We start from the raw sequence: 115,343 nt of genomic DNA on the forward strand, positions 1-115,343 counted from the left end.
GCAGCATCGCCCCGAGGAAGAACTTGAACCAGTCGGCGCCCCACTGCGCGTAGACGATGCCCTTGTTGGTCATGCCGAAGATGAACGCGCCGACGGCCGCGCCGACCGCCGAGCCGTAGCCGCCGGTCAGCAGACAGCCGCCGATGACGGCCGCGATGATGTAGAGCAGCTCATTGCCCACACCCTCGCCGGACTGGACCACGTCGTAGTTGAACAGCAGATGCTGGCCGGAGATCCAGGCGGCCAGCGCGACGCCCAGATAGAGGCCGATCTTGGTGCGCTCCACGGGCACGCCGACCGCTCGGGCCGCCTCCTTGGCGCCGCCCACCGCGAAGATCCAGTTCCCGGCGCGGGTGCGCAGCAGGATCCAGGTGGCGAGCGCGATCAGGGCGAACCACCACAGGACGGTGATCTGCACTTCGACGTCCCCGATGGTCAGATGCGAGGCGAAGACCTTACGGGCGGAGGGGAAGCCCTCCATATCGGCGATGCTCTTGGTGGAGACGGTGTCGCTGATCAGCTTGGTGAAGCCGAGATTGCAGCCCTGGAGGATCAGGAAGGTGCCGAGGGTGATGATGAAGCTCGGCAGATTGGTGCGGACCAGCAGATAGCCGTTGAAGAAGCCGATCGCGAGGGTGGCCAGCAGGGACACCCCGACGCCGACCCACACGTTCGCCGTCATCTGGTACGAGAACATCGAGGAGATCAGCGCCGAGCTGGTCACCAGGACCCCGGTCGACAGATCGAACTCCCCGCCGATCATCAGCAGCGCCACCGGCACCGCCATGATCCCGATGGTCGAGGAGGCGTACAGCACGGTGCTGAAGCTCGACCACTGGAGGAAGGCGTCGGCGACGGCCGAGAAGAAGACGAAGACGGCGACGGCGCCGACGACCGCGCCCAGCTCCGGACGGCCCGCCAGCCGGCGCGGCAGCGAGCCGCGCACCGGCCGCGGACTCGAAAGGGTCTCCTCGGCGGGCGGTGCCTCCGCGCTCATCGGGTCCCCCGCTTCGTGTACGACGCGAGCTCGGCGGCGTCGTCCTTGGTGATGATCTGCGGACCGGTGAGCACCGGCCTGCCGCCGCCGAGCACATCGGCGTTGTAGCGGTTGAGCCACAGCAGATCCACGGCCTCATAGCCCTGGAGATACGGCTGCTGGTCCACGGCGAAGCCGAGGGTGCCGTCCTGGAGCGCGGCGGCGACCTTGGCGTTGAGGTCGAAGGTGTCGATCTCGGCCTTGCTGCCCGCCTGGTCGGCGGCCTTGGCGGCGGTGTCCGCGAAGGGCGCGCCCAGGGTCAGCACGGTGTCGATGCCCTTGTCCGACTGGAGCTTGGCCTCGATCGAGGACTGCACGTCGGGCATGTTGGTGCCCTCGACGTAGATCTTCTCCATCTTGCCGTCGAAGGTCTTGGCCGCGCCGTCGCAGCGCTGCTCATGGCCTACGTTGCCCTGCTCGTGGAGCACGCACAGGGCCTTCTTGCGGCCCCGCTCGTTGAGCTCGTCGCCGACGGCCTCGCCCGCGATGGTCTCGTCCTGGCCGACGTGGGTGAGCGCGCCGAACGCCTTGGACACCTCGGAGCCGGAGTTGACGGTGATCACCGGTATCCCGGCCTTGCGGGCCTTCTTCACCACGGACTTCATGGCGTCGGGCTTGGCGAGGGTGACGATCAGGCCGTCGACCTTCTGGTCGATGTAGGACTGGACCAGCTGGGCCTGCTCCTTGCCCTCCTCGTTGTGGGCGTAGAGGAACTTGATGTTGTCCTTGACCGCGGCCTGCTTGGCGCCGCTCTGCACGATGTCCCAGAAGGTGTCCCCGTCTCCGGAGTGGGTGACCATCGCGAACGTCCACTTCGGGGTGTTGACCGCCGCCCGTCCCCCGGCGGCCGCCTCCCGGGCGGCCCGCTCCTCGGCCCGCTTGCCGCCCGTATCGCTGCAGCCCGCCAACGCCGTACCCAGCACCGCCGCGAGCACGGCGGCGGTCATCGCGCGTGCCCCTCTCCGCACCGTCGCCACGAAGACCCGCCCTTCTCACTGTGTGTTCGTCCCCAGCGTCACCTTCGCGGCCGGGCACCGCATGATCGGTCCCGGCCGCCGCCCAAGTATCCGTCACCGGTCATCGCCGGGGCTGCCGGGGTGGGCGGGGCCCGGCGCCCGTACGGCTTGAGGACTTGTAGCCGGGGACGCGGGACACGTCAAGGACAAAGGGCGCGGCACAAGGCGTGGGGCGGCGCTCAGGGGCGTACGAGCAGTTGGAACTCGAAGGCGTAGCGCGAGGCCCGGTAGGTGTGGGAGCCGAACTCCACGGCCCGGCCGGTGTCGTCGAAGGTCGTACGCTCCATGGTCAGCAGCGGCGCGCCCTCCGGCTCCCCGAGCTGCTCCCCCTCCTCGGCGGTGGCCGCGCGGGCGCCGACCGCCTGGCGGGCGCTGTGCAGGGTGATTCCGGCCGAGCGCATCAGCCGGTAGAGCCCGGTGTCCTCCAGCTCGGCGCTGTCCAGCTTGAGCAGGCCCACCGGGAGGTGGTTGCGCAGATGGGCCATGGGCTCGCCGTGCGCCAGCCGCAGCCGCTCGATCAGCACCACCTCTTCGCCCTCCGCGACGCCGAGCGCGGCGGCGACTTGGGCGGTCGCGGGCTCGGTGGTGTTCCGCAGCACCTGGGTGGCGGGGCGCTGACCGGCCGCCTCCAGGTCGTCGTAGAGGCTGCTCAGCTCCAGCGGGCGCTTGACCTGGCTGTGCACGACCTGGGTGCCCACGCCCCGGCGGCGCACCAGCAGCCCCTTGTCGACCAGCGACGAGATGGCCTGCCGGACGGTGGGGCGGGACAGCCCGAGCCGGCCGGCCAGCTCGATCTCATTGCCCAGCAGGCTCCCGGGCGCCAGCCGCCCCTGCTCGATCGCCGCCTCGAGCTGCTGGGACAGCTGGAAGTACAGCGGGACCGGACTGCTGCGATCGACGCTGAGCTGGAGCGCCTCCGCCCCGCCCGAAGCGTCTTCTTCCTCCATAGCCACGCGCCGAGGGTATCCGGATGAGCACATGACGGGAAGTCGTGAAGTTCGGTTGTCAGGACAAACTACGCACAGGTGATCAGTCGGAGCCGACAACGCTGTCAACCGTCACGGCCACGGCCGCCCACCGCCGTCCGCCCCCGGCCGGCACCGGGAGCCGTGCCGCGGCCCGACCGGAGCTGGGCGCGGCGGCGGCCAGGAGCTGGGGCGCCCCGGGCGGAGACCACCAGCTGGGCGAAGACGTCCAGTCCGGCCCGCAGCATCGATATGCCGCTCCGCCGCGTGGCAGGGGCTTCGCCCCTGGACCCCGGGGTCTGGGGCGGGACCCCCACGCGCCGGACGCCCCGGTCCGCCGCCCGCCGGCGTCACGCGCCCGCCTGCTCGCGCAGCCGGGCCGCGGACCGGGCCAGCCGCATGGCGCCGACCACCGGCAGGGTGAGCGCCATCAGCAGGGAGGCCACGAACGCGGGGGCGCTGATCCCGTCGAACGCCAGGGAGAGCGCCACCGCCAGCACCGGCACCGTCACCAGGGGCGACAGGACGAACAGCGTGGCCTGCCGCTTCTCGCGCCGGGCCCATGGCGCGGACCGCCACAGCCGGACGAGCGCGCCGAGGGCGGCGACCAGCCCCAGGGGTATGCCCACGCCCGGGACCAGGCACAGCGGTACGGGCAGCACGGCGAGGCCGAGCGTCACCCACGTGGCACCGGCGTCCTCCGGCTCGGGCGGGATGCTGCCGGACTCCTCGGCCAGCGCGTCCGCCGCGATCTCCTCCGGGGTTCCGATCCAGTCGAGCACCTGCCGCACCCGCTCCTCTCCGATCGCGGAATCACCGTCCCCGGCCGCCTCCTCGGCGAGGTCGTCCGCGAGCGCCGCCGCGATCTCCTCGCGCAGGTCCTCCAGCAGCTCCTCCCGCCACGCGGCGGGAAGCGCCGCGGTCAGCCGCTCGACCGAGGACAGAAAGGTCCGCACGAGGGGGTGGCTGAGGGGGCTGCTCATGTCGTCTCTCCGGGGGCGAGGAAACGGTCACCGGTCCAGGGCATTACAACCGGCATCCGTCAGCGTGTAGCACCCACACGAGGGCCGCGCCCGGATTCGCGCAAATGCGCATCCCGCTGTGTTCGACAGGCTAATGGGCGAGGCTCATGAGCGAGGCCGATGGGCCGTCGCTCCCCCCGCGCCACGGGTCATGACCCGGTCCAGTTCGGTCCCGGTGAGCCCGTCGGGCAGCGGGGCGGTGTCGGGGCGGGCGCGCAGACCGTCCAGGACGAGCGCGGCGATACGGCGGGCGGCGCGCCCCCAGGCCTCGGACGGGAGTTGGGCGTGGGCGAGCATCGCGCCGGTGACGACGAGGTCGGCGGCGGTGGCGTCGGGCCGGATCGAGCCGTCGCCGACACCCCGCTTCAGGACCGCGGCCAGCGACCGGGAGATCCGCGCACCGAGGGGGTCGGCCTCGTCCGCAAAGGGCGGGCCGGGCGGGCCGGGGGCGCCGAGCAGCGGCAGGGCGAGATGGTGCCGTTCGGCGAGCAGCCCGTGCAGAAAACCGGCCAGCGCGTCCAGCGGCGGTGCCGCGCTGTCCTCGGCCTCCTGGGCGAGGGCGGCCACGAGCTCGTAGGAGCGGTGCACGACGGCCGCGTACAGCTCCTCGCGGTCGGCGAAGTTCCGGTACAGCGTCGCGATGCCGACCCCGGCCTCGCGCGCCACCACGTCCAGCGGCACGGCGGGCCCGTCGCGGAGCAGGACCCGCTCGGCCGCGTCGAGGAGGGCGGCACGGTTGGCGACGGCGTCCGAGCGGCGGCGCGCGGGTTGGGCGGGACTCATGAGGCCATCTTCCCGCTCCGGGCCCGGCGGACGCGCGACGGACGCGAGAGTCGTACGGCGATGCCCAGATTTTCAGCCGCTCTCGCGTCCGTCGCCGCGTCACAAGCTGTGCTCGCACCGCGGAAACCGGCGGGACAAGGTGCCGCTCAGCGTCCGCACCTGGACCCCTTCAGGAGGGAGAGGAAGTCAACCACTCACCCTCGTACTTCTTGTACGTACCGTCGTGGGTGGCCAGGTGGACCCACTGGTCGACGTACTCCTTGAACTGGGCGTCGCCGCGCGGCAGTACGTATGCCTTCTCGGAGAAGGAGAACGGCTCATCGGGGTGGACCGCGCACAGCTCCGGGTGGATCGCGGACTGATAGCGGGTCTCGCTGGCGTCCGTCATCATCACATCGGCACGACCCGCGATGATCTCGTCGAAGATCGTGGTGTTGTCCGGGTGGACGGTGAGGGTGGCCTGTGTGACATGGGCTCGGGCGAACTGCTCATTGGTGCCGCCCGGGTTGACCACGACTCGTACGCCCGGCTGGTCGATCTCCTCCAGCGTCCGGTACGTGTCCTTGTCCTTACAGCGCACGATCGGCGTCTTGCCGTCGGTGAGGTACGGCTCGCTGAAGGACGCCTTACGGGCGCGGGCCAGGGTCACCGACACCCCACCCATGCCCACGTCGCAGCGCCCCGCGGCGAGGTCGTCCACCAGGGTGGACCAGGTCGTGGGCACGTACTTCGGTTTGGCGTCCAGACTCTTGGCGAGGTCCCCGGCCATCTTGATGTCGATACCGGTGTAGGCCCCGGACTTGGGGTCGCGATGGCTGAAAGGCCGGTAGTCGCCCGTGGTGCACACCCGCAGCACCCCGCGCTCGGGCACCCGGTCCAGCAGGGTGCCGCGCTGCTGCCGGGCGCGCTCGGCGGCGCTCGCCTGCGCCGACTCGGCCTTCGGCTCAGGCTTCGAGGTCGTGCCGACGGCCAGCGCCGAACCGGCGGCGGTGGCGGCGAGTACGGCGGCGAGGGCGGACAGCGTGACGGTACGTCTCACGGCACCTCCTGGGCGCGGGCGGGCGGCCGTTGCGAGCCGCGTGATCACAGCGCGCTCAGGGTGGCAGAAGTCCCGGCCCACGGGAAGCCGTTGACCGCCGGAGGGGATACGCGGGAGTTGTGTACCGCCGTCAGTACGGCTCGTGCGGCGAGTCCAGCGGGGGCGCCACATCCGCGAGGCGGGCCAGCAGTTCGGCGGCGCGCTTGCCCACGGTGTCCCGGTCGCCCTCGGACAGCGCCGAGCCCATTCCGCACGCGACGGCCCCGGCCGCGATCCAGTCCGGGGCCTCGGCCAGCGTCACCCCGCCGGTGGGGACCACGGCGGCCTGCGGCAGCGCGGCCCGTACGTCGCTGACCCATCTGGGCCCGTAGGCGGAGGCGGGGAAGAGCTTCAGGGCGTCCGCGCCCAGTTCCATCGCGCGCACCGCCTCGGTGGGTGTGGCCACGCCGGGGAAGACCGGCAGACCGTAGCGGTGGCCGGTGCGGATGACCTCGGGGTCCAGGCTCGGCGAGACGAGGAAGCGGGCGCCCGCGTCCACCGCCATCCGGGCCGAGGCGCCATCGAGCACCGTGCCCGCGCCGATCACCGCGTCATCGCCGACCTCCCGGATCAGAGTGGTGACCGCCTCCAGGGCGAAGGGCGTGGTCAGCGAGATCTCCAGGCTGGTGATACCGGCGGAGAGCAGGCTGTCCGCCGTGGCGTGGGCGTGGTCGTAGCTGTCGCTACGGACGATGGCGAGGACGCGCTGCGCGAGCGCGGCCCGGGTGATCTCCCAGCGGTACACGGCGGTCGCCGCCTTTCCTTTCCCAAGTGCTGCTGGCGATGCCGCCCCGGATTGCCTCCGGGATATGCGGCGGTTTCGGTGTGCGGTGGACGATACGCGGTGCTGTGTGCGCTTGGTGGATCAGTATCTGGGTTGTCCGTCTTACCGGTACTGCTCTGTGTTGTTGTGATGTACGCGGCCCCGTGCTCTCCGGGCCGGCCGTGGGTGCCGCGGCCGGTTCAGCGGTATACCGCGTCCCCGCCCTTGGACAGCTCGGCGAGCGCCCGGTCCCGCGCGGCGGCGGTGGGCAGCCCGTCCGTATCGGTGGCGGCCTGGACGACCAGGGCGGCCACGCACGCCGCCTCGGCGAGCGCCTGGTCCTCGTGCAGCCCGCGCAGCCGTGCCGACAGATAGCCGGCCGCGAAGCCGTCACCGGCGCCGATCGGATCGACGACCGGCACCGCGTGGGGCGACTGGTCCCAGCCGCCGTCCGCGGTGAGAACGGTCGCGGAGTGGTCGGTGCGCTTGATCACGACCTCGGCGGCCCCGCCGCGCAGCAGCTCCCGCGCGGCCTCGTCGGCGGGTTGGGCGGTGAGCAGCTCCAACTCCTCTTCCCCCGCGAGGACGATGTCGGCGTCGCGCAGCAACGGGCCCGCCGTCTGGGCCCACTGCGCCGCGCCGCCCAGCTTGTGCCGTACGTTCGGATCGAAGGACACCTTGGCCCCGGCCGCACGGGCCAGCTCCACCAGGCGGCGGCTCGCGGCCGCCGCGGTCGGCGAGAGCATCGGCGTGATCCCGGACAGATGCAGCAGTTGGGTGCCTTCGAGGGCCTCGGGGCGTATCTGTTCGGGCGTCAGCCGGGAGGCGGCCGAGCCCATGCGGTAGTACTGCACATCGATGGCGCGGTACGCATGGCTGTCCCGCATCAGCAGCCCGGTGGGGGCGTGGTCGTCCACGATCGCGTGGGCGACGTCCACACAGTCGGCGCGCAGCTCGCGCAGCACCGCCTCCCCCGCCGGGTCGGCGCCGACCCGGCCGAGCCAGCGCACACCGTGACCGAGCCGGGCGAGACCCACGGCCACATTGGATTCGGCTCCCGCCACCGACCTGCGGAAATGCACGGCCCGGTCCAGCGGAACCCCGGGCTCGGCGAGCAGGAGAAGCATTGCCTCCCCGCACGTGACCACTTCCGGACCCTTCGCCACCATGCCTCCCCGCACGTCCGCTGCTACCGAGACGGTATCGGGAAGCAACGACAATGGCCCGCGCGGGGTTCCCGGGGTCCGCGGCCGATACGGGGCGGTGGCCGATACCGGGCGGTGGCCGTTACGGGCAGGGCGGCGCGGGCGGGCGCACAGCAGCGCGGCCGCTGCCCCGGTGGGGGCAGCGGCCGCGGTTGCGGGGGGTGGCGGTCTTCGGGGGCCGCGTCAGCAGCTGCGGTCCACCAGGTCGAACGAGGCGTAGTGGTCCGCGGTGTAGTAGTCCTCGTCCGTCTGCTTGCCGGTGACGATGCGCCGGGCGCCACGGTCGTCGGAGCCCGGGGTGATCACGGTGTACTCGTGGTAGTAGCCGGAGGACTGGGACGGAAGGACGCCTTCACGGTTCTGGAAGACGGTGCCGTCCTGCGGGAACGGGAAGGGGCCGCCCTTTTCGATCAGGTCCAGGGTGTCATGGGCCTGGGAGGGCAGATCCGAATAGCAGATGTCGCCAACGGCGGCGATGACCTGCGACGTCGCAACGGTCCGCGACGTCGCGACGGTCTGCGGTGCCGCCGGGGTGACGGCGGTGGCCGCGGTGGCCGCGCCGCCGATGAGCAGCGTCGAGACGAGGGCGCCGAGGGCACCGATGCGGGCGATCCGTGGGGGGATTGTCATAGACATAGCATGACGCGCGTAGACGCTGTCGTGTCAATGCCAAGTGCCCGCCGTTCTCCGGGAGTTCACAAGAGATGCGCGAAGCGTCAGAAGAGGTAACGAAAGTGCAACTTCTTGCCTCTGAGGCAAACTTTTTGCCTGGTAGGTCAAGGCTGGCTATACCGGAGACATGAACCCGCTCCCCCACGGGCCCGCCGAGTGGCCCCCGGGCGGACCGGGCGACGGTGACCCCGGCGGACCGGCCGCCGAACTGCCCACCGTCGCTCCCCGCCTGCGTGACCTGCGACGACGCAGCGGTCTGACGCTCGAGGCCGCCGCCCAGCGCGTCGGGCTCTCCCCCGCGCACCTGTCCCGGCTGGAGACGGGCCGCCGCCAGCCCTCGCTCCCGATGCTGCTGGCCCTGGCCCGTACCTACGGAACAACGGTATCCGACCTGCTGGGCGAGGTGCCCGCGGAGCGGGACCCGGTCGTACGCGCAGACCGCATGGAGGCGCAGGAGGCGGGCGGCTGGACCTACTGGCAGGCCGGCGGCTCCAGCCGGGCCATGCAGGCGCTGCGGCTGCACGTACCGGAACGCTCCGCCGCCCAGGAGGACCTGGTGCGGGTCCATCCCGGCGAGGAGTGGCTCTACGTCCTGGGGGGCCGACTGCGGCTGACGCTCGGCGAGACCGTGCACGCCCTCTCCGCGGGCGACGCGGCCCACTTCGACTCGCTCACCCCGCACCGCATCGCCGCCGCCTCGCCCGGCGGCGTGGATCTGCTCTTCGTCCACACGCTGCTGCAGAGCGGCGCGGCCGAGCTGTGCCTCGGAGACGCCGCCCGCCGAGGAAGGCCCGGTACGCCATGAAGGACGCGAACGACATGAGTGCGACCGACGCGACCGATGCACCGATGGTCCCCGCGACGCCGGCCCGTACCGGGCCGAACGAGGAGGACCGGGCGCCGATGACGTTCACGGTGCGGGTCTTCATCTACCTCGTGGGCGTCCACTTCATCGCCGCTTTTCTCTTCTTCCTCTTCTACGTGGCGGGCGCGAAATAAACCTGGGCCCGAGGCCCCGGGCCGTCACCCCGCGTGGGTGGAGAACATCCCGCCCGTCGGCCCCTGCTTGTCGCCGCCCTGCGCCTTCTTCAGGGCGTTCGCCAGGCCCTCGATGGTGAGCGACTGGAGGATCACCCGGCCATTGCCCTCCAGCGTGGCCAGCGACAGCCCCTCACCGCCGAAGACCGCGTTCATCAGCCCCTGGCGGTTGAGCCCGCCGATGCGCTGCACGCCGTACTGGATACCTTCCTCGAAGGCCACGATGCAGCCCGTGTCGACCTCGATCCGGCCGCCGAAATCGGCCGGGTTGAGATCGATGAAGTTGCCCGCCCCACAGATGATCACGGTGCCGTGCCCGGAGAACTTCTCCAGGATGAACCCCTCGCCGCCGCTGCGCCCGGTCTTCCCGCCCTGGAAGGCGATCCCGAACTCCACGGTGGACTCGGCCGCCACGAAGGCGTCCTTCTCCGCGAACCACGCCCGCGCCCCGTCCAGCTCCAGCGCCCGCATCTCACCGGGCAGCACCCCCGCGAAGCCGACGGTGCCCTCGCCACCGGTGGCGGTGAAGTACTGGAACGCCAGCGACTCCCCCGCCAGTGCCCGCTGCCCCACCTGCATGGCGGTGCCCATGGCCTGGCGCAGCATCCCACCCATGCCACCGCCCGCACCGCTCCCGGCGCCGCCCCCGGCGGCCTGACCGCCGCCCCCGCCGGGCCCGGACAGCCGGGTCTCCATCGTCACGTTCGACGTCTTGAACAGGAACTTTCCGGCCTCGCAGTAGACGGTCTGCCCCGGGTGGAGGGTGCAGACCGCCATCTGCATGGCGTTGCCGACGATCTCTTGCCGCAGGGTCACAGCCACTCTCCTCAAGGGTCGCGTCAGGTGGTGTCACGTGGTGCCAGGTGGTGCCATAACCAGACATCCGGGTCAACGTACGACCCGGACCACCCGGTTCCGTGAGCTTGGCACAACGCGCCGAGCTCCAGCCCCGTGCGCGCGACGCGTGGAGGCGTTTCAAGAAGCCCGAGTCGTCCCAGCCCGACGATCAGCCGCCCCCGGCGGATACCGGGCGTAAGCGGAACCGCCGCGCCGCGGGGTCCCAGTTCCTAAGCTGAGGGGAAACCGGGACCCACCAGGCCGTCAGGCGGCGATGGCCGACCGGAACCGGATCGGAGCCGGAGTGGTGCGTCCAGAAAGGGGCCTGCGGAGTGAGCGCTGAGGCAGCTGCCATCAATCTCGGGCGGACCGTCGCGACCCGCGTCGTGCGGTTATGGCTCGAACCACGCCGGCGCGAGCAGGAGAGCCGGATGGAGATGTCCGCCCTGGTCCGGCGGCGGGTGCCGGGGCTGCGGGCGCAGCGGGGTGTGGAGCGGCAGTTCGAGCAGATCGCGGACGCGGTGGCGGCGCGGCTGGAGCCCATGTGCGGGCATGAGTTCCGCGGTCTGGAGGAGGGCGGGCGGCAGGCGGCGCTCGACGCCGTGACGGCGGCCTTCGGCCGCGCGGACCTGTCCGACGAGGCGATCCTCGGGTCCGACGCCAACCCCGCCGAGCTGGCCCGCCGGGTGCGGGCCTCCGCTTCCCCGCCCGCCGGGCTGGGCGAGGCGGCCACGCACTTCTACGAGCTGGTGCTGGCCGAGGCTTGCGACTGCTATGTGCGGATCCTGCAGCGGCTCCCGGTCTTCACCGAGCGCGGGATCTCCGAACTGCTGGGGCGGGTCGGCGAGCTCGGCCCCGAGCTGAGCCGGGTGCTGGAGCGGCTCCCCGTCCGATCGCTGTACGCGCCGCAGGGGGCGGATCAGGACGAAGCCTTCCGCAGGGAGTACCTGGAGTTCCTCAGTCGCACCCTGGACGAGGTGGAGCTGTTCAGCTTCACGGCCGGTCAGGCCCCGCGTACCAAGTTGTCCGTCGCCTACATCAGTCTGCGGGTCAGCGCGGATGAGGAGGGGCGGGCGGCGCGGAGGTCGTCGGGCGGACCCGACCACCGGTTACGGACGGGCATCGGGTCGTGGGGCGGCGCGGAGCACGAGCCTGCGGCGAACGTACGGGTGGAGGCGGCGTTGAAGGAGTCGCCGCGGGTCCTGTTGCGCGGCGAGGCGGGTTCCGGCAAGACGACTCTGCTCAACTGGCTGGCCGTCACGGCGGCGCGCGGCGCGTTCGGCGGGGATCTGGCCGACTGGAACGGACTTGTCCCCGTCCTGGTCAAACTGCGACGTTACGCCTCGCGTGACCTGCCGCGCCCGGAGGAGCTGCTGGACGCCACGGCGGGGCCGCTGACCGGCCATATGCCCCGGGCGTGGGTGGACCGCGCGTTCCAGGCGGGGCGGGTGCTGCTGCTCGTCGACGGGGTGGACGAACTCGTCGCGGCGGAGCGGCGCGGGGTGAGGGAGTGGCTCCGGCTGCTGCTCAGCGCCTACCCGGAGACCCGTACGGTGGTGACGTCCCGGCCGACCGCCGCGCGCGGCGACTGGCTGCGCGCGGAGGGCTTCGCCCCGGTGGGGCTGGAGCGGATGACACCCGCGGATCTTCGGGCGTTCGTCCAGCAGTGGCACCAGGCGGTGGGCGCCCAGGGCGGCGAGCTGCCGTGCGCCCCGGAGGAACTGCCGCACTACGAGCGGGCGTTGCTGACCGCTCTCCAGGACCGCCCGCATCTGCGGGCGCTCGCCGCGAGCCCCCTGCTGGCGGCCCTGCTGTGCGCACTACACCTGGGACGGCGCCGACGGCTGCCGCGCAACCGTATGGAGCTGTACCGCATCGCCCTGGAGCTGCTGGTGCTGCGCCGGGACGCGGAACGCGGGGTGCCCAGCGCGCTGGACGTACAGCTCAGCCTGACGGACAAGCTGTGTCTGCTGCGGGATCTGGCGTGGCGGCTGTCGGACAACAACCGCAGTGAGATCGCCACGGAGAAGGCCCTCGCCCACGTCACGGCCAAGGTGGCGTCGATGCGTCACCTGGACGACGGGGGCGAGGAGGTCCTGGATCATCTGGTGTCGCGTTCGGGGGTGCTGCGCGTCCCCGCCGAGGACCGCATCGATTTTCTGCACCGCAGCTTCCAGGAGTACCTGGCGGCAGAGGAGGCGGCGGCAGAGGACCGCATCGGCAATCTGGTCGAGCGGGCCCATCTGGACACCTGGCGGGAGACCATCATCATGGCCGCCGGACACGCCAACCGCAGCCAGCGGCAGGAGCTGATCACCGGCATTCTGGAGCGCGCCGAGGCCGAGCGCCGCCATGCGCGCGGGCTGCGGCTGCTGGCGGCGTCCTGTCTGGAGACGATGGAGTCGGTGCCTTCCGAACTCACCGAACGGCTGGACGACGCCCTGGGGTCGCTGGTGCCGCCGAGGCGCCGTAAGGACGTCATATCGCTGGCCTTGGTGGGGGATCCGGTACTGCGTCGGCTGCCCTGTTCACTGGACGGTCTGAGCGGGACGGCCGCCAGGACCTCCGTGCGCACCGCCGCGCTCATCGGCGGCGGGAGAGCGCTCGATCTGCTGGCCGCCTACGCGGAGGCCGGGCATGCCGAAGCGGAGAAGGAACTCGCCGACGTCTGGGAGTATTTCGACCCGGAGGAGTACGCCCGGCGCGTGCTCGCCAAGTATTCCTTGGAAGACGTCACGCTGACGCTTTCCCATCCCAGCCAGTGGCCCTCGGCCAGGGAGCTGCGGTCGATGCGGAAGATATGGATCAACCATCCGCTCACCGAGGGTCTCGCACCCCTCGCGGATTTCCCGGAACTCTCCTGGCTGTCGATCTCACGGCTGAGGAGTCATAACGATCTCAGCCCGCTCACCGCTCATCCCCAGCTCACCGTCCTCTCGATCGTCGGAAACACCGCCCTCGAGGACGCCTCCCCGCTGGGAGCCCTCACCCACCTCGAGGAATTGCAGCTCACCCATTGGACCTCCCTCCCGCCCATCGCCGATATCCCGCTTCCGGAGAAGCTGACCTCGCTCGGCCTGGGCGCCCTCCCCCACAACCCCGACCTCAGTTTCCTCCACCAGCTGCCGCCGGTTCGGAAACTGAACCTGGAGGGCTCGGGGAGTCCGCCGCACCTCGCGGACCTTTCCGCGCCGAGCGGCCTGCGGTGGCTGCGGCTGAGCGGCTTCGATCTGTCCGAGGGCTTCCCCGTCCTGTCCGCCTCCCTACGCGTCCAGGAACTGAATTTCTACCGCTGCGCCCTTCCGGCCGACATCGGCGCTTTGAACGGGATCGATTCTCTGCGTTCCGTATTCTTCGGCGAGTGCCACGGGCCGGACCCCGGCCCCCTGGACCTCTCGTCCCTGGCCGGCCGCACGGCCGCGACGCAGCTCACCGTCGAGGTGGGCACCACGCAGACCGTCACCGGGACCGAACGCCTCGGCCCCGGCATCCGAGTCCGCTACCGGTGAGGGGAGACAACACTCAGGCGCCGCCCAGCTCCGCGTGGCGTGCCGCCAGCCGCCGCGCGCCGTGCTCGGTCAGCGAGCCGTGCAGCCGTAGCCGGGCCACGCCGCCGTCCGGATAGATGTCGATCCGGACGTGGGTCACCGGCGGGGCCGCGTCCAGGAGGAAGCGGTGGACCGTATCGGGCTGGAGGCGGGTGCGGGGCAGGAGTTCGGTCCAGGCCGGGGCGGTGTGGTCGGCCGGGTCCGCGCCGGTTGTCGCGTCGAGGCCGTACAGCGCCGCCCAGCCCGGTGCGTTGCCCTTGTAGCAGCCGGTGTCGATCTCCACGGCGCGGATGGACCCCTGGGCGGCGAGGCGGTACCGGACCCAGTCGTGGCCCGTGTCCCGGCGGCGGCGGGTCTCCCAGCCCTCGTCCATCCGGGTGGAGCGGCCCGGTCCGATGGAGTTGGCGGGCGGGGAGTAGAAGCGGTCGGAGGCGTCCTCGGCGGCCCCGCCGTGCTCCAGCGCCACCAGGTCGAAGGTGCCGAGGGCGGTGAGCCACGCCGGGTCGGGGGTGACCTCGCCGTGGACACGGAGGCGGGCGATGCCGCCGTCGGGGTACTGCTTGAGTCGGAGGTGGGTGAGGCGGCGGCGGACGGAGACGGGGAAGCCGTTGGCCGCGTGGCCGCCGATCCGCGTACGGGGCACGAGCTCGGTCCATACGACCTCGTCGGCGAGGAGTTCCTCGGGGGACGGGGCGCCGTCCACCGTCGTCGCCTCGACGCTCACCGCCCGCGGGTAGTTGCCGCGGAAGTGGGCGGTGTCGACGACGATGCCGTGGACGGCCCCGGGCGCGCCGAGGCGGATCAGGGCCCAGTCGTGGTCGTCCTCGGCCGGATGCGGGGTGCCGGCCGAGGCCCCGCGCCGCCGCCGGGTCTCCCAGCCGTCCATGACCTTGCCCTTGTGGCCGAAGGACTCGGGGTCGAAGCGCGGCGCTTCGGGCCTCAGCAGATTCTCGCGCTCGGCGAAGAACTCGTCGTTGGCCGCGATCACGCTTCCGCCGAGCCGCCGGTCGGCCAGGTCCACGAGGTGGGTGAAGGGGAGGTCGGCGGTCCGGTAGTCGGCGTACGGGTCGCCACCGCCGTACGGGGCGGCGTCGCCGGTGAAGCGGGGGATCGGCGCGGTCATGTGGGGGGCTGCCTTTCCAGGAGTCGGCCGGTGGGTTCGGCCGGCGTGCCGTGGTCGGCGATCTTCCGGCCGCGCAGCCATGTGGACCGTACGACGCCGTACAGCGTTCTGCCCGCGTAGGCGGTGACCTGGTTGCGGTGGTGAAGGGCGGCGGGGTCGACGGTGAACGTCTCGTCGGGGGCGAGGACCGCGAAGTCGGCGTCGCGCCCGACCTCGATGGCGCCCTTACGGTCGAGACCGACGAGCGCGGCGGGGCCGGTGGACATCCAGCGGGCCACGTCGTGGAGGGTGTGGCCGCGCCGCCGGGCCGCCGTCCAGACGGCGGGGAGCCCGAGCTGGAGCGAGGAGATGCCGCCCCAGGCCCGCCCGAAGTCGTCGACCTTGAGGTCGGCCGTACAGGGCGAGTGGTCGGAGACGACGCAGTCGATCTCCCCGGCCGCCAGGCCCGCCCACAGCGCGTCCTGGTTGGCGGCCTCCCTGATGGGCGGACAGCATTTGAACTCCGTGGCGCCGTCGGGGACTTCCTCGGCGGTGAGGGTCAGGAAGTGCGGGCAGGTCTCCACGGTGATCCGGACGCCCTCGCGCCGTGCGTCGGCGATCAGCGGCAGCGCGTCGGCGGACGAGAGGTGCAGGATGTGGACGCGGGCGTCCAGCTCGCGGGCGAGGGCGATGAGGCCCGCGATGGCCTCGTTCTCGGCGGCGCTCGGGCGGGAGGCGAGGAAGTCGGCGTAGCGCGGGCCGGTGGGCGGCGAGGCGCCGTCGATGAGGCGGGCGTCCTCGGCGTGGACGATCAGCAGTCCGCCGAAGCCCGCGATCTCGCGGAGGGCGGTCCGGAGCTGGCCGGGTGCGAGTGGCGGGAATTCGTCCACGCCGGAGGGGAGCAGAAACGCCTTGAAACCGAGGACGCCCGCGTCGTGCAGCGGCCGCAGCTCCGGGGCGTTCCCGGGCACGGCGCCGCCCCAGAACCCGATGTCGACATGGGCCGACCGCCGGGCGACGGCCCGTTTGACCTCCAGGGCCGGGGCGGTGGTGGTCGGCGGGACGCTGTTGAGCGGCATGTCGACGAGGGTGGTGACGCCGCCGGCCGCGGCGGCGCGGGTGGCGGAGCCGAACCCCTCCCATGCGGTGCGGCCTGGGTCGTTGACATGGACGTGGGTGTCGACAAGGCCGGGGAGGAGGACGTCGTCGCCAAGGTCCTCGACCCTCGCTCCGTCCGGGGCGGTGGTTCCGTACGGCTCGACGGCGACGATGCGGCCGTCGGCGACGGAAACGGTGGCCGCGCGCATGCCGTCCGGAGTGATCACCTTGGTCGAGCGCAGCACCAGCCCCACGTCGGACACCGACACCCTCCTCGCCCTCCATTCCGAGTTTTCCGCAAAATGGAATCAACTTTTCGTTGAATTCTTCACTCCGTCGTCGGCCCGGTCAAGACCCCGCCCGCCGTGGCCCGCGAGGGAATCGGCGCATCGGTGAGTTCACCGCGGGTGCGGACCTTCGCGCACCTCAGGGCATAGATCCCCGCTCCGATGGCCATCCCGAAGACCCAGGAGAACGGGGCCACGTCCTCGAACCCGTCGACCAGGGCGAGCACCGCCGAGACCGCGGCCGAGGGCACGAAGGCGATGATCGCCTCCGGGTTGAAGCCCTTGCGGTAGTAGTACACCCCCGCCTTGTCGGCGCTGAAGAGCGCGTCGACTTCGATGTGTCCGCGCCGCACCAGGTAGTAGTCCACGAGTATGACGGCCACCAGCGGGCCGAGAAAGGCGCCGAGGGCGCCCAGGAAGTACTGGATCACGACCGGGCTCGAGTAGAGCTTCCACGGCATGACCACGATCGCGAGCACCGCCGTGATCATGCCGCCGCGCCGGAAGTCGAGGTACTTCGGCGCGAGGTTGGCGAAGTCGTACGCGGGCGATACGAAGTTCGCCACGACGTTGATGCCGACGGTGGCGACCATGAAGGACAGCGCGCCGATCACCGTGACCGCCGGGTTGTCGATCCGCGCGATGACCTCGACCGGGTCGGAGATCGCCTCGCCGAAGACCGAGATCGTGCCGGCCGTCATCAGCACGGAGACGACGGCGAAGGCGGTGAAGTTCACCGGCAGTCCGAGCAGATTGCCGCGCCGGTAGGCCTGGTGGTCCGGGGTGAAGCGGGCGAAGTCGGCGTAGTTGAGTACGAGGGTGAGGAAGGTGGCGACGGTCAGGCTGACCGCGGTCAGGCTCTGGTGGAGCTGCTCGCCTCCGCTCAGCCCGGTCAGGCTGTCGGTGAGCGAGATGTCGCCGCCCGCCTTGGCGATCAGCCAGCCGGCGAGGGCGAGCATGACCAGCCAGACCACCGGGCCGGTGGCGAGGTCCTGCACCTTGCGGATGAACTCCATGCCCCGGGTGAGCAGCACCGCCTGCAGCAGCCACATCACCAGGAAGGCGATCCAGCCGAGGGTGGACAGGCCGAGGACGGAGTTGTGGTCGTATTCGGCGAGCGAGGGCACCAGCTGGACACCGAGGAGGACCAGGGCCTCGGATGCCAGCCAGGTCTGGATTCCGTACCAGGCGACCGCCATCACCGCCCGCAGCAGGGCGGGGATGTTGGCCCCGTACACGCCCCAGCTGGCCCGCGCCAGCACGGGGAAGGGCACTCCGGTGCGGTGGCCGGCGTGGCCCATCCGGTTCATGAACCAGTAGAGGATGGTGACGCCGGCCAGCAGCGACAGGAAGACCTCCCAGGTGGGCAGTCCGAGCACGAACAGACTCGCCGCGAAGGCGTAGTTGCTGATCGCATGGGTGTCGGACATCCACATCGCGAAGATGCTGTAGGTCCCCCACTTGCGCTCCACGGCGGGCGCGAGGTCGTCGTTGTACAGACGGGGATCCGGCTTGGCGGGTGATGCCATGGCGCCCTCCACAGAATTCGCACGGAAAATCTTTTCCGCATGACGGTGCCGTGCAGGTATTGCCGTTCGATTACACCGACGTTGCCCGTGGATTCGCCCGTGGGATCAGGACGGACGGGCGCTGACCGGCCAGCCACCGATGGCCTTCGGACGGGGCGGGGCGAAGGTGCGCACTTTGCTGGTGGAGAGACCGAGCCCGACCACCGACTCGGCGAACCGCACCGCGGCGGCGACGCCGTCCACGACGGGGACCCCACCCAGCGCCGCCGAGACCCGGTCCTGCAGCCCGGCCATGCCACCGCACCCCAGGCAGATCACCTCGGCGCCGTCCCGCTCCACCACCTCGCGCGCGATCCGCACGATGGCCTCCACGGTCCGCTCCGGGTCCGCCTCCAGCTCCAGGACGCCGAGGCCGGTGCCGCGCACCGCCGCGCAGCGCTGCGACAACCCGGCGGTGAGCAGCCGATCCCTGATCTGCGGTACGGCCCGGTCGAGAGTGGTGACCACCCCATAGGCGTGGCCGAGCATCATGGCCATCTGGGCGGCGGATTCCGTGATGTCGAGGACCGGTACGTCGAGGAGCTCCTGCGCCCCCTCGCGGCCCGGCTCGCCGAAGCCGGCCATCACCAGGGCGTCGAAGGGCTCGTCGTAGGTGGCCAGTCGGTCCAGTACGGCGACGGCGCTCAGATACCCCTCGAAGTGGCCCTCGATCGACTCGGGCCCCCACAGCGGCTCGGTGGCCACGATCTCGGTGCCGGGGCTCGCGCTCGCCTCCGCGATGGCCCGGATCGAGGCCGTCATGGAGGCGGTGGTGTTGGGGTTCAGCACGAGGATGCGCATGGGACTCCCGGAGCGGTTCCGTACAGCGATTCCGTACAGCGATTCCGTAAACTGAAAGTTAGTTTTCGAGAAGCAGAACCTAATCAGCCCCGCCACCGGCGTCAAGGGAGCCCCGCATTCCGGAAGCGGCCCCGTCACGGCCGGGGCGCATACCGGCCGTGACCGGCACCGACAGCATTTCGAAGCCCCCTGTGGGCGCCGCCGTGGACCGGTAGGCTGCCCGTGGCCGGTCGGCAGCGGATCGTCACCGCGTGCGGGCCGGTGCCGACCGCTGTGAAAGGAACACCGACGTGCCGTCCGCCGAGCCCAAGACCGCCGCCACCACCGCCGGATCCGGTGGCGTCCAGTCCCTGGAGCGCGCCTTCGATCTGCTGGAGCGGATGGCCGACGCCGGGGGCGAAGTCGGACTGAGCGAGCTCTCCAACAGCAGTGGACTTCCCCTGCCCACCATCCACCGCTTGATGCGCACGCTGGTGGCCTGCGGCTACGTCCGCCAGCAGCCCAACCGCCGCTATGCCCTCGGGCCCAGGCTGATCCGGCTCGGCGAGAGCTCGTCCCGGCTGCTGGGCACCTGGGCGCGGCCGTATCTGGCGCGGCTGGTGGAGGAGACCGGCGAAACCGCGAACATGGCGCTGCTGGACGGCGATGAGGTGGTGTACGTCGCGCAGGTGCCCTCGCGCCACTCGATGCGGATGTTCACCGAGGTCGGGCGGCGGGTGCTGCCCCACACCACGGGTGTCGGCAAGGCACTGCTGGCGGACACGCCCCCCGAGGAGGTGCGCGCCCTCCTGGCCCGCACCGGCATGCCCGCGGTCACCGAGAAGACAATCACCACGCCGGACGAGTTCCTCGACGCGCTGCGGCAGGTCCACGAGCACGGCTACGCGGTGGACGACAACGAGCAGGAGATGGGCGTGCGCTGCCTGGCCGTCTCGGTGCCCGACTCCCCCGCCCCGGCGGCCATCTCCATCTCGGGCCCGGCGGGCCGGGTGACGGACGAGGCCACGGAACGGATCGTGCCGATCCTCAAGGAGGTCGCGGCCGAGTTGTCGGGGGCGCTGGCCAGCACGGGGTCCGCCTGACGGCGGAGGCGACGACGACCCGCCACCACGGAATCCGGCCCAACGGCCGAGGCGAGAGGACCGGTAGCGGCGACCCGAGCGGGCGGGGCCCGCTGAGCCGCTGCCGGGCGTGGGGCGGGAGCGGCTGGGCCACCGCCGGGTCCGCCTGACGGCGGAGAGGTCCGGTGGGCGGACCGCTACGGGGTGTCCGGGGGATCTTTCCCCTCCCCGCCCCTCCCCGATACCAGGGGCTCCGCCCCTGGACCCCGAGGCTTGGGGCAGAGCCCCGATCCGGGTCTGGGGCGGAGCCCTGGTCCGGGCCCACCCGGGCGGAGCCCCCGGTCTGGGTCTGGGGCGGCCCCACCGGTCCGGGTACCGGGCGGAGCCACCGGTCCGGGCCTGGGGCGGAGCCTCCTGGCTCGGGATGCCGGGGCAGAGCCCCTCTGGTCCGGGCACCGGGGCGGAGCCCCCTGGCCCGGGACCTGAGGCGGGAGCCCCGATCCGGGTCTGGGGCCGGAGCCCCGGCCCGGGGGCTGGGGCGGAGCACCAGTTTCGGGAAGGGGCGGGGAGGGGAGCAGCCCGCCGCAGGCGTCAACCGACCGGCGCGGGCGGAACCGCTGGGGCGACGCCGGGCGCCGCGAGAACGCCCGGCCACCACCCGAGGCAAGCAGGGCCGACGGGCCACCGCCCGGCGCGAGTGGGGCCACCCCGACCACCACCCGACGCGGGCCGGACCACCCGGCCGTCGGCGCGAGCGGGACCCCCGGTCAACTGTCCGGCGCGGCCGGGGCCGCCGTGCCCGTGCCCGTTGGCCGGTCGCTCAGTCTCTCCCTATGCCCGTCTGTGGCACATTGCCGAACTGGTCGATCGCCGCGCGGACGCCCGTCAGGGCGGGGCCCAGGGCGCTGACCGAGCCCAGGGCGCCCGCGATGAGGAGCAGCGAGCGGCGGAGCCGGTGCAGCTCCGGGGCGCCGGTGCGGGCCATGGCGTCGAGCGCGGCCAGTTCGTCGTCCGCGATCGCCCGGTCGGGTAATTCCGCCGGGTGGGCGGCCAGATCGCGCCTGAGCCGGGCCACGGCACGGCGCAGTTCGGCCGCCCTCGGATCGTCCTCGGTGCCCGCCACTCGCCTGACTTCCACGACTGCGGCGCCCTCCACTGACAAGGCGCCGGGTTCACCCCAGAGCCTCGCGCCTTCGTTGGCCAACACTGCCCTTCTCCCCCTCGCGCCCTCTCGCACGAGCCTGCCCCCTCTCCCGCATGACCGCCCCACCCTCCCCCTCGCGTGGATTCGGACACAAGGGGCCGCGGATCAGTTAACGCCACTCAGTGCACGACGCGCTATACGGAGAGCGAAAATCAGACCGGCTGGGATGAAGCCCCCGCGCGGCCACGATGTGCGGTAAGCAGGGCCCATGGAACGTACGACGGAGGACTCCGCGCAGGTCGCCGGGATCGTACTGGCGGCCGGGGGCGGCCGGCGGCTGGGCGGGCGGCCCAAGGCCCTTTTGACGCATCGGGGGCGGCCGTTGGTGGAGCGCGCCGCGCACGCGCTGCGGGAGGGCGGCTGCGCCCCGGTGCACATCGTGCTGGGCGCCGCGGCCGGGACCGTACGGGCGCGGGCGCGGCTGGAGGGGTACGTCCTGGTGGACAACCCCGGCTGGGAGGAGGGCATGGGCTCTTCGCTGCGGGCCGGGCTCGCCTCGCTGGCCGGTACGGGCGCTGAAGCGGCGTTGGTCGCGCTGGTGGACCAGCCGGGGATCGGCGCCGAGGCCGTGGCGCGGGTGGTGGCCGCGTACCGCGCGCCGTCCACTCTGGCGGCCGCCGCGTACGGCGGGGAGCGGGGGCATCCGGTGCTGTTCGGCGCGGACCGGTGGGCGGATATCACGGCGAGTGCGGTGGGCGACCGGGGGGCACGCGCGTATCTGCGGGCGCATCAGTCCGCGATCACGCTCGTCGACTGCTCGGATATCGCCCGTACGGACGACATCGACACCCCCGAGGACTTGACGCTGCTGGAGTGAGGGGTGCCGACGGGCAAGGCGGCGGTTCACCAGGACATCGAACCTCCACCAGCGGTTCAACAGAAGATTGAACTTCCACCATGAGAAACTTATTATCCACAAAGCAGAGGTACCGCGAGCGTCCAGCCGAGACTCGCCCAAGGAGTGACCGCCCATGTCCGCACCAGCGCCGTCCCCGCTGGCCATCGTCGACGCCGAACCGCTGGAGCGTCAGGGAGAGGTGCTGACCGACGCGGCCCTGGCCTTCCTGGCCGAGCTCCACCATCGCTTCACCCCGCGCCGGGACGAGCTGCTCGCGCGCCGCGCCGAGCGCCGCGCCGAGATCGCCCGCACCAGCACCCTGGACTTCCTCCCGGAGACCGCCCACATCCGGGACGACCCGGACTGGCGCGTCGCCCCGGCCCCGCCCGCGCTCGAGGACCGCAGGGTGGAGATCACCGGCCCCACCGACCGCAAGATGACCATCAACGCCCTCAACTCGGGCGCCAAGGTCTGGCTCGCCGACTTCGAGGACGCCTCCGCCCCGACGTGGGCGAACGTGATCGGCGGCCAGCTGAATCTGATCGACGCCTATGAGCGCCGGATCGACTTCACCTCCCCCGAGGGCAAGAGCTACGCGCTGCGGCCCGACGACGCGCTGGCCACCGTCGTCACCCGGCCGCGCGGCTGGCACCTCGACGAGCGCCATCTGCGCTCCGCCGACGGCCGCCCCGTCCCCGGCGCCCTCGTGGACTTCGGGCTGTACTTCTTCCACAACGCCCGCCGTCTGCTCACGATGGGCAAGGGGCCGTACTTCTACCTCCCCAAGACCGAGTCCCACCTCGAGGCCCGCCTCTGGAACGACGTCTTCGTCTTCGCGCAGGACCACCTCTCCATTCCGCAAGGGACGATCCGCGCCACCGTTCTGATCGAGACGATCACGGCGGCGTACGAGATGGACGAGATCCTCTACGAGCTCCGCGACCACGCCTCCGGGCTCAACGCGGGCCGCTGGGACTACCTCTTCTCGATCGTGAAGAACTTCCGCGACGGCGGCCCCGGTTTCGTCCTGCCGGACCGCAACGCGGTCACGATGACCGCCCCGTTCATGCGCGCCTACACCGAACTGCTCGTCCGCACCTGCCACAAGCGCGGCGCGCACGCGATCGGCGGCATGGCGGCCTTCATCCCCTCGCGGCGCGACCCCGAGGTCAACGCCGTCGCGTTCGACAAGGTCAAGGCCGACAAGGACCGTGAGGCCGGCGACGGCTTCGACGGCTCCTGGGTCGCCCACCCCGATCTGGTCCCGGTGGCCCGCGCCTCCTTCGACGCGGTCCTCGGCGACCGGCCGCACCAGAAGGAGCGGCTGCGCGAGGACGTCCACGTCACCGCGGCCGAGCTGATCGACATCGCCTCGCTCGACGCGACCCCCACCCAGCAGGGGCTGCGCAACGCCGTCCAGGTCGGCATCCGCTATATCGAGGCGTGGCTGCGCGGCCTCGGCGCCGTCGCGATCTTCAACCTGATGGAGGACGCGGCCACCGCCGAGATCTCCCGCTCCCAGATCTGGCAGTGGGTCAACGCGGGGATCGTCTTCGAGAACGGTGAGAAGGCCACCGCCGATCGCGTCCGTAAGGTCGCCGCCGAGGAGCTGGCGGCGATCCGCGAGGAGGTCGGCGAGGACGCCTTCGCCGCGGGCAGGTGGAGCCAGGCGCACGATCTGCTGCTGAAGGTCGCGCTGGACGAGAACTACACGGAGTTCCTGACGCTGCCCGCGTACGAACTGCTGGACTGACGCGGCTCGTTCGCGCGGAGGAGGAGCCCCGGACCGCCACCGACGCGGTCCGGGCCGTGGCCATCGCTACGGCGTGTAGAGCTGTGAGCGCGGCACGATCTGCTGGGGCACGCTGGGGCTGGACCACAGCAGCTTCATATGGGCCTCACCGGTCTGCTCGGTGTACTCGATCCGGATGGCGTGCTTCGTTCCGGCGCGCAGCGCGACGGTCGCCTTGTCGACCTGTGGACCGTGCGGGGTGGCGTTGTCGATGACCAGGCGGCCGTCGATCCACACCCGTGCGGTGTCGTCGGAGACGGTGGAGAGCGTGTAGGTCTCGCTGTGCCGGGGCTGGAGGTAGCCGGTCCAGCGGACGCCGAAGTGGTCGGCGGGGACGTCGGTGGCCGGGGAGCCGGCGAACCGCCAGGTGTGGTTGACGGTCCGGTCGGTCCGGGTGACGGCCGGCGGCCCGGTGAAGGTCTCATTGGCGAAGACCTCCTCCCGCAGCCCCTGGCCCCGCCCCTGGGGTGCGGCCGGGGCCGGTTTCACCGTCAGCTCGATCACCGAGGCGGTGTCGTTGGCCGCCCCGCCGGAGGGGGTGAGGTCGAAGCCATCGCCCGCCTCCGCCACCTCGACCCGCCGGTCGCTGCCCAGCACCCGGGCGCCGGCCACCGTGAACGGCGCCTTCGCGGTGAGGTGGAGCGGCTGACCCGCGGCGGGCCAGGAGGTGACGGACGCGTACAGCCGGTTGCCCGACCGGCTGACCGCGCCCCAGGACGGCTCGTCGACCAGCCCGGTGGCCCCGGCCCCGTACACCGCGCGGCCCTGGCCGGAGGTCCGCAGCCAGGAGCCGATCTCGCGCAGCCGGTCGACGGAGGGCTGGGGCACGCGGCCCAGTTTGTCGGGGCCGACGTTCAGCAGGTAGTTGCCGCCACGGCTCGCGATGTCGAGGAGATTGCGGGTGAGGGTGGTGGGCGACTTCCAGTCCTGGTCGTACTTGGCGAAGCCCCAGTGGCCGTTGAGGGTCATACAGCTCTCCCACAGCTGCCCGTCCACGGGCGCGTCCGGGATCTCCTGTTCGGGCGTTCCGTAGTCGCCGTCGACCACGCGCCGCTTGCCGACCCGGTTGTTGGTGATCAGGTCGGGGTCGAGCCCGTGCAGATACGACTGGAGGCGCTCGCCGTCCTGGGCGGACCAGCGGTTGGCGGGGTTGTCCGCGTCCCACTCCCCGTCGAACCAGAGCAGCGCCGGATGGTAGTTGTCGACCAGCTCCTTGAGCTGGGCGTACATCCGCTTCTCATAGCGCGGGAAGGTGGCGGGGTCGGCGAAGTCGGGGTCGTGCCAGTCCCAGATCGAGTAGTAGAAGCCGAGTTTGATCCCGGCGGCGTCCGCGGCGGACTTCAACTCGGCGAGGATGTCGCGGCGTCGGTCGAAGGAGGAGTGGTCGCGCAGATTCCAGCTGTTCTGCTCGGTGGGCCACATCGCATAGCCGTCGTGGTGCTTGGAGGTGATGACGATATAGCGCTGCCCGGCGTCCTTGGCCGCCTTGACGATGGCCTTGGCGTCGAAGGACGAGGGATTGAAGTCCTGGGCGGCGTCCTCGTACTCGCTCATCGGGATCTGGCAGTTCCGCTTGATCCACTCCGCGTCACGGCAGACGGTCCCGTCCGCCCGCCGGTATTCGCCCTCCAGCTGGGAGTAGGCACCGAAGTGGATGAACATCCCGAAGCGGTCCTGCCGCCACCAGTCGGTGCGGGCGGAGGTGAACGGATCGTCGGCCGCGTAGTCGGTACCGGGCCCGGGCTCCCGCGCCGTCGTGGGCGCCGCGGTGGCGGCGGAAGGGCCGCTGAGGATCGTGGCCAGCACCATGCCGAGCAGAAGGCTGAGCGCTCGGAGGGGGATGACGGCCCGTCGTCTGGACGTACGCATGGCGGCTCCTGTGCTCGTGGGGTGGTCGGACAGGAGGGCTGGCCAGCCGCGTACGGGAACCTAGAACCGGAAAGATAGGATGTCAACGGGGCCCGAACGCCCTAATGGGCCACTGGTGACGGCCATAAGGCGGCCGCCCCGGCGACCCATCCGATGTATCGGCTGCGGCGTTCAGTCCTCTTCCGCGATACGGGCCAGGCGCCGCGCCTCGGTGCGCGCCTCCCGCGCGATCTGGTCCTCGTCCACCGTGAGCAGCCGGCCGGACTCCACCACCGGAGCGCCGTTCACCAGGGACAGGGTCACCGGGGCCGGGGCGCCGAGGACCAGCGCCGCCACGGGGTCGGCGATCGACGAGTGGCCGAGGCCGTCCAGCCTCCACAGCACCAGGTCGGCCAGTTTGCCCGGCTCCAGCGAGCCGATCTCCTCCTGGCGGCCGAGCACCCGCGCACCGCCGTGGGTGCCGAGGCGCAGCGCCTGACGGACGTTCAGCGCCTTCTCGCGGTGGCCGCCGAGCCGGTTGATCAGCAGCGCGTTGCGCAGCTCGGTGTGGAGCTCACCGGATTCGTTGGAGGCGGTGCCGTCCACACCGAGGCCCACCGGCACGCCCGCGGCGAGCAGATCGGGGACGCGGGCGATCCCGGCGGCGAGCCGGGCATTGGACGAGGGGCAGTGGGCCACCCCGGTGCCGGTCCGGGCGAACGCCTGGATGTCGGTGTCGCTCATATGGACGCAGTGGGCCATCCACACGTCCTCGCCCAGCCAGCCGGTGGACTCGAAGTAGTCGGTCGGCCCCATGCCGAACCGCTCATGGCAGAACTTCTCCTCCTCCACCGTCTCCGAGCCGTGGGTGTGCAGCCGTACGCCCTTGCGGCGGGCCAGCGTCGCGGACTCGCGGAGCAGTTCGGTGGAGACGGAGAAGGGCGAGCAGGGCGCCACCACGATCCGCAGCATGGCGTCGAACGCCGGGTCGTGGTGGGTGTCGATGGCCGCCTCGGTGGCGGCCAGCGCGTCCTCCATGGACTCCACGGCGAAGTCCGGCGGCAGTCCGCCGTCGGAGGTGCCGAGGTCCATGGAGCCGCGGGCGGCGGTGAACCGCACCCCCAACTCGCGCGCCGCGCGGATCTCGGCACCCAGCAGATCGCCGCTGCCGCGCGGAAAGACGTAGTGGTGGTCCATGGCGGTGGTGACCCCGCCGCGCACCATCATCGCGAGCGAGCCACGGGCCGCCGCGTGGACCATCGGCTCGTCGATCCGCGCCCAGACGGGGTAGAGCGCGACCAGCCAGTCGAAGAGGTTGCTGTCCTGGGCCAGGCCGCGGGTGAGCCACTGGTAGAAGTGGTGATGGGTGTTGACCAGGCCCGGGGTCACCAGATGCCCCGTGCCGTCGACCCGGCGGACGACGCCCTCAAGACCCTCCGGCGCGGGCCCCTCGCCCACCGACTCGACGCGGTGGCCCGCCACGACGACATGGCCGGAGGCGTACTCGGTGTCGTGGGCGTCCACGGTGGCGACGGCGCAGTTCTCGATGACGATGCGGTTCACGGAGCGTGGCCCTCCCGTCGTATCGGTCGGTGGGGATCTGTCGGACGAGCTGTCAGTCGGTGGGGATCCGGGGCTCGGCGCCGTCCCGCAGCACGGTGGCCTCGATGAGTCCGTACGGCCGGTCGGCGGCGAAGTAGACCTCGTTGTCGTTGGTGAGTCCGAAGGGTTCCAGATCGACCAGGAAGTGATGCTTGTTGGGCAGCGAGAGGCGTATCTCGTCGATCTCGGGACGGTGCTCGATCACCCGCGCGCCCATCTGATACAGCGTCTGCTGGAGCGAGAGCGAGTAGGTCTCGGCGAACGCGCTCAGCAGATGGCCGCGCGCCTCGGCGTGGCCGTGGTCCCAGTCCGGCATCGACCGGGTGTCCTCGCTCCAGCCGTAGCGCCAGCGGGCGTGCACATCGGTGGCCAGGATGCGGTCGCGCGCCTCCGGGAGCGTGGTGTACCGGTCCTTCACATAGCCCCAGAACTCGGAGTCCGTGGTGTTCAGGACGGTGAGGCCGGTGAGCCCGGAGACCACCTCCCAGCGCTCGCCGTCGAAGGTGATCTGGGCGGTGCGGACCTCCTGGCCGCGGCGGACGAAGGAGTGCTCGGCGCTCCCGGCCGTCCCGATCCGCTCCCACGCGTACTCCTCGACGCGGACGCGGGCGCGGTGAATGGGCTCCTGGCTGGTGACGAAGTGGCGGGCCAGCCGGATGCCGAACTCCTCGGCCGTGTCGATGCCGTGCTCCTTGGCGAAGGCGTACACGGTGTTCTTGGTGGTGTCGGTCGGCAGGACGTTGGCGTTACTGCCGGAGAGGTGGACCTCGTCCATCTCACCGGAGAGCGCCACCGAGACGTTGAGGTCCTTCAGGTGGTGCACGGCGCCGTCACGCACCACCCGGACGACACGGGTTTCGGCCTTGCCGTAACTGTTCGGGCCGAGCGTGGGCATCGGTGCTAGCTCCCTCGGTAGACGGAGTAGCCGAACGGGGTGAGCAGCAGCGGTACGTGGTAGTGCTCACCCGGCTCGACGGCGAAGGCGACCGCGACCTCCGGGAAGAAGGCGTGGGTCAGATACGGCCCGGTCTCGAAGCGCAGCCGTGCGTGGCTGGTGCCCTCGGGGAGCGCGGGCAGGTCCCCGCAGCGCCCGTCGGCGTCGGTGAGCGAGTCGGCGTGCGCCCTCCACTCCGCGCCGGGCCCCGAGCGGACGGACAGCTCGACGACCACGCCCACGGCGGGGCGGCCGATGCTGGTGTCCAGGATGTGGGTGGACACCGAGGTGGCACCGCTCGCCATCACCGCTCTCCTTCCGCCGGGGCCCGCGGGGCCTCCGGGGTTTCCGGGGTTTCCGCCCAGGATTCCGCCCAGGATTCCGCCCGGGTTTCCGTCAGCGTTTCCGTCAACCGGGTCAGCCGGATGCGATTGATCTTTCCCAGTTCGGTGCGGACGATGTCGCGCTCGGTGTCGGCGTCATGGTGGATCCGCTCGCGCAGCGCGGCCACCATCTCCTCGCCGGTGCGGCCGGTGGCGCAGATCAGGAAGACATGGCCGTGGCGCTCCTGGTACGCGAGGTTCAGCTCCAGCAGCTCCGCGCGCTCCGCCTCCCGTACCCCGCTCTGCTCCCGCGCCGAGGCGGTGTCGCCCGGTGCCGGCCGTCCGATGGGCGGATGCGCGGCCATCGCCTCGGCCAGGTCGGCGGCGGTCAGCCCGGCCATGGCCGCGTCGGCGGCGTCGAGCAGCTCCCCGACCGTGGCGTACGGCCGCCCGGCCGCCACCGCCGCGCCCCAGGCCCGGCTGGCGCACACCTCGCACAGCATCGCGGCGGCGCCCCGGTCGTCCACCGCGTTGAACCGGGCCAGCCCCGGCGGTGCACTGGAAGTCACTCTCGCAAACTAGGAGGCTTCCGCGCCGAACGTCAACAGTTTGTTGAAAACTCTGGGTAACAGGAGTGCGCGACCGGTACGCAAGGGGGCTCGCGGACGGGACGCGGTCAGTCCCCGCCCTTCTCGCGGTTGAGGTAGTTGTAGACGGTGAAGCGGCTCACCCCGAGGGCCCCGGCGACCGTCTCCACCCCATGGCGCACCGTGAACGCGCCACGCTGCTCGAGCTGGCGCACCACGGACTGCTTGGTCTTGCGATCCAGGGCCGAGAGCGGTACGCCGTGGCGGCGCTGGAGGTCGGCGAGGATGCGGTCGAGCGAATCCGACAGATGCGGCAGCCTTACGGCGACCACCGGGCGGCCCTCCCAGGAGAGCACCACATCGTCGCCCCGGGCCCGGTCCGGGGCGATCATCTCGCCGCCCATGGCGTCGACGAGCGGCTTCACCGCGGCGGCGAAGGGGTGGTCGGCCGGCACGCTCACGCCTCGGCCTCCCCGACGACGCTGACCTGGAGCGAGATCCGGGTGGCACCGGCTTCGAGGGAGCTGCGCAGCAGCCGGTCGACGGCCTCCAGCACCGCCTCCGCCCCGCCCTCGGCGGTGTTGCCGAAGGGGCCGACGTCCACGGAGTCCAGCGGGGCGGCCTGGACGGTCTCGCGGGCGGTCACGGCGTGCGGCGGCACCTCGTCGAGGTCGAACGGCTCGGTGGTGAACTCAACCCTCAATCTCACGCCGCCAACCTACTGCGTCCCGCCCTAACACGGCGCCCCCGCTACGTGGGACAGAACGCCCAAGTCCCTCCCCTCGGCCGCCCGCTTCGGGGAGCATGGACCACATACCGCATCCGCCTTCCGCCCACGGAGCGCCCCGATGACAGACGACGTGCCGGTGCGTTGTCCCGCGTGCCGTCGCGAGCAGTCGTTCACGCCGCCCGCCTTCCCCTGTGCGTGCGGCGCCCCGGTCACCCTCCCCGTCCTGCGCGACGGCAGCCCGGAGGAGCTCGGCCACCGCACCTGGGAGAACCTCTGGGTGGCGGTGAACTGCCCGTCCTGCGGCCGCCAGGGCCACTGGCCGCAGCCGGAGCTCGGCTGCGACTGCGGCGCGGTGGTCCGCGTGCCCGTCGCCGCCGCGCCGCCCCCGGTCGGCACGGGCGCGGCGGCCGGGCCCGGCGGCCCGGCGGTGCGGCGCCCGGCCTTCCGGCCGGTCACGATCCGTACCGCGCGGGACGCGGTCACCGCCGCCGCGCAGTATCTGAAGTGGCTCGGCTTCCACAGCCTGCGGCCCTCGGAGGACCGGGCCGTCTCCGGAGTGGACCTCTACGGGACGGGCGTGGTCGCCCAGGTCGATCCGACGACCCGCCCCACCGGGCTGCGGGACATCGAGTGCCTGTGGCTGAACGGGCTCCACAAGTCGGCGATGAGCGTCTTCTTCTCGCTCGCGGGCTATGCGCGGGAGGCGCGGGCACGCGCCGACGCGCTGCATCTGCCGCTGTTCATCATGGATCTCACCGGCACCCCGCAGCCCGTCAACGATCCGGCGGACGTACTGATCCGGATGGGCCCGCCGGACGGCTGACCCGGTCGGCCCTTGTGCTCATGACCGGGGAACGCTTCCTTTGAGGGACCGCTGGGACCGCTGAGGGACCGCTGGGACCGCTGAAGGACCACTGAGGGACCGCCCTCCACCGTTCACCCGTCCCATCCGCTCGACCGGCCGGAGGCCGAACGATGGCTGTTCCGTGGTACCCGAGGTCATGGGCCGCTCTCGCCGCCGCCCTGATCCTCCTCCTGGTGACCGGATGCGGGGGCGACGATGTGCCCCCGCCCCCGGTGGAGAGCTCCTCGCCCGCGCCCGGGCCGCCGTCCAGCGCCCCCGCACCGCCGACCGGCAGCGCGGGACCCGACGGCGGAGGGAGCGTGGAGGAGGACATCCAGGCGGCGGTCTCCGTCACCAACACCTACTGGCAGACCCACTGGTCCCAGCTGTTCACCGGCGGCTACGGCCCGCCCCGGGTCACGGGGGCCTACGACGGCGACACCCCCGGCACTCCGGTGTGCGGCAACGCGCCCCTCCCGGACGACAACGCCGTGTACTGCCCGGACGGCGACTACATAGCGTGGGACATGGATCTGATGCGCTGGGGTCACGCGCGGGGCGACGCCTGGGTCTATCTGGTGATCGCCCATGAATGGGGCCACGCCGTCCAGAACCGGCTGGACGCGGGGCTGGTGGATCTGGCCCGGGAGCTCCAGGCCGACTGCCTGGCCGGGGCGGTCCTCTTCGGCGCCGCGCAGGACGGGACGCTCACCTTCGAGGACGGCGACACCGAGGAGCTGGCGGACGCCCTGACCGCGCTCGCCGACCGGACCCCGTGGACCGATGTCTCCGACCACGGCGACGCCTCCCAGCGGGTCTCCTACTTCAGCCGCGGCGCGCGATCCGGGGTGAAGTCCTGTCTGCCGAACGGCGTTCAGTGACCGGAGGCCGGTGGCGCCTGGCGTTCCCGGCTCGGGGGGTGTGGGCCCCTGCTGTGGTAGAGGGGCCCGCATCTCGTCAGCTGGGCGCGGCCTGGGGCTCGGCCCGCTCGGCAAGCGTTTCCGATCTGGCCGGATCGGCCTCGGACCGGGTCTCGGGCAGCAGCTCCCGGGCGGCCGTCTCACGCAGCTCGACCTTGCGGACCTTGCCGCTGACCGTCATCGGGAAGGCGTCCATGAGCCGCAGATAGCGGGGGACCTTGTAGTGGGCGAGGCGGCCCCGGCAGAAGCGGGCGAGCTCGTCGCGGGTGAGGGTTTTGGCGCCCTCGCGCAGGATGACGCAGGCCAGGATCTCCTCGCCGTACTTCTCGTCCGGTACGCCGACGACCTGCACATCCGCGACCTTGGGGTGGGTGTGCAGAAACTCCTCGATCTCCCGCGGATAGACGTTCTCCCCACCGCGGACGATCATGTCCTTGATCCGGCCCACGATCTGGACGTAGCCCTCGTCGTCCATCACCGCGAGATCGCCGGTGTGCATCCAGCGCGCCGAGTCGATCGCCTCGGCGGTCCGCTCGGGCTCCTGCCAGTAGCCGAGCATCACCGAGTAGCCACGGGTGCACAGCTCGCCACGGGTGCCGTGGGGCACGGTCGCCCCGGTCACCGGGTCGACGATCTTGACCTCGACATGCGGCAGCACCCGGCCGACCGTCGAGGTGCGGCGCATGAGGTCGTCATCGGGCCGGGTCTGGGTGGAGACCGGCGAGGTCTCGGTCATGCCGTAACAGATGGACACCTCCTCCATGTGCATCTCGTCGACCACCCGCCGCATCACCTCCACCGGGCAGGGCGATCCGGCCATGATCCCGGTGCGCAGCGAGCCGAGGTCGAAGGTGGCGAAGTCCGGCAGGGCCAGCTCGGCGATGAACATGGTGGGCACGCCGTACAGCGAGGTGCAGCGCTCCCGTTCGACGGCGGAGAGGGTGGCGGCGGCGTCGAAGGTGGGTGCGGGGATGACCACGCAGGCGCCGTGGGTGGTGGCCGCGAGGTTGCCCATCACCATGCCGAAGCAGTGGTAGAAGGGCACCGGAACACAGATCCGGTCCTGGGCGGTGTAGCGGACCGTCTCCCCCACGAAGTAGCCGTTGTTGAGGATGCTGTGGTGGGAGAGGGTGGCGCCCTTGGGGAAGCCGGTGGTGCCGGAGGTGTACTGGATGTTGACCGCGTCGTCGCAGCCGATCCGGGCCTCGCGCTCGGCCAGCCGCCCGGGGGCGACATCGGCTCCCGCGCGCACCAGCATGTCCCAGGTCCGGTCGCCGATGTAGATGACATCGCGCAGCGCGGAGCAGGCCGAGCGCACCTGCTCGACCATCCGGCGGTAGTCGCTGGTCTTGTGCTCGGTGGAGGCGACCAGGACCGAGATGCCCGCCTGCTGGAGTACATACCGCAGCTCGTGGACGCGGTATGCGGGGTTGATATTGACCATGATGGCGCCGATGCGGGCGGTCGCGTACTGCAACAGCACCCATTCCGGGCAGTTGACGGCCCAGATGCCGACCCGGTCGCCCTTGGCGACCCCCTTGGCCATCAGCCCGAGCGCGACCTCCTCCACCGACCGGCCGAACTCGGCGTAGGTCCAGCGGCGGCCGGAAGGGATGTCGACGAGCGCGTCGCGCTCACCGTACAGCTCGACGGCGCGGGCCAGATTGGCGCCGATGGTGTCGCCGAGCAGTGGGAGGTCACCGACTCCACTGGCGTAGGAGAGTCCGGCTGGGCTCGGTGGGTCGGACGTCAGGTCGGTCATGGCAGCTCCTTGGTGTCACGGTCACGGACGCCTTCACGTTCGTGAGGGTGGGTCATCATATGAGCGTCAGTCATCAGATTTCCTCATGAAACTCGATACCGCCGCCCTGTGCCGTGCGTTCACGCAGCTCGATCCGGCGAATCTTCCCGGAAACCGTCTTGGGGAGGTCGGCGAACTCCAGCCGGCGGATCCGCTTGTACGGCGCGAGCACCGCCCGCGAGTGCGCGAACAGCGCCTTTGCCGTGTCCGGGCCGGGCTCCCAGCCCTCCGCGAGCACGATGTACGCCTTCGGTACGGCGAGCCGCACCGGGTCGGGGGCCGGGACGACGGCGGCCTCGGCGACCGCCTCGTGCTCCAGCAGCGCGCTCTCCAGCTCGAACGGGGAGATCTTGTAGTCGGACGCCTTGAAGACGTCGTCGGCGCGGCCGATGTAGGTGATGTAGCCCTCGGCGTCGCGCGAGCCGATGTCCCCGGTGCGGTAGTAGCCGCCCGCGGTGGCCTCGGCGGTGCGGTCCTCGTCGCCCTCGTAGCCGGTCATCAGGCCGACCGGGCGGCCCTCGGAGCCGGTGAGGTCGAGGCAGATCTCACCCTCCTCACCGGGCCGGCCGGTGACCGGATCGAGCAGGACGACCCGGAAGCCGGGGGTGGGCCGTCCCATCGATCCCGGCTTGAGCGGCTGTCCGGGGGTGTTGGCCACCTGGACGGCGGTCTCGGTCTGGCCGAAGCCGTCCCGGATCGTGACCCCCCAGGCGCGCCGCACATGCTCGATGACCTCGGGGTTCAGCGGCTCACCCGCGGCGACGGCCTCCCGGGGCGGGGTGCGCAGCTGGGTGAGGTCGGCCTGGATGAGCATCCGCCAGACGGTGGGCGGGGCGCAGAAGGTGGTGATGCCACAGCGGTCCATCTCGGCCATCAGCCGGGCGGCGTCGAACCGGGTGTAGTTGTGAACGAAGACGGTGGCCTCGGCGTTCCAGGGGGCGAAGAGATTGGACCAGGCGTGCTTGGCCCATCCGGGAGAGGAGATGTTGAGGTGGACATCGCCCGGTTCGACCCCGATCCAGTACATCGTCGACAGATGTCCGATGGGGTACGAGATATGGGTGTGCTCGACCAGCTTGGGGCGGGCGGTGGTACCGGAGGTGAAGTACAGCATCAGGGGGTCGGTGGCGAGGGTGGGCCCGTCGGGGGTGAAGAGCTCGTCGTCCCCGATGCCGTCCGCCGTGATGGCGGCGGTCCCGGCGTCCTCGTAGGCGAGCCAGCCCCCGGGCGCGCCGCCGACCGCGATCCGGGTGTAGTCCCCGGCCACGTCCGCGAACTTGCCGGTGTCCCCGGCCCGCACGATCACATGCCGCGCCCGGCCGCGCTCGATGCGGTCGGCGAGGTCGAGCGGCCCGAGCAGCGGGGTGGCGGGGATGACGACGGCGCGCAGCTTCATCGCGGCCAGCGCGGTCTCCCACAGCTCGACCTGGTTGCCGAGCATGACCACGATGCGGTCACCGGCCCGCACGCCCCGCTCGCGCAGCCAGTTCGCGGCCCGGTCGGAGCGGCGGCGCAGCTCCTCGAAGGTCAGGCGGATCTCGCCGCCGTCCTCCTCCACGATGTGCAGGGCGGTACGGTCGCCACCGCGCCCGGCGATCCCGTCGAACCAGTCCAGGGCCCAGTTGAACCGCTCCGGGCGGGGCCAGCGGAACCCCTCGTACGCCGCCGCGTAGTCCTCCCGGTGGCCGAGCAGGAAGTCCCGTGCCGCGCGGAAGTCCTGGGCCGGATTCATTGGTGTCACTTGTCCTCCTGAAGGGCGTACCGCTCGCTAGCATCGTGCGACGGGTGATCTGAGTCTCACTACCCCCGGACGGGGGTGGCGCTGGATGCGGGAGGTGGCCGTGGCGGGATCGGACGGGGCGGGATCGGGCAGGGCCGCCGATATGCGGAGCGCGCTCCAGCGGATGCGCCGGCGCGGTGGACTGCCCGTCGCGTTCGGCGGGCTCTTCTCGGGCGCACGGCAGTTCCGGATCTCGGAACTCACCGGCACCACGACCAACTCCCTGCGGGGGCTGGCCATCACACCCGGCAACGGCCTGGGCGGCAAGGTCCTCACCATGTCCCGGCCGATCTCGGTGGCGGACTACCCCACCTCGCGGGCGATCAGCCATGAATACGACGCGGCGGTGGGCGCGGAGGGGCTGCGCTCGATGCTCGCGGTGCCGGTGGTGGTGCGCGGGCAGGTGCGCGGGGTGCTGTACGGCGCGCTGCGCCAGCCGCTGGTGCTCGGCGACCGGGCGCTGGGCTCGGCCGTGGAGGCGGCCCGCGAACTGGAACGGGCGCTGGAGCACGAACTGGCGCAGGAACTGGCCGCACGGGACGAGGCGCAGCGGCTGCTGGCCGAGGCACGGCAGCGGCGGCTGCGGGGACAGCCGCGGTGGGCGCCGCCGACGGAGGAGACCGATCCGGCGGTGTGGGAGGAGGTGCGCGAGGCCCATGGCGATCTGCGGGCCCTGGCGCACCGGGTGCCCGACCCCCAGCTGCGGGCGGAGATACTCACCGCCTGTGGCCGGCTGGCCAGGGCCTCGTCCGGGCGCGGCCGCGAGCGGGAGCGCCCGAGCGGGGTGGAGCTGTCGCCGCGCGAGGTGGACGTACTGGCGTGTGTGGCGTCGGGAGCGACGAATTCGGCGGCGGCGGAGCGGCTGGGGCTGCGGCCGGAGACGGTCAAGAGCTATCTGCGGTCCTCGATGCGGAAGTTGGGGGCCCGCACCCGTCTCCACGCGGTGGTGGAGGCCCGCCGGGCGGGGCTGCTGCCGTAGGGGGTGTCCGGCGGTACGCGTACGCCTGCGGCGGGCCGCGCGGCGGAGCCGCATATCGATGCTTCCCCTGCCCGCCCCTTCCCACAACCGGGGCTCCGCCCCGGACCCCGCTCCTCAAACGCCGGAGAGGCTGATTTTCAGCCCGTCAGGGGGCACCTCCCAGCGGTAGCTGGGGGAGCTTGAGGACACGCCCGAAGAGCGTCCGGGGCCCAGGGGGCGGAGCCCCATGGTTCGGGAAGGGGCGGGTAGGGGAAAGCGTCGATATGCGGCTCCGCCGCGTGGTCCGCCGGACAGGGCCGGGCGCCGAGCGGGCAGTCCGCCGCTCCTCCCAGGGCGCACGCCTGCCATATGGGGCGATATCCTGCACTGAGGTCAGTGCAAGGTGAGGACCCCTCTATGTCCGAGCGCCGTCGCGCCACGAAGCGCCACCTCTGGCGGCGCCCCGCCGGGGCGAACCGGGCCGACGCCACACCCCGCCCCGCCCCGGGCTCGCCGCGCGGCGAGCCGCCCGCCGCCGCGGCCGACGGGGGCCCGCCCGAGGTCGACGAGCGCAGCGTGGTGGACGCCGCCGTGTACCGGGACGGCCGCCGGGTCGGCACCCCCGCCTCCCTCGCCGCCACCTACCGGCGGCTGCGCGAGGAGACGGGCGCCATGGCGTGGATCGGGCTGTACCGGCCGAACGAGGCGGAGCTGCTCTCGCTCGCCGAGGAGTTCGATCTGCACAAGCTGGCCATCGAGGACGCGATGGAGGCCCATCAGCGCCCCAAGCTGGAGCGCTACGGCGAGACCCTCTTCGTGGTGCTGCGCGCCGCCCGCTATCTCGACGCGCCCGAGGAGGTGGACTTCGGCGAGTTGCACGTCTTCGTGGGCCCCGACTTCGTCATCACCGTCCGGCACGGCGCCGCCCCGGACCTGTCCGCGGTGCGCGCCCGGATGGAGTCCACCCCCGAGCTGCTGGCGCTGGGCCCCGAGGCCGTGCTGTACGCGATCCTCGACGCGGCCGTGGACGGCTACGCACCCGTCGTGGCGGGGGTGCAGAACGACATCGACGAGATCGAGACCGAGGTCTTCCGCGGCGACCCCGAAGTCTCGCGGCGCATCTATGAGCTCTCCCGCGAAATGGTGGAGTTCCAGCGCGCCACCCGGCCCCTGGTCGGGATGTTGCACGGGCTGATGGCGGGCTTCGACAAGTACGGCACCGATGAGGAGCTCCAGCGCTATCTGCGGGACGTGGCCGACCATGTCACCCACACCAGCGAGCGCGTGGACGGCTTCCGCTCCGCCCTCACCGACATCCTCGCGGTCAACGCCACCCTGGTGACCCAGCAGCAGAACGCCGAGATGCGGGCGCTGGCCGAGGCGGGCTTCGAGCAGAACGAGGAGGTCAAGAAGATCTCCGCCTGGGCGGCCATCCTGTTCGCCCCCACCCTGGTCGGCACCATCTACGGGATGAACTTCACCCATATGCCCGAGCTGCACTGGGTGCTGGGCTATCCGTTCGCGATCCTGCTGATGGCGGTGGTCTGCGTCAGCCTGTACCTCATCTTCAAGCGCCGCGACTGGCTCTGACGGCGTCACACCTCTCCGGTCGGCCCGGCGTTTCCGGGGAAACCCTTGATGAACCGCTGAATCAGCCGTTTTCCGTAGCCCCTCCTTGCCGTTTGTGCTTCGATGCCGTGCGGCACGGCACCGGCGGGCGAGCGACGGGAGTGGGCGTATGGACCGGCGAGGGTTCCTCAGGGGCGCGGCCGCACTGTCCACCGCGGGGCTGGTCAGCACCGTCGGCGGCACCGCGACGGCCATCGCCGCGCCGCCCCGGCCGACCGCCGCCCAGGACTGGCTGTCGGCCATCGCCGACGCCACTCCGGTCCAGCGGCTGACCCTGCCCGGAACCCATGACTCCGGCGCCCGCTTCGGCGGTCCGTGGACGGAGTGTCAGAACACCACCATCGCCGACCAGCTGACCAGTGGCATCCGCTTCCTGGACATCCGCTGCCGCGCCTTCGAGAACGCCTTCCCCATCCACCACGGCGCCTTCTACCAGAACCTCAACTTCGACGACGTGCTCGGCGCCTGCCGCTCCTTCCTCTCCGCGCATCCGTCGGAGACCGTGCTGATGCGGGTCAAGCAGGAGTACTCGGAGGAGAGCGCCGCTGAGTTCCGCCGGATCTTCGACCTCTACCTGGACGACAAGGGCTGGCGCTCGCTGTTCCGCCTGGACGGCACCCTCCCCACCCTGGGCCAGGCCCGGGGCAGGGTGGTGCTGCTCGCCGACTCGGACAACATGCCGGGGGTGCGGTACGGCGACGGTGCGCTCTTCGACATCCAGGACGACTACATGGCGGAGCCGATCGGCAAGTACCCCAAGATCGAGGCGCAGTTCCGCAAGGCGGCGGCCCAGCCCGGCAAGCTCTTCGTCAACTACGTCTCCACCGCCGCCCTGCTGCCGCCCCGCTCCAACGCGGACCGGCTGAACCCGCGGGTGAAATCGTTCCTGGAGGGCGCCGAGGCACAGGGCTGGACCGGGCTCGGGATCGTTCCGATGGACTTCCCGAACACCGCGTCCGGCCTGGTCGACGCCCTCGTCCGGCACAATCCGGCGGGCTGACCGCGGGGGCGTCAGCAGCCGTGGGCGTCAGCGGCCATGGGTCCGGCGGAAGACGCTGACCGCCGGATCCGCGTAGCGCACCAGCTCCAGCGCCTGCTCCGGGAACCACTCCCCCGCCTCGGGGTTGACGGTCCCGCGCACCGGGTCCAGGGGCCCGTCGGTGCCGCGCAGGCAGCGCCCGTCCGACTCGCCCGGCGTCTTCACCCACAGCGCGGCGTCCAGCAGCGCCTCGCCGGTACGGGTGGTGGGGCGCCGGCCCAGGCCCCGGCCCGGCGGGTTGCACCATGACTGGACGTCGTCGTGCCGGTGGGTCGCGGCCCTCGGGGTCCAGGGGCCCTGGCCGTTGCGGCTGGTGTCGGTGACGTAGTGCTTCATACGGGCCGGGTCGTCCGGTACGTGGTGGCGCAGCCAGCGGCGGGCGTGCCGCCGCGACCAGCTCTGCTCGGCGCAGTCCTCGGGATCCCCGCCCTCGTCGGCGTAGGCGAGGCAGGAGGAGACCAGCCGGCCGTACCAGGCGCTGTCCTGGTCGGTCTGGTAGTGGGAGACATTGAGGGCGAAGCCGGTGGCGCGGTCGATCCCGGCCTTGATCAGCCGGGGCACGATGCTGCTGACGGAGTGCCAGCCGGAGTGGCCCGCGTCCAGGTACACCGACGCGTTGCCGAGCGCGCCGAGGACGTCGACCGCGTAGTTGATCTCGGAGTAGCGGGCGGCGGTCTCCGGGTCCTCGACCACCGGGGTGTCCGGGTCACCGGTGTCGTTCACGTCCTCGGGGGTCACGGGGTCGGGCGTGGGCAGCGCGGGCAGCTCGGGCAGGGTGCTGGGCTGCTCGGCGGAGGGCTCGGGGTCGGGGCTCTGGGACGCGGCGGGCTCGGGGTCGGCGGCCTCCAGGGCCTCCGGGGGCATGGGCGCCGGGAGCTCGGAGGCGTCGGGGCGCGAGTCGGCGGACTGCGGGTCGGAGGACTTCGGGTCCATGGAGGCGTCGGGGTCGGGCAGCGGCGGCAGTTCGGGCAGGGTGCTGGGCTGCTCGGCGGTGGGCGATGCCTCGACGGTGGGCGACCCCTCGACGCCGGGCGATGCCTCGACGGCGGGCGACCCCTCGACGCCGGGCGATGCCTCGACGGCGGGCGACCCCTCGACGCCGGGCGATGCCTCGACGGCGGGCGACCCCTCGATGGTGGGCGACTCCTCGACGGCGGTCTGCTCGGGCTGCTGCGACTCGACGGCGGTCTCTTCGGCGTTCGAGGCGTCGGCGCAGTCGGAAGGCAGCAGCGCCAGCGCATCGGGTTCGAGGACGATCATCACCTTACGGTCGCCGATGCCCTCGGCGACGGCGTCGATCCACGCCTGGTACGCGGCGAGGCCGTCGGCTCCCCCGCTCGAGTAGCTGCCGCAGTCACGGCCCGGGACGTTGTAGAGGGCGAGGACCGGCAGCCTCCCCTGCCGGCCCGCGCTCCGCGTCGTCCGGCGGACCAGCCGTGTGACCTGCTCCGGGGCCTCGTCCCCGTACCAGACCGCGTGCGGCGTCCGCACCATGGCGAGGAGCCCGGCGGAGTCACGGAAGTCGCCCTGCCAGGCGAGCCGGGCCACCTGGCGGTAGGAGTCCCGGTCGGGGGGCGGGGCGTAGAGGCGGGCCACGGGCGGGGACTCGTCGTCGTCCTCCGACACGGCCGCGCTCACCACGGGGCTGATCAACAGGGGCAGGGTGGCCGCGGCCACGACGGCCGTCGACACGGTGAGGATCTTGCGTCTCTTACGCACGTGCGCACTCCAGGGGGGCGGCAGGACCAAGGTCGGTTTTCTGACTCTCACTCAGAAACCAGCGCCCGGCAAATGAACCTTCCGCCAGATGGCGGAGGGTTTTTCCCGCCCAGGAGTGGCCTTATGTCAGACGATCCTTCTGTGATCTGATGCGATTTCAGGTGCGCGGAAGGTCGGGCGACGGCGTTCGACGGCGTGTCAGGCGACCGAGCCGATCCGGTCCGAGGGCGCCCGGGTCTCGTGGTGGATCGGGGTCCTGGCACCCGTCAGCGGCGTTCCGCTGCCGCCCCGCCGGTTCGCGACGATCTCGCCCGCGATGGACAGCGCGGTCTCCTCGGGCGTACGGGCGCCGAGGTCGAGCCCGATCGGAGAGCGCAGCCGGGCCAGCTCCGGTTCGCCCACCCCGGTCTCGCGCAGCCGCCGCAGCCGGTCCCGGTGGGTGCGGGCGGAGCCCATCGCGCCGACGTACGCCACGGGCAGCCGCAGCGCCCGCTCCAGCAGCGGGACGTCGAACTTCGGGTCGTGGGTGAGCACGCACAGCACCGTACGGCCGTCCACCTCGGTCCGGTCCAGATAGCGGTGCGGCCAGTCGACCACCACCTCGTCCGCGTCCGGGAAGCGTAGCTCGGTCGCGAAGACCGGACGGGCGTCGCAGACCGTGACGTGGTAGTTCAGGAACTTCCCGATCCGCACCAGCGCGCTCGCGAAGTCCACCGCCCCGAAGACGATCATGCGCGGCGGCGGCACGCTGGACTCGGCGAGCACCGTGACGGGCCGCCCGCAGCGGCTCCCCTCGGCGCCGATCTCCACGGTCGCGGTGCGCCCGGCGTCCAGCAGGGCACGGGCCTCCGCGGCGGCCGTACGGTCCAGCTCGGGGTGGCCGCCCAGGGTGCCGTCCCAGCCGCCGTCCGGGCGGACGAGCAGGGCGCGGCCCAGCAGCTCGGGAGGGCCGTCCACGATCCGGGCCAGCGCGGTCGTCCGGCCCTCGGCGGCGGCGCACGCGGCCTCGGCGAACACCGGGCGCAGCTCGCGGTTGGCCGCGTGAACCGGGCTGACCAGGACATCGATGACACCGCCGCAGGTCAGGCCCACCGCGAAGGCGTCCTCGTCGGAGTAGCCGAAGGTCTCCCGCACGCTCTCGCCGGTGCGCAGCGCCTCCTGGCACAGCTCGTACACCGCGCCCTCGACACAGCCGCCGGACACACTGCCGACCGCCGTGCCCTCCGCGTCCACGGCGAGGGCGGCGCCGGGCTGGCGGGGTGCGCTGCCGCCCACGGAGACCACGGTGGCGACGGCGAAGTCCCGGCCCTCCGCGCACCAGCGGTGCAGCTCGGCGGCGATGTCCAGCATGGTGATCAGCTCCTCGGGCGGCCATGTGCAGGGCGCCTATATTCGCGTCAACTATTCGCGTCAACGCGCCGGGGCCGCGAAATCTGCCCTCAGCCGCCGGTCAGATGTTCCGGGCGGACGGGCACCCGCCTCAGGGGGAGGCCCGTGGCGGCGCGGATGGCGGCGACGACGGCCGGGGTGGAGGAGAGCGTGGGGGCCTCGCCGACTCCGCGCAGCCCGTACGGGGCGTGGTCGTCGGCCAGCTCCAGGATCTCCACCGGCATGGCCGGGGTGTCCAGGATGGTGGGGATCAGATAGTCCGTGAACGAGGGGTTGCGCACCCGCGCCCCGTCCCGCGAGACGACGATCTCCTCCATCACGGCGAGCCCGAGCCCCTGCGTCGAACCGCCGTGGATCTGCCCGACCACCGACAGCGGATTGATCGCCTTGCCCACGTCCTGCGCGGCCGCCAGCTCGACCACCTTGACCAGGCCCAGCTCGGTGTCGACCTCGACGACCGCGCGGTGGGCGCAGAAGGAGTACTGCACATGGCCGAAGCCCTGTCCGGTGCGGAGATCGAAGGGCTCGGTCGGCCGGTGCCGGAACTCCCGCTCCAGGTCGATCGCCTCGTCGCCGAGGACCCCGGCGAGGTCGCCGATCACCTCGCCGCCGTCGGCGACCACCTTGCCGTCCTCCAGCCGCAGCCGTTCGGGCTCCGCCCACCCGGGGTGGGAGGCGCCGAACCGCTCACGGCCGCGCCGCAGCACCTCCGCCCGGACCGCCTCGCAGGCGTGCTTGACGGCGCCGCCCGTCATATACGTCTGGCGGGAGGCGGAGGTGGAGCCCGCCGAGCCGACCCGGGTGTCGGCCGGGTGGAGGGTGACCCGGTCGACCCCCAGCTCGGTACGGGCGATCTGGGTGTGCACGGTGACCCCGCCCTGGCCGACCTCGGCCATCGCGGTGTGCACCAGGGCGACCGGCTCGCCACCGATCACTTCCAGCCGGATCCGGGCCGTGGAGTAGTCGTCGAAGCCCTCGGAGAAGCCGACGTTCTTGATGCCGACCGCATAGCCCACCCCGCGCACCACGGACTCGCCGTGGGTGGTGTTGGAGAGCCCGCCCGGCAGGGCCCGTACGTCCACCGGGCCGCCCGCCGCCTCCCAGGCGCGCTCGGGCGGCATCGGCAGCGCCTTGACGCGGCGCAGCAGCTCCCCGACCGGGGCCGGGGAGTCCACCAGCTGGCCGGTGGGCATGGTGGCGCCCTGCGACATGGCGTTGCGCTGCCGGAACTCCACCGGGTCCAGGCCGAGTTCGGCCGCCACCGCGTCCATCTGCGCCTCGTAGGCGAAGCACGCCTGGACGGCGCCGAAGCCGCGCATCGCACCGCAGGGCGGGTTGTTGGAGTAGAGCGCGATGGCCTCGACGTCCACGTTTTCGACGACGTAGGGGCCGATGGACAGGGAGGCGGCGTTGCCGACCACCGCCGGGGAGGAGGAGGCGTACGCGCCGCCGTCCAGGACGATACGGCACTGGACGTAGAGCAGCGTGCCGTCGCGGGTCGCGCCGTGTTCGTAGGTGAGCTTGGCGGGGTGGCGGTGGACATGCCCGAAGAAGGACTCATAGCGGTTGTAGACGATCTTCACGGGCCGTCCGGTGCGCAGCGCCAGCAGACAGGCGTGGGCCTGCATGGACAGGTCCTCGCGCGCGCCGAACGCCCCGCCGACGCCGGAGAGCGTCAGCCGCACCTTGTCGGCGGGCAGCCCGAGCACCGGGGCGAGCTGGTCGCGGTCGACGTGCAGCCACTGGGTGGCGATGTAGAGGTCCACCCCGCCGTCCTCGGCGGGCACCGCGAGCCCCGACTCCGGGCCGAGGAACGCCTGGTCCTGCATGCCCACCTCGTAAGTACGGCGGACCACCACATCGGCGCGGGACCGGGCGGCGGCGACATCACCGCGCCGGATGGGCTGGCGGTGCACGATGTTCGGATGCGGGACGTGGGACGCGTGGTGGTCCCGGCGGCCCGGGTGGAGCAGCGGGGCGTCCGGCGCGGTGGCGGTGGCCTCGTCCACGACCAGCGGAAGCTCCTCGTACTCCACCGCGATCCGGGCGGCGGCGCGGCGCGCGGTCTCGGGGTGGTCGGCGGCGACGATCGCGACGGGCTCGCCGTGGAAGCGGACCCGGTCCTTGGCGAGCACGGGCTGGTCACGGATCTCCAGGCCGTAGTGGGTCCCGGCGGGCAGATCGTCATGCGTTATGACGGCGTACACCCCGGGCAGGGCGAGCGCCCCGGCGGTGTCGATGGACCGGATCGCGGCGTGGGCGTGGGGGCTGCGGAGGGTGAAGCCCCACAGCATGTCCTCGTGCCACAGGTCCGAGGAGTACGCGAACTCGCCGGTCACCTTGAGGGTGCCGTCCGGGCGCGGGGTGGACTCGCCGACGGTCCCCCGGGGGGCGCCGGTGGCCTGGGTGAGGGTGGTGGGGGCGCTGGCGGCGCGGTCGGCTGCCATGGTCAGACCGCCTCCCCGGTGCGCGCGGCCGCGAGCCGGACCGCGTCGAGGATCTTCTCGTAGCCGGTGCAGCGGCAGAGGTTGCCGGAGAGCGCCTCGCGGATATCGGCGTCGGAGGGGTCGGGATTGCGCTCCAGCAGCTCATCGGCGGCCACCAGCAGCCCGGGGGTGCAGAAGCCGCACTGGACGGCGCCCGCGTCGATAAACGCCTGCTGGACCGGGGCCAGCGGGGCGACCTGCCCGGACCGCTGCCGGGCGTGGTCCGCGAGTCCCTCGACGGTGACCACCTCGCACCCCTCGGCCTGCCCCGCCGCCACCAGGCAGGCGCATACCGGCACCCCGTCAAGACGGACCGTGCAGGAGCCGCATTCGCCCTGTTCACAGGCGTTCTTCGAACCGGGAAGCCCCAGCCGCTCGCGCAGCACGTACAGCAGGGACTCGCCCTCCCAGACGTCATCGGCCTCGTACGGCCGCCCGTTGACCCTCATGTTCACGCGCACTGTGCGGTCCTCCCCTCTCCCTGGCGATATGCCTCCCAGGTCCAGCCGAGCGTGCGGCGCGCCATGACCCCCACCGCGTGGCGGCGGTAGGCGGCGGTGCCGCGTACGTCGTCGATCGGGCGGCAGGCCTCGGCGCACAGCTCGGCGAAGCGCCGGACGGCCGACGGGTCGAGGGGCGCGCCGCTGTCCCAGAAGCCGCCCTCGTCCAGCTCCGCGGCCAGGAACTCCTCGGCCTCCCGGGCCCGTACGGGCGTGGGCGCGGCCGATCCGATGCCGGTGCGCACGGTGCGGGTGCGCGGATGGAGCGCGACGGCGAAGGCGCAGACCGCGATCACCATGGCATTGCGCGTGCCGACCTTGGAGAACTGCTGCGGACCGTCCGCTCGCCGGATGTGCACCGCCCGGATCAGCTCATCGGGCTCCAGGGCGTGGCGCTTGACCCCGGTGAAGAACTCCTCCACCGGGATCCGCCGGGTGCCGCGCACCGACGCCACCTCCACCTCGGCCCCGGCCGCCAGCAGCGCGGGATGGGCGTCCCCCGCGGGCGAGGCCGCGCCGAGGTTGCCGCCGACGGTGCCGCGGTTGCGGATCTGCGGTGAGCCGACGGTGTGCGCGGCGAGCGCGAGGCCCGGCAGCTCGGTCCGTAGCTCCTCGATGATCCGGGTGTACGGGACGCCCGCGCCCAGCCGGACCGTACGGTCGGTGGCCTCCCATTCGGCCAGTTCGGCGACGCGGGTCAGATCGAGCAGATACTCGGGCCGCCGGTGATCGAAGTTGATCTCGACCATCACATCGGTGCCGCCCGCGATGGGCACGGCGGTGGGGTGCTCGGCCTTCGCGGCGAGCGCCTCCTCCCAGCCGGCGGGGCGCAGAAAGTCCATGGGTCTCTCTTCTCGAATCGGCTCGAATCGTCAGGGACGGCGGGGACGTCGGTTGGGGTGTCGGCGGGGCTCCCCGCACGCGGCCGCCGCGCATGGAAGGGGCCCCGAGCACCGTCCTCCAAGAACTCTGCACACGGCTCAACGCCAGTAGACCCAGGTGTGGGCCACATGGTGCAGTCACCAAAGACATGAAGCAATTGGCTGGCCAGGGGGCAGGTCTTGTAGATTCGAACGAACGGCGGGGGCCGGAAACCTCGCGGTATTCGACCGGCAACACGGAACAAGATCGGCTGGCGTCACATGCGGCTGCGCGCACTGCTGGAGAACGACACCCTGGGGCTGCGTCTGCTCGGCGGCGAGGACGAGCTGGACCGCACCGTGCGCGGCGTGATGACCACCGATCTGCGCGACCCCAGCCGCTATCTCGCCGGTGGCGAGCTGGTGCTGACCGGGCTCGCCTGGCGGCATGAGCCGGAGGACTCCGAGCGGTTCGTCCGCATCCTCGCGGCGGCCGGGGTGGCGGGTCTCGCGGCGGGCGAGGCGGAGCTGGGCGCCGTGCCCGAGGACCTGGTGCTGGCCTGTGGCCGCCATCGGCTGCCGCTGTTCTCCGTGGTCGAGGACGTCGCGTTCGCCACGATCACCGAGCATGTGGTGCGCCAGGTCTCCGGTGAACGGGCCGGGGATCTGGCCGCGGTCGTCGACCGGCACCGCCGGATGATGACGTCCGGGCCCGCGGGCGGCGGCCCCGAGGTCGTCCTGGACCTGCTCCGCTCGGACCTGGACCTGACCGCGTGGGTGCTCTCCCCCACCGGCCGCCGGATCGCGGGCCCGACCGCCACCGGGGCGGCCGCGGAGCCGCCCGCGGCGGTCCGCGCCCAGCTGGCGGGCGAGCAACTGGCCGCCCGCCGCGACGGGCGGCGCGGCCCGCACCGGCTGACCGCCACGGACGGCATGACGTACTCCCTCTTCCCCATCCGCAGCGGTGACCCCGGCGACGATGTGCGCGAGACCGTGCTGTCCGACTGGGTGCTGGCGGTCGGCGCGGACGCCGACGAATGGCCGGAGGAGCGGCTGGATCTGCTCTACGGGGTCACCCAGCTGATCGCGGTCGAGCGCGACCGGCGGAACGCCTCCCGCACGGTGCGGCGCAGGCTCGCCCAGGAGGTGCTGGAGCTGGTCCAGTCGGGCGCGCCGCCCGCCGAGGTCGCGGCCCGGCTGCGGGTGGCCGCCCCGGTGCTGCTGCCGGGCCTCGGCACGGCGCCGCACTGGCAGGTGGTGGTGGCCCGGGTGGAGTGGGGCGTCACGGCGGAACAGGAGTACGGCGCGGACGGCGGGACGCGGCTGGGCGACGCGGGGAAGGGCGCATACGGCGGGACGCGGGGAGGTCCGGACGGCGGGACGCGGGGCGGCCGGGACGCCGGGGCGCAGCGGGGTGGCGCACGGAAGGGCGCGGACGGCGGGGCCCGCGAGGGTGCCACGCGAGACGGCGCCCCACGGGACGGGAGCGCGCGGGACCGGAACGGACGGGACCGGAACGGACGGGGAGGCGCAGTGCGGGACCCGGGCGCGCGGGAGGGCTCCTCGCCGGACAGCGGGGGCCTCCCCGGCGGCATCCCCGGCGGCCGGGTGGCCCAGTCGCTGCTGGAGGAGATCCTGGTCGACCCGTACGCGACCGGGCCGGAGCCCTCGGACCGGATCGCCGTGGCGCACACCGGTGACGAGGCGGTGGCGCTCGTACCCCTCCCGGCGCTCCCCAACGGCCCGTCGGACGGCGCCACGGACCACCCGGAGACGGCGGAAGTGCAGGCCGACGCGCTGCTGGCCGCCGTTCGGGAGCCGCTCTCCCGGGGCCTGGACGGCGACGGCCGGCTGACCCTCGGCGTCAGCGCCGCCGTGCACTCCGCCGACGGGCTGCGCGGCGCCCTGGAGGAGGCCCGGCACGCCCGGCGCGTGGCCGCCGCGCGCCCCGGGCGGGTGTGCGCGGCCGGGCACCAGGAGCTGGCCTCGCACGTACTGCTGCTCCCCTTCGTCCCGGACGACGTGCGGCGCGCCTTCACCGCCCGGCTGCTGGATCCGCTGCGCGAGTACGACCGGCGCCACCGGGCCGAGCTGATCCCGACCCTGGAGGCGTTCCTGGACTGCGACGGCTCCTGGACGCGCTGCGCCGCCCGGCTCCATCTGCACGTCAACACGCTGCGCTACCGGGTCGGCAGGATCGAGCAGCTGACCGGGCGCGAGCTGTCGCGCCTGGAGGACAAGCTGGACTTCTTCCTCGCGCTGCGCATGAGCTGACGCGGCGCGGAAGCGACGGCGGAGGCGCCTGCGGAGGCGTCCGCGGAAGCACCTGCGGAGGTGTCCGCGGAAGCGACGGCGGAAGCGCCCGGAGCGCGTCTCCGTGCCCCACTGCGGCATCACCCTTGCCAGGGGTTTGTGAATTCATTCACACCAACCTCTTGGCCGGGCGCGCGCATTCGTGCTGAGATTCGCCCACGGCTTCCGGCTCGATGGCGCGCTTGGGGAGGGCAATGTGGCGGACACCGCCATGTCACCACCTGGATCGTCAGGTTCCCATTCCGAGGTAAGAACGGGGCGCGGGCCCGACCCGCTTGTGGACGACCCACTCGACACGGCGGTATGGCGGCTGCGCTCGCGCGGCTGCTGGAAGGACGCCGCCGAGCTGCTCACCCCACGGGCGGCGGATGACGCCTCGGCCGCGCTCAAACGCAGCGTCGTCCTGACCGAACGGTGCATGTACACCTCCACCGGCTGGGACGCGGCCGAGGACGCCCTGCGGGCGGCGGAGGCGCTCGCGCTCACCGACACCGAGCGCGGCGCGACCGCGTGCGAGCGGGGCTATCTGGCGTACGCGGCCACGCTGCTCGGCGTGCGGGACCGGGCCGACGAGGCGCGGACCGCGCTCGGCCGCGCCGCCGCGCTGCTCTCGCCGGGCTCCCCGATCCGGCCGCTGCTGGACTTCCGGCGCGGGCTGATCTCCCAGCACCTCGCCCACAACCCGACCGGCGCACTGGCCGCCTTCCAGCGCGCCCACGCGGGCGCGGCGGCCCACGGCGACACCTTGCTGCGCTCGTTCACCTGGCGCCATCTGGCCGCCATGGCGGAGGCGGACGGCGATCTGCCCGACGCACGGCACGGCTTCGCGGAGTCGCTGCGGATCCGTGAGGAGCTGGGCTACCTGGTCGGCATCGCCCCGGCCCTGGCCGCCCTGGCCGACGTCGAACCCGACCCCGACGAGGCCACCCGCCTCCGCACCGAGGCCGGCCGCCTGGTCCGCCTCCTGGGCGGCGTCCCCGTCTGGCTCGCGGAACAGCTGTCCCCCGAGGAGACCGCCGACTGACCGGCCCCGGCTCGCCCCGGGAGAAGCACGGCACGCCCCGGGGCGAACCCGCCCGGGGGCGCAGGACGACTCGTACGCCCCCAGCGCTACGGGGCGACCGGCGCGACAGGGGCTCCGCCCCCCGGGGCCTGGGGCGGAGCCCCAGTTGTGGGAAGGGGCGAGGAGGGGAACGGCCCGCCGCAGGCACCAAGACCCGTCGGAGCGCGGCCAGGGCGCGGAGGCTCCGCCCGGACCCCGGGGCCTGGGGGCGGAGCCCCAGTTGTGGGAAGGGGCGGGGAACGGCCCGCCGCAGGCGCCGAGAACCGTCGGAGCGCGGCCAGGGCGCGGAGGCTCCGCCCGGACCCCGGGGCCTGGGGCGGAGCCCCAGTTGTGGGAAGGGGCGGGAAGGGGAACGGCCCGCCGCAGGCGCCGAGAACCGTCGGACGCCCCTACCAGCCCCCAGCCCCAGCCCCCAGCCCTCAGACCGTCGGGGCGAAGTGGGCCCTGGTGAGGGATTCGACCGTGTCGAGGTCGCGGGCGGCCAGGGCGTCGAGGAGGGCCATATGCTCCTCCGCGTCGGCGACGAGGTCGGCGGTACGGGTGACGCGGCCGCAGGCCAGGGGCCACTGGGCGCGGCGGTGCAGATCGTCGGCGACGATCACGAGCTGCTGGTTCCCGGCCAAGCCGAGCACCGTCTGGTGGAAGGTGCGGTCCGACTCCAGGTAGGCGGCCCGGTCGCCCCTTACGGCGGCCGCCGCCGTCGCCTCGGCGAAGGGCCGCAGCCCGGCCCAGCGCTCGGGCGCGATCGCCTCCGCCAGGCCGAGCATCACCGGGACCTCCAGCAGCGCCCGCACCTCCGCCAGCTCGGCCAGCTCGCGCTCGCTGCGGCGGGCGACCCGGAAGCCCCGGTTGGGCACCACCTCGACGGCGCCCTCGCCCGCGAGCTGCTGCATGGCCTCCCGTACGGGGGTGGGAGAGACGCCGAAGCGCTCGGCGAGCACCGGCGCGGAGTACACCTCGCCCGGGGTCAGCTCACCGCCGGCCAGCGCGTCCCGCAGGGCGTCCAGGATCTGGCCACGCACCGAGTGCCGGCGCGGGGACCTGCGTGCCGCGGGCGCGCCGCAGGAGGGCAACGGCTCCATCGCCGCCTGTGCTTCGGACTGCTCCACTCCGGTCCTCCTGACATCCCATCGAAACGATATGCGGAGGCCGCCCCCGGGCAAAGCCCGTAAACATCATTTAAGGTCGCGGTAACGTCGCGCCTCGTACACGGACCGTAGCTCGACCGGCAAGCCGATCGGTCGGATTACCCGCGATCGGGTTCCGTGAATAGAATCAAGCCGCTTGCACAGCGCGAGTGTTCGGATCGCATCGCACCTATTCGCGTGTCCCCCCGCCTACTTGGCGGCCTCTTGTCCCAAAACCGCTCGAGGCCCGGCAGGATTCCGCCAGGATGTCGCGCGCGGTAGGCCGTACTGCGGCCAGAACTTCATGGAAGCCAATCAAGGGGCACCGGATGAGACTGACCGACATATCGCTGGTTCTGCCAGTCGTCGTGGCGCTCGCCGGCGTCGTGGGGGCGGCGGTTGTCCTCGCGCGCGGCCGACGGAAGAAGGACGACAGCGTCATCACCGACTCCTGGGAGCGCAGCGAGGAGCGTCGGCGCCGTAAGGAGGCCATCTACGGGATGGCCGCCTACATTCTGCTGTTCTGCTGCGCCGGGGTGGCCGCCGCGCTCTCCTTCCAGGGCCTGGTGGGCTTCGGACGGGAGAACCTGGCGCTGACAGGCGGCTGGGAGTACCTGGTGCCGTTCGGGCTCGACGGCGCGGCGATGTTCTGCTCGGTGCTGGCGGTGCGGGAGGCCAGCCACGGTGACGCCGCGCTCGGCTCGCGCATGCTGGTGTGGCTGTTCGCGGGCGCCGCGGCCTGGTTCAACTGGGTGCACGCGCCGCGCGGCATGGGCCACGCGGGCGCCCCGCAGTTCTTCGCGGGCATGTCGCTCTCGGCGGCGGTCCTCTTCGACCGGGCCCTGAAGCAGACCCGCCGGGCCGCGCTGCGCGAGCAGGGTCTGGTGCCGCGGCCGCTGCCGCAGATCCGCGTCGTCCGCTGGCTGCGCGCTCCGCGCGAGACCTTCGCCGCCTGGTCGCTGATGCTGCTCGAGGGCGTGCGGACGCTGGACGAGGCCGTCGAGGAGGTCCGCGAGGACCGGCGCGAGAAGGAGCACAACCGCGCCCGCCGGCGCGACCAGGAGAAGCTGGACCGGGCCCGGATCCGGGCGATCAACCGGCAGCACCGGATGTGGGGCCGCCGCGGCGGCCGTCAGGTGGAGGTCACCGCCGCCACCCCGCCGCCCGCGCAGCTCAGTTCGGAGCCTGCCATAGGCGAGAAGGTGCTGGAGACCGCCGGGGCCCCGGAGCAGGCCCAGCTGGCCGCCGCCTCCGCCCGGCCCGCCCTGCGCTCCGCGGGCGGCGCCGAGTCCGCGACCGGCGACCTGGGCCATGAGCGGGACAAGGACCGCGACCGGGATTTCAGCTTCGGCTTCGGTGAGAAGGACAAGGACGCCGAGGCCGGTCCCCACACCATCGACCTCACGGCCGAGGACGACACCCTCACCATCCCGCGGCTGGACTCCCTCGAGGAGAAGCTGGCGCAGATCGAGCGCGCCTTCGGCTGAGCGGGGCTGAGGCGGCGGCCAGGGCGGGGGGCACCGATCCCCGCCCGCCGCCCGGCTGGTCCGTACCGCGCAAGGCGCCGACGCGCCGCACGTCCGTGTCACGCGCGCCACACCTCCGTGTCACACGCGCCGCACCTCCGTGTCACACGCGCCACCCGTCCACGGAGTGGCGGCTACGGAACGCCCTCGGCTTCGAGTTCGAACCACAGGACCTTGCCCACCCCGTGCGCCCGCACGCCCCAGGCGTCCGCGAGCGTATGCACCAGCAGCAGTCCGCGCCCGGATGTGCTGTCCTCGGCGGGCCGGTCGCGCAGCGTCGGGTGCCGGGACACGAAGTCCCGCACCTCCACCCGTAATCGCCCGGTGACGCGCGCGCCCGGCCCGTCCCCCATCGAGGCCGTGACCTGCGCACCACGGTCGGTGTGCACCAGCGCGTTGGTCACCAGCTCGCTGGTGAGCAGCTCGGCGAGATCGGCCCGGCCGGGCCCGCCCCAGTGCCGCAGCATCTCGCGCAGCTCCGCGCGGACGCGCGCCACCGCCGCGAGATCGTCGTGCGCCAATCGCTTGGTCAGGGCCGGGCCACGCTCCACCGGAACACCCTCCGGAACGGCCTCCGCGGCCTTCGGCCCCGCATCCGGCCGACCCTGCCCATGCCCCCGGCCCGGCCGTACAGGCTGACGCTTCATCCTCCCCCGCCCCGGCCGCCCCCTGACGGCGGCCAGCGTCGAATGTCGTCGAACACGCTCACGGAAATGCATGCCCGGGTGTTGCCCCCCACACACCGAGGGAAATGCTGGGAGTGATCCGCTGAGTGATCCCCCGAGCTCGAGCCGAGGAGCCGTGATGCACGACGACCGACCACTGGTGGAGGGGCGCCTGGACCGCGCGCTGCGCCAGTTCATCAGGCCCGCCCAGTACACGGCCCGGGTGCCGCTCACCCTCTCCGCGTGGCGCACCCCCGGTGAGCCGGTGCCGGTCGCGGAGGCGCTGGCGGGCACCTACGAGCCGTTCACCACCGGCACGGACTGGGGCAGTCCGTGGTCCACCTGGTGGTTCCGGCTGGAGGGCGCGGTGCCGGAGGGCTGGGCGGGGCGGCGGGTGGAGGCCGTCATCGACCCGGGCTTCACCGACGACGCCCCGGGATTCCAGGCCGAGGGGCTGGTGTACGACGCGGAGGGCGTGCCGATCAAGGGCATCCATCCGCGCAACCGCCACATCCCCGTAGCCGCCCCCGCGGCCGGTGGCGAGCCCGTACGGCTGCTGCTGGAAGCCGCCGCCAACCCGTCCGTGCTGCGCGACGGCTTCGTCCCGACCCGGCTCGGCGATGTGCTGACCGCCGGGGACGAGCCGCTGTACCGTTTCGCCTCGGCCGAGCTGGCCGTCCTCGACGAGACCGTCTGGCATCTGGTCCTGGACATCGAGGTGCTCTCGGAGCTGATGCACGAGCTGCCCGAGGACCGGCCGCGCCGCCATGAGATCCTGCGCGCCCTGGAGAACGCGCTGGACGCGCTCGACCTCCACGACGTCCCCGGCACCGCGGCCGCCGCCCGCGCCGAGCTGACCGACGCGCTCGGCCGTCCCGCGCACTCCAGCGCGCACCGGGTCTCGGCGGCCGGGCACGCCCATATCGACTCGGCGTGGCTGTGGCCGCTGCGCGAGACGGTGCGCAAGGCGTCCCGCACCTTCGCCAATGTCACCGCGCTCGCGGGCGAGTACCCGGAGCTGGTGTTCGCCTGCTCACAGGCGCAGCAGTACGCGTGGGTCAAGGAGCACCAGCCGCATATCTGGGAGCGGATCAAGAAGGCGGTGGCGGACGGCAACTGGGCGCCGGTGGGCTCGATGTGGGTCGAGTCGGACGCCAATATGCCCGGCGGTGAGGCGCTGGCCCGGCAGATCGTGCACGGCAAGCGGTTCTTCCTGGAGGAACTGGGGGTGGACACCGAGGAGATCTGGCTGCCGGACTCCTTCGGCTACACGGCCGCCTTCCCGCAGCTCGCCAAGTTGGCGGGGGTGAGGTGGTTCCTCACCCAGAAGCTGTCGTGGAACCAGTCCAACAAGATGCCGCACCACACCTTCTGGTGGGAGGGCATCGACGGCACCCGGGTCTTCACCCACTTCCCGCCGGTGGACACCTACAACGCCCGGTTCAGCGCCTCCGAACTCGCCCACGCCGAGAAGAACTTCGCCGACAAGGGGCTGGCCACGCGCTCGCTGGTGCCCTTCGGCTACGGCGACGGCGGTGGCGGCCCGACCCGCGAGATGCTGGAGAAGGCGCGGCGGCTCGCCTCCCTGGAGGGCTCGCCGACCGTCGAGATCCAGCCACCTTTGGCGTTCTTCACCGAGGCCGAGCGGGAGTACGGGGCCAAGGCGCCGGTGTGGTCGGGCGAGCTGTATCTGGAGCTGCACCGGGCCACGTACACCACCCAGGCCAAGACCAAGCAGGGCAACCGGCGCGGCGAGCATCTGCTGCGCGAGGCCGAGTTGTGGGCCACCGCCGCCGCGCTGCACACGCCCGGCTACGCCTATCCGTACGACGAGCTGGACCGGATCTGGAAGACGGTGCTGCTGCACCAGTTCCACGACATCCTGCCCGGCTCGTCGATCGCCTGGGTGCACCGCGAGGCGCGGGACACCTACGAGATGGTGTTCGCCGAGCTGGAGGAGATCATCGCGGGGGCGGTGGCCGCGCTGGGCGGCGGCGGGCCCGCCGTGCTCAACGCCTCGCCGTACGAGCGCGAGGAGATCGCCGTCCTGGACGCGCGGACGGCGGCCGCCCTGCCGTCCGGAGCCCCGGTCCAGCCGCTGGGCGAGGGCCGTACGGCAGTCGCGGTGCGGGTCGCCGGGCTGGGCGCGGCACCCGTGGGAACCGCCCCGCAGGCGCCCGCCGCCGGCGGCGCACCCCATGGGGCACCGCCGGTGACCGCCCTGAGCGACGGCCAGTCCATCGTCCTGGACAACGACCGGCTGCGCGTCACCATCGACACCGAGGGGCTGCTCACCTCGGTACTGGACCTGGACGCGAGCCGTGAGGTGCTGGCCCCCGGCGCCCGCGGCAACCTCCTCCAGCTCCACCCCGACCACCCCAACCACTGGGACGCCTGGGACATCGACCGGCACTACCTCCGCCGCCACACCGATCTGACCGACGCCGAGTCCGTGGAGCTGATCGAGTCCGGTCCGCTGCGCGCGACGGTCCGGGTCATACGGTCCTTCGGCGCCTCCCGCATCACCCAGGAGCTGACCCTGGCCGCGGGCAACCGCCGCCTCGACATCGCCACGGAGGTGGACTGGCAGGAGTCGGAGAAGGTCCTCAAGGCGGCGTTCCCGCTGGACATCCACGCCAAGGTGTCCACCGCGGAGATCCAGTTCGGCCATGTGGACCGCGCCACCCACACCAACACCAGCTGGGACGCGGCCCGGTTCGAGATCTGCGCCCACCGCTGGCTGCGGGTCGCCGAACCCGGGTACGGGGCGGCGGTGCTCAACGACTCCACGTACGGCCACGATGTGACCCGTACGGCGCACGACGGGGGCGAGGGCACGGACGCGGGCACGGACGGACGCGAGGGCGAGGTGCTGGGCACCACCGTGCGGCTCACCCTGCTGCGCGCCCCGCACAGCCCCGACCCGGAGACCGACCTGGGCGTCCACCGCTTCCGCTACGCCCTGCTGCCCGGCGCGGGCGTCGCCGAGGCGGTCGCGGAAGGACTCGCCCTCAACCTGCCGCTGCGCACCCTCCCCGCCGGACCGGCCGAGCGGGCACCGCTGATGTCAGTGGACAACCCCGCGATCACGATCGAGTCGGTCAAGCTCGCGGAGGACCGCAGCGGCGATGTGGTGGTGCGGCTGTACGAGTCCCACGGCGGCCGGGCGGCGGGCACGCTGGTCACCGGCTTCCCGGTGCTCGGGGCCGAGGTGACGGACCTGCTGGAGCGCCCCCTGCACGAGGCGGCCACGGGCCCGGGCGGGCTGACCCTGGCGCTGCGCCCGCACCAGATCCTGACGCTGCGGCTGCGGCCGGTGAGCGGCTGACGCCGGGCCTGCCGCCGTGCCCATGGTGACGCCGAGAAGTCCTGGCTGACGGCTGCACGGCCGACGGTCGTCCGGAGCGCGTCAGCTCGGCGACCATCCGTCCGCCAGCCCATGGGCACCCGCGTGCCGTGGCCGCCGCGCAGCCCCTCGCGTAACCCCCTCAGGGAGCGCGCAGGGCTGCGCGGTCGCGGGCTCGCCACGGGCTCTGCTCGGCCTGCCGGCGGGGCCCAGCAGCCCTGGGTGACGCCCGTGTGGAGGTCGGTGATACGGGGCCGTACCCACGCGAGCCGATCGCCGCACGCCCGGGCACGCCGGGAGTGCCGTCCGAGTGTCGAGACATCGGAGGGCAGAAAGGCGCCGTACGGGAAGTCGGTGCCGAGCAGGATCAGCAGATCGCATTCGTGGGCGGCCTCGTACGCCGCGCCATAGCCGAGCAGACCACTCATGCCGACGTCGTACGGGTTGTCGTAACGGGTTGTCGTACTGGACGAAGGTGCGTATCTCGATGCCACGAGGAAGCCCCGCCCGGCGCCACGGGGAAGCGCACGGACGGGGCCGTTGACGGGTGTTGGCTGACCTACGAGACGACGCCCGTTCCACTGCACCTGCTACACGGGACGGCATACATCGCGCCGTCCTCACCGACAAGCACAGTCGCCGAGAATCGGGGCCGAGATCGATGAGGCGATCCCCACCGGCGTCGGCGTCCGGCCCAGCAGCCACAGGCATCATCCGGGAGTGCTGACGGCGCCTGGAACCGACTCGCGAACCGGACTACGTCGACCGCACGAGGATTTACCCATTGCGACATAGTGACCACCTCCTGTAGCCGAGAGTACGTGCCGCGCCTCGGGCTGTCAGCGCGTCAGCTCAGTTCGGGCCCGTGTTGCCGCAGTCGCCGGTGCATGTGCCCTCGCCACCGGGCTCACTGTGCTCACATCCGGCCGCGACCGGGATGCTCTGGTCGGTCGGCGCCAGCCACAGCGCGCGACATCCACGGTGAACCCCGCCTGGGCGATCATCTCCTGGCTGCGCGTCAGCTCGCCCGCGTCGTGGCGGGACCGGTCCGGCGGCTCCCGCATGTGATGCACGAAGCGGCCGAACCCCTCTCGTCGGCGATCCGCTCGGCCTGGAAACGCAAGGCAAAAAGCCCCCGCCGCAGGACAAGTGCGCCCCCCCCTGGAGCGCTACCGGCACGTTCCGGGAGCGGAGAGGATCAGGGACGCGGTACGTTGCGGAGGTTCGAGCGGGCCATCTGGAGCATCTTGCCGACGCCCCCGTCCAGCACCATCTTGCTGGCCGAGAGCGCGAAGCCGGTCACCATCTCCGCCTTGATCTTCGGTGGGATGGACAGCGCGTTGGGGTCCGTGACGATGTCCAGGAGCGCGGGCCCCTTGTGGTGCAGTGCGGCACGCAGCGCGGACCGCAACCGCTTGGGCTTCTCCACCCGCTCGCCGTACACCCCGGCGGCACGGGCGATCTGCGCGAAGTCGGGGTTGTGGTACCCAGTGCCGTGCGCGGGCAGGCCCGAGACCAGCATCTCCAGCTCGACCATGCCCAGCGCGGAGTTGTTGAACAGGATCACCTTCACCGGCAGGTCGTACTGGACGAGGGTGAGGAAGTCGCCCATCAGCATGGTGAATCCGCCGTCGCCGGACATCGAGATCACCTGGCGGCGGCGGTCCATGAACTGGGCGCCGATCGCCTGCGGCAGCGCGTTGGCCATCGAGCCGTGGGTGAAGGAGCCGATCATCCGGCGGCGGCCGTTGGGGGACAGATAGCGCGCGGCCCACACATTGCACATCCCGGTGTCCACGGTGAAGATCGCGTCGTCGGCGGCCTCCTCGTCCAGCACCGACGCCACGAACTCCGGGTGGATCGGGATGTGCTTGTCGACCCGGCGGGTGTACGCCTTGACCACGCCCTCCAGCGCGTCGGCGTGCTTCTTCAGCATGCGGTCGAGAAAGCGGCGGTCGGTCTTGGGGCGCACCTTCGGCGTCAGACAGCTCAGCGTCTCCCGGACATCGCCCCAGACGGCGAGGTCCAGCTTGGAGCGGCGGCCGAGGTGTTCGGCGCGGACGTCCACCTGAACGGTCCGCACATCGGAGGGCAGGAAGGCGCCGTACGGGAAGTCGGTGCCAAGAAGGATCAGCAGATCGCATTCGTGGGTGGCCTCGTACGCCGCGCCATAGCCGAGCAGACCACTCATGCCGACGTCATAGGGATTGTTGTATTGAATCCACTCCTTGCCGCGCAGGGCGTGCCCCACGGGTGCCTTCAGCAGTTCGGCGAAGGCCATCACCTCCTCGTGCGCCCCGGCACAGCCCCGGCCGCAGAAGAGCGTCACCCGCTCCGCCTCGTTGACCATGCGGGCGAACCGGTCGATCTCCGCGTCGCCCGGACGCACGGTGGGCCGGGACGTCACCAGGGCGTGCTCTTCGGCGCGCTCGGGCGCCGGGCGGGCGGCGATGTCGCCGGGGAGCGCCACCACGCTGACCCCGCTGCGGCCGATCGCGTGCTGCACGGCGGTCTGCAGGACGCGGGGCATCTGCTGGGGGTGGGAGATCAGCTCGCAGTAGTGGCTGCACTCCTGGAACAGCCGCTCGGGGTGGGTCTCCTGGAAGTAGCTGGTGCCGATCTCACTGCTGGGGATGTGCGAGGCGAGCGCGATGACCGGGGCCATGGAGCGATGGGCGTCGTAGAGCCCGTTGACCAGATGGACGTGCCCGGGGCCGCAGGAGCCCGCGCAGGCGGCGAGGGATCCGGTGAGCTGCGCCTCGGCACCGGCGGCGAAGGCGGCGGTCTCCTCGTGCCGCACCTGGATCCAGTCGATCGCGGCGTTGCGGCGGACCGCGTCCACCACGGGGTTGAGGCTGTCGCCGACCACGCCGTACAGCCGTCGCACACCGGCGCGCACCAGGATGTCCACGTATTGCTCCGCCACGGTCTGCTTGGCCATCGCGCGCCCTCATCCCTCTCGTCGTCCAGGGTCGATGGGGTGGGTGACGCTTGTCCGCCACCTTGTACCTTTCGTCCATCAACCCATGGACGGCGGGGTTACGCCTCCCAGACGGCGGCCGCCGTACGGTCATCGGCGTAGCCCTTCACCCCGGTCTGGGCGTCGGCGAGGAACGCGGCGAGACCCGGCGCCTCCGCGGTGTCCCAGCGCTCGGCCAGGCGATTGGCGAGGGCGGCCTCGCCGCGCATGGGGTCGGCGAGGCCCGCGCTGCACAGCAGCAGGGTGTCGCCCGGCCGGGCGACGGAGGCACGGAACCGGAAGGGCCCGTGGACGGGCTCGGACTCGGGTGGCGGCGCGGGCTCGGAGTCGGGGTCGGGGTCGGGGTCATGGCTCGGTCGCCGGACGGGCGGGCGACCACTCCCATAGCCGATGACGGGCCCGCCGACGGCGTCCCGCTCGCCCCCGTCGGGTTCCAGGTCCTGCCAGACGCCGTCCCGCAGCCGGAAGAGCCCACCGTCACCGACGCCGAAGAACACCCGGGTACGGCAGGCCGGATGTGCCGGGAGCAGGAGGCAGCGCACCGACGCGGTGTGGTCGGCGGGGGCGAGGCCGCGTACGGTCGCGCCGGCGCGCAGCCGCCCGTAGGCACGGTCGGTGAGCCGGTGCAGCCCGGAGCTGAGAGCGCCGCGGTTGGCGGTGTGGATGTCCTCCGTCAGCCGGAGCTGATTGCTGCCGACCGCCCCGGCGATCCACTCGCACAGCTCGCGCGCCACCCGATGCGCCCCCGGCGCCGCCCGCTGCCCACTCGCCACGGCCACCAGGAGAAGGGCGCTGTCCCCGGTCCCGAACCGCACCGCGAACAGGGCGTCCCGCCGCAACTCGCCCCGGTAGCGGGCCGCGTCCCCGCGCAACGATGCGGCCCGCAGCGTCAGCGTGCCGTACCGGGCGCCCTCGAGCACGGTGTCGGGCACCACGTCCCGGAGCTCCTGCGGATCGGTGACGGGAAGCGTGGTCGGCTCGGTCTCGTACGTGGGCGGCTCGTCCCCGACGTACGAGGCGGCCGCGGCCCGCCAGGGCCGCGCCGGATCGGCCCGCAACGCGGCCTCCGGCGGAGGCGGCACTCCGGCCCCACGCGGCCCCGAGGATGGCGAGGGCGGCCCGGACACCCCGGCGCGCCTGGGTGGGCCGACCGGGGCGGTGGGCCCGGGTGCGCTCCCCCGGCTTGCGGGTCCAGGCCCGCCCGCTGGGCTCGTGGGTCCTCCGGTCGCACTCCTCCGGCTCGTGGGTCCCGGCGCGCTTCCCGAGTCGGTACGTCCGGGCGCGCCCGCCGGACCGGTACGTCCCGGCTGGGCACCGGACCCCGCGCGGCCCTGGGGAGGCGTGGCCGCACCGGACCCCGCGTTGTCACCCTGTGCGGCGTCCGACCCCTCGTTGCCGCCCGCCGAGGGCGATGCGGCACCGGACCCCGCGCGGTCCTGGGTGGGCAGTGTGGCACCGGGCTCCTCATCGGCGGGAGATCGCCACCCCTGCGGGCCACCTCCGGCGTCGGTGTCGGAGCCCGGGGCGGCACCGCCCGGCTCCCCCGTCCGCGGGCCCCAGGGGGCACCCGCGGCCGGTCTCTGATGTCCGGCGTCCTCGTCGTCGGCGAGCGTGCGGGAGGCCGAATCGAACCGGTCGTCCACGGAGTCGGAGGCCGCCGCGGGCCCCGCGTCGGCACGACGCGGGTCGTACAACTCGCCCCACCAGTCGTCCTCATGACGGCGTCGGTCGCCCTGCTGGCTCATCCCCACATTGTCCACAGGGAGGCTCCACGGGGACACCACGCGATGACCGGCCCGAGTTCCGCCCAAGATCCGCTCAAGCAAACCCGAGCACCCTCGGTCGCTGGGCCCCAGGAGCCCGACCCGGCAAGCGGGCAGGCCCTGAGCCCGGGGCGGGGCGTCGGAGACGAGCCGCCGCCCGCCCCCGACGTCATGCGTCAACGCGGCCGGAGGGCAAACCCGAGGAGCAAGGAGTGGCCCCCCGCGAGCCGCCCAAGGCCGGGCGGCCGGGACCGGGGCCGGGAGCCGGGGCCGGACCCGGGCGGCCGGAGCCAGGGGCCGGGGCCGGGAGCCCGAGCCGGACCCGGGCGGCCGGAGCCAGGGGCCGGGGCCGGGAGCCGGAGCCGGACCCGGGCGGCCGGAGCCAGGGCCGGGGCCGGGAGCCGGAGCCGGACCCGGGCGGCCGGAGCCAGGGCCGGGGCCGGGAGCCGGAGCCGGACCCGGGCGGCCGGAAGCCGAGGCCGGACCCGGGCGGCCGGAGCCAGGGCCGGGGCCGGGAGCCCGAGCCGGACCCGGGCGGCCGGAAGCCGAGGCCGGACCCGGGAGCCGGGCGCCGGAGCCAGGGCCGGGAGCCGCACCCGGGAGCCGGGGCCGGGGCCGGGGCCGGGGCGAGCAGGTGGCCGCCGCCCGGTCGGCCCCGCGCCCTCAGCCCCTGTACGCCTCCAGCAGCCGCAGCCAGATCTCGCTGATCGTGGGGAACGACGGCACCGCGTGCCAGAGGCGGTCGAGGGGGACCTCGCCCGCTACCGCCACCGTCGCCGAGTGGAGCAGTTCGCTGACCCCGGGGCCCACGAAGGTGACGCCGATCAGGTGGCCCCGGTCCAGGTCGACGACCATGCGGGCGCGGCCGCGGTAGCCGTCCGCGTAGAGGACCGCGCCCTCGACCTGGCCCATGTCGTAGTCGACGACACGGATGCTGCGGCCCTCGGACTCGGCCTGTTCCGCGGTCAGCCCGACCGCGGCGACCTCCGGGTCGGTGAAGACGACCTGGGGTACGGCCGCCTCGTCCGCGGTCGTCGCGTACGCGCCCCAGCGGCTCGTGTCCAGCCGCTCGACCCCTCGCGCGCGTGCCCCGATCGCCGCGCCCGCGACGCGCGCCTGGTACTTGCCCTGGTGGGTGAGGAGCGCCCGGTGGTTGACGTCGCCCGCCGCGTACAGCCAGCCGTCGGGGACATCCGTCACGCGGCAGGTCTCGTCGACCGTCAGCCAGCCGCCCGGTTCGAGCCCCACCGTGTCCAGGCCCACGTCCGCGGTGTGCGGGGCGCGCCCGGTGGCGAAGAGCACCTCGTCCGCCTCGAGCTGTTCCCCGCTCTCCAGGGTCACCGTGACCGGCCCCTCCGCCCCGCCCGGCCGGGCGAGCCCCTTCACCGACGTACCGGTGCGGATCTCGGCCCCGGCCTCCCTCAGCGTCTCGGCGACCAGCTCGCCCGCGAACGGCTCGATCCGGTTCAGCAGCCCGGAGCCGCGCACCAGCACGGTGACGCGCGAACCGAGGCCGCACCAGGCGGTGGCCATCTCGGCGGCGACCACACCGCCGCCCACGATGATCAGCCGGTCCGGCACCGTGCCCGAGCTGGTGGCCTCCCGGCTGGTCCAGGGCCGGGCCTCGGCGATCCCGGGCATGTCGGGCAGCGCGGCCCCGCTGCCGGTGCAGATGGCCACCGCGTGGCGGGCGGTGAGGGTCCGCTCCTCGCCGCCGGATCCGTCCGGCGGTGTCACCGAGACCCGCCGCGGGCCGACCAGCCGCCCCTGGCCGCGCACCAGGTCGATCCCGGCCGAGTCCAGCCAGGTGAGCGCACCGTCGTCCTTCCAGTTGCCGACCTGCTTGTCGCGGTGGGCGAGGACATCGGCCGCCGCCAGCGACCCCCCGACCGCCTCCCGCAGCCCCGGCACCTGGCGTGCCTCGGCCCGCGCGAGCACCGGGCGCAGCAGCGACTTACTGGGGACGCAGGCCCAGTACGAACACTCACCACCGACCAGCTCCCGCTCCACGATCACCGTGGAGAGCCCGGCGGCGCGGGTCCGGTCGGCCAGATTCTCACCGACCGGGCCCGCGCCCAGCACGATGACGTCGTACTCGTCCGTGGCCTGATTCATCGCAACCCGCTCTCTCGCTCGTATCACCGTCGTCGCAAGGCCTTCGGGGGCCTCGCAGGGTCATCGTGGCGTCGAGTTACCGCGCACAGCCACCCCAATCGGCGTTTCGGCCGAGCGCTCCCGGCATCGGGCGGCCCCGGTCCCATGTCGGGAGGTCCCGGCCCCGCACCGGGAAGAAGCCCCGGCCCCGCATCGGGCGGTCCCGGTCCCGCGTCCCCTGCGTACGGGGCGCGGGCGCGCGACAGTGATCGCATGACAGTTTTCACCGAACCCGAGGCCGGCTACCTCAGATCGCAGCGGATCGGCCGGCTGGCCACCGTGGACGCGCACGGCCAGCCGCAGGCGAACCCGGTGGCGTTCTTCCTCAACGAGGACGGCACGGTCGACATCGGCGGCTATGCCATGGGCAGGACGAAGAAGTGGCGCAACACCGGGACGAATCCGAAGGTGGCGCTGGTCGTCGACAGCCTGGTGAGCGAGCAGCCGTGGATGGTGTGCGGGGTGGAGATCCGCGGCGAGGCGGAGCGGCGCACGGGGCCGCATGACCTCGGCACCCAGCTGAGCGACGAGGTCATCCGGATCCATCCGCGCTGGGTGTACAGCTGGGGCCTGGAGGACGCGCCCGGGGCCAAGACCCGGAGCGTGAGCTGACCGGGGCCGGTCCCGGGCACACCACTACCGCTACCGCTTCGGCCCCCGCTTGCGTTCCATCATGTGGCGGCCGAGCGCCTGCCGCTGCTTCCAGTCCCGCCGCAGCTCGGCCCGCAGCCGCGCGTCCGTACGGGCCGCGAGCCGCTCGTTCTCGCGGAGCAGCTTGCGGTAGCTCTCCAGCCGCCGCTCAGGCAGCGAGCCGTCGTCGATCGCGGCGAGCACCGCGCACCCCGGCTCGGCCCGGTGTGCGCAGTCGGGGAAGCGGCACCGCTCGGCGAGCTCCTCGATCTCGGCGAACGCCTGTGCGACACCGCCCTCGGCGTCCCACAGCCCCACCCCGCGCAGCCCCGGGGTGTCGATCAGTACCCCGCCCGAGGGCAGGGGCAGCAGATCGCGGGTGGTCGTGGTGTGCCGCCCCTTGCCGTCGCTGTCGCGGATCGCCCGTACGTCCTGGACGGCCTCGCCCACCAGCGCGTTCGCCAGCGTGGACTTGCCCTCGCCCGACTGGCCGAGCAGCACGGCGGTGCCGGAGGCGAGCAGGGCACCGAGCTCGTCCAGCCCCTCCCCCGTCGCGGAGCTCACCGCGAGCACCCGTACACCGGGCGCCGCCGTCCCGGTGTCGGACACCAGATGGGCGAGGGTGTCCGGCTCCGGAACCAGATCGGCCTTGGTGAGGACGAGCAGCGGCTGGGCGCCGCTCTCCCAGGCCAGCGCGGTGAACCGCTCCACCCGCCCCAGGTCGAGCTCGGCGGCGAGGGAGACGGCGATGACGGCGTGGTCGACGTTGGCCGCCAGCACCTGGCCGTCCGAGCGCTTGGAGGAGGTGGACCGTACGAGGGCGGTACGGCGCGGCAGCAGCGTACGCACATAACGCGGATCGCCCTCGGCGTCCACGGTGGCCCAGTCGCCGGTGCACACGATCCGCAGCGGATCGCGCGGCGTCACCAGCTCGGTGTCGGCCCGTGCCAGGCCGCTCGGCGTGACCAGATCGCACTGGCCACGGTCCACCCGGATCACCCGGCCGGGCACCAGGCCCTGTGCGGCGTACGGGGCGAACGTCTCCGCCCAGCCGTCGTCCCAGCCATAGGCGGCGAGGGAGTACGGAGAGGCGGAGCCAGACGAGTCAGAGGAGCCAGTAGAGCCAGAAGAGCCGGTGGAAGTGTTCAACACGGAGGAAACCCTTCGAAGGGCGGCCTCCGAAGAGGTGTCAGCCGGAGACCGCAGGGGTGGAAATGAGGAACTCCTGAACGCGAGCGGCGCTCGCCACCGAGACCGTCATCAATGTCCTCACCTCCTGCTTTCCTCCACGCGCGGCAACACGGACCAACACGGCCCGCACGGAACGGAGAAACCGTAGCCCATCCCCGCACGGGCCGCCATCCATTTTTTTCTTTCGTTGAAAACGAAAGAGCCGCAATCAACCGCCCTGTGACCAGCGGAACATGACCCCGAGCAGCGGCTCCCGAACATGCTTGCGCACCCGCCGGACGCTGAGGTACCTTCGCGACAGTTGATCTTTGTTTTCAGGCGCGATAAATGGGTCAGGTCACCAGGTCACGGGGGAGTGTACCTAGTTGTCCACAGTCGCCGATTTGCCATGGCATCACGATGTCCATGATTCGGTAGCGGTCATCGGTTTCTCTTGTCGTTTACCGGGGGCCCGGACGCCCGAGGAATTCTGGCGTCTGCTCAGCGAGGGCGCGGACGCGGTCACTTCCGTACCGGAAGATCGATGGACTCCGCGGCAATCCGACGGCGGGTCCGGGGCCCGAGCCGAACCCGGAGCCGTACCCGGAGCCGAAGCTGGGACGGAATTCGGCGCCTTCCTCGACGCGGTGGACCACTTCGACGCCGACTTCTTCGGCATATCGCCGCGCGAGGCCGCCGCCATGGATCCCCAGCAGCGGCTGACGCTCGAACTGGGCTGGGAGACCCTGGAGGACGCGGGCCTCACACCGGACCGGCTCGCCCAGGGGCGGACGGGGGTGTTCGTCGGCGCCATCAACGACGACTACGCCACGCTGCTGCGGCGCCACGGCGGCGACTCCGCGGTCACCCATCACACCCTGACCGGCCTCCAGCGCGGCATGATCGCCAACCGGCTCTCCTATCTGCTGGGCACCCGCGGCCCCAGCATGGTGGTCGACTCGGGCCAGTCGTCCTCGCTGGTCGCGGTGCACACCGCCTGCCAGAGCCTGCGCAACGGCGAATGCGACACCGCGCTCGCGGGCGGGGTCCACCTCAATCTCGCGTACGACGGCGCGCTGAGCGCCGCACGCTTCGGCGGGCTCTCCCCCGACGGCACCTGCTATGCCTTCGACGCCCGGGCCAACGGCTTCGTCCGCGGCGAGGGCGGCGGTCTGGTGCTGCTCAAACCCCTCGCCCGCGCGCTCGCCGACGGCGACCGGATCCATGGGGTGCTGCGCGGCGGCGCGGTCAACAACGACGGCGGCGGGGACAGTCTCACCACCCCCAGCCGGACCGCCCAGGCGGAGGTGTTGCGCCGGGCGTACGCCGCGGCCGGGGTCGGCCCCGACGAGGTGCAGTACGTCGAACTGCACGGCACCGGCACGCCCGTCGGCGACCCCATCGAGGCGGCGGCGCTGGCCGAGGCGATCGGCGCGGCGCGGACGAAGGACCGGCCGCTGCTGGTGGGGTCCGCCAAGACGAACGTGGGCCATCTGGAAGGGGCCGCGGGGATCACCGGCCTGATCAAGGTCCTGCTCGCCCTGAAGGCGGCGCATCTCCCGCCCAGCCTCAACTTCCGCTCCCCCAACCTCGCGGTTCCGCTGGAGGAGTGGAATCTGCGGGTGCAGACCGAGCTGTCGGCGTGGCCGCGCCCGGACGCGCCGCTGATCGCCGGGGTGTCCTCCTTCGGCGTCGGCGGGACCAACGCCCATGTCGTCGTGGAGCAGGCTCCGGTGGTCTCACGCACCGAGGGTGCGGCCGAAGGCGTCGCGGGCGCGTGGGGTGGTGACGTACTGCCGTGGGTGATCTCGGGCCGGACGCCGGACGGGGTGCGGGCGCAGGCGGCCCGGTTGCGGTCGTTCGCGGCAGGCGGTTCCGCGGACGGTTCGGCGGACTATTCGGCAGGCGGTTCCGCGGACGGTTCGGCCGACGGCGATGTCTCCCCCGCCGACATCGGATGGTCGCTCGCCGAGCACCGTACCGCCCTGGAGCACCGTGCCGTGGTGGTGGCCGGGGACCGCGATGGGTTCCTGGCCGGGCTGGACGCGCTGGCCTCCGGTGAGCCGTCCGCCCATGTGGTCAATGGGGTGGCCGGTGAGTCGGCCCCGGGTCCGGTGTTCGTCTTTCCGGGGCAGGGCTCGCAGTGGGTGGGCATGGCCGCCGAACTGCTCGACGCCTCGCCCGCGTTCGCCGAATCCATCGACCGCTGCGCCCGGTCCCTGGCCCCGCACACCGACTGGGACCTCCTCGACGTCCTGCGGGACACCGAGGACGGCGCCGCGCTGGAGCGCGCGGAGGTGCTGCAGCCCGCGCTCTGGGCCGTGATGGTCTCGCTGACGCGGGTGTGGCGTTCGCTCGGCGTCGTCCCATCGGCCGTCGTGGGCCACTCGCAGGGTGAGATCGCGGCCGCGTGCGTGGCCGGAGCGCTGTCGCTGGAGGACGGTGCCCGGCTGATCGCCGTACGCAGCCGGATCGCGGGGGCCCTGATCGGCCGGGGCGGTCTCGCGTCCATCGGCGCGTCGGAGGAGCGGGCGGCCGAGCTGCTGGCGGACCGGGACGACGTATGGATCGCCGCGGTCAACGGACCCGGTGCGACGGTGGTCGGGGGCAGCCCGGAGGGGCTGGCCGAGGTCACGGCCAGGGCGGAGGCCGCCGGGCTGCGGCACCGCCGGGTGGCCACCGCGTATGCCTCGCACACCCCGCATGTCGAGGCGATCCGCGAGGAGTTCCTGCGGCTCGCGGCGCCGGTCGTCCCGCGCGCCGGGGACGTGCCGATGTACTCGACCGTCACCACCGCACCCATCGTGGGCGAGGCGCTGGGCGCCGAGTACTGGTACCGCAACCTCCGCGAACAGGTCCGCTTCCACGACACCGTCCGGAACCTGATCGCGGACGGCAACTCCCTCTTCCTGGAGAGCAGTTCGCACCCCGTGCTCACCAGCGCCGTCCAGGACACGGGCGGCCTCGCCGTCGGCACCCTGCGCCGGGGCGAGGGCGGTACACAGCGCATGCTGCTCTCGCTGGCCGAGCTGTGGGTGCACGGGGTTGCGCCCGACTGGGGAAAGGTGTTCGCCGGGACCGGCGCCCGCCGGGCCGAGCTGCCCGGCCGTGTCTTCCAGCGGCGGCGCCACTGGTTCGACACCGTGGCGTCTCCGGCGGCCACGGATGCCGCGCCGGGGGCCGCGACCCTTGATGTGGTTCATCAGGTGCGGGCCCAGGCCGCCGCCGTCCTCGGACATACGACGGTGGCCGAGCTCGACACCGGACGGACCTTCAAGGATCTCGGCTTCGACTCGATCTCGCTCAGCGATCTCTGCAACCGCGTCAACGCCGCGCTGGGCACCCGCCTTTCCCCTGCCGCGCTCTTCAGCCACCCGACCCCGGCCAGGCTCGCGGAACACCTCGCCGCCGGCGGTCCGTCCTCCGCACCCGCGGCGGTGGCCGCCCCCGCCGACGAGCCGATCGCCATCATCGCGATGAGCTGCCGCCTCCCCGGTGGGGTGCACTCCCCCGAGGATCTGTGGCGGCTGGTGGCGGACGGACGGGACGCCATCGCGCCGTTCCCGGACGACCGCGGCTGGGATCTGGAGCGGCTGCACGGCACCGAGAGGACCGGCAGCGCCGAGAGCACCGGGAACACCGGCGGCACCGGCAGCAGCTTCGCCCGGAGCGGTGGATTCATCGACGGGGCCACGGACTTCGACGCCCGCTTCTTCGGCATCTCCCCGCGCGAGGCCCTGGCGATGGACCCCCAGCAGCGGCTGCTGCTGGAGACCTCCTGGGAGCTGCTGGAGCGCGCGGGCATCGCGCCCGACGCGCTGCGCGCCACCCGTACCGGTGTGTTCGTCGGCACCATGGACCAGGAGTACGGGCCACGGCTGCACGAGGCGCCGGAGGCGGTGGACGGCTATCTCCTCACCGGCAAGACCGCCAGTGTGGCCTCCGGCCGTATCGCCTATCTGCTCGGGCTCACCGGGCCCGCCATCACGCTGGACACCGCCTGTTCGTCATCGCTGGTGGCCCTGCACCTGGCGGTGCAGTCGCTGCGGCGGGGGGAGTCCTCGCTGGCCCTGGCCGGTGGGGTCACCGTCCTCAACACCCCAGGCATCTTTACCGAGTTCAGCCGCCAGGGCGGGCTGGCCCGCGACGGCCGGTGCAAGGCGTTCGCGGCCGGGGCCGATGGCACCGGAATGGCGGAGGGCGTCGGCATGCTCCTGGTGGAGCGGCTGTCCGACGCCCGCCGCAACGGCCATCGTGTGCTCGGCGTGATCCGTGGCACGGCGGTCAACCAGGACGGCGCCTCCAACGGCCTCACCGCGCCCAACGGTCTCTCCCAGGAACAGGTGGTCCGGCAGGCGCTGGCGGACGCGGGGCTGTCGACGTCCGACGTGGATGTGATCGAGGCGCACGGCACGGGCACGGCGCTCGGCGACCCGATCGAGGCGCAGGCGCTGCTCGCCACGTACGGCCGGGACCGGCCCGCCGACCGGCCCGCGCTGCTGGGGTCGGTGAAGTCCAACATCGGTCATACCCAGGCGGCGGCCGGAGTCGCGGGCGTCATCAAGGCGATCATGGCGATGCGCCATGGTGTCGTCCCCGCCACGCTGCATGTGGACGAGCCGACCCCGCACGTGGATTGGGGGTCCGGAGGTCTGGAGCTGGTGACTGAGGAGCGCCCGTGGCCGGAGGCCGGACGGGCGCGGCGGGCCGGAGTCTCGTCGTTCGGCATCAGCGGGACCAACGCCCATGTGGTCCTGGAGCAGGCCCCATCGGCCCCCGCCCGCGCCCCCTCCCGCACCCCTCGCCCCGCCCATCCGCTCGTCGAGGCGGAAGGTGTGCTGCCGTGGGTGGTGTCGGGCCGTTCGCCCGCCGCGTTGCGGGCGCAGGCGGCCCGGCTGGGTGCGTTCGCCGCCGACTCCTCCGACGCCACACCGTCGGACATCGCGTGGGCGCTGGCGACGCGGCGGGCCGCCATGGAACACCGTGCGGTGGTGGTGGCCGGGGACCGGGACGGCTTCCTGGCCGGGCTGGACGCGATCGCCTCCGGTGAGCCCTCCGCTCATGTGGTGGCCGGGGTGGCCGCCGGGTCGGCCGCCGGTCCGGTGTTCGTCTTTCCGGGGCAGGGGTCGCAGTGGGTGGGCATGGCCGCCGAACTGCTCGACGCCTCAACCGTGTTCGCCGAATCCATCGACCGCTGCGCCCAGGCGCTGGCGCCGCATATCGACTGGGATCCGCTCGATGTGCTGCGGGCGACCGGGGATGGCACGGCGCTGGAACGGGTGGATGTCGTCCAGCCCGCCCTCTGGGCCGTCATGGTGTCCCTGGCCCAGGTGTGGCGTTCGCTCGGCATCGAGCCCTCCGCCGTCATCGGCCACTCCCAAGGCGAGATCGCGGCCGCGTGTGTGGCCGGTGTGCTCTCGTTGGAGGACGGCGCACGGCTCGTGGCACTGCGCAGCCGCCTCATCGCGCGGGAACTGGCCGGATTCGGCGGCATGGTCTCCCTCGCCGCCTCCGCCGACCAAGCGCACGACCTGCTGACCGGGCGCGACGACATATGGATAGCGGCCGTCAACGGGCCCACCTCCACCGTCATCGCCGGGAGCCCCACCGGGCTCGCCGAGGCCACGGCAAAGGCCGAGGCCACCGGGATCCGGACCCGTGCGATCGCCGTCGACTACGCGTCCCACACGCCTCACGTCGAACGCATCCGGGAACAGCTCCTTGAACTCGCCGCGCCCATCACTCCCCGCGCCGGCGACGTCCCCCTGTACTCCACCGTCACCGCCACCCTCATCGACGGCGGCACCCTCGACGCCGAGTACTGGTACCGCAACCTCCGCGAACCCGTCCGCTTCCACGACACCCTGCGGACTTCACTGACCGACGGCCACACCCTCTTCCTGGAGTCCAGCCCCCACCCCGTCCTCACCACAGCCGTCGAGGAGACCGCCCACGCCGCCGACCAGCGCATCCTCACCACCGGCACCCTGCGCCGTGACCAGGGTGGCGCCCGGCAGCTCCTCAGCGCCCTCGCCGCCCTGTGGGCTCATGGCGTGAACCCCGACTGGGCGGCGGTGTTCGCACCCGGCGGTGACGCACCCGTCGAGCTGCCCACCTACGCCTTCCAGCGCGAACGCTACTGGCTCGCGCCCGTCGGCCCCGGCTCCGCCGTACGGGTCGAGCTGCCGTCCGCCACCGTGGCGGCCGAAGGGCCCGAGGCGCTTGAGGGCTTCGCACGCCGGGTGGCCGACGCGGCCGAGGGCGCGCCCCGGCTGCGGGTGGTGCTGGCCGAGGTGTGCCGCCACGCGGCCGCGGTGCTGGGGCTGTCGTCGGTGGACGAGGTCGAGACGCGGAAGGTCTTCCGGGACCTCGGCTTCGACTCGCTGACCGCCGTGGAGCTACGGAACCGGCTGGCCGTGGCGACGGGTGCGGCGCTCGCGCCGTCCGCCGTCTTCGACTATCCGACGCCCCTGACGCTGGCCCAGCACCTGCTGGACCGGATCACGGGCGGGGACACCGCCGGAGCGGGCCCGTACGCGCCGGGCGCCGTCGTGCCGGTCGTGCCGGGGGCCGCCGCCCTGGACGAGCCCATCGCGATCGTGGCCACGAGCTGCCGTTTCCCCGCGGGCGTACGGTCGCCCGAGGATCTGTGGCGGCTGCTGCTGTCCGACCAGGACACGCTCTCCGCGTTCCCGGCGGACCGCGGCTGGGATCTCGACGCGCTCGCCCACCCCGACCCCGAACGCCCCGGCAGCAGCTATGTCCACCAGGGCGGATTCCTCCCGGACGCCGCCGACTTCGATGCCGACTTCTTCGGCATCTCGCCACGCGAGGCGATGGCGATGGACCCCCAGCAGCGGCTGCTGCTGGAGACCTCCTGGGAGGCCCTGGAACACGCGGGCATCGACCCGCTGTCGCTGCGCGGCAGCCGCACCGGGGTGTTCATCGGCCTCGTACCGCACGGCTACGGCGGTGACGGCGCCGACACCGAGGGGTCCGAGGGCTACCTCTTCACCGGGGCGGCGGGAAGCGTGGCATCCGGCCGGATCGCCTACAGCTTCGGGCTGACAGGACCGGCCGTCACGGTGGACACGGCGTGTTCGTCCTCGCTGGTGGCGCTGCATCTCGCAGTACAGGCGCTGCGCAACGGCGACTGCGGGACGGCGCTCGTGGGCGGCGTCTCCGTGATCTCCACACCGGGTGTGTTCACCGAGTTCAGCCATCAGCGCGGGCTCGCCCCCGACGGCCGCTGCAAGCCCTTCGCGGCGGCGGCGGACGGCACCGCGTGGGCGGAGGGCGTGGGCGTGCTGCTGGTCGAACGGCTGTCGGAGGCCCGACGCAACGGCCACCAGGTTCTCGCCGTCATCCGTGGCACGGCGGTCAACCAGGACGGCGCCTCCAACGGCCTCACCGCGCCCAATGGACCGTCCCAACAGGCCGTCATCCGGCAGGCGCTGGCGAACGCCCGCCTCACGCCGTCCGATGTCGATGTGATCGAGGCGCACGGGACGGGTACGGCGCTGGGCGACCCCATCGAGGCGCAGGCGCTGCTCGCCACGTACGGCCTGGGCCGATCCGCCGAACACCCGGCGCTGCTGGGCTCAATGAAGGCCCATGTCGGCCATACCGGCGCGGCGGCCGGGGTGGCGGGCATCATCAAGATGGTGCTGGCCCTGCGCCACGGTGTGGTTCCCCGTACCCTGCATGTGGACGAGCCGACGCCGCATGTGGACTGGGCATCCGGTGCGGTGGAACTGGTGACGGAGAACGCGCCCTGGCCCGAGGCGGAACGGGCACGCCGCGCGGCGGTGTCGTCGTTCGGGGTCAGCGGCACCAACGCCCATGTGATCCTCGAAGCGGCCCCGACGGCCGACACCACGTCCCAGGACACGCCCACGGAGGGTGCGCTGCCGTGGGTGATCTCGGCACGCTCCGAGACCGCACTACGGGCACAGGCGGCCCAGTTGCGCGCGTTCGTGGCCACGAGCGACCGGCACCTCGCCGACATCGGCTCGACGCTGGCACGGCACCGGGCCGCGCTGGAGCACCGCGCGGTGGTCGTCGCCGCTGACCGGGACACCTTCCTCGCCGGGCTGGACGCCGTCGCCACCGGCGAGCCCGCCGCCCATGTGGTCAGCGGAGTGGCCCCGGGCGAGCCGCCGTCCGGAGCGGTCTTCGTCTTTCCGGGCCAGGGATCGCAGTGGGTCGGCATGGCCGCCGAACTGCTCGACTCATCAGCGGTGTTCGCCGAGTCCATCGACCGGTGCGCCCAAGCTCTCGCTCCGCATATCGACTGGGATCCGCTCGATGTACTGCGAGCGACCGGGGATGAGGCGGCGCTGGAGCGGGTGGATGTGGTCCAGCCCGCCCTCTGGGCCGTCATGGTGTCCCTGGCCCAGGTGTGGCGTTCGCTCGGCATCGAGCCCTCCGCCGTCATCGGCCACTCCCAGGGCGAGATCGCCGCCGCATGCGCAGCCGGGGTGCTGACCTTGGAGGACGGCGCACGGCTCGTGGCACTGCGCAGCCGCCTCATCGCCCAAGAACTCGCCGGACACGGCGGCATGGTCTCCCTCACCGCCCCCGCCGACCAGGCACGCGAGCTGCTGACCGGCCGCGACGACGTCTGGATCGCCACCATCAACGGCCCGACCTCCACCGTCATCGCCGGGAGCCCCGCCGCGCTCACCGATGTCATGGCGCAAGCGGAAGCCACCGGGATCCGGGCCCGTGCGATCGCCGTCGACTACGCCTCCCACACGCCCCACGTCGACCGCATCCGGGAACAACTCCTCCAACTCGCCGCGCCCATCGCCCCCCAAGCCGGGCATGTGCCCATGTACTCCACCGTCACCGCCACCCTCATCGACGGCGAGACCCTCGACGCCGAGTACTGGTACCGCAACCTCCGCGAACCCGTCCGCTTCCACGACACCCTGCGGACCTCACTGACCGACGGCCACACCCTCTTCCTGGAGTCCAGCCCCCACCCCGTCCTCACCACCGCCATCCAAGAATCCGACGCCCACGGCCACGCCCACGCCACCGGCACCCTCCGCCGCGACCACGGCGACATCCAACAAATCCTCACCTCCCTCGCCACCCTCTGGACCCACGGCCTCACCCCCAACTGGCCCGCAATCCTCACCCCCAACAACCCCGCCCCCACCAACCTCCCCACCTACCCCTTCCAACGCCACCGCTACTGGCTGGACACCGCAACCCCGGACCGACACCGCGCCAACGCCACGGCGGGCCCGGATCCGCACACCGGTTTCTGGGAAGCCGTGGAGCGCGAGGACCTGGAAGGGCTGGCTCGGACCCTGCGGTTGGAGGAATCCCAGGCGGAGTTGACGACCCTGCTGCCCGCGCTGTCGGCGTGGCATCGGCGGCGGAGCGCGGCGTCCACCATGGACGCGTGGCGGTATCGCGAGGGCTGGAAACCGCTGCCCGACACCACCTCGCCCGCACTGTGCGGCACCTGGCTCGTCGTCCTGGCACCCGACCAGAAGGGCGACGCGCTGTACGAGGCGATCGCCACGGCCCTGAACCGGCACGGGGCCACGGTGGAAACGGTGATCGTGGCGCCCGACGACCAGCGCCGCTGGGCCGACACCCTCGCCCCCCTCACCGCACACACCACGGCGCACCCCACCGCGCCCGTCGTCGGCGTGCTCTCGCTGCTCGCCCGCGACGAGGCCGCCGGGCCGCACCGCACCCTGCGGCTGATCCAGGGCCTGGAGGCGGCGGGGCTGTTCGCACCGCTGTGGTGTGTCACCCAGGGCGCGGTGTCCGTCGGCGCCCACGATCCGCTGACCGGCCCGGCGCAGGCGCTGGTGTGGGGTCTGGGGCGAGTGGCGGCGCAGGAACTCGCCACCCGCTGGGGCGGATTGGTGGATCTGCCCCAGGAGCTGGACGAACGGGCGACGGCCCGGCTGTGTGCCGTACTGGCCGCCGGTGGCCACGAGGACCAGGTCGCGGTCCGCGCCACCGGGATCCTCGGGCGCCGTATCGTCAGGGCGCCACGCCTCGGCGATGTGCTCGATGACGGCTGGTCCCCCGGTCCCGGCACGGTCCTGATCACCGGCGGCACCGGAGCCCTCGGCAGTCAGCTGGCCCGTCGGCTCGCGGCCCGTGGCGCCGAGCATCTGCTGCTCATCAGCCGTCGCGGGGACACCGCGCCGGGAGCGGACGAGCTGGTGGCCGAGCTGACCGCCTCGGGGGCCAAGGCGACCGTGGCGGCCTGCGATGTCGGGGACGCCGACGCGCTCCGCGCGCTTCTGGCGTCGATTCCGGCCGCGTACCCGCTGACCTCGGTGTTCCACACGGCGGCCGTCCTGGACGACGCCGCCGTCACCTCCCTCACCCCCGAGCAGGTGGACCGCGTGCTGCGGGTGAAGGCGGATGCGGCGTGGCGGCTGCATGAGCTGACCCAGGACCTGGAGCTGTCCGCGTTCGTGCTGTTCTCCTCCCTGGCGGGCACCGTCGGCTTGGTGGGTCAGGGCAACTACGCGCCCGCCAACGCCTATATGGATGCCCTGGCTCGCCACCGCCGCGCACGGGGGCTGGTGGCCACCTCCGTGGCCTGGGGTTCCTGGGCTCAAGGCGGGATGGCCGACCGGGACGCGGTGACCGAGCTGCGGCTGCGCCACGGCGTACCGCTGCTGCCGCCGGAGTCGGCACTCCTCGCGCTGGAGGCCGCGTTGACGGACGACGAAACGGCCCTGGTGATCGCCGATATCGACTGGGACCGCTTCGCCCACGCCTACACCGCCGCCCGCCCCAGCCATCTGCTCGAAGAGATCCCCGAGGCCCGGCGGGCGCTCGACGCGGTCGGCGATGCGGCGGCCCCGGCGGCGGGCGAAGGTACGGGCGGTACGGTGGCGGCCCTGCGCGACCGGCTCGCCGACGCGAAGCCCGAGGAGCGCGAACGGCGGCTCCTCGACGCCGTACGCGGCCAAGTGGCCGCGGTCCTCGGCCATGGCTCGGCCGAGGCCGTGGGCACCAGGCGGCCGTTCCTGGAACTCGGCCTGGACTCGGTCACGGCGGTGGAGCTGCGCAACCGGCTCGGGAGCGTCACGGGGCTCCGGTTGCCCGCCACCGTGATCTTCGACTTCCCGACCGTGGCCGAACTCGTCGGCTATCTGAGCACTCAGCTCTTCACCGGCGACGACGGCGAATCGGATGGCGGCGCCACGGGTGGCGGCGTGGCTGGTGACGGCGTGGCTGGTGACGGCGTCGCCGAACTCGACGGCCTGGAACGGCTGTTGGCCTCTCTGCCGAGCGACGCCCCCGCCCGTTCCGAGATCGCCGACCGGCTGCGCCGGCTGCTCCGGTCCGCCGTGGACGCCATGGACGCCGTGGGCACCGTGGACACCGCCGAGGAGCCGGTGACGTCCGACGATCTCGAAGCGGCCACCAACGACGAGCTCTTCGACTACATCGAGAAGGAGTTCGGGATCTCCTGATCCTGTTCCCGCCCACCCCGCTGACCAGCCGCTCTGTCCGCCATACCCACCTCCCACCGCCGACTCTTCGCCAGGAGCCCCGACATGGACGATGTGCACAAGCTCCGCCACTATCTGACCCGGGTCACCGCGGAGCTCAAGGAGACGCGGGCGCAACTGCGGGCGGCGGAGTCGGCGGCCGCCGAGCCGGTGGCGATCGTGGGGATGAGCTGCCGCTACCCCGGCGGAGTGGCCTCGCCCGAGGCGCTGTGGGAGCTCGTCGAAGGTGGCGGTGACGCCATTTCCGGGTTCCCGGTCGACCGTGGCTGGGATCTGGCGGAGCTGGTCGACCCGGATGGCGAGCGGCCGGGCACCTCGTACACCGCCGAGGGTGGATTCCTGCACACCGCGGGCGAGTTCGACGCCTCCTTCTTCGGCATCTCCCCGCGTGAGGCGCTTGCGATGGATCCCCAGCAGCGGCTGCTGCTGGAGACGTCCTGGGAGCTGTTCGAGCGAGCGGGCATCGATCCGGTGTCGCTGCGCTCCAGCCGGACCGGGGTGTTCATCGGCGCCAGCTTCCATGACTACGGCAGCAGGCTGCCCGCGATCCCGGAGGAGGTCGAGGGCCATGCCATGACCGGTGTCGCGGGCAGTGTCGTCTCCGGGCGTATCGCCTACACCTTCGGGCTGACCGGCCCGGCCCTCACCGTAGACACCGCGTGTTCGTCGTCGCTGGTGGCGATGCACCTGGGGGTGCGGGCGCTGCGCAACGGCGAGTGCGGGATGGCGGTCGTCGGCGGTGTCGCCGTGATGTCCACGCCGGATCTGTTCACCGAGTTCAGCAGGCAGCAGGGGCTGGCCCGGGACGGCCGGTGCAAGGCGTTCTCCGCCGCCGCGGACGGCATGGGCGCGGCCGAGGGCGTGGGGCTGCTGCTGGTGGAACGGCTGTCCGACGCCCGCCGCAACGGCCACCAGGTGCTCGGCGTGATCCGTGGCACCGCGGTCAACCAGGACGGCGCCTCCAACGGCCTCACCGCGCCCAACGGCCCCGCCCAGCGGCGGGTGATCCAGGACGCGCTGGCCGATGCGGGCGTGGCCCCGTCCGATGTCGATGTGATCGAGGCGCACGGGACGGGTACGGCGCTGGGCGACCCCATCGAGGCGCAGGCGCTGCTCGCCACGTACGGCCAGGACCGGCCCGCCGAACGCCCCGCGCTGCTGGGGTCGGTGAAATCCAACCTGGGCCACACCCAGGCCGCGGCGGGCGTGGCCGGTGTGATCAAGATGGTCATGGCGATGCGCCATGACGTCGTACCGCGCACCCTGCATGTGGACGAGCCGACGCCGCATGTGGACTGGGCATCCGGTGCGGTGGAACTGGTGACGGAGAACGCGCCCTGGCCCGAGGCGGAACGGGCACGCCGCGCGGCGGTGTCGTCGTTCGGGGTCAGCGGCACCAACGCCCATGTGATCCTCGAAGCGGCCCCGACGGCCGACACCACGTCCCAGGACACGCCCACGGAGGGTGCGCTGCCGTGGGTGATCTCGGCACGCTCCGAGACCGCACTACGGGCACAGGCGGCGCAGTTGCTGACGTTCGCGGCCACGAGCGACCGGCACCTCGCCGATATCGGCTGGACGCTCGCACAACACCGGGCCGCGCTCGAACACCGCGCGGTGGTCGTGGCCGCCGACCGGGACACCTTCCTCGCCGGGCTGGACGCCGTCGCCACCGGCGAGCCCGCCGCCCATGTGGTCAGCGGAGTGGCCCCAGAAGAACCGCAGTCCGGAGCGGTCTTCGTCTTTCCGGGCCAGGGATCGCAGTGGGTCGGCATGGCCGCCGAACTGCTCAACTCATCAGCGGTTTTCGCCGAGTCCATCGACCGGTGCCACCAAGCTCTCGCCCCGCACACCGAGTGGAATCTCCTCGACGTCCTACGCGAGACCTCGGACGACAGCGCGCTGGAGCGGGTGGATGTGGTCCAGCCCGCCCTCTGGGCCGTCATGGTGTCCCTGGCCCAGGTGTGGCGTTCGCTCGGCATCGAGCCCTCCGCCGTCATCGGCCACTCACAAGGCGAGATCGCCGCCGCATGCGCAGCCGGGGTGCTGACCTTGGAGGACGGCGCACGGCTCGTGGCACTGCGCAGCCGCCTCATCGCCCAAGAACTCGCCGGACACGGCGGCATGGTCTCCCTCACCGCCCCCGCCGACCAGGCACGCGCGCTGCTGACCGGCCGCGACGACGTCTGGATCGCCACCATCAACGGGCCCACCTCCACCGTCATCGCCGGAACCCCCGCCGGGCTCGCCGAGGTGACCGCCGCGGCCGAGAACGCCGGACTGCGCACCCGCACCATCCCGGTCGACTACGCGTCCCACACGCCCCACGTCGACCGCATCCGGGAACGACTCCTCCAGCTCGCCGCGTCCATCACCCCCCAAGCCGGGCGTGTGCCCATGTACTCCACCGTCACCGCCACCCTCATCGACGGCGAGACCCTCGACGCCGAGTACTGGTACCGCAACCTCCGCGAACCCGTCCGCTTCCACGACACCCTGCGGACCTCACTGACCGACGGCCACACCCTCTTCCTGGAGTCCAGCCCCCACCCCGTCCTCACCACCGCCGTCCAAGAATCCCACGCCCACGCCCACGCCCACGCCACCGGCACCCTCCGCCGCGACCACGGCGACACCCAGCAACTCCTCACCTCCCTCGCCACCCTCTGGACCCACGGCCTCACCCCCAACTGGCCCGCAATCCTCACCCCCAACAACCCCACCCCCACCAGCCTCCCCACCTACCCCTTCCAGCGGCGCCACTACTGGCTCTCGGCGGCCGAGCGGGTCGGGGATCTCGCGGGCGCGGGGCTGTCCGTGGTGGGGCATCCGCTGGTGGCGGCCGGGGTGAGCATGGCCGAGGGCGGCGGGTTCGTGTTCACGGGCCGGATCTCCACCCGTACGCAGCCATGGCTGGCCGACCACGCCGTCCTGGACCGGGTCCTGGTGCCGGGTGCGGCCCTGCTGGAGCTCGTGCTGGGGGCCGGGCGGCACCTGGGCGCCGAACGGCTGGACGAGCTCGTTCTGCACACCCCGCTGACCGTGCCGTCCGATGACACCGCCCTCGACATCCAGGTGGGCATCGACGCGGCGGACGAGCGGGGCGCGTACGCCGTACGGCTGCACTCCCGGCCGCACCACCCGGAGCAGGACGACGACCCGGCGGACTGGGTGTGTCATGCCCAAGGAACGCTGACGGCGTCCGCGTCGTCGCCCGGCGACGAGCTCATGGACGCGGAGGCCGAGGCCCAGTGGCCGCCCACCGATGCGGAGCCGGTGGACATCGACGCGTTCTACGATCGGCTGGCGGACCACGGCTATGGCTACGGCCCGGTGTTCCAGGGCGTGCGTGCCGTATGGCGCCGGGGGGAGGAGATGTTCGCCGAGGTGCGGCTGCCGGAGTCGGCCGCCGGTGACGCCGACCGGTTTGGTGTGCATCCGGCGCTGGTGGACGCGGCGTTGCAGACGCGTCTTGTGGAGTTCCTGGAGGGCGAGACGGGGCTGATGATGCCGCTGTCGTTCTCCGGGGCGCGGCTGCATGCCACGGGTGCGTCCGTAGCCCGGGTGCGGACAGCGCCCACGGGGCCGGGCGGGATCTCGGTGCGGATGACGGATCTCGCCGGGCTGCCGATCCTCACGGTCGACGAGGTGGTCTCACGGCCCCTGACGGCCGACGCGCTGACGGTCGCCACCGGGACGGTCCCGGACGGGCTCTTCGAGGTCACGTGGACGCCGCTGCCCCTCCGGCCGTCCGAGGCCACGGAGCCCATGGCGGTGCTCGGCACTGCCCTGCCCGACGCCCTCGACGCCCCCGTCCACGCGGATGTGGCCGCGCTCCTCGCCGCCGTACGCGGCGGCACACCGCTGCCCCCGCTGGTGGTGCTGCCCGCTCTCCCGGCGCAAGCGCCGGACGGGGGCGCCGACGTGCCCGCAGCCGGCCGCGAGCGCCTGGCGGCCGTGGTGGCGACGGTGCGCGAATGGCTGAGCCATCCCGAACTCGACGCCGTCCGGCTCGCGTTGGTGACCCGGGGCGCGGTGGCGGCGTTCCCGGGTGAGCGGGCGGAGCTGTCACCGGCCGGGGTGCGGGGGCTGTGGCGTTCGGTGTGCTCGGAGCACCCGGGCCGGTTCGCGCAGGTGGATCTGGACGGTGCTCCCGAGTCCATGGCCGCGCTGACCGCCGCCCTCGCCACCGGTGAGCCCGAGCTCGTGGTGCGCGCCGGAGCGGTGTCCGTGCCCCGGCTGGGCCGGGTCGCGCCGTCGGACGCCGACATGCTGACGGCCCCCGAAGGGGCCTGGAGCCTGGACCTGGACACCGGGGGAACCGTGGAGGGGCTGCGGCTCGTGCCCGCTCCGGGGGCCGAGGAGCCCCTGGCCCCGGGCCAGGTGCGGATCGCGGTACGCGCCACGGGCGTCAACTTCCGTGATGTCCTTGCCTCGTTGGGCGTCGTCCCCAGCATTCGGCCCGGCGTTGGGCCCGGCGGTGAGTCCGGCGGTGGGCCCGGCGGTGAGGGGCTTTTCGCGGCCGAGGGCGCCGGTGTGGTGCTGGAGGTCGGTCCCGGTGTCGACGGCCTCGCGGTGGGCGACCGGGTGATGGGGCTGGTGTCGGGCGCGTATGCGGGCCCGGTGGCGGTGGCCGACGCCCGGATGGTCGTGCGGATGCCTCGCGGCTGGACGTTTCCGCAGGCGGCGTCGGTGCCCGCCGCGTTCCTGACCGCCTACTACGCCCTGGTCGAGCTGGCCCGGGTGCGTGCGGGCGAGTCGGTTCTGGTCCACGCCGCCGCGGGTGGCGTGGGGATGGCGGCGGTACGGCTGGCGCGCCATCTCGGGGCCGAGGTGTACGCCACCGCGAGCGAGCCGAAGTGGCCCGTGGTGCGGGGCATGGGCGTTCCGGCCGATCGGGTGGCGTCGTCGCGCACCCTGGAGTTCGCCGACCGCTTCCTGACCGCGGCCGAGGGCGGGGGCGTCGATGTCGTACTGAACTGCCTGGCCGGGGAGTTCATCGACGCCTCGCTGACGCTGCTGCCGCGCGGCGGCCGGTTCATCGAGATGGGCAAGACGGACGTACGGGACGCCGATGAGGTGGCCGCGCGATGGCCGGGCGTCGGCTATCGGGCGTTCGACCTCGCCGAGGCAGGGGCGGAGCGGCTGGGCGCGATGCTGGCCCATCTCGCCGAGCTGTTCGAGGCGGGTGTGCTGGCGCCACTGCCGGTGACGGCGTGGGACACCCGCCGGGCGCGGGAGGCGTTCCGCCACGTCAGCCAGGCCCGTCACACCGGAAAGGTGGTGCTCACCCCTCCCCGGGACGCGATCGACGGCACCGTGCTGATCACCGGTGGCACGGGGGCCATCGGCTCGGCGGTGGCCCGGCATCTGGTCACCCGCCATGGCGTCACCGACCTGGTCCTCGTCGGCCGCCGAGGCCCGGACGCCCCCGGAGCACGCGAACTCACCTCCGAATTGGTCGCGTTGGGCGCCACGGCCCGGGTGGTGGCGTGTGATGTCTCCGACCGGACGGCGCTGAGCGCGCTGCTGGACGGTCTGCCGGGGCTGCGCGGTGTGGTGCACGCGGCCGGGGTGCTGGACGACGGTGTGGTCTCCGCGCTGACCCCCGAGCGGCTGGACACCGTGTGGCGCCCCAAGGCGGACGCGGCCTGGTATCTGCATGAGCTGACCCGGGACCGGGATCTGGCGCTGTTCGCGCTCTTCTCCTCCGCCGCCGGGGTGCTGGGCTCGGCGGGCCAGGGCAACTACGCGGCCGCCAACGCGTTTCTGGACGCCCTCGCCCGGCACCGCCGCGACCAGGGCCTGCCCGCACACGCACTCGCCTGGGGCCTGTGGGGCGAACGCGGCACGATGACCGGTGGCCTGGGCGCCACCGACCTCGACCGGATGCGCCGTCAGGGCGTACAGCCGCTCACCACCGACCAGGGGCTGGCCCTCTTCGACGCGGCCATACGGGCGCCCCGCGCGCTCAGCGTTCCGATCCGGCTGGACGTGGCCGCCCTGCGCCGCCACGGCGAGCCCGCGCCACTGCTGCGCGGACTGGTCCGTACGACGACGGTCCGGCGCGGCGCCGCCAACACGGCCACGGGCGGCGACGGGCTGCGGGATCGCCTGGCCGCGCTGCCCCCGGCGGGCCGCGAGCGCACGCTGAACGACCTCGTACGGGCCCAGGCCGCCGTGGTGCTCGGGCATGCGGGCGGTGACGCGGTGGCCGGGGACCGCTCCTTCAGGGACCTGGGCTTCGACTCGCTGACCGCCGTGGAGCTGCGCAACCGGCTCGGCACGGCCACCGGGCTGCGGCTTCCGGTGACCACCGTGTTCGACCATCCGACCCCGGCCGCGCTGGTGGCGGAGCTGCTGCGGCTCCTGGCGCCGGACGGCGAAACCACCGCCGCCCGGCCCGCCGCCCCCGCGTCGGCCCATGCGGCCACGACAGCCGATGACGACGACCCGATCGCGATCGTCGGGATGAGCTGCCGCTTCCCCGGCGGGGTGCGCTCGCCCGAGGAGCTGTGGCGGCTGCTCGCGGAAGGGCGGGACGCCATCGGCCCCTTCCCCGACGACCGTGGCTGGCGCGCCGAGCTGGGCCGCCCCGGCGCGCCCGGGACCCATGTGCCGGCCGGTGGCTTTCTGTACGACGCGGCCGACTTCGACGCCGAGTTCTTCGGCATCTCGCCCCGTGAGGCGCTGGCCACGGACCCCCAGCAGCGGCTGCTGCTGGAGACCACGTGGGAGGCGTTCGAACACGCGGGCATCGACCCCACCGCACTGCGCGCCACCCCGACCGGAATCTTCGCGGGGCTGATCTACAACGACTACGCCACGCGCTTCCCCGAGCAGCTGGCCGACGGCTTCGAGGGCTATCTCGGCAACGGCAGCGCGGGCAGCGTGGCCACCGGCCGGGTGGCCTACACCCTCGGGCTCGAGGGTCCGGCCATCACCGTGGACACCGCGTGCTCCTCGTCGCTGGTGGCGCTGCACCTGGCCGCGCAGGCGGTACGGCAGGGCGAATGCGGCCTCGCGGTGGCCGGTGGGGTGACGGTCATGTCGACCCCGCGGCCGATCGTCGAATTCAGCAGGGTCGGCGGGCTCGCCCCCGACGGGCGCTCCAAGGCCTTCGCCGCCGAGGCCGACGGGATGGGCTTCGCCGAGGGCGTCGGCATGCTGGTGGTCGAGCGGCTGTCCGACGCCCGCCGCCACGGCCACCGGGTGCTGGCGCTGCTCCGGGGCTCCGCGCTCAATCAGGACGGCGCCTCCAACGGCCTCACCGCGCCCAGCGGTCCGGCCCAACAGCGCGTCATCCGGCAGGCGTTGGCGAACTCAAGCCTCACGGCCGCCGATGTGGACGTGGTCGAGGCGCATGGCACGGGGACGTCGCTGGGCGACCCGATCGAGGCCCAGGCCCTGCTCGCCACGTACGGCCGGGACCGGCCCGCCGACCGGCCGGTGGTGCTGGGCTCGGTGAAGTCCAACCTCGGCCACACCCAGGCCGCGGCCGGGGTCGCGGGGGTCATCAAGATGGTGCTGGCCCTGCGCCACGGCGTCGTACCCCGCACCCTGCACGCCGAACGCCCCACCGAGCGGGTGGAGTGGACGGCCGGTGCGCTGCGGCTGGCCACGGAGAACCAGGACTGGCCCTCGGCCGATGCGCCGCGGCGCGGCGCGGTGTCGTCGTTCGGGATCAGCGGCACCAACGCCCATGTGATCCTGGAGGAGGCGCCGGACGCCACCACTCCCCCTGAGCCGACGCCGGTGGCGGTGCCGTGGGTGCTGTCGGCGAAGACCGCCGACAGCCTGCGCGACCAGGCCCGCAGGCTGCGGGAGCGGCTGGCCGCCGAACCGGACTTGGCGCCCGTCGACGTGGCGCGCTCGCTGCTGTCCCGGGCCGTCTTCGGCCGGCGCGCCGTGGTGATCGGCCGTACCCGGGAGGACTTCCTGGACCGGCTGACGGCGCTCGGCCGTGGCGAACCGGCCATCGGTGTGGTGCCGGGTGTATCCGCTGACGAATCCCTCTCCGCCGACCGGTCGGGGCCGGTGTTCGTCTTCCCCGGACAGGGCTCGCAGTGGGCCGGGATGGCGGCCGAACTCCTCGACGCGTCAACGGAGTTCGCCGAGTCGTTCGACGACTGCGCCCGGGCGCTGGCCCCGTATGTCCCGTGGTCGCCGCTCGATGTGGTGCGCGGACGCCCCGGCGCGCCGTCGCTGGACCGGGTCGATGTGGTGCAGCCGGTGCTGTGGGCGGTCATGGTGTCCCTGGCGCGGGTGTGGCGGTCCCATGGGGTCGAGCCCGCCGCGGTGGTGGGGCATTCCCAGGGCGAGTTGGCGGCGGCGTGTGTCGCGGGGGTGCTCTCGCCGGACGACGCCGCCCGTGTCGTCGCGCTGCGCAGCCGGCTGATCGGAAGCGAACTGGCCGGCCGGGGCGGCATGGTCTCGCTGCCCGTGCCGGTGGACGAGGCCGGGAAGCTGATGGCGCCCTGGGGCGAGCGGATCTGCGTGGCCACCGTGAACGGGCCCGGCTCGACCGTGGTCGCCGGGGACGCGGCGGCGCTGGACGAGCTGATGGCGGCGTGTGAACGGGACGGGGTGCGGGCGCGCCGCATCCCGGTGGACTACGCCTCGCACACCCCACAGGTCGAACGGATCCGGGAGCGGCTGCTGGAGCTGGCCGCGCCCATCACGCCCCGCCCCGGCGAGGTGCCGATGTACTCGACGGTGACCGGCGCCCTCCTCGACGGCGCGAGTGCCGACGCGGAGTACTGGTACCGGAACCTCCGCGAGACCGTGCGGTTCGAGCACGCGACCCGCGCCCTGGCCGACGCCGGGCACACGGTGTTCATCGAGGTGAGCCCGCACCCGGTGCTGGTCCCCGGGATCGAGCAGACGGTCGAACGGACGCCGCGGGGCACCTCGACAGCCGTGGTGGTGGGCACGCTGCGGCGGGACGAGGGCGGCCGGGAGCGGCTGCTCACGGCGCTCGCGGAGCTGTTCGTGGCCGGTGGCGCGGTGGCGTGGGCGACCGCGTTCGAAGGCGGGCGGCCCGTGGATCTGCCGACGTACGCGTTCCGCGCGCGGCGGTACTGGCTGGACGCGCCCGAGCACACCGGGGACGTGGGCGGCGCCGGGCTCACGGCGGTGGGCCATCCGCTGCTGGCGGGGGCGGTGACCCCGGCCGGGAGCGACACGCTGCTGTTCACCGCGCGGCTGTCGCAGACCACTCACCGCTGGCTCGCCGACCACGCGGTGCTGGGCGGTGTGGTGCTGCCCGGCAGTGTGTTCCTCGACTGGGCGCTGTACGCGGGGCGTACGGTCGGCTGCCCGCACCTGCCCGAACTCACCCTCCAGGAGCCGCTGTTCCTGCCCGCCACCGAGGCGGCCGACCTTCAGATCCAGGTGGGCGAACCCGATGAGGAGGGCCGTCGGGAGCTCACCGTGCACTCCCGACGCGAGTCGGCGGCCGAGGACACGGCGGCGGGCTGGACCTGCCATGTGCGGGCCGTCGTGGCACCGGACGCCGGCCAGGAGGGCGGCGGCACCGGTGTGTTCGCCGGGATGGCCGCCACCTGGCCGCCGACCGGGGCCCGTGCCGTGGACCTGACGGGTTTCTACGACCGGCTGGCGTCCGACGGCTTCGACTACGGCCCGGCCTTCCGCGGACTGCGGGCGGCCTGGCGGCACGACGGGGACGTCTACGCGGAGGTGGCCCTGGGCGAGGGGGAGGGCGGCGGACCGGTGGACGGCTTCGCGCTCCACCCCGCGCTGCTCGACACCGCCCTGCACGCGATCGGCCTCGGCGGGTTCTTCGACCGGGCGGAGTCGGCGGGCGCGCCGGTCCGGATGCCGTTCTCCTGGACCGGTGTCCGGCTGCACTCCGCCCCGGACACCGTCCCGCCCGCCACCGTACGGGTGCGGCTGTCCGCCGTCGGCCCGGATGCCATCGGTGTCCATCTCGCGGGCGACGGCGGTCAACCGCTCGCGGGTGTCGACGAGTTGACGCTGCGGCCGGTGTCCGCGGAGCGGTTGCAAGCGGCCGCGGAGGAGCGTGCGGCCCGCCCCGTACGGCGCGAACGGCCGGGCCCCCGGCCGCAGGACACCGCCGCCGCCCAGCGCGTGCTGGACGCCGCGCCCGAGGGCCGGGAGCGGCTGCTGGCGGACCTCGTCCGGGAACAGCTGCGCGCGGTGCTCCGCCACGAGGCGGACGCGGAGATCGGCCCGGACACCGAGTTCCTGGCGCTCGGCATGGACTCGGTACGCGGGATCGATCTGCGCGACCGGCTCGCCACACTGCTCGGGCTCCGGCTGTCGGCCACGGCGACGTTCGAGCACTCGACCGTGGACCGGCTCGCCGGGCACCTGGCCACGCTGGTGGGCAGCCGGGCCGCCACCCGGCCGAGCCCGCCCGTGGCGGAGGAGTCCCCGGAGCAGACCGCACCCGAAACAGCGCCCGAGACCGCGCCGGACGGCTCCGCGCCGCCGCCGTCCGCCATCGAGCTGGAGCTGGCGAAGGCCACCGCGGCCCCGGAGTCGGACCCCTACGACAGCCTCACCACCCTCTACCACCAGGCGTACGCCAGCGGCCGGGCCCAGTCGGTGGGCATGGCGCTCATCCAGGCCGCGGGACGGCTCCGGCCGTCCTTCACCGCCGAGGACGCCGCCGACCACATCCTCCCGCCGGTGAGGATGGCGAGTGGCGACGGCACCCGGGCCACGCTGGTGTGTCTGCCCGCCATCACCGCCACCGCCGGACCGATCCAGTACGGGATGATGGCACAGATGTTCGAGGGCAGGCGGGACGTGCTGTCGCTGGTCAACCCCGGCTACCTCGAAGGCGAGTTGGTGGCCGACAGCTTCGACGCCCTGATCGAGCTGCACCTCCACCAGCTGCGCGCGGCCATCGGCACCGAGGCTTACGTCCTGGTCGGCCACTCCATGGGCGGGCTGCTCGCCTACGCCCTGGCGGAGCGGGCCGAGCGGGCGGGGCTGCCGCCCGGCGCGGTCGTGCTGCTCGACACCTTCGAGGCCACCCACCAGTTCTCCGAGAAGACCCACATCGCGCTGAACGAGGGCCTGGACTCCCGGGAGCAACTGCTCGGCGACTTCGCGCTGACCGGCGCGAAGCTCTCGGCGAGCGGGCGCTACAACGCGCTGCTGATGGAGGAGTGCGCCCTGCGGCCCGCCCAGAGCCCGACGTTCTTCCTGAGCGCGGCCGAGCCCATGCCCCACCAGGACGAGGGGTTCGAGGGCGACGCGTGGCGCGCGGTCTGGCCCTTCCCGCACACCGCCCGAGCCACCCCCGGAGACCACTTCACGATCATGGAGCACCACCTCCCCGAGACCACCGGGGCCATCGAGAACTGGCTCACCGAACGGGGTCTGTGACCGCGTCCGCCCCAGCCCGCACCGTCCCCCGAAGCCGGGGCTCCGCCACAGACCCCGGGGTCCAGGGGCGAAGCCCCTGCCACCCGCCGGACACCCCGTAAACCTGCCGCCCGAACCCGCCGTCGAAAGGACCTACGCCACCATGACCCTGCCCGCCTTCGAAAGACTCGTCCCGCCCGGTACGGACATCGTCTCCGACCCGTACCAGCTCTACGCCATGCTGCGGGAGCAGGGCCCCGTGCACCGGGTGCCCAGCCACGGCACGGACGACGTCTGGCTGATCGTGGGCCATGAGGAGGCCCGCGCCGCCCTGACCGACCCCCGGATGAGCAATGACGTCCGCCACTCCTCCTCGTGGCAGGACGACGGGGGCAACGCCATCGGCCTGAACATGCTCCAGACCGATCCGCCGGACCACACCCGGCTGCGGAAGCTGGTGGCGCGGGAGTTCACCGCCCGCCGGATCGAGGCGCTGCGGCCGCGCATCCGGCAGATCGCCGATGAGCTGCTGGACGCCATGCTGCCGCTCGGCCGGGCCGATCTCGTGGAGTCGTTCGCCATGCCGCTGCCGATGGCGGTGATCTGCGAACTGCTCGGCGTACCGGCGGCCGACCGGGCCGACTTCCGCGGCTGGTCCAGCGAGATCGTCTTCCCCAGCGGCCCGGAGGCCGCGGGCGCCGCCGTGGCCGCCATGACCGGCTATCTGGCCCGGCTCATCGAGACCAAGCGGGAGGCGGAGAGCGACGATCTGCTGTCCGCCCTGGTACGCACGATGGACGAGGACGGCGACCGGCTCTCGTCCGAGGAAATGCTCGGCATGGCCTTCCTGCTGCTGGTCGCCGGGCATGAGACGACCGTCAATCTGCTCTCCAACGGCACCTGTGCGCTGCTGCGCGCCCCGGAGCAGCTGGCCGCGCTGCGGGCCGACTACGCGCTGCTGGACGCCGCCGTCGAGGAGATGCTGCGCTACGACGGCCCGTCGCAGTCCACGGCGCACCGCTTCACCACCGAACCCTGGAGATCGCGGACACCAAGATCCCCGCGGGTGAGCCCGTCCTGGTGCTGCTCGGCTCGGCCAACCGCGACCCGCGGCGCTTCGCCGACCCCGACCGCTTCGACATCCACCGGGACGCCCGGGGCCACCTGGGCTTCAGCCACGGCGTCCACCACTGTCTGGGCGCGCCGCTGGCCCGGCTGGAGGCCACGATCGCGCTGCGGGCCCTGCTGGAGCGGTGTCCGGACCTGGCCCTGGACACCGACCCGGACACCCTGGCCTGGCGCCCCAGCATGATGCGCGGCCTCCTGCGGCTGCCGGTGCGGTTCACCCCTGCGGGGTAGGGCGGGCTAGGGCGGGATGGGGCGCGGCGTGGTCAGCGCGCGGTCAGCGCACCGGGTGGTCGTCGTCCGCCGCGGTGTCGTCCGCGCCGTCCGCCGCGGACCGTACCTCCGGACGCCTCGGCCCCTGCCGGGGTGTCCGGGGCTCCCCGGCCGCCTTCCCCGAGGGCTGTGTCCCCGTGGGCCGCGCCTCCCCCGTGGGCTGGGGTGCCGTCCCCGAGGGCTGATCGACGGGACGACCGGCGGGCTTCCCGGCCTTCCCGGCGGCCTTCTCGCCCGGCTTGTCGCCCGTCTCGCGCTTCGTGTGCAGCCGGGAGCGTATGTCGCCGTGCGGCAGGAACTGGGCCCAGCGCTCGGGGAACTCCGACGGCGGGGTGATCTCCGCCGCGCCGTCGTCCGCCGTGCGCTGTTCCCTCGCCCGCGGCCGGGCCGCCTCCTCCCGGGCTCGGGCGGCGCGCTCGGCACGCCCGGCGGCCGTGGCCACCGAGGGCCAGACCCGGTCGATCGCGGCGTTGACCGCCGCCCCGACCAGCACCGCGAAGGCGGATACCCCGATCCACAGCAGCACCGCGACGGGTGCGGCCAGCGAGCCGTAGATCGTCGGGCCCTCGACCGTATGCACCAGGTAGATCCGTAGCAGAAAGCTGCCCAGCACCCATATCGCGAGGGCCACCAGCGCCCCGGGAATGTCCTCCGGCCAGGGCGAGCGCACCGGTACGGACACGTGGTAGAGCGTGGTGAGGAAGGCGATGGAGAGCACGATCACCACCGGCCAGTACAGGACCGGTACGAGGTCCCCGCTGGACGGCAGCAGGTCCACCACCGCCTCCGGCCCGATCACCATCAGCGGCAGCGCCACCGCCCCGACCACGAGCGCCACCAGATAGAGCAGGAAGGACAGCAGACGGGTCCTGACGATCCCGCGCTTTCCCTCCAGCCCGTACATGATCGTGATGGTGTCCACGAACACGTTCACCGCGCGGGAGCCGGACCACAGGGCGATGGCGAAGCCCAGCGAGATCACATCGGGACGCCCGCCCTTGATCACATCGTCCAGCAGCGGCCGGGCGATCTCCTTGACACCCCGGTCGGACAGCACGGTCGCGGAGGCGTCGAGGATGTTCTGCCGGATGGTGGCCACCGTGTCGGTGCTGGTCCAGGCGTCGAAGTAGCCGAGCAGTCCGATCAGGGCGAGCAGCAGGGGCGGAAGCGACAGCAGGGTGAAGAAGGCCGCTTCGGCGGCGAGCCCGGTGACCCGGTACTCCATACAGGAATTGATGGTGTCCTTCAGCAGCAGCCAGGCCGTCCTGCGCTTGGACACATTGCGGTACAGGGCGCGGGCCTTGCGGAGCCGGCCGGACGGCTTCGATGTTTCTTCTGCTGGCTGCACCTTCTCACCGTATCGGGGGTTTTCACCGCCGTTCATCCGGTGACCAGGCCGAATCCGCGCAAAAGGGCGCCGCGCAGGCATTGGCGGAGGGGATGCCGCGCCGACTCGGCACCACCCTCCGCCCGCCGGGCCCACTGTCCGTGCCGGGTACAGCCATGCGCAAAGGTTGCGCCGCGTTGCAGTCGTCCGGACGCCGGTGGGGGCGTGGGGGCCGCGGGTCAGCAGCCTCCGCAGTTGTAGTAGGTCACGTCCCAGTGGTTGCTCTCGCGGGCGTAGACGTTGCCCGAACCGGACTTGTACTGCTGGGCACCGTCACCGGGGCGCGGGCCGATGTTGGTGAAGGTGCCGGTGATGTAGTTGCTGAGGCAGCTGGTGGGGCTGAAGTCCAGCTTGTAGCCGTTCCAGTGGCTGTACGTACCGGAGGCGTGCCCGGTCTCCGTGCCGCCGGTGATGGTGAGCGCGCAGCCGGTGGCCCCCTTCAGGGTGATGGCACCCTGCACGGTGGTCAGGTTGATCTGCTCGAACGAGGTACAGCTGGGGTTGTTACGGTCCGAGCAGCCCCCGCTGGAGGTCCAGGAGATCCCGGCGCCGCGCAGCCGGTTCGCCGCGTCGGAGTGGCTGAGCTTGGTCACCGCGGCGGCGGAGGGCGCGTCGGCGGCCACGGGGGCGCTGGGGGCGGCCACCGCGCTCTGGGCGGTGGACACGCCGGTGGCGGCGAGGACCGCGCCGCCGAGCAGGGCGCCGAGTCTGATCCGGGTGCTGGTCACAGCCATGGTCGTCTTCGTCTCCTTCGTCTGCGGATCCGTGGACCGTCGAGGACGGCGGCAGCACGATCCCAGCCCTGCGTGCCGGGCGGGCGACTCACCGGGGAAATCGGGACAGCGGGATCGGAAACCGCCCTCGAGCTGCGAGGACGGCGGGGGCTGGGATGCCCGGTGGGACGCCGGGCGGCGCGGCACGCGGTGATCAGCTCTTCGATCCGGCACGGTAGGCGCGGTCGCAGGCGCTCCAGGCGCTGAAGTCATGGGTGAGCGCCCACAGCCGATGGGCCGCCCGGATGTTCCAGTCCGGATCCAGCGCCCGCTCCCGGGTGCCGCCCAGCTTGCGCAGCGTGCCGTCGTACAGCTGGAAGACGCCCCAGTTCCGGGTCGCGTTGGAATTGGGCAGGGTATGGAGGGGATCGAGGTACGAGGCGCAGTCCGCGATGCCGACCGCGCGCTCGGGGTCCTCGGTGAAGACCTCGCGGATGCGCCGGGTGACCCGGTCCGGCGTCCAGGTGTCGAGCGGTTTGCCCTCGGTCTCGTACAGCGCGCGTTTGGTCCGCTTGTCCACCGATCCGTTGGGCGTCAGCCCGCTGCGGAGCTGGAACACCACGACACGCATCTGGGTGACCGGTCCGAAGGCCCCGTCGACGTCGAGCCTGCCGCCCGCGCGGGCGAGCAGCGACTGGAGCTCACGCACACACGCGTCCGCCTGCCCCATGCTCACGACGACCGGGCAGCGGGAGGACAGCAGCAGGCGGTCGTCCGAGGAGCCGCCCGACCCGTCCGACGACGTCAGGGTCTTCCCCAACAGCGCGGCTGCCACCCCGGCGGCGGCGAAGACGGCAAGGGCGAGCACGGTGAGCAGCGGCCGGCGGCGCGGCGGCGACGCGGCGGAGCCGGGCTCCGGGGCCGGAGCGGTGCGAGGGGACTCCGCCCCGGATTCTGGTTCCGGCTCGGGGTCGGGCTCCGGCTCCGAGGCCGCACCGGGCGCCGTCTCGGCATCCGGCCCACCCATTGTCTCGGCACTTGAGACAACCGGCCCGGCAGCCCCAGCCCGGCCCACCGATACCGCGGCCGGCGCCCGCGACCCGGCCCGCTTGCGCTCCGCGTCCGCCAGAACCCACCGCCGATGCAGCTCCAGCAGTTCCTCACCGCTGGCCCCGCACACCTTGCCGAACCGCGCGAGCACCTCGTAGTCGCCGGGCACGCCCGCCCCCGAGCAGTAGCGGTGCAGCGCCGACGCGCTCACCCCGCTGCGCGCCGCCAGCGCCGCGTAACTGCGGTTCGTCCTCCCCTTGAGCTCGCGCAACAGCTCCGCGAACTCCTCCACATCCCCGTTCCCGGACACCCCGACCCCGCCCTCCCCGCTTGAGCGATACCCGTCAAGGCGAGTCAACGGCGTCCATGGTTATCTGTCCACCATGACCACCACCGTGACCACCTGGCACCTGGAGCAGACCGCTCCTTCCGATCTCAGCCCGGCGCAGGAGCCGCCCGCGACGGCCGGGGTGCGGATCGCCCGGGCCGAGGTGCCGAGCCCCGAGTTCAGCCACTTCCTCTTCACGGCGGTGGGCTCGGATGTGTCGTGGACCGACCGGCTGGTGTGGTCGCGGGAGGCGTGGGAGGAGCGTCTGCACCGGCCCGGTGTGGAGACCTGGGTGGCGTACGAGCGCGGGACCCCGGCCGGGTACATCGAGCTGGAGGGCCAGGACGAGGGCGTGGTGGAGATCGTGTACTTCGGTCTGCTGCCCGCCTTCCGGGGCCGCCGCATCGGCGGGCATCTGCTGACCTGGGGGACCTCCCGCGCCTGGGACATGGCCGACCGCTGGCCGGACCGGGTGCCGACCAAGCGGGTGTGGCTGCACACCTGTAGCAAGGACGGGCCGTACGCGCTGGACAACTACCGCCGCCGGGGCTTCCGGGTGTTCGACGTCAAGACGGCGGACGAGGAGTGACCAACGCCACAGCGTCTTGCATTTCGAGACAGATTCGTCCGCATAGTGGATGAAGGTGGACTCGTCAGAGACCGCCATGCGACGCTTCCATCATGTCTCGAGCTGGAATTGCCTTGGTGAGTCGACGCCACGTCGATCTCGGCCGCATGTCCAGCGCGATCTGTCCGGCGGGCTGACCCGCACCTCGACAGGGCCGTCATCAAGGCCCCGGGCAGCACCACCGCATCTTCCGCACGCCCCCGACGACGTGGGCGGGCGCGCACGCCTCGACACTCCCCGCCGCATTCGCACCGGTCCCCGCCGTACACCCCTGCCCGCCTGCGCATGCGCAGGTCGGACGGTGCGCACCAACGTACTACCCGCCGCACCAGAGTCGCATCGAAGGACATACACCGCCATGGCTGCCACCCCGGAACGCGCAAGCGCTACGCCCCGCCGCAAGGCCGGACGCCACCGCGGCGAAGGCCAGTGGGCCGCGGGGCACTTCACCCCCCTCAACGGCAACGAGCAGACCAAGAAGGACGATGACGGTCTCAATGTGCGGACACGCATTGAGACGATCTACGCCCACCGCGGCTTCGACTCCATCGACGGCGCCGATCTGCGCGGCCGGATGCGCTGGTGGGGTCTTTACACCCAGCGCAAGCCCGGGATCGACGGCGGCAAGACCGCGATCCTGGAGCCGGAGGAGCTGGACGACGAGTACTTCATGATGCGGGTCCGGGTGGACGGCGGCCGGCTGACCACCGAGCAGCTGCGGGTCGTCGGCGAGATCTCGGAGGAGTTCGCGCGCGGCACCGCGGACATCACCGACCGGCAGAACATCCAGTACCACTGGATCCGGATCGAGGACGTGCCCGAGATCTGGAAGCGGCTGGAGGCCGTCGGGCTGTCCACCACCGAGGCGTGCGGTGACACTCCGCGTGTGATCGTCGGTTCGCCGGTGGCGGGGATCGCCGAGGACGAGATCATCGACGGCACCTCCGCCATCGAGGAGATCCACCGGCGCTACATCGGCAGCAAGGAGTTCTCCAACCTGCCGCGGAAGTTCAAGACCGCGGTCTCCGGCTCGCCGGTGCTCGACGTGGTGCACGAGATCAACGACGTCGCGTTCGTCGGCGTCCGCCACCCCGAGCACGGCCCCGGCTTCGACCTGTGGGTCGGCGGCGGTCTTTCCACCAACCCCAAGATCGGCGTCCGGCTCGGCGCCTGGGTGCCGCTGGAGGAGGTCCCGGAGGTCTGGGCCGGGGTCGTCTCCATCTTCCGCGACTACGGCTACCGGAGGCTGCGCACCCGCGCCCGGCTGAAGTTCCTGGTCGCCGACTGGGGCCCGGAAAAGTTCCGCCAGGTGCTGGAGGACGAGTACCTGAAGCGCCCGCTGTCCGACGGCCCGGCACCCGAACAGCCCGTCCAGCAGTGGCGTGACCACATCGGCGTCCACCGCCAGCAGGACGGCCGCTACTACGTGGGCTTCGCACCGCGCGTCGGACGGGTGGACGGCGCCACCCTCACCAAGATCGCCGACCTGGCCGAGGCACATGGCTCCGGGCGGCTGACCACCACCGTCGAGCAGAAGATGATCGTGCTCGATGTGACCGAGGACCAGGTGGAGTCGCTGGTCGCGAGGCTGGAGGCGCTGGACCTCCAGGTCAAGCCGTCCGCGTTCCGGCGCGGCACGATGGCCTGCACCGGTATCGAGTTCTGCAAGCTGGCGATCGTCGAGACCAAGGCGCGCGGCTCCTGGCTCATCGATGAGCTGGAGCGCCGGCTGCCCGAGTTCAACGAGCCGATCACCATCAACCTCAACGGCTGCCCGAACGCCTGCGCCCGTATCCAGGTGGCGGACATCGGTCTCAAGGGCCAGCTGGTCATGGACGACAACGGCCAGCAGGTCGAGGGCTACCAGGTACACCTGGGCGGCGCCCTGGGCCTGGAGCCGGGCTTCGGCCGCAAGGTGCGCGGGCTGAAGGTCACCGCCGCCGAGCTCCCCGACTATGTGGAGCGGCTGCTGCGCCGCTTCCAGGAGCAGCGCGAGGACGGCGAGCGCTTCGCCACCTGGGCGGGGCGTGCCAGTGAGGACGCCCTGAAATGAGCGTGTCCCGGCGCGCTGCGCGGGCTGGACTGAGGAGCCGCGCAGCGACGAAGGAGCGAGCAGTGACGAAGGAAGCCCGCGCAGCGATGCGCGCCGGGATCGAGCGGGGGGCAAGGTGACCGAGCGTGCCGCGCCGTTCTACTGCCCTTACTGCGGGGACGAGGATCTGCGTCCCTCGGAGGAGGGCCATGGCGCGTGGGAATGCGCGTCCTGCAACCGCGCGTTCCGCCTGTCGTTCCTCGGGCTGCTGGCCAAGGGCCTGCGGCGCGACCCGATCGATGAAGGGGGCACGGCGATATGACGACACGCCTTGAGGACACCGATCTCGAAGAGCTCGCCGAGAAGGCGGGCCACGAACTCGAGGACGCCCCGGCGCTGGACATCCTGCGCTGGGCGGCGGACACCTTCGGATCGCGTTTCTGCGTCACCTCCTCGATGGAGGACGCGGTGGTGGCTCACCTCGCCTCCCGCGCCTTCCCCGGTGTGGACGTGGTCTTCCTCGACACCGGCTACCACTTCCCCGAGACCATCGGCACCCGTGACGCGGTGGCGGCCGTGATGGACGTCAATGTCATCACCCTGACCCCGCGCCAGACGGTGGCCGAGCAGGACGCCGAGTACGGTCCCCGGCTGCACGACCGCGACCCCGACCTCTGCTGCGCCCTGCGGAAGGTCCAGCCGCTCGAGGAGGGGCTGCGGGAGTACGACGCCTGGGCCACGGGGCTGCGCCGGGACGAATCGCCAACTCGCGCCAACACCCCGGTCGTTGGCTGGGACGCCCGGCGCCGTAAGGTGAAGGTCTCGCCGATCGCCCGCTGGCGCCAAGCGGATGTCGAGGCCTATGTCGCCGAGCACGGTGTGCTGACCAACCCCCTGCTGATGGACGGCTATCCGTCGATAGGCTGCGCGCCCTGCACCCGTCGGGTTCTGGAGGGCGAGGACAACCGGTCCGGCCGCTGGGCGGGGAGCAACAAGACCGAATGCGGGCTGCACGGCTGATGGCTGTCGACCAGGAGAACGAGATGAGCGCCCCCACGACCACCGGTGCCACGGTGTGGCTGACCGGTCTGCCGAGCGCGGGAAAGACCACGATCGCCTATGCGCTGGCCGAGCGGCTGCGCGGCGAGGGCCGCCGGGTGGAGGTGCTCGACGGGGACGAGATCCGCGAGTTCCTCTCCTCGGGTCTGGGGTTCTCCCGCGAGGACCGGCACACCAACGTCCAGCGGATCGGCTTCGTGGCCGAGCTGCTGGCCTCCCACGGGGTCACGGTGCTGGTGCCGGTCATCGCGCCGTACGGGGACAGCCGCGAGGCGGTCCGCAAGCGCCACCAGCGCGAGGGCACCCCGTATCTGGAGATCCACGTGGCCACGCCCGTGGAGGTGTGCTCCGAGCGGGACGTCAAGGGGCTGTACGCGAAGCAGGCGGCGGGCGAACTCTCGGGTCTGACCGGTGTGGACGACCCCTACGAGGCCCCTGCCGACCCGGATCTGCGCATCGAAACCCACAGGAACAGCGTGCAGGAGTCGGCGGCCGAGGTGCGGTTGCTGTTGAGTGAAAGGGGACTGCTGTGAGCCACGCACGGGCGGCCGCCGCGTCACGGGCCATGGCGCTCCCCGCATCGGGGCGCCGTACCCACAGCGAATCGGCCGATATGACGGGAAGCTACTACCGCAGCCGAGCGAACGAAAGGGGCGCGGCATGACGACCGTGACGGCGATCAACGCGGGCGAGGGCGCGGGCCTGTACGCGCTCTCGCACCTGGACGCGTTGGAGTCCGAGGCGGTACACATCTTCCGCGAGGTGGCGGGCGAGTTCGAGCGGCCGGTGATCCTGTTCTCCGGCGGCAAGGACTCCATCGTCATGCTGCACCTCGCGCTCAAGGCGTTCGCCCCGGCGACGGTCCCGTTCTCGCTCCTCCACGTGGACACCGGGCACAACTTCCCCGAGGTCATCGCCTATCGGGACGCCACCGTCGCCCGGCACGGGCTGCGGCTGCACGTGGCCTCGGTCCAGGAGTTCATCGACGACGGCCGGCTGCGCGAGCGCCCGGACGGCACCCGCAATCCGCTCCAGACCGTGCCGCTGCTGGACGCCATCGAGAAGAACCGCTTCGACGCGGTCTTCGGCGGTGGCCGCCGGGACGAGGAGAAGGCCCGCGCCAAGGAGCGGGTGTTCTCCCTCCGGGACGAGTTCGGCGGCTGGGACCCGCGTCGGCAGCGCCCCGAGCTGTGGCAGCTCTACAACGGCCGCCACTCCCCCGGTGAGCACGTCCGGGTCTTCCCGCTGTCCAACTGGACCGAGCTGGACGTGTGGCAGTACATCGCCCGGGAGAAGATCGACCTGCCGCAGATCTACTACGCGCATGAGCGCGAGGTCTTCCGGCGCGCCGGCATGTGGCTGGCGCCCGGCGAGTGGGGCGGTCCGAAGGACGGCGAGACCGTGGAGCGGCGCATGGTGCGCTACCGCACCGTGGGCGACATGTCCTGCACCGGCGCCGTCGAGTCGAACGCGGTGGCCATCGAGCAGGTCATCGATGAGATAGCCGCCTCCCGGCTGACCGAGCGGGGTGCGACCCGCGCCGACGACAAGCTGTCGGAGGCCGCGATGGAGGACCGCAAGCGCGAGGGGTATTTCTAACGATGACGAGCGATCTGACGTCCGAGGAGCAGGCCGCGGCGGCCGCCGTGGAGCGGTCCGCGGCCACCTCGCAGCTGCGGTTCGCCACCGCGGGCTCGGTGGACGACGGTAAGTCCACGCTGGTCGGGCGGCTGCTGCACGACTCCAAGTCGGTGCTGGCCGATCAGCTGGAGGCCGTGGAGCACGCCTCGCGCAGCCGTGGCCAGGAGGCGCCGGACCTGGCGCTGCTGACGGACGGGCTGCGGGCGGAGCGGGAGCAGGGCATCACCATCGATGTCGCCTACCGCTACTTCGCCACGCCGAAGCGGCGGTTCATCCTCGCCGACACCCCCGGCCATGTGCAGTACACCCGCAACATGGTCACCGGCGCCTCCACCGCCGAGCTCGCGGTCGTCCTGGTGGACGCGCGCAACGGCGTGGTGGAGCAGACCCGGCGGCATGCCGCGGTCGCCGCCCTGCTGCGGGTCCCGCATGTGGTCCTCGCCGTCAACAAGATGGACCTGGTGGACTACGCGGAGCCGGTCTTCGCGGCCATCGCCGAGGAGTTCACCACCTACGCGGCCTCGCTGGGCGTCCCGGAGATCACGGCCATCCCGATCTCGGCGCTGGCCGGGGACAACGTGGTGACCGCGTCGGCGAACATGGACTGGTACGGCGGCCCGACCGTGCTGGAGCACCTGGAGACCGTGCCGGTGGGCACCGACCCGTCCCAGGACCCGGCGCGTTTCCCGGTGCAGTACGTGATCCGTCCGCAGACCGCCGAGCACCCCGACTACCGCGGCTACGCGGGCCAGATCGCCTCCGGTGTGCTGCGCGTCGGCGACGCCGTCACCGTGCTGCCGTCCGGCCGGACGTCCGCCATCACCGGGATCGACGCGCTGGGCGCGATGGTGGACGTGGCGTGGGCCCCGCAGTCGGTGACCCTCACCCTCGCCGACGACCTGGACATCTCGCGCGGGGATCTGCTCGCGCCGAGCGACCACGCGCCACGGACCACCAGGGACGTCGAGGCCACCGTCTGCCATCTGCACGACCGTCCGCTGCGCGTGGGCGACCGGGTGCTGCTCAAGCACACCACCCGCACGGTGAAGGCGATCATCAAGGACATTCCGTCGCGGCTGACGCTGGCCGATCTGTCGCACCACCCGGCGCCGGGTGAGCTGGCCGCCAATGACATCGGCCGGGTCGTGCTGCGTACCTCCGAGCCGCTGGCGCTGGACGCGTACGACGCCTCGCGCCGCACCGGTTCCTTCCTGCTGGTCGACCCGGCCGACGGCACCACGCTCACCGCCGGAATGGCGGGCGACTCCTTCGCGACACCGGCCAAGGGCGCCGAGGCCGCGCGGGACGACGAGGGATGGGACTTCTGACGATGGCCGGTGAGGTGTTCTCGACATTCGCCAAGGAGGGCGGCCGCGTGGGCAGCGGGGCGCTCGGCAGCGGGCAGGGCGGGGTCGGACGATGTGTGCGCTGATGCCGCAGTCCGCACCCGTCCACCAGCACCGCCGCCGAAAGCCGTCTGAACCGCCGGGCGTCCTCTGACGCCGCCCCGGCCCGTCGAGAGGAACACCCCGTGTCGTCTGCCGTCCGCCTCATGGCTCCGCGACCAGCCGAGCACCCCCACCGCCGCACCCGGATCCTGGCGGCGGCGGCCGTCCTCCCCCTGCTGATGGGCGCGCTGGGCGCCTGCGGCTACGGCTCGCAGAAGAAGAACGACGACGCGGGATCCTCTGCGGTCCCCGCGGCCGGCGGTGAGAAGGTCGACGGGCTGGACAAGGTGAAGGTCGGCTACTTCGCCAACCTCACCCATGCCACCGCGCTGGTGGGGCTGCGCAAGGGCGGCCCGATCCAGCAGGAGCTCAAGGGCACGAAGGTCGCGCCGTACGTCTTCAACGCCGGGCCGTCGGAGATCGAGGCGCTCAACGCGGGCTCCATCGACATGGGCTGGATCGGCCCGTCGCCGTCCATCAACGGCTATGTGAAGTCCCACGGCTCCAACCTCAAGATCATCTCGGGGTCGGTCTCGGGCGGTGTCAAGCTCGTGGTCAACCCGAAGAAGATCAAGACGCTGAACGACGTCAAGGGCAAGAAGATCGCCACCCCGCAGCTGGGCAACACCCAGGACGTGGCGTTCCTCAACTGGGTCAAGAGCAAGGGCTGGAAGGTCGACGCCCAGAGCGGCAAGGGCGATGTGTCGGTGGTCCGCAGCGACAACAAGGTCACTCCGGACGCGTACAAGTCCGGTGCCATCGACGGCGCGTGGGTGCCCGAGCCGACCGCGTCCAAGCTGGTCGCCGACGGCGGCAAGGTGCTCCTGGACGAGTCCTCGCTGTGGCCGGACAAGAAGTTCGTGATCACCAACCTGATCGTGAAGCAGTCGTTCCTCGAGGAGCACCCGAAGGTCGTCGAGGCCGTGCTGCGCGGCTCGGTGAAGACCAACGCCTACATCAAGGCCAACCCCGAGCAGGCGAAGAACGCGGCCAACGCGGCGCTCAAGGAGGAGACCGGCAAGCCGCTGCCCGCCGAGGTGATCGACCCGGCGTGGAAGTCCATCCAGGTCACCGACGACCCCCTGGCCTCGACGCTGAACACCGAGGCCGACCACGCGGTCCAGGCGGGGCTTCTGGAGAAGCCCGATCTCAAGGGGATCTACGACCTGGGCCCGCTGAACAAGGTCCTCAAGGCCGAGGGCAAGCCGGCGGTCTCCGCCGCGGGCCTCGGCAGCCAGTAGCCGCCCGTCCGTCCCGTACGCACCGTACGCATGTACACGCATGTACGCATCCATCAGGAGGTGACCGGATGTCCCCGGCACTGACCACCGAGAAGGACGACCGGGCGAGCACCGCGACGGCGGGCTCCCCCGGCCCCGCCGACGCCACCGGATCCGTCTCGATCGCCCATGTCCACAAGGCCTTCGGCCGTCCCGGGGCGGCCCAGCCCGTGCTCGAGGACATCAACCTCCAGGTGCGGCCCGGGGAGTTCGTCTGCATCCTGGGGGCCTCCGGCTGCGGTAAGTCCACGCTGCTCAATCTGATCGCCGATCTGGACAAGCCGACCTCGGGGGCCATCGAGGTCCCCGGCGGCCGGCCGGCCCTGATGTTCCAGGAGCACGCCCTGTTCCCGTGGCTGACCGCGGGGAAGAACATCGAGCTGGCGCTGCGGCTGCGCGGTGTGCCGCGCGCCGACCGCAGGCCGCGGGCCGAGCGGCTGCTGGAGCTGGTGCGGCTCAGCGGCGCCCACGGCAAGCGGGTGCACGAGCTCTCCGGCGGGATGCGGCAGCGCGTGGCGCTGGCCCGCGCGCTGGCGCAGGACTCCAGCGTGCTGCTGATGGACGAGCCGTTCGCCGCGCTCGACGCCATCACCCGCGATGTGCTGCACGAGGAGCTGACCCGGATCTGGAGCGAGACCGGCGTCTCGGTGCTGTTCGTGACCCACAACGTCCGCGAGGCCGTCCGGCTGGCCGAGCGCGTGGTGCTGCTGTCCTCCCGGCCGGGGCGGATCGTCCGCGAGTGGACGGTGGACATTCCGCAGCCGCGCCGTATCGAGGACGCGGCCGTCGCCGACCTGTCCGTTGAGATCACCGAAGAACTGCGTGGGGAGATCCGCCGCCATGGCCAGCAGTAAGACCACCCGCGGCACCGCGGTCGAGGAAGCCGACGGCGGGAAGCGGCCCATCGAGAAGTCTGTGGAGAAGTCCACGGCCAAGGCGGGTCCAAGGGGTCCGGGCCAGGATCTGGCGGGCCTGGAGGCCGGTCTGGACGCCCTGGACGCGGTGCAGACCAAGCGGGTCTCACCGGCCGAGGTGCTGGTCCAGAAGGTGCTGCCGCCCATCGTGGCCGTCGCCTTCGTCCTGGCCCTGTGGAAGGTGCTCGTCGTAGCGAAGGTCACCCCCGACTACAAGCTCCCCGACCCGGGGCTGGTCTGGGACTCGCTGCGCCAGCTGTGGCTCCAGGGCGAGTTGCTCGACATCATCTGGACCAGCGTCTCGCGCGGTCTGTTCGGCTTCCTCATCGCGCTGGCGATCGCGACCCCACTCGGTCTGGTCGTCGCCCGGGTGAAGTTCATCCGCGCCGGTCTCGGCCCGATCCTGTCGGGGCTTCAGTCACTGCCGTCGGTCGCCTGGGTGCCGCCCGCCGTGATCTGGCTGGGTCTGAACGACCAGATGATGTACACCGTCATCCTGCTGGGCGCGGTCCCCTCCATCGCCAACGGACTGGTGGCCGGCATCGACCAGGTGCCCCCACTGTTCCTCCGCGCCGGACGCACCCTCGGCGCCCGCGGCCTGGTCAGCGCCCGGCACATCCTGCTGCCCGCCGCGCTGCCCGGTTATGTCGCCGGGCTCAAGCAGGGCTGGGCCTTCTCCTGGCGCTCGCTGATGGCCGCCGAGATCATCGCCAAGTCCCCGGACCTGGGCCTCGGTCTTGGCCAGTACCTGGAGAACCAGCGCAACAACTCCGATATGGCGGGGGTGCTCCTCGGCATCCTCCTGATCCTCGTCGTCGGCATCGCCATCGAGCTGCTGATCTTCGCCCCGATCGAGCGCCGGGTGCTGCGCAGCCGCGGCCTGCTGGCGAGCGCGCGCTGACCGAAGACCGCTGAACGAAGACCGCTGACCGAAGACCGCTGAACGAAGGCCACTGACCGAAGACCACTGACCGAAGACCACTGAGCGGAAAGCCACCGAACGGAAGGCCACGGAAAGCCATCACCATGTCTGCCCCGACTCTGCTGATCATCGCCCACGGCAGCCGCGATCCCCGCCATGCGGCGACCGTCGACGCGCTGCGCGCGCGGGCGCGGTCGCTACGGCCGGGGCTGCGGGTGGAGGCGGCCTTCCTGGAGTTCAACGCGCCGCGCGTACCGCAGGTACTGGCCCGGCTCGCCGCGGAGGACGCCACCGAGGTGATCGCCCTCCCGCTGCTGCTGACCCGCGCCTTCCACGCGAAGACCGACATCCCGGCGGTGCTGCGCGAGGCCACGGCCCGCCACCCCCGCCTCTCCGTCCGCCAGGCCGACGTCCTGGGCCCGTCCCCGCTCCTGATGGACGCCCTGGAACGCCGCCTTCACGAGGCGGGGCTGCGCCCCGCCGACCGTTCCTCGACCGGGGTCGTCCTGGCCTCGGCGGGGTCTACCGACCCGGAGGCGATCGCGGTGATCGCTGAAATCGCGCGGGAGTGGCGGCACACCGGATGGTGCGCCGTGCGACCCGCGTTCGCCTCCGCCTCTCTTCCCCGCACCGAGGACGCCGTCCGCGCCCTGCGCGCGGACGGCGTACCCCGGGTGGCCGTGGCCCCCTACGTCATCGCCCCCGGCCGCCTCCCCGACCGCATCGTCCACGGCGCCGAAGCCGCCGGCGCCGACCTCCTGGCCCCCGTCCTGGGCCCCGCCCCGGAACTGGCCCGCCTCCTCCTGACCCGCTACGACGAGGCCCGCACGACACCCCCGGCCCTGCTGACCGCCTAAGGGCCTAAGGGCCTTAAGCGATCGTCTCAGCTGTCGGAATCCGCATCCGACACCGAGATCGGGCGGGAACACCGCCCAATCCTGAGCGGTGTTCAAACGGGCGGCGTCACAATTGGGTGCCGCCACCGTCCACCGCGAGCTCGGCGCCGGTGGTGTAGGTCGCATCGAAGGCGAAGAAAATGGCAGCACGCGCGACCTCCTCCGGATTCCCTATACGCCCCATCGGAGTCTGGGCGGCGAAACCCGCCGCCATTTCGTCCGCCACCTCTACGGGCAGCTTCTTGTGCAGAATTCCTGTGTCGATCGGCCCCGGGCTCACCGCATTGACACGTACGCCACGCGGCAGCAGTTCGCGAGCCCAGGTACGCGCCATCGACCGGAGAGCCGCCTTGCTCGCCGCGTAGACACCATGGTCCGGATACCCCAGCACGTTCAAGACCGAGGTGGTCAGCACCACGCCGCTGCCCTCGGCAAGCAGCGGAAGCAGCCGCTGCAAGGTGAAGTAGGGCCCCTTGGTGTTGGCCGCGAAGACGGCATCGTAGGTCTGCTCGGTCGTCGCCTCGAACGACACCGAGTCGGTGATGCCCGCATTCAGGAACACCGCGTCCAGTTGACCGAACGCCTCCTCGACCTTCCCCGCCAAGTCATCGATGTCGGTCTTTGAGGTGGCGTCGCTGCGAACCGCGACCAGCCCCTCTTTGCTCGCCGCTTCGAGCGCGGCTTCCTTGCGTCCCGTGACCATCACCTGAGCACCCTCGGCCGCCAGCAGACGTGCGATCGACAGGCCGATTCCGCTACTGCCACCGGTGATGAGGGCGCGCTTTCCGCTGTACTTTTCCATGCCTCGATTCAAATCCCGGACCGGCGACGGCGTCCAAGACCTGATCTGCAACCCGTCATGCGCACATTGCATGTTGGTACGCTCCAAGCGTGCGCGTTCCCGGATCGGACCTCAACTTGCGGCTTGTCGGCTACTTCACGGTCGTCGCGGAGCACGCCAACTTCAGCCGCGCCGCCGCGGTGCTGCACGTCGCCCAGCCGTCCCTGAGCCGCCAGATCCAGCGCCTCGAGGAACATCTGGGCGTGCGCCTCTTCGACCGCAACCCCACAGGGCAGCCGGCTCACCAAAGCCGGTCGCGCCTTCCTGCCGCAGGCTCAGGCACTGCTCCAAGCAGCCCATCAAGCCGAGCGCACCGCCCGCGAAGGCGCCACCCCGCGCGAGTTCACCATCGGCTACGTCGAGGACCTGGTCATCACCCACGCCGTACGCCAACTGCGGCACCGACACCCCACGGCCCGCATCCGCACCCGCCACCTGGAGTGGAACGACGCCCACGCCCTCACCGACCGCCGCGTGGACGCCCTGGTCGCCCGCGCCCCGCTGCCCTTCCCCACCGAACGCCTGCGCCTCACCGATCTGTGGACGGAGCCACAGGTTCTGGTCGTCTCCACAGACCACCGCCTGGCCGGAAAGGAATCGGTGACCGTCGACGACCTCAGCGAAGAAGTTCTGCCGCAATGCCCGAGCGCGGTCCCGCAATGGAGCGATTTCGCCCGCCTGGAGCCGCGCCCGGACGGCGTTCCGGCTCGCAGCCCCGGCCTCACCACCGTGCCCATCGAGGGCATCGACCCGGTCCGCGTCGTCCTGGCAACCCGCTCCGCCGAGGCCAACCCCCTGATCAACGATTTCCTGAACGCCTGGTCATCCGACACACCCGCTCCTCGGGGTCGTTGAGCAGTGCGTCCAGGGGACGGCGCCCGGACGGTCTCATATCGCTGAGCCAGCGCTGGTGCCGGGCTCGACCGCGTTGAACCGAGTGGGCCGTTAGTTGAACCGAGTGGGCCGTTAATGGTGTTCGGACACCGTGCGGCCACCGGTTACGGGAACAGCAGCAGTTTCCCGGTGGTCGTGCGTGACTCGATGTCCGCGTGGGCCCTTGCCGCCTCCGCCAGCGGGTACCGACCGCCGATCCGGACGACCAGTTCGCCGCTCTCGACGAGCGCGAACAACTCGGCCGCGCGCGAGGCGAGTTCCTCGGGTGTGCGGACATGGTCCTCGGTCACGGCGTAGGTGAGGCGGGTGCTGCGGGGGATGTCGTTCATCGCGATCGTCGGCACGTCCCCGATCAGCGGCCCGTAGAATACCAGCGTGCCGTGCGTGCGCAGCACCTTAAGCGATGCGGCGAACGTGGTCGCGCCCGCGCCGTCGAAGACCACATGCACACCCTCGCCACCGGTCAGCTCACGCACCGGTTCGACGAACGCGTCACCGGAGGAGACCAGGACGTGGTCGGCGCCCGCGTCGGTGGCGATGCTGACCTTCTCCGGCCGCGACACCAGACCGATCACGGTGCCACCGCGGGCCTTGATGATCTGGGTGAGCATCATCCCGACCCCACCGGCGGCCGCGTGCACGAGCGCGACGTCCCCCGGGCGCACCGGGTGGGACACGGTGGCGAAGTGGTGCGCGGTCAGGCCCTGCACGAGCAAGGCCGCGGCCGTCGCGTCGTCGATGGCGTCGGGTACCCGGACGACACCGCTCGCCGGGAGCACGATCTGCTCGGCGTAGCTGCCGAGGCTGTTGATCGTCAACCACGCGACACGATCACCCGGCGTGAATCCGTGCACGCCCTCGCCCGTCTCCGCCACCACGCCGGCACCTTCCGCGCCCGGCACCTCGGCCATGGCCTGTCTACGGATGGCGGTGTCGAAGAAGTTCACGCCCGCCACGCGGACGTCCACCAGGACTTCTCCCGGCCCCGGGCGGGGTGCCGGCCGCTCCCGCAACCGCAGCACCTCCGGTCCCCCTGCTTCGTTGATGACTATCGCTCTCATGCGGCCGAAGGTATGTTCCAAAAAATGTACCCACAAGTACAATTTGGCCGGTGACGACCATGAAGAAAGGCGCCGCGACCCGCCTGCGCATCGTCGAAGCCGCCGCGGCCGAGATCCGGGAACGGGGCACGAACGCCACCACGCTCGACGACGTGGGCCGACGCAGTGGCACCGGCAAGGGGCAGCTGTTCTATTACTTCCCGGGAGGTCGGGAACAGCTTCTTCTCGCGGTCGCCGAACTCGAAGCCGAGCGAGTCTTCGAGGACCAGCAGCCGTACCTGAACGAACTCACCTCGCGCGCGGCCTGGGAGGCGTGGCGCGACCTCATCGTCGAGCGCTACCGCGACCAGGGGCTGTACTGCCCGCTCGGGGTGCTGATCGCCGACGTGGGCCGGTACAGCCCGGCCGCGCAGGCCGTGTCGGCGCAACTGGTGCGGCGGTGGCAGGAGTGCGTCCGAGCCGGTATCGAGGCCACGCAAGCGGCCGGCGAGGCCAACCCATCACTCGACCCCGATCGCACGGCCGCGGCTGTGATCGCCACGATCCAAGGCGGTGTCACCGTCCTGCTCTCCACCGGCTCCGCGGAGCATCTGGAGGCCGGGCTGAACCTCTGCCTGGACCACCTGCTGTCGTAGCCCCGCAGGCACCAGTAGTTGGGCGGCCGCGTCCCTCCTCGGCCCAAGCATGAGCTTGTGAGCAGTGGGGCCTAACCCCCCGCCGAGGCGAACTGCCAGGACCGGCAGTCCGGCTGGTGCCGCCAAGCCTGCTGAGGAATGAACACCGGCTTGGCTACCGGCTGTCCGTACAAGGCCCGCAGGGCCTCGACGGCAGCCTCGTCCCCGAGGACCACGGCTGCCGAGGGCCGGTCCGCGATGCGCCGCAGCTCTTGCAGAACATCCGCGAGCGGCTGACGTCGCAGCCTCAGCATGCGCTTCTGCGCACCGGCCGTGTCCTCCGCCGCCAGGAGTGCGGCGCAGCCTGCCAGGGTGTCGAGGCACTGGCCGACGGCGTCCAGTCGGCCTTTGCGCAACGGACCCCGGTTGAGCTGGAAGACATCGATGGTCGCGCAGCCACGCGGAGTCAGACAGTGGTACTCACCGCTGGTGAGGGACAGCCGGAGATGGTGTGCGGGTTCGTCCGCCGTGGGGTCGATGATCAGTGGCTCCCCGGTGGCGATGTCTTTGGGGAAGGTGCCGCCCTTGGCGTGCGAGTTGCAGAAGGAGCACGCGAGGAGGTGGTTGTACCAGTCGAACACCCGGTGGGGCGCGAGGCGCAGGGGTTCGAAATGGTCGATCGCGGTGCCGAGACTCTCCGAGCAGTACATACAGCGCTCGATACCACTGGCCATCGTACGGAGGGCCGTGGCGACGCGAGCACGGGTGCCGTCGGCCGCGTTCCAGGCGTTCCGGGCCACCTTCTCGGTGAGACCGACCTCGGGTAATCGAGCCTGCGCCTGTGCGAGCAGTTTCACCGTTCGGCCGTCGAGTGGTGATCGTTCCAGCCGGATCACTCGTCACGCCCCAGATGGGCGGCCACTTCGCTTACCCGGGCCGACAGAGAGCTGTTCAACTGGGCACTCAGTCGGCGGTACTCGGCCAGTTCCGCCTCGCTCGCCTGGCCATCCAGCACCCGGAACTCCATGGCCGCCAGCCGTCGCCGAAGCTCGTCCGCCCGCTCGGAGTACGGCGAGTCCACCCCGAAGAGGTCGGAGAGAATCGCGTCATCCCCGCTGCCGTACACCACACGCTGATACAGCTCATCGTCGGCCACCTCGGGCGGCCGCTCCTCGGTGGGCGCGGCCAGCCGGATCAGCCCACCGGGGTCGGCGGACTGGCAGATGTAGGGGCTGTGGGTCGTGACGATGAACTGAATCTCGGGAAAGTGCTGCTTCATCCACTGACCGATCCTCTTCTGCCAGCTGACGTGCAGGTGAGCGTCGACTTCGTCTATGAGCACGACGCCCGGCATGGGGATGACGGGGTGTCCGCCACACTCCTCGACCCGGAGTGTCCCGTAGGCGCCGTGCAGATGCCGCACCAGGTCCACGACGAGTGCGGTCACGGAGCGGTAGCCGTCGCTCATGCCGCGCAGGGCCAGAACACCGCGCGGCGTTTTCACCCAGAGGCCGTCGGAGTCGACTCCGGTCACCTCGTGATCATCGGGCAGCAGTCCATCCCCGAGCAGCAGTTTCACCGTGTCCACCAGCTCAACGGCACCGGGACGTCCCTCAAGGCCGCGTAGGTGCTGGTCGATCAGCCAGGTGACGCCCTCGGCCAGGCAGACGTTCTCGTCGAAGAGCGTTGCCAGCCGGTCGACACGCTCGAATCCGGCAGCCGACCGCCCACCATCGAGTCGGCGGTACGGGCCGTACCCAAGGCACAGCCACCCCTGCGGAGTCTCCTGCCACGGTCCGGACTCGGCCCTGCGTTGAAGTTCGAAGGCGTTCGTGGTGGACGGGCGCCGCAACCGGACATGGCTCTCGCCACGCTTCGTCATCCGCTCCCAGACCATGCGGACGTTTCCGGTCTCCGGAAACCAGTCGTTGGGCAAGTCATCCACGTTGACCCACCGCGCGTCCACGTGTTCCGGCCCGACCACCGACGCCTCGACGACCGCCTTACGCGCCCCTCGCGTCATCCAGTCACCGGCGTCCTTGAGCAACGCATGGGTGACGGCAGGGCCCTGTAGAACCAACGCGAGGGCTTGCAGCACCGTCGACTTGCCTGAGCCGTTCCGTCCGGCCAGCACGGTCCAGCCCGCGTAGCTGCCATCCTCACGCCGAGGGAATCGCAACCGGGCCGCCCGGTGACCATGGAACCCTCGGACGCCGGACAACTCCAAGTCCGTTACGTACATGCTTGCCTCCTGCTACGGACCGGAGCGGGTAACTCTCGGCAGCCTATCGATTCGGACAGTCGGCCATGGACCATGACCGAGGCGCTCAAGCGGCCTCGGCGTGGTCGAAAGCGGCGCCGCCCGACCGGCCGAGCCACACCAGCCGTGCCGTCATGCCGTCCTCACCGCCGCCTCGCGTGAACCATCGAAGCGCCCGCTCCGGCGAGTTGAGGACCATCTGGCCGGTGCCGTCGGCCGTGATCACGTGGACGGGTCCCTCGTGGAAGGCCACACCCCACGCCGCGACGCACCCGTCCTTCAGGCCGGGCCGCACCTCGCACTCCTGGACGACGGCGAAGATTCTGGGCGCGATGGCGAGGACGAGGTCGCAGAGTTCCTTGTCGAAGAGTTCTGAGGGGTCCGGTGTCTGCATGTGGGCCTCCGAGAGAGCAGGCATGAGGGGGCAGATACGCTTCCGGCCGACCGACCACCACTACGTGATGAGCGCGTCACTCACCGTAGAGCATAAGGTTATGCCGACACAACCTTATGCTCGCAGCTATGGGGCGTTGGACCTGCGTCGTGGCGCACGGCAGACTGCCGAACAGCCTGGAGGAGAAGAGAGCATGCCGAGAAGTCAGCCCACAGCACGACAGCGCCGACTCGGTACCGAGCTGCGCAAGATGCGCGAGGCGGCTGGTGTGACCGCCCGCCGGGCGGCCGAGCTGATCGGTACGAACCCCATCCAGATGAGTCAGGTCGAAGCGGGCAAGGCCGGTATCAGCGAGGCGCGACTGCGCTATATGGCCTCTCAATACGCTTGCTTCGATACCGCGCTGATCGACGCACTGGTTGCCATGGCCGGTGAGCGCGGCAAGGGGTGGTGGGAGGAGTACCGGGGCCTCCTCGCGCATGGCGCGCTGGACCTTGCCGAGTTGGAACACCACGCAACCCACATGCGCATGCTTCAAGCCTCCTACGTGCCAGGACTCCTGCAGACCGAGGCGTACATCCGGGCGCTCATGGCCTACGCCGTTCCTCCATTGCCGCCACCACATCTCGACGCACTGGTCTCCTTCCGCGTACGGCGGCGGGAGGTGTTGTCCCAGGACTCGGCGATCGCCTTCTCGGCGTTGATCCACGAAAGTGTCCTGCGCACACGCGTAGCCGACCGGAAGGTGGCACGCGAGCAGCTCGCCTTCATCCTGGAACAGTCGGAGCGCCCGAACGTCAGCGTCAGGGTGATCCCTTTTGATGTGGACGGCTTCGGCGGAGCCGGAAACTCCATGCTCTACGTCGGCGGGCCCGTGCCCAAGCTCGATACCGCGCAGATCGACGCCATGCACGGCTCGTTCTGGATGGACGCGGAGTCAGAGCTCACGAGATACCGCGCGCTACTCGACAAAGCCGAGGCTTCTTCCCTCGCGGTAGGGGCGTCTCGGGATTTCATCCACCGCATCGCGCAAGACATATGAGAGAGGCAGCCATGTCGAGCCCGGCCAAGTGGCGCAAGTCTTCGTTCTCCGGAAACGGGGAGGACAACCATTGCGTCGAACTCCTCCCCGTCGACGGCAACATCAAGCTTCGGGAAAGCGACACACCCGCCGACATCCTCACCACCACACCGGGCCGACTCGGAACCTTCATACGCGCCGTCAAGGCGGGGGCGCTCGACCACTTCGAGCGGTAGGCGCGAGGGGCGATGCGGCCCTCGGCCCTTCCCCCGCCCGTTCACCGTACGTTCCGCGGACCGCCCTCCGCATGTGCCGTCCCGGCCCCCGGCCGGCGCTGGACTGCCGGTCATGCGCAACGAAGAGAGCACCGTCCGCCGGAGACTGGGCGCCCGGATGGGGGCCGCGCTGGGGGCCGTCGTCGTGCTGGCGGCCGTCCAGCCCCCGGCGCAGGCGGCACCGGATACCGGATCCTGGACGACGGAGGCGGTGGCCCCGGGGGTGCGGGTGCGGGCCGGGGTTCTCGGGGACGCGGACGCGAAGCCGAGCTGGACGGTCACCGTGCAGGGGCCCGGTGCCGCGCCGCTGGGCGACCGGTCCTGGGCGGACGACACGGCGGGGCGGCTGCGCGACGCCGGGTTCGAGCCGCGGGTCGAGCGGGTGGTGTGGCCCGCCTACGCGGACACCCCGCACGGCACCATGGGGTGGCGGGTCCGGGTGGGCTCGTACGGCACCTCCGGCCAGGCGCAGGGCGCACGCGAGAAGGTGGCCGCGGCCGGGTTCACGGCGGTGGCGGAGTGGACCGGCTACGACGGGCAGCGGCCCGCCGACCGGGAGAGCGTGCATGTGGCGGTGATCGACCCGGCCCGGTTCACCGGCAGCGTGGCGGCCACGCACGACCTCAGCGTGGCGGACCGCGAGACGACCTCTTCGGTCGCCGCGAAGCGCCACTCGCTGGTCGCCGTCAACGGTGGCTTCTTCGTCACCTCCGACGCCGACGGCGTGCAGGGCACGATGGCCGGAATCGCCGCGTACGACGGCGAGTTGGAGTCGATGGCCGCCGGTTCCCGGGCCTCGCTGATCCTCGCGGACGGCGGTCGGCACGCCCGTATCGCCGACCTGACCAGCACGGTCACCGCGCGGGCGGGCTCGTCCACGTATGCGGTGCAGGGCATCAACCGGGTGCCCGGCAAGGTGCGCAACTGCGGCCGCCCCGGGGCCACTCCGACCGAGCTGCCCCGGCAGGACCTGACCTGCTCCGAGGCCGACGACCTCGTGAAGTTCACACCGAGGTTCCGCGCCGCGCTGCCCGCCGGGCCCGGGACCCAGGTGGTGCTCGACGCCGACGGCCGTGTGGTCTCCACCGGCCCGCGCGGCGGCGCGGTCCCGGCCGGGGGCTCCGTGCTCCAGGGCATCGGCGCCGCGTCCGGCTGGCTGACGGACCACGCCCGGCAGGGCGAGCGGATCGCGCTGGAGGAGACCGTCCGGGACACCGCCGGCCGCCGGGTCCGGCTCGACGCCGACGACAGCATCGTCAGCGCCGCCCCCACCCTGGTGAAGGACGGCCGCATCGCCATCGACGCCGCCACCGAAGGCACCCTCGACCCCAAGAACCTCTCCTTCGGCTACGCCTGGTCCAACGTCCGGCAGCCCCGCACGATGGCCGGGCTCGACAAGCGGGGCCGGCTCATCCTGGCCACGGTGGACGGTCGGCAGCCCGGCGTGAGCGAGGGCTTCACCCTGGAGGAGGCCGCCCGCTTCATGCGCTCCCTGGGCGCTGTCCAGGCCCTCAACCTGGACGGCGGCGGCTCCACCGCCATGGCCGTGAACGGCCGGCTCGCCAACGTCACCTCCGACGCGACGGGCGAACGCGCGGTGGGCGACACGGTCCAGGTACTGCCGTAGCGGGACGGCTCGTCATCGCTCAGTGTTCGACTCACTCCCGTGGGTGATATTCGCCCCTTCTGGCCGCCATCTCACGGCTCGGGCTGGAAGCGTCGGCAGTCGTCAGAGCTGCGTGCCATGCTGGAGCCAAGGAACACACGAGGAGGCGGTGGTGGCGATCATGAGCGTCGCCGAGACGCGAATCGACGATCACGAAGGCCCCTGGACGGTCGAGGACGTCCTTGCACTCCCGGAGCATCCGGCACGCGCCCGCTTCGAAGTCGTGGACGGTGTCCTCATGATGTCCCCTGCTCCTGACTGGGACCACCAGACCGTGTCTTCCGAATTGCACAGTCAGATCAAGGCTGCCCTGGCCAGGTCGGGCGCGCCGTTCCGCTCAGGCGAAGCGGTGAACGTGACGGGCGAGGCCAGACTGTTCATTCCCGACATCGCCGTCGTAGACCGCGCCGCCGTCCCACGCGGCACACTGGCTGCGCCCCTCGATGCGGCCCTGCTTCTGGGTGAAATCGTGTCGCCGTTCAACCGAGCCGCCGACCGCATCCTGAAGCCCACGCTCTACGCCCAAGCGAAGGTGCCCGCCTATTGGCGGGTCGAGATGGAACCAGACCTGTGCGTGGTGGTGCACGAGCTGAACGGAGACACCTACCGCGAGGCTGCCACCATCACGGGCAAGGCATCCGTCGATGTCGCCGGAGAGTTCACCGTTGACCTGGATCTCGACGTCGTGCGCCGCGAGCTGGAGGGCTGACGCCCCGGCTTAGCCCTCCGGGTACAAGACGAAGAGCGAGGCATGACCGCCCAAGGGCGCAGCCGGTTGGTTTCGCCACCCGGCTGCGCCCCTGGACTGGTCACTTCACCCGTATGAACCTTGCTCGGCCGAGCCTTACTCGACGACCTTCAGCAGCTTGTTCGGCGTGCCGTCGCCCGGGTTGGAGATCTTGTCGGCCGTGGCGCCGTCCGTCAGTCCCTTCGCCACGTCGGCCGGCTTGGCGTCCTGGTGGCCGCTGAGGTAGACGGCGGCGGCGCCCACGACGTGCGGGGTGGCCATCGAGGTGCCGGAGATGGTGTTGGTGGCGTCGTCGCCGGTGTTCCAGTCGGAGGTGATGTCCGAGCCGGGGGCGTAGATGTCCACCACGTCGCCGTAGTTGGAGAAGTCGGACTGCTCGTCCTGGTCGGTGCTGGAGGCGACCGTGATCGCGTCCTTCACCCGGGCGGGAGAGCTCTGGCTGGCGTCGGCGGACTCGTTGCCCGCCGCCACGCCGAAGGTGACACCGGAGTCGATGGCCTTCTGCACGGCCGCGTCGAGGGCCTCGTCGGGGGTGCCGCCCAGGCTCATGTTGGCGACGGACGGGCCCTCGTGGTTCTCGGTGACCCAGTCGATGCCCGCGACGACCTGCTCGGTGGTGCCGGAGCCCTGGTCGTCCAGCACCCGCACCGCGACGATCTTGGCCTTCTTGGCGACGCCGTGCTCGGCACCGGCGATGGTGCCGGCCACGTGGGTGCCGTGGCCGTTGCCGTCGTCGGCGCTGTCGTCGTTGTCGACCGCGTCGAAGCCGGACGTGGCGCGGTCCTCGAAGTCCTTGTGGCTGGTGCGGACACCGGTGTCGATGACGTACGCGGTGACACCCTCACCCGCGCCGTCGGGGTAGGTGTACTTCTTGTCGCCCTGGGTGTCTTCCTGGTCGATCCGGTCCAGGCCCCACGACGGCGGGTTCTCCTGGGTGCCCTTGATGGTGTAGCGGTGGTTCTGGACCACCTTGGCGACCGACGGGTCGGCGGCCAGCCGCTTGGCCTCGGTGTCGGAGAGCCCGTTGGCCGAGAAGCCGTTGATGGCGGAGTCGTAACTGCGGCGCAGCTTGCCACCGTACTGCTCGGCGAGGTCCTTGCCCTCCGAGGCGGCCTTGATGCTCTTGCCGCCCTTGAGCATGACGATGTAGCTGCCGTCGACGGCGTTCTTCGCCTGGGTGCCGTAGACGGTGCCCTCGGCGGGCTGGGCGGTGGTGGCGCCGGCCGGAACGGCCACGAAGACACCGGCGGTGACGGCGGTCGCGGCGGCTATGGCCAGACCGAGTCGACGCGCGTTGCGCTGCTTGTGAACTGCCATGACGAGGGTTCCTCCTCGTGCGGTTGTGGGGGGAATCCGCACCCCGGATCGCGTCCGATCCTCAAGTGCGGTAGATCCGGGGTGTGTTGGGGCCACTCCGGTTCTGACAAAACCCTGACTGATGAGTACGGGTCAATTCAAGATCCCCACCGATGTGTGACATAGGCAACGTTCTTCGCATCGACCCCGCGCCGACCATGGCGTCAACGCCCTTTGTGTGTAAGGGGCTCGAATCAGGGAGGGTAGGGCTGTCCCCCCTTCTGCGGTTGGAGGGAACCACCGGACGGTTCACCGGTCAGCAGGATGGGTCGGCCCGACGCCACGGCCTAGCGTCGTCAACGAGTGGCGGGGACGGTCCGCCACCAGGGCATAAGGGGATGTCGTGGCGGACACAGGCCGCTTGGAGAGGCCGCGCGGGATAGCGGCGCGCGCGGGCAGTTGGAGCGCCCGTCACCGGTGGGCGGCGGTCGGGGGCTGGGTACTGCTGGTCATCCTCGCCCTGGCCGTCGGCTCGATGACGGGCCGGGTCGATGTGACGGACAGCGAGCAGGTTCCCGGCGAGTCCGGGCGCGTCTCGAAGATTCTCGACGAGGCGGGCATTGACGACGCGGCCGGGGAAACCGTGCTGATCCAGGCGAAGGGCGGTCAGACGAAGGGCGGTCAGACGAAGGGCGGCGGGCTCACCGCGAACGACCCGGCCTTCCGCAAGGCGGTCGACGCGGTGATGGCCGGCGTACGCGACACCGGCCAGGTGACCGCCGTCCGCTCCCCGTACGAGACGAAGACCATCTCCGCCGACCGGCGCTCCGCGCTGGTGCAGTTCGAGATGCGCGGCGACGCGGAGAAGGCGGCCGACCACGTCCAGCCGGTCCTGGACGCGGTGGACAAGGCCAGGGACGGCCACCAGGGCCTGCGGATCGAGGAGTTCGGCGACGCCAGCGGCCAGAAGGCGTTCGACGACGCGTTCGGCGACGACTTCACCCAGGCCGAGTACTCCGCGCTGCCGGTGGCGCTCGGCATCCTGCTGATCGTCTTCGGTGCGCTGGTGGCCGCGCTGCTGCCGGTGGTGCTCGCGATGACCGCGTTCCTGGCCACCACCGGTCTGGTGGCGATGGTCAGCCACTGGGTGCACATGAGCGACACCGCCAACTCCGTGATGCTGCTGGTGGGCCTGGCCGTCGGCGTCGACTACTGCCTGTTCTACCTGCGCCGGGAGCGCGAGGAGCGCGCCGCGGGACGGGACGCGCAGACCGCGCTGCGGGTGGCGGCGGCCACCTCCGGCCGCGCCATCCTG

At 72.1% G+C, this 115,343-nt stretch carries 82 protein-coding genes and 2 pseudogenes (2 of these 84 running past the window's edge); 39 read left to right on the plus strand and 45 right to left on the minus strand.

From position 1 onward, the window contains the following. The 10 genes from ACMTAK_RS14200 to ACMTAK_RS14245 form a co-directional block, all read right to left on the minus strand. Positions 1-997, minus strand: partial view of an ABC transporter permease gene (locus tag ACMTAK_RS14200; protein ID WP_413806583.1) — the 5' portion only. 56 nt of this gene lie to the left of the window's left edge; only the first 997 of its 1,053 coding nucleotides appear in the window; the start codon lies at positions 995-997; its stop codon lies beyond the left edge, outside the window. Continuing rightward, the gene (locus tag ACMTAK_RS14205) at positions 994-1,983 is read right to left on the minus strand and encodes a sugar ABC transporter substrate-binding protein (protein ID WP_413806584.1); all 990 of its coding nucleotides are present in this window, start codon (positions 1,981-1,983) and stop codon (positions 994-996) included. Before ACMTAK_RS14205 ends, ACMTAK_RS14200 begins: the two co-directional genes overlap by 4 nt. A gap of 248 nt (positions 1,984-2,231) precedes the next feature. Next, positions 2,232-2,999 carry a GntR family transcriptional regulator gene (locus tag ACMTAK_RS14210; RefSeq protein ID WP_385215361.1) on the minus strand — a complete coding sequence of 256 codons (768 nt, stop codon included), beginning with the start codon at positions 2,997-2,999 and terminating at the stop codon, positions 2,232-2,234. Positions 3,000-3,103: 104 nt separating this feature from the next. Then, positions 3,104-3,265, minus strand: coding sequence for a hypothetical protein (locus tag ACMTAK_RS14215; protein WP_413806585.1), 162 nt, complete (start codon positions 3,263-3,265; stop codon positions 3,104-3,106). A gap of 102 nt (positions 3,266-3,367) precedes the next feature. Continuing rightward, positions 3,368-4,000 carry a DUF1700 domain-containing protein gene (locus ACMTAK_RS14220; protein WP_413806586.1) on the minus strand — a complete coding sequence of 211 codons (633 nt, stop codon included), beginning with the start codon at positions 3,998-4,000 and terminating at the stop codon, positions 3,368-3,370. A gap of 144 nt (positions 4,001-4,144) precedes the next feature. After that, positions 4,145-4,822 carry a TetR/AcrR family transcriptional regulator gene (locus ACMTAK_RS14225; protein WP_413806587.1) on the minus strand — a complete coding sequence of 226 codons (678 nt, stop codon included), beginning with the start codon at positions 4,820-4,822 and terminating at the stop codon, positions 4,145-4,147. 169 nt (positions 4,823-4,991) lie between these two features. Further along, positions 4,992-5,861, minus strand: a complete 870-nt coding sequence (locus ACMTAK_RS14230; protein WP_413806588.1) for a transporter substrate-binding domain-containing protein — start codon at positions 5,859-5,861, stop codon at positions 4,992-4,994. Between the two features lie 130 nt (positions 5,862-5,991). Beyond that, positions 5,992-6,645 carry a bifunctional 4-hydroxy-2-oxoglutarate aldolase/2-dehydro-3-deoxy-phosphogluconate aldolase gene (locus ACMTAK_RS14235; RefSeq protein WP_201857321.1) on the minus strand — a complete coding sequence of 218 codons (654 nt, stop codon included), beginning with the start codon at positions 6,643-6,645 and terminating at the stop codon, positions 5,992-5,994. A 218-nt stretch (positions 6,646-6,863) separates the two neighbouring features. Next, on the minus strand, positions 6,864-7,832 hold the full coding sequence (locus ACMTAK_RS14240) for a sugar kinase (RefSeq protein WP_413806589.1): 969 nt from the start codon (positions 7,830-7,832) through the stop codon (positions 6,864-6,866). A gap of 219 nt (positions 7,833-8,051) precedes the next feature. Then, complete coding sequence (locus ACMTAK_RS14245) at positions 8,052-8,498, minus strand: ribonuclease (protein ID WP_413806590.1); 447 nt, start codon at positions 8,496-8,498, stop codon at positions 8,052-8,054. 169 nt (positions 8,499-8,667) lie between these two features. Here ACMTAK_RS14245 and ACMTAK_RS14250 point away from each other — a divergent pair, with 169 nt between their 5' ends. Next, on the plus strand, positions 8,668-9,345 hold the full coding sequence (locus ACMTAK_RS14250; RefSeq protein WP_413806591.1) for a helix-turn-helix domain-containing protein: 678 nt from the start codon (positions 8,668-8,670) through the stop codon (positions 9,343-9,345). Positions 9,346-9,359: 14 nt separating this feature from the next. Continuing rightward, positions 9,360-9,539 carry a DUF6126 family protein gene (locus tag ACMTAK_RS14255; protein ID WP_413806592.1) on the plus strand — a complete coding sequence of 60 codons (180 nt, stop codon included), beginning with the start codon at positions 9,360-9,362 and terminating at the stop codon, positions 9,537-9,539. 24 nt (positions 9,540-9,563) lie between these two features. Here the strand turns inward: ACMTAK_RS14255 and ACMTAK_RS14260 are convergent, their stop codons facing one another. Continuing rightward, on the minus strand, positions 9,564-10,394 hold the full coding sequence (locus ACMTAK_RS14260; RefSeq protein WP_413806593.1) for an AIM24 family protein: 831 nt from the start codon (positions 10,392-10,394) through the stop codon (positions 9,564-9,566). Between the two features lie 353 nt (positions 10,395-10,747). Here ACMTAK_RS14260 and ACMTAK_RS14265 point away from each other — a divergent pair, with 353 nt between their 5' ends. Further along, a complete protein-coding gene (locus tag ACMTAK_RS14265; protein WP_413806594.1) occupies positions 10,748-13,924 on the plus strand; it encodes an NACHT domain-containing protein in 3,177 nt (1,058 codons plus the stop codon). A gap of 13 nt (positions 13,925-13,937) precedes the next feature. Here ACMTAK_RS14265 and alc read toward each other — a convergent pair whose 3' ends face one another. The 4 genes from alc to ACMTAK_RS14285 form a co-directional block, all read right to left on the minus strand. After that, positions 13,938-15,086, minus strand: a complete 1,149-nt coding sequence (gene alc / locus ACMTAK_RS14270; protein ID WP_413806595.1) for an allantoicase — start codon at positions 15,084-15,086, stop codon at positions 13,938-13,940. Beyond that, positions 15,083-16,426 carry an allantoinase AllB gene (gene allB / locus ACMTAK_RS14275; RefSeq protein ID WP_413806596.1) on the minus strand — a complete coding sequence of 448 codons (1,344 nt, stop codon included), beginning with the start codon at positions 16,424-16,426 and terminating at the stop codon, positions 15,083-15,085. Before allB ends, alc begins: the two co-directional genes overlap by 4 nt. Positions 16,427-16,491: 65 nt before the next feature. Then, positions 16,492-17,979 (minus strand): NCS1 family nucleobase:cation symporter-1, encoded by a 1,488-nt coding sequence (locus ACMTAK_RS14280; RefSeq protein ID WP_413806597.1) that lies wholly within the window; start codon positions 17,977-17,979, stop codon positions 16,492-16,494. Positions 17,980-18,084: 105 nt separating this feature from the next. Then, positions 18,085-18,819: an aspartate/glutamate racemase family protein gene (locus ACMTAK_RS14285; protein ID WP_413806598.1), complete on the minus strand. Its 735-nt coding sequence runs from the start codon at positions 18,817-18,819 to the stop codon at positions 18,085-18,087. 290 nt (positions 18,820-19,109) lie between these two features. Here ACMTAK_RS14285 and ACMTAK_RS14290 point away from each other — a divergent pair, with 290 nt between their 5' ends. Continuing rightward, entirely contained in the window at positions 19,110-19,901 is a 792-nt protein-coding gene (locus ACMTAK_RS14290; RefSeq protein WP_413806599.1) for an IclR family transcriptional regulator, read from the plus strand. A 799-nt stretch (positions 19,902-20,700) separates the two neighbouring features. Here ACMTAK_RS14290 and ACMTAK_RS14295 read toward each other — a convergent pair. After that, positions 20,701-21,018 (minus strand): DUF5955 family protein, encoded by a 318-nt coding sequence (locus ACMTAK_RS14295; RefSeq protein WP_044569113.1) that lies wholly within the window; start codon positions 21,016-21,018, stop codon positions 20,701-20,703. Positions 21,019-21,292: 274 nt separating this feature from the next. Here ACMTAK_RS14295 and ACMTAK_RS14300 point away from each other — a divergent pair, with 274 nt between their 5' ends. After that, on the plus strand, positions 21,293-21,901 hold the full coding sequence (locus ACMTAK_RS14300) for a nucleotidyltransferase family protein (RefSeq protein WP_413806600.1): 609 nt from the start codon (positions 21,293-21,295) through the stop codon (positions 21,899-21,901). 154 nt (positions 21,902-22,055) lie between these two features. After that, positions 22,056-23,675 carry a malate synthase A gene (aceB, locus tag ACMTAK_RS14305; protein WP_413806601.1) on the plus strand — a complete coding sequence of 540 codons (1,620 nt, stop codon included), beginning with the start codon at positions 22,056-22,058 and terminating at the stop codon, positions 23,673-23,675. A gap of 66 nt (positions 23,676-23,741) precedes the next feature. Here the strand turns inward: aceB and ACMTAK_RS14310 are convergent, their stop codons facing one another. The 7 genes from ACMTAK_RS14310 to ACMTAK_RS14340 all read right to left on the minus strand — a co-directional run bounded on the left by ACMTAK_RS14310 (position 23,742) and on the right by ACMTAK_RS14340 (position 29,717). Further along, positions 23,742-25,583, minus strand: a complete 1,842-nt coding sequence (locus tag ACMTAK_RS14310) for an alpha-L-fucosidase (protein WP_413806602.1) — start codon at positions 25,581-25,583, stop codon at positions 23,742-23,744. Between the two features lie 171 nt (positions 25,584-25,754). Then, a complete protein-coding gene (locus tag ACMTAK_RS14315; protein WP_413806603.1) occupies positions 25,755-27,125 on the minus strand; it encodes an 8-oxoguanine deaminase in 1,371 nt (456 codons plus the stop codon). Positions 27,126-27,177: 52 nt separating this feature from the next. Continuing rightward, positions 27,178-28,059 carry a factor-independent urate hydroxylase gene (gene pucL, locus ACMTAK_RS14320; RefSeq protein ID WP_413806604.1) on the minus strand — a complete coding sequence of 294 codons (882 nt, stop codon included), beginning with the start codon at positions 28,057-28,059 and terminating at the stop codon, positions 27,178-27,180. A 5-nt stretch (positions 28,060-28,064) separates the two neighbouring features. Next, entirely contained in the window at positions 28,065-28,403 is a 339-nt protein-coding gene (uraH, locus tag ACMTAK_RS14325) for a hydroxyisourate hydrolase (RefSeq protein ID WP_413806605.1), read from the minus strand. Then, the gene (uraD, locus tag ACMTAK_RS14330) at positions 28,403-28,990 is read right to left on the minus strand and encodes a 2-oxo-4-hydroxy-4-carboxy-5-ureidoimidazoline decarboxylase (RefSeq protein WP_413806606.1); all 588 of its coding nucleotides are present in this window, start codon (positions 28,988-28,990) and stop codon (positions 28,403-28,405) included. The genes uraH and uraD overlap by 1 nt, the downstream gene beginning before the upstream one ends. Positions 28,991-29,097: 107 nt before the next feature. Further along, a complete protein-coding gene (locus ACMTAK_RS14335; protein ID WP_044569123.1) occupies positions 29,098-29,469 on the minus strand; it encodes a helix-turn-helix domain-containing protein in 372 nt (123 codons plus the stop codon). Beyond that, the gene (locus ACMTAK_RS14340; protein ID WP_413806607.1) at positions 29,466-29,717 is read right to left on the minus strand and encodes a hypothetical protein; all 252 of its coding nucleotides are present in this window, start codon (positions 29,715-29,717) and stop codon (positions 29,466-29,468) included. Before ACMTAK_RS14340 ends, ACMTAK_RS14335 begins: the two co-directional genes overlap by 4 nt. Before the next feature lie 139 nt (positions 29,718-29,856). Here ACMTAK_RS14340 and ACMTAK_RS14345 point away from each other — a divergent pair, with 139 nt between their 5' ends. Then, on the plus strand, positions 29,857-30,561 hold the full coding sequence (locus ACMTAK_RS14345) for a hypothetical protein (protein WP_413806608.1): 705 nt from the start codon (positions 29,857-29,859) through the stop codon (positions 30,559-30,561). Between the two features lie 152 nt (positions 30,562-30,713). After that, on the plus strand, positions 30,714-31,463 hold the full coding sequence (locus ACMTAK_RS14350; RefSeq protein WP_413806609.1) for a neutral zinc metallopeptidase: 750 nt from the start codon (positions 30,714-30,716) through the stop codon (positions 31,461-31,463). Positions 31,464-31,539: 76 nt separating this feature from the next. On the opposite strand, the gene ACMTAK_RS14355 is transcribed toward ACMTAK_RS14350, so the two are convergent. Further along, positions 31,540-33,264, minus strand: coding sequence for an AMP-binding protein (locus tag ACMTAK_RS14355; protein ID WP_413806610.1), 1,725 nt, complete (start codon positions 33,262-33,264; stop codon positions 31,540-31,542). Between the two features lie 73 nt (positions 33,265-33,337). After that, a complete protein-coding gene (locus ACMTAK_RS14360; protein WP_413812881.1) occupies positions 33,338-35,035 on the minus strand; it encodes an AMP-binding protein in 1,698 nt (565 codons plus the stop codon). Between the two features lie 94 nt (positions 35,036-35,129). Here ACMTAK_RS14360 and ACMTAK_RS14365 point away from each other — a divergent pair, with 94 nt between their 5' ends. From ACMTAK_RS14365 to ACMTAK_RS14375, 3 genes are all read left to right on the plus strand, one after another. Further along, a complete protein-coding gene (locus ACMTAK_RS14365; RefSeq protein ID WP_413806611.1) occupies positions 35,130-36,062 on the plus strand; it encodes a helix-turn-helix transcriptional regulator in 933 nt (310 codons plus the stop codon). A 396-nt stretch (positions 36,063-36,458) separates the two neighbouring features. Continuing rightward, on the plus strand, positions 36,459-37,631 hold the full coding sequence (locus tag ACMTAK_RS14370; RefSeq protein ID WP_413806612.1) for a magnesium and cobalt transport protein CorA: 1,173 nt from the start codon (positions 36,459-36,461) through the stop codon (positions 37,629-37,631). A 148-nt stretch (positions 37,632-37,779) separates the two neighbouring features. After that, positions 37,780-38,670 (plus strand): phosphatidylinositol-specific phospholipase C, encoded by an 891-nt coding sequence (locus ACMTAK_RS14375; RefSeq protein WP_413806613.1) that lies wholly within the window; start codon positions 37,780-37,782, stop codon positions 38,668-38,670. A 27-nt stretch (positions 38,671-38,697) separates the two neighbouring features. On the opposite strand, the gene ACMTAK_RS14380 is transcribed toward ACMTAK_RS14375, so the two are convergent. From ACMTAK_RS14380 to ACMTAK_RS14400, 5 genes are all read right to left on the minus strand, one after another. After that, positions 38,698-40,428: a glycoside hydrolase family 6 protein gene (locus ACMTAK_RS14380; protein ID WP_413806614.1), complete on the minus strand. Its 1,731-nt coding sequence runs from the start codon at positions 40,426-40,428 to the stop codon at positions 38,698-38,700. A gap of 198 nt (positions 40,429-40,626) precedes the next feature. After that, the gene (locus ACMTAK_RS14385) at positions 40,627-41,778 is read right to left on the minus strand and encodes an XdhC family protein (RefSeq protein ID WP_413806615.1); all 1,152 of its coding nucleotides are present in this window, start codon (positions 41,776-41,778) and stop codon (positions 40,627-40,629) included. An 89-nt stretch (positions 41,779-41,867) separates the two neighbouring features. Continuing rightward, positions 41,868-44,264 (minus strand): xanthine dehydrogenase subunit D, encoded by a 2,397-nt coding sequence (gene pucD, locus ACMTAK_RS14390; protein WP_413806616.1) that lies wholly within the window; start codon positions 44,262-44,264, stop codon positions 41,868-41,870. Between the two features lie 2 nt (positions 44,265-44,266). Next, a complete protein-coding gene (locus tag ACMTAK_RS14395; RefSeq protein WP_037949339.1) occupies positions 44,267-44,764 on the minus strand; it encodes a (2Fe-2S)-binding protein in 498 nt (165 codons plus the stop codon). Then, the gene (locus tag ACMTAK_RS14400; RefSeq protein WP_413806617.1) at positions 44,755-45,645 is read right to left on the minus strand and encodes an FAD binding domain-containing protein; all 891 of its coding nucleotides are present in this window, start codon (positions 45,643-45,645) and stop codon (positions 44,755-44,757) included. The genes ACMTAK_RS14395 and ACMTAK_RS14400 overlap by 10 nt, the downstream gene beginning before the upstream one ends. A 300-nt stretch (positions 45,646-45,945) precedes the next feature. Between ACMTAK_RS14400 and ACMTAK_RS14405 the strand changes: the two genes are divergently transcribed. Both ACMTAK_RS14405 and ACMTAK_RS14410 read left to right on the plus strand, forming a co-directional pair. Next, positions 45,946-47,937 (plus strand): PucR family transcriptional regulator, encoded by a 1,992-nt coding sequence (locus ACMTAK_RS14405; RefSeq protein ID WP_413806618.1) that lies wholly within the window; start codon positions 45,946-45,948, stop codon positions 47,935-47,937. Between the two features lie 250 nt (positions 47,938-48,187). After that, complete coding sequence (locus ACMTAK_RS14410) at positions 48,188-49,000, plus strand: hypothetical protein (protein WP_413812882.1); 813 nt, start codon at positions 48,188-48,190, stop codon at positions 48,998-49,000. Positions 49,001-49,458: 458 nt separating this feature from the next. Here ACMTAK_RS14410 and ACMTAK_RS14415 read toward each other — a convergent pair whose 3' ends face one another. Beyond that, positions 49,459-50,121, minus strand: a complete 663-nt coding sequence (locus tag ACMTAK_RS14415) for a GntR family transcriptional regulator (protein WP_413812883.1) — start codon at positions 50,119-50,121, stop codon at positions 49,459-49,461. Positions 50,122-50,495: 374 nt separating this feature from the next. Between ACMTAK_RS14415 and ACMTAK_RS14420 the strand changes: the two genes are divergently transcribed. After that, a complete protein-coding gene (locus ACMTAK_RS14420) occupies positions 50,496-51,653 on the plus strand; it encodes a DUF2637 domain-containing protein (RefSeq protein WP_413806619.1) in 1,158 nt (385 codons plus the stop codon). Between the two features lie 173 nt (positions 51,654-51,826). Here ACMTAK_RS14420 and ACMTAK_RS14425 read toward each other — a convergent pair whose 3' ends face one another. Continuing rightward, on the minus strand, positions 51,827-52,243 hold the full coding sequence (locus ACMTAK_RS14425; RefSeq protein ID WP_413806620.1) for an ATP-binding protein: 417 nt from the start codon (positions 52,241-52,243) through the stop codon (positions 51,827-51,829). A gap of 253 nt (positions 52,244-52,496) precedes the next feature. Between ACMTAK_RS14425 and ACMTAK_RS14430 the strand changes: the two genes are divergently transcribed. Beyond that, complete coding sequence (locus ACMTAK_RS14430) at positions 52,497-55,685, plus strand: alpha-mannosidase (RefSeq protein ID WP_413806621.1); 3,189 nt, start codon at positions 52,497-52,499, stop codon at positions 55,683-55,685. A gap of 1,216 nt (positions 55,686-56,901) precedes the next feature. Here ACMTAK_RS14430 and ACMTAK_RS14435 read toward each other — a convergent pair. The 3 genes from ACMTAK_RS14435 to ACMTAK_RS14445 all read right to left on the minus strand — a co-directional run bounded on the left by ACMTAK_RS14435 (position 56,902) and on the right by ACMTAK_RS14445 (position 62,561). After that, positions 56,902-58,644 carry a pyruvate dehydrogenase gene (locus tag ACMTAK_RS14435; protein ID WP_413806622.1) on the minus strand — a complete coding sequence of 581 codons (1,743 nt, stop codon included), beginning with the start codon at positions 58,642-58,644 and terminating at the stop codon, positions 56,902-56,904. Positions 58,645-58,742: 98 nt separating this feature from the next. After that, complete coding sequence (locus ACMTAK_RS14440) at positions 58,743-59,765, minus strand: protein phosphatase 2C domain-containing protein (RefSeq protein ID WP_413806623.1); 1,023 nt, start codon at positions 59,763-59,765, stop codon at positions 58,743-58,745. A 1,344-nt stretch (positions 59,766-61,109) separates the two neighbouring features. Further along, a complete protein-coding gene (locus ACMTAK_RS14445; RefSeq protein ID WP_413806624.1) occupies positions 61,110-62,561 on the minus strand; it encodes a dihydrolipoyl dehydrogenase family protein in 1,452 nt (483 codons plus the stop codon). A gap of 252 nt (positions 62,562-62,813) precedes the next feature. Between ACMTAK_RS14445 and ACMTAK_RS14450 the strand changes: the two genes are divergently transcribed. Next, on the plus strand, positions 62,814-63,212 hold the full coding sequence (locus ACMTAK_RS14450) for a PPOX class F420-dependent oxidoreductase (RefSeq protein WP_413806625.1): 399 nt from the start codon (positions 62,814-62,816) through the stop codon (positions 63,210-63,212). Between the two features lie 30 nt (positions 63,213-63,242). Here ACMTAK_RS14450 and rsgA read toward each other — a convergent pair whose 3' ends face one another. Further along, on the minus strand, positions 63,243-64,382 hold the full coding sequence (gene rsgA, locus ACMTAK_RS14455) for a ribosome small subunit-dependent GTPase A (RefSeq protein WP_413806626.1): 1,140 nt from the start codon (positions 64,380-64,382) through the stop codon (positions 63,243-63,245). Between the two features lie 422 nt (positions 64,383-64,804). Between rsgA and ACMTAK_RS14460 the strand changes: the two genes are divergently transcribed. The 3 genes and pseudogenes from ACMTAK_RS14460 to ACMTAK_RS14470 all read left to right on the plus strand — a co-directional run bounded on the left by ACMTAK_RS14460 (position 64,805) and on the right by ACMTAK_RS14470 (position 88,621). Beyond that, entirely contained in the window at positions 64,805-75,865 is an 11,061-nt protein-coding gene (locus ACMTAK_RS14460) for a type I polyketide synthase (protein ID WP_413812884.1), read from the plus strand. A gap of 93 nt (positions 75,866-75,958) precedes the next feature. Then, entirely contained in the window at positions 75,959-87,283 is an 11,325-nt protein-coding gene (locus tag ACMTAK_RS14465) for an SDR family NAD(P)-dependent oxidoreductase (RefSeq protein WP_413812885.1), read from the plus strand. Positions 87,284-87,425: 142 nt separating this feature from the next. Continuing rightward, positions 87,426-88,621, plus strand: a pseudogene (locus tag ACMTAK_RS14470) (cytochrome P450 family protein). Between the two features lie 43 nt (positions 88,622-88,664). Here ACMTAK_RS14470 and ACMTAK_RS14475 read toward each other — a convergent pair. From ACMTAK_RS14475 to ACMTAK_RS14485, 3 genes are all read right to left on the minus strand, one after another. After that, complete coding sequence (locus tag ACMTAK_RS14475; protein WP_413806627.1) at positions 88,665-90,008, minus strand: YihY/virulence factor BrkB family protein; 1,344 nt, start codon at positions 90,006-90,008, stop codon at positions 88,665-88,667. Between the two features lie 218 nt (positions 90,009-90,226). Continuing rightward, a complete protein-coding gene (locus tag ACMTAK_RS14480) occupies positions 90,227-90,781 on the minus strand; it encodes a hypothetical protein (protein WP_413806628.1) in 555 nt (184 codons plus the stop codon). A 193-nt stretch (positions 90,782-90,974) separates the two neighbouring features. After that, entirely contained in the window at positions 90,975-92,120 is a 1,146-nt protein-coding gene (locus ACMTAK_RS14485; protein WP_413806629.1) for a helix-turn-helix domain-containing protein, read from the minus strand. Positions 92,121-92,193: 73 nt separating this feature from the next. On the opposite strand from ACMTAK_RS14485, the gene ACMTAK_RS14490 reads away from it, so the two are divergent. From ACMTAK_RS14490 to ACMTAK_RS14545, 12 genes are all read left to right on the plus strand, one after another. After that, positions 92,194-92,727: a GNAT family N-acetyltransferase gene (locus ACMTAK_RS14490; RefSeq protein WP_413806630.1), complete on the plus strand. Its 534-nt coding sequence runs from the start codon at positions 92,194-92,196 to the stop codon at positions 92,725-92,727. Between the two features lie 92 nt (positions 92,728-92,819). Further along, positions 92,820-92,903 (plus strand): putative leader peptide, encoded by an 84-nt coding sequence (locus tag ACMTAK_RS14495; protein ID WP_309471194.1) that lies wholly within the window; start codon positions 92,820-92,822, stop codon positions 92,901-92,903. Positions 92,904-93,124: 221 nt separating this feature from the next. Further along, on the plus strand, positions 93,125-94,819 hold the full coding sequence (locus ACMTAK_RS14500) for a nitrite/sulfite reductase (RefSeq protein ID WP_413806631.1): 1,695 nt from the start codon (positions 93,125-93,127) through the stop codon (positions 94,817-94,819). A 115-nt stretch (positions 94,820-94,934) separates the two neighbouring features. Further along, entirely contained in the window at positions 94,935-95,120 is a 186-nt protein-coding gene (locus ACMTAK_RS14505) for a hypothetical protein (protein WP_020867772.1), read from the plus strand. Continuing rightward, on the plus strand, positions 95,117-95,818 hold the full coding sequence (locus ACMTAK_RS14510) for a phosphoadenylyl-sulfate reductase (RefSeq protein ID WP_413806632.1): 702 nt from the start codon (positions 95,117-95,119) through the stop codon (positions 95,816-95,818). The genes ACMTAK_RS14505 and ACMTAK_RS14510 overlap by 4 nt, the downstream gene beginning before the upstream one ends. Next, entirely contained in the window at positions 95,800-96,390 is a 591-nt protein-coding gene (gene cysC / locus ACMTAK_RS14515) for an adenylyl-sulfate kinase (protein WP_185057964.1), read from the plus strand. The genes ACMTAK_RS14510 and cysC overlap by 19 nt, the downstream gene beginning before the upstream one ends. A 127-nt stretch (positions 96,391-96,517) precedes the next feature. Continuing rightward, entirely contained in the window at positions 96,518-97,456 is a 939-nt protein-coding gene (gene cysD / locus ACMTAK_RS14520) for a sulfate adenylyltransferase subunit CysD (RefSeq protein WP_413806633.1), read from the plus strand. Between the two features lie 2 nt (positions 97,457-97,458). Next, positions 97,459-98,826: a sulfate adenylyltransferase subunit 1 gene (locus tag ACMTAK_RS14525; RefSeq protein WP_413806634.1), complete on the plus strand. Its 1,368-nt coding sequence runs from the start codon at positions 97,459-97,461 to the stop codon at positions 98,824-98,826. Between the two features lie 224 nt (positions 98,827-99,050). Continuing rightward, positions 99,051-100,187, plus strand: a complete 1,137-nt coding sequence (locus ACMTAK_RS14530; RefSeq protein ID WP_413806635.1) for an ABC transporter substrate-binding protein — start codon at positions 99,051-99,053, stop codon at positions 100,185-100,187. 68 nt (positions 100,188-100,255) lie between these two features. Then, entirely contained in the window at positions 100,256-101,080 is an 825-nt protein-coding gene (locus tag ACMTAK_RS14535) for an ABC transporter ATP-binding protein (protein ID WP_413806636.1), read from the plus strand. Continuing rightward, positions 101,067-102,041 (plus strand): ABC transporter permease, encoded by a 975-nt coding sequence (locus tag ACMTAK_RS14540; protein ID WP_413806637.1) that lies wholly within the window; start codon positions 101,067-101,069, stop codon positions 102,039-102,041. Before ACMTAK_RS14535 ends, ACMTAK_RS14540 begins: the two co-directional genes overlap by 14 nt. A gap of 125 nt (positions 102,042-102,166) precedes the next feature. Next, on the plus strand, positions 102,167-102,919 hold the full coding sequence (locus tag ACMTAK_RS14545; protein WP_413806638.1) for a sirohydrochlorin chelatase: 753 nt from the start codon (positions 102,167-102,169) through the stop codon (positions 102,917-102,919). 106 nt (positions 102,920-103,025) lie between these two features. Here the strand turns inward: ACMTAK_RS14545 and ACMTAK_RS14550 are convergent, their stop codons facing one another. Continuing rightward, positions 103,026-103,760, minus strand: a complete 735-nt coding sequence (locus ACMTAK_RS14550; RefSeq protein ID WP_413806639.1) for an SDR family oxidoreductase — start codon at positions 103,758-103,760, stop codon at positions 103,026-103,028. A gap of 89 nt (positions 103,761-103,849) precedes the next feature. Between ACMTAK_RS14550 and ACMTAK_RS14555 the strand changes: the two are divergent. Next, positions 103,850-103,969, plus strand: a pseudogene (locus tag ACMTAK_RS14555) (LysR family transcriptional regulator); the annotation flags it as partial. Between the two features lie 223 nt (positions 103,970-104,192). Continuing rightward, complete coding sequence (locus ACMTAK_RS14560; RefSeq protein ID WP_413812886.1) at positions 104,193-104,654, plus strand: LysR substrate-binding domain-containing protein; 462 nt, start codon at positions 104,193-104,195, stop codon at positions 104,652-104,654. Positions 104,655-104,797: 143 nt separating this feature from the next. On the opposite strand, the gene ACMTAK_RS14565 is transcribed toward ACMTAK_RS14560, so the two are convergent. Beyond that, a complete protein-coding gene (locus ACMTAK_RS14565; RefSeq protein WP_413806640.1) occupies positions 104,798-105,754 on the minus strand; it encodes a quinone oxidoreductase family protein in 957 nt (318 codons plus the stop codon). A 59-nt stretch (positions 105,755-105,813) separates the two neighbouring features. Between ACMTAK_RS14565 and ACMTAK_RS14570 the strand changes: the two genes are divergently transcribed. Then, positions 105,814-106,389, plus strand: coding sequence for a TetR/AcrR family transcriptional regulator (locus ACMTAK_RS14570; RefSeq protein WP_413812887.1), 576 nt, complete (start codon positions 105,814-105,816; stop codon positions 106,387-106,389). Between the two features lie 71 nt (positions 106,390-106,460). On the opposite strand, the gene ACMTAK_RS14575 is transcribed toward ACMTAK_RS14570, so the two are convergent. The 3 genes from ACMTAK_RS14575 to ACMTAK_RS14585 all read right to left on the minus strand — a co-directional run bounded on the left by ACMTAK_RS14575 (position 106,461) and on the right by ACMTAK_RS14585 (position 109,022). Further along, positions 106,461-107,225: an HNH endonuclease family protein gene (locus tag ACMTAK_RS14575; RefSeq protein WP_413806641.1), complete on the minus strand. Its 765-nt coding sequence runs from the start codon at positions 107,223-107,225 to the stop codon at positions 106,461-106,463. 35 nt (positions 107,226-107,260) lie between these two features. After that, positions 107,261-108,610 carry an AAA family ATPase gene (locus tag ACMTAK_RS14580; RefSeq protein ID WP_413806642.1) on the minus strand — a complete coding sequence of 450 codons (1,350 nt, stop codon included), beginning with the start codon at positions 108,608-108,610 and terminating at the stop codon, positions 107,261-107,263. An 85-nt stretch (positions 108,611-108,695) separates the two neighbouring features. Next, positions 108,696-109,022 carry a hypothetical protein gene (locus ACMTAK_RS14585; protein WP_413806643.1) on the minus strand — a complete coding sequence of 109 codons (327 nt, stop codon included), beginning with the start codon at positions 109,020-109,022 and terminating at the stop codon, positions 108,696-108,698. Between the two features lie 193 nt (positions 109,023-109,215). On the opposite strand from ACMTAK_RS14585, the gene ACMTAK_RS14590 reads away from it, so the two are divergent. The 4 genes from ACMTAK_RS14590 to ACMTAK_RS14605 all read left to right on the plus strand — a co-directional run bounded on the left by ACMTAK_RS14590 (position 109,216) and on the right by ACMTAK_RS14605 (position 112,693). Next, complete coding sequence (locus ACMTAK_RS14590; protein ID WP_413806644.1) at positions 109,216-110,064, plus strand: helix-turn-helix domain-containing protein; 849 nt, start codon at positions 109,216-109,218, stop codon at positions 110,062-110,064. A gap of 11 nt (positions 110,065-110,075) precedes the next feature. Further along, entirely contained in the window at positions 110,076-110,279 is a 204-nt protein-coding gene (locus tag ACMTAK_RS14595; protein ID WP_413806645.1) for a DUF397 domain-containing protein, read from the plus strand. A gap of 112 nt (positions 110,280-110,391) precedes the next feature. Then, entirely contained in the window at positions 110,392-111,945 is a 1,554-nt protein-coding gene (locus tag ACMTAK_RS14600; RefSeq protein ID WP_413806646.1) for a phosphodiester glycosidase family protein, read from the plus strand. Between the two features lie 160 nt (positions 111,946-112,105). Further along, the gene (locus ACMTAK_RS14605) at positions 112,106-112,693 is read left to right on the plus strand and encodes a Uma2 family endonuclease (protein ID WP_413812888.1); all 588 of its coding nucleotides are present in this window, start codon (positions 112,106-112,108) and stop codon (positions 112,691-112,693) included. A gap of 135 nt (positions 112,694-112,828) precedes the next feature. Here ACMTAK_RS14605 and ACMTAK_RS14610 read toward each other — a convergent pair whose 3' ends face one another. Continuing rightward, positions 112,829-114,049, minus strand: a complete 1,221-nt coding sequence (locus ACMTAK_RS14610) for a S8 family peptidase (protein ID WP_413806647.1) — start codon at positions 114,047-114,049, stop codon at positions 112,829-112,831. A gap of 382 nt (positions 114,050-114,431) precedes the next feature. Here ACMTAK_RS14610 and ACMTAK_RS14615 point away from each other — a divergent pair, with 382 nt between their 5' ends. Beyond that, a protein-coding gene (locus ACMTAK_RS14615) for an MMPL family transporter (protein WP_413806648.1) crosses the window boundary here: on the plus strand, positions 114,432-115,343 show its 5' portion. It continues 1,398 nt past the right edge of the window; the window shows 912 of its 2,310 coding nt (coding positions 1-912); the start codon lies at positions 114,432-114,434; the stop codon falls past the right edge of the window.

Origin of the sequence: Streptomyces lacaronensis, assembly GCF_047337785.1 — a bacterium.
In the GTDB taxonomy this organism is placed as follows: domain Bacteria; phylum Actinomycetota; class Actinomycetes; order Streptomycetales; family Streptomycetaceae; genus Streptomyces; species Streptomyces lycopersici.

Coding starts and splice junctions, on each gene's coding strand:
- ACMTAK_RS14280 (WP_413806597.1), bottom strand. CDS start 17,979: ATGGCATCACCCGCCAAGCCGGATCCCCGTCTGTACAACGACGACCTC.
- ACMTAK_RS14205 (WP_413806584.1), bottom strand. CDS start 1,983: ATGACCGCCGCCGTGCTCGCGGCGGTGCTGGGTACGGCGTTGGCGGGC.
- ACMTAK_RS14450 (WP_413806625.1), top strand. CDS start 62,814: ATGACAGTTTTCACCGAACCCGAGGCCGGCTACCTCAGATCGCAGCGG.
- ACMTAK_RS14215 (WP_413806585.1), bottom strand. CDS start 3,265: ATGCTGCGGGCCGGACTGGACGTCTTCGCCCAGCTGGTGGTCTCCGCC.
- ACMTAK_RS14225 (WP_413806587.1), bottom strand. CDS start 4,822: ATGAGTCCCGCCCAACCCGCGCGCCGCCGCTCGGACGCCGTCGCCAAC.
- ACMTAK_RS14415 (WP_413812883.1), bottom strand. CDS start 50,121: ATGGAGCCGTTGCCCTCCTGCGGCGCGCCCGCGGCACGCAGGTCCCCG.
- ACMTAK_RS14345 (WP_413806608.1), top strand. CDS start 29,857: ATGACAGACGACGTGCCGGTGCGTTGTCCCGCGTGCCGTCGCGAGCAG.
- ACMTAK_RS14490 (WP_413806630.1), top strand. CDS start 92,194: ATGACCACCACCGTGACCACCTGGCACCTGGAGCAGACCGCTCCTTCC.
- ACMTAK_RS14530 (WP_413806635.1), top strand. CDS start 99,051: ATGGCTCCGCGACCAGCCGAGCACCCCCACCGCCGCACCCGGATCCTG.
- ACMTAK_RS14605 (WP_413812888.1), top strand. CDS start 112,106: ATGAGCGTCGCCGAGACGCGAATCGACGATCACGAAGGCCCCTGGACG.
- ACMTAK_RS14365 (WP_413806611.1), top strand. CDS start 35,130: ATGCGGGAGGTGGCCGTGGCGGGATCGGACGGGGCGGGATCGGGCAGG.
- ACMTAK_RS14420 (WP_413806619.1), top strand. CDS start 50,496: ATGAGACTGACCGACATATCGCTGGTTCTGCCAGTCGTCGTGGCGCTC.
- ACMTAK_RS14240 (WP_413806589.1), bottom strand. CDS start 7,832: ATGGTGGCGAAGGGTCCGGAAGTGGTCACGTGCGGGGAGGCAATGCTT.
- pucL (WP_413806604.1), bottom strand. CDS start 28,059: ATGCCCACGCTCGGCCCGAACAGTTACGGCAAGGCCGAAACCCGTGTC.
- ACMTAK_RS14580 (WP_413806642.1), bottom strand. CDS start 108,610: ATGTACGTAACGGACTTGGAGTTGTCCGGCGTCCGAGGGTTCCATGGT.
- ACMTAK_RS14600 (WP_413806646.1), top strand. CDS start 110,392: ATGCGCAACGAAGAGAGCACCGTCCGCCGGAGACTGGGCGCCCGGATG.
- ACMTAK_RS14585 (WP_413806643.1), bottom strand. CDS start 109,022: ATGCAGACACCGGACCCCTCAGAACTCTTCGACAAGGAACTCTGCGAC.
- ACMTAK_RS14355 (WP_413806610.1), bottom strand. CDS start 33,264: ATGACCGACCTGACGTCCGACCCACCGAGCCCAGCCGGACTCTCCTAC.
- ACMTAK_RS14220 (WP_413806586.1), bottom strand. CDS start 4,000: ATGAGCAGCCCCCTCAGCCACCCCCTCGTGCGGACCTTTCTGTCCTCG.
- ACMTAK_RS14360 (WP_413812881.1), bottom strand. CDS start 35,035: ATGAATCCGGCCCAGGACTTCCGCGCGGCACGGGACTTCCTGCTCGGC.
- ACMTAK_RS14370 (WP_413806612.1), top strand. CDS start 36,459: ATGTCCGAGCGCCGTCGCGCCACGAAGCGCCACCTCTGGCGGCGCCCC.
- aceB (WP_413806601.1), top strand. CDS start 22,056: ATGTCCGCACCAGCGCCGTCCCCGCTGGCCATCGTCGACGCCGAACCG.
- ACMTAK_RS14550 (WP_413806639.1), bottom strand. CDS start 103,760: ATGGAAAAGTACAGCGGAAAGCGCGCCCTCATCACCGGTGGCAGTAGC.
- ACMTAK_RS14480 (WP_413806628.1), bottom strand. CDS start 90,781: ATGGCTGTGACCAGCACCCGGATCAGACTCGGCGCCCTGCTCGGCGGC.
- ACMTAK_RS14410 (WP_413812882.1), top strand. CDS start 48,188: ATGTCACCACCTGGATCGTCAGGTTCCCATTCCGAGGTAAGAACGGGG.
- ACMTAK_RS14570 (WP_413812887.1), top strand. CDS start 105,814: ATGAAGAAAGGCGCCGCGACCCGCCTGCGCATCGTCGAAGCCGCCGCG.
- ACMTAK_RS14245 (WP_413806590.1), bottom strand. CDS start 8,498: ATGACAATCCCCCCACGGATCGCCCGCATCGGTGCCCTCGGCGCCCTC.
- ACMTAK_RS14375 (WP_413806613.1), top strand. CDS start 37,780: ATGGACCGGCGAGGGTTCCTCAGGGGCGCGGCCGCACTGTCCACCGCG.
- uraH (WP_413806605.1), bottom strand. CDS start 28,403: ATGGCGAGCGGTGCCACCTCGGTGTCCACCCACATCCTGGACACCAGC.
- ACMTAK_RS14610 (WP_413806647.1), bottom strand. CDS start 114,049: ATGGCAGTTCACAAGCAGCGCAACGCGCGTCGACTCGGTCTGGCCATA.
- ACMTAK_RS14595 (WP_413806645.1), top strand. CDS start 110,076: ATGTCGAGCCCGGCCAAGTGGCGCAAGTCTTCGTTCTCCGGAAACGGG.
- cysD (WP_413806633.1), top strand. CDS start 96,518: ATGACGACCGTGACGGCGATCAACGCGGGCGAGGGCGCGGGCCTGTAC.
- cysC (WP_185057964.1), top strand. CDS start 95,800: ATGCGGGCTGCACGGCTGATGGCTGTCGACCAGGAGAACGAGATGAGC.
- ACMTAK_RS14300 (WP_413806600.1), top strand. CDS start 21,293: ATGGAACGTACGACGGAGGACTCCGCGCAGGTCGCCGGGATCGTACTG.
- ACMTAK_RS14400 (WP_413806617.1), bottom strand. CDS start 45,645: ATGGACTTTCTGCGCCCCGCCGGCTGGGAGGAGGCGCTCGCCGCGAAG.
- ACMTAK_RS14255 (WP_413806592.1), top strand. CDS start 9,360: ATGAGTGCGACCGACGCGACCGATGCACCGATGGTCCCCGCGACGCCG.
- ACMTAK_RS14545 (WP_413806638.1), top strand. CDS start 102,167: ATGTCTGCCCCGACTCTGCTGATCATCGCCCACGGCAGCCGCGATCCC.
- ACMTAK_RS14350 (WP_413806609.1), top strand. CDS start 30,714: ATGGCTGTTCCGTGGTACCCGAGGTCATGGGCCGCTCTCGCCGCCGCC.
- ACMTAK_RS14385 (WP_413806615.1), bottom strand. CDS start 41,778: ATGCTGGACATCGCCGCCGAGCTGCACCGCTGGTGCGCGGAGGGCCGG.
- ACMTAK_RS14285 (WP_413806598.1), bottom strand. CDS start 18,819: ATGCGCATCCTCGTGCTGAACCCCAACACCACCGCCTCCATGACGGCC.
- alc (WP_413806595.1), bottom strand. CDS start 15,086: ATGACCGCGCCGATCCCCCGCTTCACCGGCGACGCCGCCCCGTACGGC.
- ACMTAK_RS14250 (WP_413806591.1), top strand. CDS start 8,668: ATGAACCCGCTCCCCCACGGGCCCGCCGAGTGGCCCCCGGGCGGACCG.
- pucD (WP_413806616.1), bottom strand. CDS start 44,264: ATGGCAGCCGACCGCGCCGCCAGCGCCCCCACCACCCTCACCCAGGCC.
- ACMTAK_RS14535 (WP_413806636.1), top strand. CDS start 100,256: ATGTCCCCGGCACTGACCACCGAGAAGGACGACCGGGCGAGCACCGCG.
- ACMTAK_RS14590 (WP_413806644.1), top strand. CDS start 109,216: ATGCCGAGAAGTCAGCCCACAGCACGACAGCGCCGACTCGGTACCGAG.
- ACMTAK_RS14210 (WP_385215361.1), bottom strand. CDS start 2,999: ATGGAGGAAGAAGACGCTTCGGGCGGGGCGGAGGCGCTCCAGCTCAGC.
- ACMTAK_RS14525 (WP_413806634.1), top strand. CDS start 97,459: ATGACGAGCGATCTGACGTCCGAGGAGCAGGCCGCGGCGGCCGCCGTG.
- ACMTAK_RS14500 (WP_413806631.1), top strand. CDS start 93,125: ATGGCTGCCACCCCGGAACGCGCAAGCGCTACGCCCCGCCGCAAGGCC.
- ACMTAK_RS14405 (WP_413806618.1), top strand. CDS start 45,946: ATGCGGCTGCGCGCACTGCTGGAGAACGACACCCTGGGGCTGCGTCTG.
- ACMTAK_RS14435 (WP_413806622.1), bottom strand. CDS start 58,644: ATGGCCAAGCAGACCGTGGCGGAGCAATACGTGGACATCCTGGTGCGC.
- ACMTAK_RS14445 (WP_413806624.1), bottom strand. CDS start 62,561: ATGAATCAGGCCACGGACGAGTACGACGTCATCGTGCTGGGCGCGGGC.
- ACMTAK_RS14565 (WP_413806640.1), bottom strand. CDS start 105,754: ATGAGAGCGATAGTCATCAACGAAGCAGGGGGACCGGAGGTGCTGCGG.
- ACMTAK_RS14495 (WP_309471194.1), top strand. CDS start 92,820: ATGTCTCGAGCTGGAATTGCCTTGGTGAGTCGACGCCACGTCGATCTC.
- ACMTAK_RS14310 (WP_413806602.1), bottom strand. CDS start 25,583: ATGCGTACGTCCAGACGACGGGCCGTCATCCCCCTCCGAGCGCTCAGC.
- ACMTAK_RS14540 (WP_413806637.1), top strand. CDS start 101,067: ATGGCCAGCAGTAAGACCACCCGCGGCACCGCGGTCGAGGAAGCCGAC.
- ACMTAK_RS14510 (WP_413806632.1), top strand. CDS start 95,117: ATGACGACACGCCTTGAGGACACCGATCTCGAAGAGCTCGCCGAGAAG.
- ACMTAK_RS14430 (WP_413806621.1), top strand. CDS start 52,497: ATGCACGACGACCGACCACTGGTGGAGGGGCGCCTGGACCGCGCGCTG.